This window comes from Akkermansiaceae bacterium, from assembly GCA_024233115.1.
In the GTDB taxonomy this organism is placed as follows: Bacteria; Verrucomicrobiota; Verrucomicrobiia; order Verrucomicrobiales; family Akkermansiaceae; genus Oceaniferula.
The window spans coordinates 230,686-346,028 of the sequence record JACKQB010000003.1; the positions used below are offsets into that span (position 1 = coordinate 230,686).

The window sequence follows — 115,343 nt, forward strand, 5'->3', positions numbered from 1 at the left end:
ATGGCTACGTGTTTGACCCCCGTGGCACGTGCCTGGCGGGCCAGGGATTCAACACTCGAGTTCGCCGCGAGTGCGACAATTTCCATGCGCTCGGGGATATCGGCGGCTACTTTGAGCGCACTCGTTCCAATGGAACCCGTCGAACCTAACAAGACAACCTTACGTTTTTTCATCAGATCAGCAGGCACAATGTGGTATCCATCGAAGGACAAAGTAGAGGACGGGAGCGGTAAAACAAAGACTGTCAATCAGGTCGAGGGCACCACCGATGCCGGGCAGGGTGTTACCGGAGTCCTTGACCCCGATACTGCGTTTGAGCACAGACTCGGCAAGATCCCCGACAATGGCTAACAATGAAAGCAAAAGACTCAGCCCGATGACCCAGCCCCAGCCACCGAGTATGGATAGCTGTTCGGGCAACAAGGCAAACAAACCGCAGCCAGCAAGCTGGGAGAATGCCAGTCCACCAAAAAACCCCTGCCAGGTTTTACCGGGGCTGATGTGCGGGATCATCTTGTGTTTGCCGATCAGAGAGCCGGTGATGTATGCCCCCATATCGGCGAACTTGGTCACCGCAGTCAGCCAAATCACCAACCATGCACCAGGAACGGCACCGGCACCATCCGGCACAAACAGAAGCCGCGGCAGAAAACTGAACATGACCGCGACATAAATGAAACCCAGGGTCGTAACCGCCACTTCCGTCACGGTATTCTTACCATCGACGGCTCGCCTAAGCTGGCAAACAAAACCACCCATGACCACCAGCAGGACAAATGCGACATCAAGCTCCAGCAGCGCATCGAGGGCGGCATTACCGCCTGTGCCCAATTTCCAGCCGATCACCAGCAGGTATACCAGGCTAACCACCATTCCCCACTTCGGCTGCGATGGCATGCCGCCTCTTTGCGTCATCTGGAAATACTCCCAGGTGCCAAACAGCGCCATCAACATCATCAGGGTGATAAATGCCCAGGCGCTGCCACTGAGGAACACCCCGGTCACAATCGCCCAGAGAAGCAAGGTGCTGAACAATCTGGCCCCGAATACCTGGGCTTTGGTTTTTTTCTGCGGTTCCTGATGACTCATGAGCGGGGACATCCAAGCGGGTTGTGTATTGGCTGGCAATGAGATTTGCAGGTGAATTGCGAGATCCCGAAAAAAGACAACTATTTTGCAACCATCGTAATCCGGTCTGGTTTTACATGTCGCAACCTCCTTAACAGTTCGGAGGAGCAACAGGAAACAACACAACCCAAAAAGCAACCCATATGAAAATGACCAAAACACTCATGACAGGCATCGCTGCCGCTATCGCTCTGTCGATGACAGCCAATGCCGAAGGCGACGGCAAAAAAGGCCCACGTGACGGCAAGCGTCCCGGTGGCCCTCATCCGGAGCTACTCAAGAAGTTCGACAAGGATGGTGACGGCAAACTCAACGAAGAAGAGCGAGCCGCTGCCAAGGAAGCCATGGAAGCCCGCCGTGCTGCATTCATCAAGAAGCACGACACCGATGGCGATGGCAAACTCAGCGACGAGGAGAAAAAGGCCGCTCGTGAGGCCATTGCCGCCAAACGCAAGGAAATCCACGCTGCCGTTCTCAAGGAATTTGACAAGGACGGCGACGGCAAACTCAGCGAAGAGGAGCGCAAAGGCGTCCGCGAGTGGGTCAAGGAAAACTATCCCGACGCCGGCCCAATGGTGGGACCACCCGCCAAACGTGGTCCTGGCAAAGGCAAGGGCGGCCCTGGCCCCAGAGGCAAGGGAAAACCTAAACGCGGCCCCGGTGCACAGGATTAATCCGCAAAACAATCTGCGGTAGTTTATCCAACCTACAAGTTACCACCCTCATTCAACGGAAGAGTCTCACGGCTCTTCCGTTTTTTTATTGATCCGACCCCTCGTCAGCTTCCGGTGATTTTACATAGGTCCATCGCGGTGCCACCATGCGATCAATCACGACACATTTCTTTGAACGCGTGTCATCGGGAAACCGGATCTCCAGCATAATCGGCTCACGATCGTTGCCCCCGTGCTCCTTGACCCGCCCGATAAAACGATTGATATCCATCGCGGTCTCACTGCCCTTTTTCACAAAACCAAATAAATGATCGTCCGAATCCCGGGCTGTCAGCTGATAACAATCATACATCGCCTCATCACGGAACTCGTAGGCGAAAAAAGTGTCCCGCTTGATAAAAACCCGCATCACCATGGGTTTTTTCACCTCTCCACTGAGATATTCATCCCAGGGAACCGGCAGATAACAAACGTCGCTCTCCCAGTCGACCTTGAATGTCCCATCCTCTAACTGCTCAAGCAGGAGTTTGTATTTCTTCCCGTTTTTGAGTTCCACCTGTCCATAGACAAATGACAATGTCTCAAGCCCCATAGAGCGGATTCGTTCAAACTGCCGGAAGCTTTCAGCCTTCATCGGATGTGTCTGATAGTAGTGTTCCATCAGTGGCCTGACCCGTTCGGGGTGCCTTACGAAGGCAAGCTTCTCATCGATACTGGTTGCCGTTAGATAGCCGCTGACACAGGACCTCATGGCGTTCAGGGTTTGTCGGACCTCTTTGGTCTCCTTGATCTTATCAATAACCAGCTCCTTCTTTTCCGCTTCCGTGACCTTCCGTTCCGGCTCTGCTTTAAACACGGTGACGGCCGCCCACATCGCAAGGCCACAGATCAGCATCCCCGCCAGGACAAACCAGCCCAGGGGCGGCGCCTTCTTCACAGCCACACCCCACCCGTCTTCGGAGCTGACAGCAGCTCCATCGTGATCCATAATCTCAGCGACATCAGGCTCCAGACTCTTGGCATTCACCCGTGCCTTGTGATCGGGCCGGAGCACCTCCACCGCATCGGATGCCTGCTCTTGAGGCAGGGCACCTTCGCCCGTTGCGGCATATCTCCCCTGGGGGCGACCTGGCTCCGGGCGCGGCAGCCGCTCGAGTCCGTCATCACTCGACACTTCAGGGAGGACTCTTAGCTCCGGTTTGTTCGGGTCGGCATCTTTCATACGTTTTATTGAGAAATAGCCTAATTGCTGTATCGACGCAACCATCTAGCACGTTTATTGTTCGCCTCCGTGAGCACCACTGTGAGTAACAAGGCGGATATACTCATACTTACCGCTGGTTTCGGTGAGGGGCATAACAGTGCCGCCCTCAATCTGCAACGTGCCCTGAAACCCCATGCCTCGGTCATTTATGCCGACCCCTGCGCCATGGGTGCGCCGTTCGTCAACAAGCAGTTACAGAATTTTTACCGCGAGGTGACCACGCATGCCCCTTGGCTGTGGCGAAAAATCTATCTCTCGACGGAACGACAGGACTTTTCCAAAGACCGCATTCCGTTCATGCGCAAACCTGAAAACACATTACGGGAACTTATCGTTGCGCATCAGCCCAAAGTCATTGTCAGCACCTATCCTCTCTATCCTTATTTCCTCGAACGCATCTTCCAGGATGGTATTCCCAGGGTGCCCGTCATCACGGTGGTGACTGATTCCATCGAAATCAATGCCGCCTGGCGAAAAGCACCGACCGACTACTGGCTGGTGACGGATCAACGCACCCGGGAGTCGCTGATCAGGCAAGGCCTACCCGAAACTCGGATTATTGAAACCGGCTTCCCTGTTGACCCCCACTTTGCTGACCTCAATCCGGTCACCGCCGATGACGACCTGGACCCGTTCCGCATTCTCTACTTCCCCACCCCCAAAAAACCCCACGTCCGCCGCGTCTCACGGGAGTTGTTGGAAACGACGGCCACTACCACCACAGTCACCATCGTGCTTGGCAAAAATTTCCGCAAGCTCTACAGCCGGGCACGTGAAATCAAAGACACCTTCCCCGGTCGCGTCCGGATCAAGGCGTGGACCAGCAAGGTCCCCGAGCTACTCAACAACCACCATCTCGTTGTCGGCAAAGCGGGTGGAGCCACCGTGCACGAGGCACTGGCTGCCTCCTGCCCGATGCTGATCCACCACCTCGTCCCTGGACAGGAAGAGGGCAACCTCAACCTACTGCGCCATCTCAAGGGGGGCGACCTGGCCGACACCCCGGGAGCACTCGCCTCCAACCTGCGCGGAATGCTCGGCGATCAGGCCGCCGGCTGGAGGGCGATGAAGCGGAACCTCACCCGCCAGGCCCGACCGTCCGCCGCCCATACGGCTGCGAATTTCATACTCAGCCGGTTCACGTAAGCAGTCGATTTCGCCATTACCCTTTTTTCTTTTTTAATCACCATTTTACCCACTCACTCACAAACCATGGATTTCCTATTCGATATCGGTAACGTCATCGTCGGCGTTGATTTTCTCCCCGCCCTGAAACGCCTTATCCCATCGGGAACTGAAAACGTAGACGCCCGACTGCATGCTTTACTTGAACGCAAGGACGAGTTTGAAGCGGGGCGTGTAGCTGCTGACGAATATTTTCCCTGGGCGGCTGAGGTGCTTGGCTTTGCCGGTAGTCACCAGCAATTCATTGATGCCTGGCTGGATATTTTTTCGCCCAACCCACCGATGTGGGAATGCATTGAATCCCTGCATCAGGAAGGACACCGGCTGATTCTGTTTTCCAACATCAACAACCCGCATAAAGAATACCTGATGGAGAACTACCCGGTATTCCAGTGTTTTACCGGCGGTGTTTTTTCCTACCAGACCGGGCATATCAAACCGGAAGCCGACATCTATCAGCTGGCAATCAAGCAATACGGTCTAACGCCTGGAAAAACCGGATATATTGACGATCTGCCGGCCAACATTGCGGGCGGGAAAAATGCCGGCTTCCTCTGCCATGAATACCGGGCAGACCGACATGACCGCTTCCTCCAGTGGCTGTCCACCCAGATATAGTCAGGCTATTTCGTCACAATATATTTCACATTGGTAGTTGGTTTTTGCTTAATCGCGTTTACATACAGTCATGCCTGAGGAGAGTAGAATATTGGACATCGAGGCACTGGAGACAGCGATTGAAGCCCGTGATGCCGAGGCGTTTCACGCTGCTGCGGAAGACCTGCACTACGCAGACCTCGCCACGGTGTTTGAGGACATCGATCAGGATGGCAGGGACTTTTTCACCACCCAAATCAGCCTGGAACGCTTTCCCGAAATCCTCGCCGAACTCCCGGATACCCTGATTGAGGAAACCCTTGAGCGGTTCGATATCTCCGGTCAGCGTGAAATCCTTGGCAGGTTGATTGATGACGACCGGGCCGACATCTTGCAAGATGTCAGCCCCGAAGCGCGTCAACGCTACCTCGCCATGCTTCATCCCGAGGAGCAGGAGACAACGCGCAGCCTGATGCGCTATCATGAGGACACCGCCGGTGGTCGGATGACAACACAGGCCGCCAGGGTGTCGCTGGGCATGACCGTCAAGGAAGCGCTCGATGTATTACGCGAGCACAAGGATTCCGCCGAATCACTGGCCCGTATCTATGTCGTCGATGATGCGGGTATCCTGAAGGGAAAGATCCGCTTCCGGGAGCTGGCCTTCAACGCCTGGGACACCCCTGTCCAGGATGTGATGGAAGAGGTGGACCTCTCCATTCTTGCCAGCACCGACCAGGAGGAGGCGGCACAAATGTTTTCCAAATACGATATGACACTGCTTCCGGTGGTGGATGAATATGACCGCTTGCTCGGAGTCATCACCCACGACGATGTCATCGAAATCCTCGAGGAAGAATCGACCGAGGACATCGAGAAAATGTCCGGTATCGCGGGTGAGCAATCCGAGGAAACCTACCTCAACACGGCGATCATCACCCATTTCAAACGCCGCTTTCCCTGGCTGCTCATCCTTGCCCTGTTAGCTATTTTATCGGGCTACGTGATGCTGCGCTTTGAGCATGTTCTCAGCAGTATTTACCTGCTGGCACTCTACCTCCCCATGGTCGTTGCGGCCGGGGGAAACACAGGTGGGCAGGCGGCCACCATGGTCATTCGCGCCATGTCCCTTGGCGAGTTGGAAGCAGGCTCAACGGCCAAGGTCGTCGTCAAAGAACTGTCCCTGGGCGCGATGCTAGGCTCGTTGTTAGGAAGCTGCATCGCCATCATCACCATCACCATCCTCCCTGCCTTCAATCCGCAATTGCCGGATGGTATCGAGATGACCACCTTCGCCATGGCGGTATCGGTCGCCCTCGCGGCCCAGATTACGACGTCCACCCTCTCCGGCGCCATGCTGCCGCTCGGAGCCCGTGCAATCAAACTCGACCCCGCCGTAGTAGCGGCTCCCGCGATCACCACGCTGGTCGATATTTCCGGTATGGTGATCTACTTCACGGCGGCGCAGGCGATACTCTAGATGCAAAAAGCACCCTCAATATCTAGGAAACGCTGGTAAAAATTGACTATCCAACTGCTTTTTACAGCATCTCAACAAGCCTTTTACCCATGTTCGACGGGGTTTCGGCGACGTTGATTCCACACTCGCGGAGGATGGCTTTTTTCGCCTCGGCGGTATCCTCGGCACCGCCAACGATGGCTCCAGCATGCCCCATGCGGCGTCCTGGAGGTGCCGTGGCACCGGCGATAAATCCGGCAATCGGCTTGGAGCAGTGGTCCTTCGCCCACCTAGCCGCCTCGGCTTCGGCATTACCACCGATCTCACCGATCATGATGATCGCTTCGGTCTCGGGGTCATCGTTAAACATTTTCAGCACATCAATATGCGAGGTGCCATTGATCGGGTCACCACCGATCCCCACACACGTGCTCTGGCCGTAGCCTAGCTCTGTCAATTGATAGACGGCTTCATAGGTGAGGGTGCCGGACCTGGAAACAACCCCGACGTTGCCGCGCCTGTGGATGTATCCGGGGGCGATGCCGATACGGCATCCTCCATGGGAATCCTTGCCATGACCGGGAGTTACGATGCCAGGGCAGTTCGGACCGATCAAACGGGTTTTGCTGCCTGCCATCATTTCCTTGACCCGCATCATATCGGCGACAGGAATCCCCTCGGTGATACAGACCACAAGATCAAGTTGTGCGTCTACGGCTTCCAGGATGGCATCGGCGGCGAATGGAGGGGGGACAAAAATTGCGGAAACCGTGGCTCCGGTTTGTTTCGCCGCTTCCTCCACGGTGTCATAGACCGGTGTCTTCTCGCCAAATACCTGCCCTCCCTTTCCGGGAGTCACGCCGGCGACGATCCGGGTTCCGTAATCGAGACTGAGCTGGGCATGTTTGCCGCCAAAGCCTCCGGTGATACCCTGGACGAGCACCCTGGTGTTTTCATCTACTAAGATTGACATCCTGATTTGTGATTTGTGATTTGTAATTGGTGATCAGCCGGCCACAGCGGCGACTGCTTTTTCTGCGGCATCGTTGAGGCTTTCGGCGGTGATAACGTCGAGATCGGAGTTAGCGATCAGCTCGCGTCCCTTGGCGACGTTGGTGCCCTCGAGCCGGACGATCAACGGAATGTTGAGAGCGGTTTCCTCGGCAGCGGCAAGAATCCCCTCGGCGATGATGTCGCACTGCATGATCCCTCCAAAGATGTTCACCAGGATACCCTTGACGTTGGGGTCCCCGAGAATGATTTTAAAGGCGGCGGATACTTGCTCCTTGGTTGCGCCCCCGCCCACATCAAGGAAGTTGGCAGGCTCACCGCCGCAGTGTTTAATGATGTCCATGGTGGCCATGGCGAGTCCCGCCCCATTGACCAGGCAGGCGATGTTGCCGTCCAGACCGATGTAGTTCAGGCCGAACTTGGAGGCCTCCACTTCACGCGGGTCCTCTTCATTGGGGTCGCGGTAAGCAACGATATCTGGGTGACGGTAGAGCGCGTTATCATCGAAGCCAAACTTGGCGTCGAGAGCGAGGACCTGGCCGTCGGGTGTCACCACCAGCGGATTGATTTCCACCATCGAACAGTCACACTTCAGGAAAAGGTCGTAGAGATTCTTGATGAGTTTGCCAAACTGCTTGGCCTGGTCCCCATCGAGTTGAAGTGCCTTGGCCAGCTTGCGGACTTCATACCCTTGCAGGCCTGCCAACGGGTGGATGAACTCGCGGACGATTTTTTCAGGTGTGCTCTCGGCGACCTCCTCAATATCCATCCCACCTTCCGTACTGGCAACGATGACCGGACGACAGGTTTCACGGTCCATCAGTATGGCCAGATAAAGTTCACGCGCAATATCAACAGCCTCTCCGATCATCACCTGACTGACGAGTTTGCCCTCCTCACCGGTTTGGTTGGTGACCAGGGTCTGTCCGATCATTTTGTCGGCATACTCGGCGGCTTGCTCGGGGGAGTCAATGAGGTGAACGCCTCCTTGAAAACCATTTTTAAAGGTGCCTTTCCCCCGGCCACCTGCATGCACCTGGGCTTTAATGACCAATTTCCCGCTGCCGCTTTTCATGAGCGCACGCGCCGCAGCTGCCGCTTCTTCAGCTGTCCCCGCAACCCGTCCGTTGGGACTGGCTACGCCAAATTTTTCAAACAGCTCCTTCGCCTGATACTCGTGGATATTCATGACATAATGCGCCATCTGACGCGGACGACGGGACGCTAGGTAAATCAACGCCCCGGGTCAAGGTACGAATCACCAAATGCTCGGGTCTATTCTCGTATCTTGTCGTGTTTACTTATCAAGCACCTAACTCATTACCACGCATGGTGGTCAAAAGCACCCGGTTGTTACCACAGGCGACCTGCATTTTTTCCATGAAATCAGCCAGCTTGGTACTATCCTTGAGAGTCACGCCATAGCGAAGCTCGGTCATCATTCCAGCCTGGGCAGACTCCACACTGCGAAGCTCCACCTCATCGGTGAACTGGGCGAAAATAGGGGCGAAGGCCTCGTCGTAGTTGATGTCATTGGTCACCCTGACACGCAAATTATGGCTCACCCGCCGCGGAGCAAACAAATCCCGCTTCGCCATGATATACACAGCAACCCCCACAATCATCAGCACGATGACCGCCAGCCATAGATCATTCAGGGGCAGGGCCCCCACAGTGAGTCCAGTGGCCATGGAGATAAAAATAAACGCCAGGTCACGTGCCTGGTCCAGCGTTCTTCTGAAACGAATAATTGAAAAGGCGGCAAACATCCCAAAAGCGATCTGCCCTCCCCCCTCACCTTTCACGATCAGGATAATAACAGTGACCACCGTTCCGATAATCACCAGCGTGTGCACGTAGTCCTGGGAATAACGCTTTCCGCGGTAGGTGTTTTTATAGAGCAGGGCGATGCAGAGGTTGAGAAACAAACTCACCGCCACTGCGGTGATGATTTCAACGGGTCCCGGGGAAGCTGATGCTCCATCGAACAAGGTGTCTAGGAATGCGAACATGGTTTGTAGTTGTCGTGGGTGGATATTCAGAATGATGCTTGCGAGCGGTATTGCACGCCTTTAGCGTCTGGCTTTGCTTTTATCTTTCGTCACCTGGGATCGTTGCGCAACGGCCACATCCCCTGGACGGGGGAATGGAACTGAATTGGGGCCGTATAAAGCTTCCCGCACAACCGGGTCATGCTTCTCAAGCGCGGTGCAGAATTTGCTATAACTGCGGCGCACCAGTTTTTTGGACCCGATCAGGTTGCGTAACCAGTATGGAATCACGGTATTCGTTTTTACCTCCATGATACACTGGTCGTCTGGAATCAGGTAGTGTTCAAACCGTTGATCGTTGGCCTGTAGATCAAGCTGCTCAAATCGACACGCTATGCCGGTATCAAAAGTAACCCGAAGGTCAGGAGCATCATCGCCCCCTACAAAAGCCTGTCGGTCATACCTCATGGTGCAGAGGAACTGAAAGTCCCGGCTCTTCACCAAACCAACGATTTCATCCACCACCATCCGCTCGTATCGTGACAACCTGCCTCCATCGACAAGCATTTTTGATGTCTCCCCTTCCGCAAGCTCGAGGGCATCCTCCATGGGTAAACGTAACCGACGCTTGACACCGCGACCGTAGTGCTTGTGCTTTACTTCGATAAAGGTTGTCGGCGGCATTTTACCGCAGTTAGAACCATAGACGCGGATCCTGAGCTTGCGCCGACTTTTCTGCCCCCGTTGTTTTTCCCAGTAGCAATCACGCAGGGCGTTGTCGTAATACTGGCTGATAATCGGGTATTGCGAACTCCCTCCAGCTTCTTTGTCGAAGCCAGTGTGCTTTTCCACCTCCTCGACGACTTCATCCCTCATTCCTAGAGGTATGAGGAATTTAAACTCAGTCCTGTCAACTCTGTGAAACATGTGGTCAGTTGGCCTTGAACATGGATGTTGAAAATAGCTGCCCGGTTACCGCAAAAGCGTCACGTGTTATTTGTTTTGTTCAACGGTGTTACCCAATAAGGCGATCTACTACTCGACTCTATTATGCGAGATCGGTGGCAAACTAAGTCGCGCTAGCGCCCATGACAACATTATAGTCAAAGTTTTACACGATCCTTACAAAGGTCAATTGCGCATCACCCTGGCTTTTCGCACACTGTCAACTCGACCGTATCATGACATCCACATCCTGCCCGCAGCCGATAAAACCCATGGCTACACCGATCATTCACCTCGATCTATGAGCGCATAAAAAAAGGCTGCCCATACCCGGTCAGTTGCGCCAGACAGCTCCTTGTCGATCGCGCGCGTGAACGTGCCGATTTTTTGCCGTGGCGCTGATAAATTCAGACAATGAGCTTGGCACTTGCCGCTATGTGGTCAAATTACTCCATCATGAAGTTGCCACACCACCTTATCTTATCGCTTGGTGCCGCCGTCCTTGGCGCATCCACCCTGCTCACCGTATCCTGTCGGGAAAAGCCGACCGCCGCTAAGACCGACACCGCACCCGAGGCCTCGCCGGCACTATCCGAGCCCGCCACCGGCAAGCTCCCCGCCAAAGACCGTCCGTGGGCACAAGAAAACAGTGATATCAAATCCGATCCCAAGGTTACCTACGGTCGGCTCCCCAACGGCATGCGCTACATCCTCATGCCGAACCAGGACCCTCCGGGCCGTGTCAGCATGCGGCTCCACATTGCCGCCGGTTCACTGATGGAGCGCGACGATCAACGGGGTGTCGCCCACTTCCTTGAGCACATGGTTTTTAATGGATCCAAGAATTTCCCCGACGCCAGCAAACTCGTCCCCGAGATGCAACGCCTGGGTATCGCCTTTGGTGCGCACGCCAATGCCTACACCTCGTTTGACGAAACCGTCTACATGCTCGACCTCCCTAACAATAAAGCCGACACCCTGAAGCTGGGTTTCGATGTGATGCGTGATTTCGGTGATGGTGCCTTCCTCCGGGAGTCGGAAATCGATAAAGAGCGTGGCGTGATCATCGCCGAGAAAACCTCCCGTGACTCCGTACAGATGCGACTCATGGAAAAGCAGTTTGATGCCCTGCTGCCGGATGCCCTGCTCGCCAAACGTTTCCCTATCGGAACCGAGGAAATCATCACCTCTGCTCCCCGCACAGCCTTCACCGACTTCTACTCGCAGTACTATGCCCCGAGTCGCATGACTTTCATTTACACCGGTGACTTTGATGTCAAGGATGCGGAAAAGCGGATCATATCGACCTTCGAGAGTATGGAAAACCCCTCCGTTCTCGGCGCCGATCCGGTGCTTGGCACGATCCCCAGTAACCACGGCTTCAAAACCCTGACGCTTGCCGACAAGGAAGTCGCCACCACCGACCTTGGACTCAATGTTTTCAAACCCTTCGAAAAGAAGGCCGACACCAAGGCAAACCGTGGTGAACAACTTCCCCTGGCGCTGGCCAACGCCATTCTTTCCCGCCGCTTCTCCATTCTCTCCAAAAAAGAGGATTCCCCTATCTCCGGTGGTGATGCCTATGCCCAGAACCTCTTTAAATTCATCAAATTGGGAGGTATCTCAGTCAACGCCAAGGACCACAACTGGAAGGCCGCCCTGCCCGTCCTGGAGCAAGAGCTCCGCCGCGCCATCCAGCACGGGTTCACCAGCGCCGAGCTCGAGGAGGTCAAGGCCAACCTCATCAACGCCTACGAGCAGGCCGTCAAGGCCGCCCCAAGTCGCAAAACCAACGACCTCGCATCATCGCTGGCGAAACACGTCCACAACGACGCGGTGTTCTCCACTCCAGAGGACGACCTCGCCATCCTGCGCGATAACATTTCCACGGTGACCGCCGAGACCTGCCACGCGGCCCTCAAGGATTTCTGGGACACCGAGGACATCACCCTCGTCCTTACCACCAATGCGGCAGAGCCTGATACCGACACCCTGCTGGCCAACCTTTACAAAGAAAGCCAGAACGTCGCGGTCAAGGCACCCGAGAAAAAGGAATCTGTCAGCTTTGCCTACACCGACTTTGGGGCTGCCGGACAGATCACCAAAAACGTCCACATCAAGGATCTCGACTTCACCCAGGTGACCTTCCACAACGGTTGTCGCTGCAACATCAAGAAAACCGATTTCGATAAAAACTCCATCTCCCTCTCGACCCGGGTTGGTGCTGGCAAGCTGACCATGCCCAAGGATAAACCCGGGCTCGAGATGTTCGCTTCTTCCATTTTCTCGGCAGGCGGCCTCGGCAAACACAGTGCTGACGATCTCGAACGCATCCTCGCTGGCCGTAACGCCGGTATTCAGTTCCAAGTGGGCGAGGATTCCTTTGATCTGTCCGGCACAACAACACCAGAGGACCTCGAACTCCAGCTCCAACTCCTCTGTGCCTACCTCACCGACCCCGGCCTCCGTCCCGAAGGAGAACGGATGTTCAAGGCCCAGCTGCCCGCCATTTACTCGCAGATGAAGCACACCCCCGCCGGCTCACAGGCAAAAATGAGTGCCCTGCTCCGGGGCAATGATCCACGCTTCATCTTCCCCACCCTTGAGCAAGCCACCGCACTCACCACCGACGATGTGAGGTCATGGGTGGCCCCCGCATTAAAGAATGATTATCTGGAACTCTCCATCGTGGGCGATCTCGATATCGATACCGTCATGCCCATCCTCGCTCGTACGATCGGGGCTCTTCCCAAACGCGCGGACAGCAAACCCGATTATGCCGACCTCCGCACGCTGGCCAATCTTCCTACCCCACCGCTTGAGAAACAATACACCTTTGAGAGTAGAATCCCAACAGGGCTGGCTCTGGTTGTCTGGAAGTCGACAGGTCTCGACGAGGCCTCCATCGGCACCACCCGCCGCATGGGGGTTCTCAGCTCCATCCTCTCTAACCGCATGCGCGAGAAGATCCGCGAGGAACTCGGTGAAGCCTATAGCCCCGGCGCAGGATTCCAGCCCAGCGATACCTACAAGGACCTTGGCTACATGCTCGCCTACAGCCCCGGCAAACCGGATCAAGCCGAACGCGTTGGCAAGATCATCATCGAAATCGGCGACAAGCTGGCCACCGAAGGATGCACCCAGGACGAGCTCAACCGCGCCCTCGCTCCCAAGATCAGCGAACTCTCGAAGACACTGCGTCAGAACTCCTACTGGCTCGGCACCGTGATGCTACAGTCGCAGGAACAACCCTACCGTCTCGACTGGGCACGCCAACGCGACGCCGACTACAAGGCAGTCACCCTCGAGGAAATCAACGCCCTCGCCAAACAATACCTCGGCAAGGACAACACCTTCCGCTTCGAGATCATCCCCGTGGAAAACAAGGGCGAGTAAAAACCCACATCATCTCACCAACCCACAGCTTGAGCGATCGGCTGTGGGTTGTTTTTTGTAGTCCAATGGGCCAAACTACTGCAATCCACCAACACCTCTCCATGGCCGTCGAGTCATCAATGCTTCGCTGGCGGTAGATATGTCATGAACAGATCCAAAGCAGGGCGGTTCAAAGTGGCATCAAAACTTCAGCCTCGCGCCGAGGACGGCATTCATGCCTGCCTCGTTTTGCCCCGATCCATGGATGCGGTAGTCTTCATCGGTGAGGTTTTCCAGACCGAGTGTTAGCAGCAGGTCATCGGTGGCTTGCCAGCCTGCGTAGAGGGAGGCGGTGACATAGCCGGGAGTTCCTCCGGTCGGGATGCGTTGGGTGTCTCCCTGGTCGCTTTGGGATAGCTTATCCGCTTTCGCCGCTGCGCTGACCCGGCCTTCAATCCAGAACCGCTCGCCAGGATGGGTCCAGCGTAACGACAGGGAGCCCATCAAAGGCGCGAGACGGGAAATGTATTCTTCCGATTCAGGGCCACCGACGAATGTACTGGAGCGCGTGTCGCCCTCTTGCCACGAGGCTTGAAGCGCCAACTGCCAGTTGTCGGTTAGATCAAACTCCCCCTGGGCTTCCACTCCGTAAACTTGCCCGTCCTGGCCGTTGGTGGTAACGCTGGTGCTGCTGCCCGCAGTGGCAGGAACTCCGGTGATCACACTTTCGATTTCAGTGAAATAAACGGATGCCATGAGACGGGTGCGGTCTGTTTCATACCGACCACCCAGTTCGTAGGTCAGGAATTTCTCAGGCTCCAAATCCAACGAACCTAACGATGTCAGGCCGGATCGACTGGTCAGGTTTCCACTGAGGTCGTTGAGGTTAGGTGCCCTGAAGCCCTGGGATACACCGGCAAACAGATTCCAGCAGTCGTTGAGGTGATAGAGTGCCCGACCACTTACAACCCAGTTGTTCCAATCCTTGTCGGCTGAGAGGTCTTGAGCCGACGATGCATCATAGTTTTTTCCGAGATGGGCATCGGCATGGGTGTAGCGGGTGCCGAGAGTGGTTTCCAGCTTGGGCAAGCGAACGAGCGGGGTCCATCGGTACTGGGCAAAAACTCCTAACAAGTCGTAAGTTGAATCGTCTGCCACCGGGCGCTGTGTCCGGGGATCCTTGCCTGTGCGAGAGCCCCATGAATCGACTTCGTCGTGATAGTAGTCCAGCCCATAGAGCAGGCTTCCGGCACCGAGATCCGATTCCATTTGCAAGCCAAGCCCCCATGTTTGCACATCGGTGGTTTGCTGCCTGATATCGGTCGGGCTGCGATCCTGGAATTCCGATTCCTGGGATTTCTGATAGGACAAGGTTGCCGACCACTGTTTCAACCATCCCTCGCCTGTCCCGCCAGCGAGTTTCAGATAGGTCAGTGACCGTTCCTGGTCGAAAATGCGGGCGTTATAGCTGCCAGCTGTTACAGCGTGGCCATCGTGATTCCAGCCGGGGTTGTAGATGGTGGAGTGCCACCGCCAGACATCATCCTGGTCAACGAGGTGATGTGCGAGCGTGAGTGTGGTTTCCTTGGAAATAGCGAGGTCAAAGCGGAAATCCAGATCGAGTTCATCGTAGCCGGTGTTTTTCATCCTCCCTACGGCGGAGTCTTTGATGTCGCCAAAATCCTTGGTGGTCACCCCCAGCAGAATCCCCCACTTGCCACCTTGGCCAAAGGCGCTTTCAAGCCGCCCGACCTGGCTCCGGCTATTGGTATCAAATCGATAGCTCGCTGTGTTTTCATTAAACCATCCATCCCCAAATGCGCGGAACCGCGATGACCGGGTGAGTGTGTTCAGCGTGCCACCCACCGCATCTGATCCGTAGAGCACCGCCCCCTGTCCTTTGACCAGTTCGAGTCGGTCGATCGCAGAGCTATCCACCGTGTTCCAGTACTGCACCGGGCCACTGCGGAAGGTGGAGTTATTGATCCTGACACCATCGACCAGCAGCAAGTTGTGTCGCCCCGTAAAACCACGTATATACGGTGAGCCATGGCCGTGGGTTGTTTTTTGGATCATCACCCCCGGTGTGTTTTTCAAAGCCTCGGGCAAGGTCCGGATCGCTCCGGCCAATAGCTCGTCCGCCCCGATCACAGCGACGCTGTAGGGAGAGTCCTTCAGCAGTTCTTCCGTCCTGCTCGCCGAGATCACCGTCTCGGGAAGCTGGTCTGCATATGTTATGCCGACACTGCACAGCACAGGCACAGAGGCTCCGATTGACCGCCAAATGCGTGATTTTTTTGTGGTATCCATGACCGTTCATTACTTACAACGAGTGCCTGACACAAAGCTGTTTGATGTTTTTTGTTCAAAGTTTCATTTTTGGATAGTTTTTATCCATTTCCGGTGTATGAAAACTATCCATGACAACCGGAAACGCGGCTCGCTACCGCTTCAGTCAAGGTGGGCTTTTTCGCCGCCTTATTTTACCTTTGGTCGCGCTCATCGTCATCGCCGGTTTTCTTTTCCTCTACAATGCACACCAGATTGAAAAGGAACGGCACCGGAGCCGACTGAAATCCATTGCTTCGTCAAACGCGCAACTCTTCGAAAAACTCTCCCTGCCGCTGACCGCCCGACTTTGTAACGATCTGTCGACGACGACAGGTAGCACCATACTCTTGTCCGGGCCACAGGGCAGGCTCATTTCTCCGGTTGCCCTGGGTGACGCCCAACTGCAACTCGCCAGACAGGCACTGGCAAACCCTGGAAACGTCCTGGAACTGGATGGCCAGCAAGCTGTGGCATTCTCCATTGCCAATGCATCCGACAAGGCGCTCGTCGCACTCGAGCCGATCCCCGCCTGGAGCCAGTTCGAAGCGTCCAGCCTGGCCCCGCCCATGGTCACGGGGCTGCTACTCGCCCTGTGTGCGGCATTCATCCTGTCACGCAGTACGGTGAGACCCTTGGGGAAAATTGTCACGGCACTCCAGGACAGCCCGAGTGATACAGAACTCGACCTGCCAACATCCCTCCTGGAGCAGCGGGATGAAATCGGTATCCTCACACGCGAACTGGTTTCAAGCAGGCATCAGCTGATTGAGGAACAACAAAAACGCCAACGCGCTGAACGCCTTGCCATGCTCGGCCAGCTCACGACCTCCCTGGCCCACGAAATCAAAAACCCGGCCGCCAGCATCATCATGCACGGTCAGGCACTTGAGAAACACGAGGACAATCCCATCGGCTCCCTCATCCAGGAAGAGGGTGAGCAGATCGTCTCCCTGGTCGACCAGTGGCTCTTTGTTGCCAAACCCCAGGGCACACTGCAGTCGCCCAACGATCTCGCCGCCATCGTCAGGCATTTGCTCAAAAAACTCCAACCCATCCTCGACTTTCACGCGGTCACGGTCGCTATCGATTTCCCTGGGAAGCTGATACTCAACTGCGATGCGCAACGGATGGAACTCGTTTTCCGCAATCTCATCTCGAACAGCATCCACGCCATGCCCGAAGGTGGTCAACTCACCCTGACCCTGGTGGAGGATGGCGAGGATCTTGTTTTTTCCGTGCGCGACCAGGGCACGGGTTTCAGCCCCCAGGCGCTTGCCCATTTTGGAGAGGCGTTTTACTCCGAACGAGAGGGTGGAATGGGGCTGGGGCTGACTCTGGTCCAGGAGGTCATCCGGGCGCACGGAGGCAGCCTGGAGGCACGGAACACAAGCAGTGGCGGCGCCTTGGTCACCGGCAGGCTCCCCCAATCAGGAACATCGGCACCCACCTCACCATGAAGCAAAAAACCTTGTTGATCATCGAAGACAACCGCTCGCTGAGTATCGCCATCTCAGCTCTGGCAGAGCGCTGCAAGCTGCGGCCCACCACCGCCCCCACCCTGGCCAGGGCACGCCAGGCAATCAACGAACAACACGCGTCAACCAACCAACCCTTCGATTTCATCCTCCTCGACATCGGGCTCCCCGACGGCCATGGACTCGATTTGCTGAAACAAAAGATCATCCCGCCACAAACACACACAGCCATCATTAGTGCGCATGGGGATCTCGAAAATGCCATCGCTGCGCGTAAACTTGGAGCCACCCATTTTTTCAACAAACCCATCGACTTTGACTCCCTGGAAGCGTTCCTCACCGAATACAGTCAGGAGCCTCCCACCGCGGAGACATCCGGGCAATATCCATCCAACAGAGGGAATGCGCCCCTGAGTCCACCGCTGATTGGCGCCTCGGACAATATGCTCAAAGTCTTCCAACGCATTGCCCAGGCCTGCACGAACTCGGACCCGGTTGTCATCCGTGGCGAGGCCGGCACCGGCAAAAGCCACGTCGCCCAACTGATCCAAGCCCATACCACCCCTCGTAAAAGCGCCCTATTCATCGCCACACCACAGACGAAACCCGAGGAAATCACAACCCACCTGATCCAAAACCCCAGGTCCACCCTGCTGATCAAGAACCTGGCACGTTTGCCTGTCGCCAGCCAACAGCAGCTCCTGATCACGCTCGACAATTTGCAAGGGCAGGCACCACGGCTTCTTGTCACGGTCGACGACGATGGCCTCTATCAACACTCCCTCAGCAACCGCATCCTCCCGGACCTCTACTACCGCCTGCAAGTCCTCGAAATCCACCTGCCTCCGTTGCGAAACCGGCCGGGGGATATCCCCGCCCTGACATCCTACTTCCTCGGGGAGCTCGATACCAGCCGGACACGCGAGCTATCGGCGGAACTCATCGCAACGCTGCAAAAGTACCCCTGGCCGGGGAACCTGCGCGAACTGCGCAACCTGGTAAGCTACCTCGTTCACACCCACACGGAGTCCAGAATACTCCAACCCCACCACCTACCGCCCCATTTCTTCGACCAGCAACAGCGGCAGCCCACAGACCCGTTAACAACCCACCTGATGAGCTGGGTATCCCAGAAACTGGATTCCCCCGAACATCCGCCCAGCTACAAGGAACTGCACGGGGAACTCGAAGGACGTCTCTTACATATTCTCATGGAACGCTTTGACCATAAACAGTCCCGACTCGCTAACAGCCTCAACATGAATCGATCAACACTCAGGAAAAAGCTGGGTGAGCTGTAAAAACAACCAGCCCCCTCCCATGCCATGGCCCACAGTGAGCCAGAGGTCACCGGCTGCGCCAACCCTGATGGCATCGGTATGGTCCACGCTGTCCGGAGTTGGATCGCCGACTTTAGCTACGACTTTGAAAGCCAGGGTGTCACAGTGGGGTGGCCGGATCGATCAATAGCCAACGTCGACGGACCTGCGGCCATACACCCCCTTTCAAAAACCAAGCTTTCCTAACCTTGCAGGTTTCGTAACAAATCGTAAGGGTAGATACCGGAACTATGCCCATCTGCCCACGCAATTTGCAGGGCATAACCACCGACCTTGTGCATACGCAGGGCCTTGAAGCTTTTCTCGGTGTGGATGACCTTGGGTTTCAGCACCCGCCCCATGGCATCGGGCTCACCCTGGCAGACGGCGCAGGGGCACGACTGGCGTAGCTTCTTGAGGCTGATGAAGTTTTCCTGGCCATCACTCCAAGCAAGGGCAAGTTCATCGCCGATGACGACATTTTGAAGAAGGGTGAGAGCTGACATGTTAGTGTTAGGAAATAGGGATTAGGGCGCTCACATTCAAGCAGGGTGAATAAAGCGCTTCAGGCATAGGTTCTGGAGCCAAAAACCGCCGAGCCGACGCGGACGATGGTGGAACCTTCTTCGACAGCCACTTGGTAGTCACCACTCATCCCCATGCTGAGGCCGGGAAATGATCGACCCGCTCGCGTCTCGAGTTCGTCGCGGAGTTGCCTGAGTTTGACGAACCATGGCCGGGCGTCCTCTGGAGTCGCGGCAAGGGGTGGAATACACATCAGCCCGACAATGGACAGGTTTTCGAGTCCTAACAGCCCATCAAGGTCGGAGCGCAATGTATCAACGGCGTAGCCGTTTTTGCTTTCCTCCCCTGCCAAATCCACCTGCAGATAAACGTCGGGTTTCTTGCCCAGCTCTCCTGATATGTTAGAGGTGTAACGAGCCAGTTTGAGCGAGTCGATACTATGGATCGTCCGGAACAGAGGAAGCGCCTTACGCACCTTATTGCGCTGTAGATGGCCGATGAGATGCCAGTGAAGTCGGTCCGGCAACAGGGGGATTTTCGCCTCGGCTTCCTGTACCTTGTTTTCACCAAAACTCGAATGTCCAGCGGCCACCACCTCGGCGACGGTCTCTGCGGGCCAGGTTTTTGAAACAACCAGCAATTCCACGGCATCCCCGGATCTCCCGGAACGCACGGCCGCTTCGTCGATGCGTTGCTTTACGCCAGCAAGGTTCGCCGCAATTCCGTCGCCCATGGTAGTTTACTGAGGTTCAGGCCGTGACACCACGGACAACTCAACTAGCCGTTGTTGTTCTGGAGGGCACCGGCCATGCGGGCGCGTTCGGTGGCCTCCACGAGGTCGGCAAGAATATGAATGCTCTCACGCTTTGCAGGATCAAGGGAGCTTGGCCAATCGGGAGTATCATCCAGATCGGCAACACCGTCTTTGGCTTGGCGCATGAATTTTTCCTTGTCCTTCTCCGGGTCGATTTCCTCAAGCTTGGGCAGCTCGACATCCTCGAGGTTCAAGCGAAAGAAGCGGAAGGTTTTGCTGTCCTGCTCGGCGAGGCCACCAAAGCGTTTGCGTCGTTCCGTGTTCCGGGCATCCTTACGCTCTTCGGCCTCGGCCAACTCCTTTTTACGGGTATCCATGTTGAGGGAAATGACGTTTTCCTTGCGGCGTTCGATCATTCTCTCAGCATCTTCCGCAATGTATTTGAAGTCCTTGGACTGATTGACCCGTGCGAGGCTGTTCTCCTTGATGAAGGGGAGAAACAGATTACCACGGTTCAGTTCACGGAAACCGGGAGCACGTTTGATGTTGTCATGTGCGAGGGCGTGATCGAGGTATTTTTCACCCACCTCGTAGGCATCATACAACGAGGGCAGGACGATGTCAGACTCAACGCCTTTTAACTGGGTCGTGCTGCCTGCAACACGATAGAACTTCTGGATCGTGGGCTTCAAGACACCTGCCCGGCGTGCATCCGCCATAAAGGGCATCATCTTGCGGATTTCCATCGGCTGCTGGACGGTGCCTTTACCAAAGGTGGATGTGTCCCCTACAATCACGGCACGATTGTAGTCCTGCAGCGCACCGGCGAGAATCTCGCTGGCCGACGCACTGGTCTTATCAATCATCACCACGATCGGCCCGTTATAAATCGGGTTGCGATGCGAGGAATCCTTGACCTCGATGCGGCCCAGATGATTCTTCACCTGCACCACAGGGCCACGGCCGGTGAAAAAGCCCGTCATCCTGCGGACTTCCTCCAGGGAGCCTCCTCCATTACCACGGAGATCGAGGATAATACCCTCCACTTTTTCTGCCTTCAACCGGTTTAACAGCTTCTCAATATCAATCGAGCAGCGGGTTTTCCAGTCCTGGAAATCGGCATAAAACGACGGCAGCGTGATAAATCCGAGCCGCCGCTTACTGCCATCGGGGCGCGCCATCTCAATGATTTCAGCGCTCGCCAGTGCCTCTTTCATCTCGACGGTCCCGCGCTTGATCACAATGAACTTCACCTCCCCCGGGGCACCGTCGGCAGGTTCGACTTTCAGCCGGACCTCGACACCTTCCTTGCCACGGATCATGTCGACCACCCGGTCCAGCTTTTCAAACATAATATCCACCATCGCCTCTTCAGTGCCGGCATTGGTATGGTCGACACCAACGATGCGGTCGTTGAGTTTCAAGGAGCCCTCTTTATCCGCAGGCCCCCCGACCACAATCCCTGTGATCTTGGTAGCACCATCGTCCTCGGCTTGAAGCATGGCACCGATTCCCACCAGTGAGTTTTGCATGCCCGACATAAACCTCTCCATTTCCGACATGCTGAAATAATCGGTATGCGGGTCATAGCTTTTGGCAATGGCACTGAAAAATTCATCCGCGATATCCTCTTCGGTCGCGGTGTTTATCCCCTGCAGGATACGCTTGAAGCGGAGGGAAATCATTTCGCCCGGTGCCTTTTTATTGATCATCGGATCGGCCTTGCCTTGTTTTTCAGCAAGTTCATGGATGCTTTCGCGGCGCAGCAGCTCGCTCAGCAAAGCCTGTTCCACCTGGTCGTGCCAGATTTGTTTGGCTTCCTGTTCAGTAGCGGGCCAGTTGGCGTCCTTGCGGCTGATCATCATTTTGCGATGACTATCAAACGTGAATGCGCCCTCATGGTTGAGCAGGTCCTGGGCGTATTTGATACGGGCATTGGCGCGGGCACGGTAGACACCGTAAATCTCGATGGCGGGTGTCATGCATTTGCCATCCAGCAGAAGCTGGTGCAGGTTGGTGCCATATTTCTTACGGAACCCAGCCACGTCCGAGGCGAGAAAATACTGTTTGTTCCCATCAAGGGAATTGATGTAGGTATCAAAGAACCTGGCTCCCAATTTTTCATCGAAGGCATAACGCTCGTAATGGCTGTTGCGCAGCATGATCACCATCTGCTTGCCGACCTCGTTGAAATCAGTCTTCGCTCCGACACAGGAAACAGAAGTCATGGCAACGATAAAGCCACTGGCGAGGATTTTGAGAAGGGAATGTTTCTTCATGGATAATTGTGGTGACAGATAGATAGGATGACAGCTTGGCTGCGCGCCATTTTTTGTGTGAGCAACTTTGCAAAGAATCACCCCAATCGAGTCGTTTGTCTATCCATTTCCCGCGATTTTTCGAGCTGATCGACACTTTATTCGCGAACTTCGAGCTACCGGGACTCGACAGGGCTGTACAACATGCTAAACCCCCCCGCATGGAAAATGACATCTCCCCTGCCGAATCAACCATTACCTTTGCTTCCCGCGACGATAAAAAAGCCATTGAGGAACAACCCGTCTTCGCACCCAAATTCGACTCCGACGGCCTCATTCCGGCGCTGGCGATGGATGCCGCCACCAAGGAGCCGCTCATGCTCGCCTATATGAATGAGCAATCCTTGTTGATGACACTCGAACTCGGTGAAGCTGTTTATTATTCCCGCAGCCGACAGGAACTCTGGCACAAGGGGGCCACTTCTGGACATGTGCAGAAAATTGTCGATATCCGCACCGATTGCGACCAGGACGCACTGATCCTCTATGTCGAGCAAATCGGCGCCGGGGCCTGCCACACGGGCCGCAGCACCTGCTTTTACCGCTCAGTGGACCTCGCCAGCGGCAAAAATCCGGCAGCCTTGAAATTCACCGAGACCGACCTGACCTTCGACCCGGATGCGGTCTACGGACAGAAGTCTTGAGGTTTATCTACTCCAATTTTCAAACTGCCCATGAAACTGATCGTTTTCGACTGCGACTCGACGCTTTCCGCTATTGAGGGGATCGATGAACTGGCCCGCGTGCGGGGACCGGAGACATTTGCCGAGATCGAAGCATTAACCAATGCCGCGATGAACGGCGAGGTGGCGATCGACGAGATCTTTGCACGCCGGCTCGACATCATCCAGCCTGACTTCGCCACCTGCAAGCAGGTCGGACAGCTCTACATCGAGCATGTCGAGCCAACGGCGATGGCGACTTTGGAAAGACTTCGCGCGGCAGGATGGGACATCGTGATCGTATCGGGCGGCTTCACCCAGGTGATCGAACCCCTGGCAAAACACCTGGGTATTGACCGGATCGAAGCCGTCCCCCTCAAATTCAACGACGATGGCAGCTATCAGGGCTTCGATGCTTCGGCCCCCCCGACCCGAAACGGTGGCAAACCGGAAATCATCGCCCGGCTCAAAACCGAACTATCCCCCGAACGTGTGGTGATGGTAGGCGATGGTATCTCGGACCTCGAGACCCAGGGCGAGGTCGATACCTTCATCGGTTTTGGGCGTTATGCCGCCCGCCAGCGGGTTGTCGCCGAGGCGGATCATTTTGTCAAATCACTGGAGGCCATCCCGCCGCTGATCGAGGCTGGGTAGCCGCCCTGGCATCTGAGGCCGACCGCTGCCCACGCAGGGGTTTCGGACCCAAACACCCGTTGCACCCAGCCACGTTGCAGGCTGATCCTGTGATGGTTATTCACAGGTTATTCAGATGACTTCTGAACAAAGTCGCCCGACTTGCCCATTATGTATCAACAGGTTACATCCACCGATCGGAAGTTATTCCGAGTTGACCAAAAAGTTATCTACAATCGATAAAAAGCGTGCCGCCCGGGGCAAGTCCCCCGATTTTGGGTTATTCACATAATTTCCATCATACTCAGATTGACCTTTGTCGACATTCTCCTACAACTCTCACTACCCATGGCAAACGACTCTCCCCCAACCAAGAATCCAGGTTCACCCAACAAGAAAAAGGGACCTGATTTACAGAAAGCCCCGACCTCCGACCTCCAGTCGGCGGAACGCGCCCTGCCCCATGCCATCGGGCCTGAGAAGAGTATCCTGTCGTCCATGTTCCAGGACCCCCAACAGTTTATCGGGCTGGCGATTGAAAACAAACTGACCGTGGACCATTTCTACCAGCCAGCGCACGGCGCGCTATTCAAGGTCCTGCAGGAGCTCTTCGAGGGCAACGAGCCCATCGAACTGGTATCGCTCTCCCAGACGCTGATGGACCGCAACCTGATGGCATCCGTCGGTGGCCCGGCCGCCGTCACCGAGATCTACACCTACTCCCCCACCCACGCGCACTTCGAACACCATCTGGATATCGTCAAGGACAAGTATGTCCTCCGGTCGGTCATCAAACACTGCACCGAGGCCATCACACGCGCCTACGACGACCAGGAGGAGGTCGAGCAGCTGCTCGATAACGTCGAGTCCCAGGTGCTCGCCATCCGCGAGGGGGCGGAAAAAAACAAGGAGGAAACCATCGCCGACCACATGAAAACGGTGATCGCCAACTTCGAGGCCTTTATCCGTCGGGAAGCTGACAGCCGCGGCATCATGACCGGTTACCCGGAAATCGACAAGATGTCAAATGGGCTGAAACCTGGTGAGATGTTCATTATCGCTGCCCGCCCGTCGATGGGCAAAACCTCGTTCGCCATGAACCTGGTCGAGCATTTCTGTCTCGACCTCAAGCTTCCGGCTATGGTGTTTTCCTTGGAAATGGGGGCATTCCAGCTGGTGGAGCGCCTGCTCTACGCGCGTGCCCGCTTTGACAAATCCAAGGTGATGAAAGGCTTCGAGCCGCTCAAATCAGATTTCATCAATATCAAACGTGCCTCAGAGGAGATCAAGAACTGCCGGCTATTTATCGATGATACTCCAGGCATCAGTATCAACGAACTCCGCGCCAAGGCACGACGGAAGAAAAAGGAGGAGGACATCAAGGTCATCGCCATCGACTACCTTCAGTTGATGCGATCCAACTCCAAACAAGCCCAGAACTCGCGCGAGCGGGAAGTGGCGGAAATTTCCGCAGGCCTCAAGGGGCTTGCGAAGGAGCTGGACATCCCTATCATCGTACTCGCCCAGCTCAACCGGGGGCCGGAATCACGTGTCGGTGCCAGCGGCGGCGGCGGCAAGCCACGTATGTCAGACCTCCGCGAATCTGGCTCGATCGAGCAGGACGCCGATATAGTGGGACTGCTCTACCGCTCTGCCTATTACGCCGACAAACAAGAGGATCGCGATGAGGAAGACGGAAAGGCCGAAATCCTCATTGCCAAAAACCGCAACGGTCCCACAGGCGGTGTCCCCCTTACTTTCCTCAAGGAGATCATGCGCTTCGAGACCAGGGCACGGGAGCGGGACGAATGATCTTGAAATACCTTGTTTCGATCGCCCGTAGTCAGGGGTGATACCATGGCTGCATTACGGTCCAAACCATCCTTGCTGACCCTGCTCGCCGGAGCAGGATTACTGGTCGGCTGGTGGCTCGAACCTGGGTTGTTCGCTGGCTCCCCCGGCAAATCCGGAACCAATAGCCGCGTGCAAACGACACAGCCACACCAGGCTCAGGTCGATGATAAACACCTGATGGCCGGCTGGAACAATGACATCAAGCCGATGCTCGAGCATTATTGCTATGATTGCCATGGCGATGGACACCGCAAGGGGAAGCTCGATATGGATGTTTTCACCGATCTGGCCAGCATGCGGGCAAACCCAGCTATCTGGGAACATATCCAGGCGCGGATCGACTACCACTTGATGCCTCCCCCCGACAAGGAACAACCACCCCGTGAAAAACGGAACCTTCTGATCGCGTGGATCAATGATGCCATATTCCCAGTTGACCCTAACAATCCGGACCCCGGGCATGTGGTGTTGCGACGCATGAACCGGGTTGAATATCAGAACACCATCCGCGACCTGCTGGGCGTCGGCATCGATGCCGTTTCAACCCTACCTCCCGACGACTCGGGTTTTGGTTTTGATAACATGGGCAGTGTGCTCACCATCTCACCTGCCCATATTGAGAAATACCTACACACCGCTGAACTTGCCCTCAATAAAGCCCTGGTGATCGGGCCGATGAAGGCCGCTGTTAAAAAATGCGACCCGCGTGGATTCCGGGGTGACGGACGCCGTGACGAGAGCGGCGTTTACCTCTTTACCAGAGGAACTGTTAGTATCAACCCCTCCATTGACCGGGCGGGCACCTACCGCCTGCACGTCATCGCCTCCGCCCAACAAGCGGGCGACGAGCCCGCATTCCTTGACGTGGGCCTAAAAGGAAAAATCATCAAACGGTTCAAGGTCGGCAATGATTTTGGCGACGAAAAAACCTACTCGGTAGACCTCAAACTCAACCCAGGGAAAAACGACCTTAAACTAACCTTCCCAAATGATTTTTACGACCCCAAAGCCCGTGACCCGAACCGCAGGGACCGCAACCTCATGATTCACGGCGTCCACCTCGAGGGGCCAACCAACGTTGTTTACGAAAAACCCAAATCCCACCAGTCGGTTTTCATTACCCGTCAAAAGGATGCCTCCGACCAGCTCTACGCCCGCCATGTGCTGACCCATTTTGCCCGCAAAGCATTCCGCAGGCCAGCACAGCCCGGGGAAATCTCACGCTACCTAAGGTTGGTGGAAAGCATCACCAGGAAAGAACAATCGCTCGAACTGGGAATCAAGGGAGCTCTGCAGGCCATGCTCGTCTCGCCCTCGTTTCTATTCATTGGTATCGACGAATCCGCCGCGCAGCAAAACAAAAAATCCTCCTCCCTGGTCAGTGAACACACTCTCGCAAGCCGGCTTTCCTACTTCCTCTGGAGCAGTATGCCGGATAGCGAACTCCTCGAGCTTGCCGACCATGGCCAACTCCGTGCCAACCTGGATCATCAGCTCACCCGCATGCTCAAAGACGACAAGGCGCAACAAATGGTCAAGAACTTCTCCGGGCAGTGGCTCCAACTCCGCGACCTCGCCGTGATCACTCCCGATCCGAAACGTTTCCGCTCATTCACTGACGCCCTGCGCAATGACATGCTCCTTGAAACAGAAATGCTGGTCGATCACATTCTGCGCGGGAATAAGAGCCTGCTCGACTTCCTTGATGCCGACTATTCCTTCATCAATGACCGGCTCGCCTACCATTATCAGATCGATGGCGTCAAAGGCAGTCAATTCCGTCGGGTGAAACTGGACCACTCACACCGACGCGGCATCCTCACCCATGCATCGCTGCTGACGATCACCTCCCAACCGACCCGGACCTCGCCGGTCTTGCGCGGAAAGTTTGTGCTCGAAAACATCCTCGACATCACACCTCCCCCACCCCCTCCGGACACCCAACCGCTTCAAGATCCGCGGGAACACGCCGAGGGACTCACCCTGCGTGAGCAGCTTGCCATTCACCGGGAGAAAAATGCCTGCGCAGGCTGTCACAATCTGATGGACCCCGTTGGTCTCGCATTCGAACACTACGATGCCATTGGTAGATACCGTGAGTTTGCAAATGGTCGGGCGATCGATGCCTCAGGCAGACTCGTTACCGGCGAGCCTCTCGAAAATGCCGAATCACTGAGGAAGGTCATCTCCGGAACCAAGCGCGATGCATTCATCCGCTGCCTGACGGTAAAAATGATGACCTATGCGCTCGGCCGCGGTGTGAATCGCTACGATCGACTCACCATCGAAAAAATCCTTCGCGACATCAAAAAGAAGGACTATAGTTCACAAGCCCTCATCCGAGGTATCGTCCTCAGCACACCGTTTCAACACCAACGGCGCTAACAAAACAACGGCGCTACAACACCCACTATCCAACCGCCATGGAAAGAAGAACATTCCTCAAAGGCCTCGGTGCCACGGTCCTCTTGCCTCAGCTCGAGTCAATCGGGGCGGCTCCAGCTGCCACCACGTCGTCGGGTTGCCCGCTACGCATGGCTTTTGTCTACTCCCCCAACGGCGTCAACCTCAGCCAATGGATGCCCAAGGGGCTGGGCTCCAGCTACACCCTTGGCCAGAGCCTGAAACCACTGGCAGCACTGCGCCGTGATTTTCAAATCATCGGCGGTCTCGACCTGGATAAAGCGAAACCTAACGGCGACGGTGCCGGTGACCACGCACGCGCCAACGCAACTTTCCTAACGGGTTGCCAGGCACGCAAGACTTCAGGCGAAAATATCCACGTAGGTGTCTCGGTCGACCAGATTGCCGCCCAGCAGCTCGGTCAGCTAACCCGGCTACCATCCCTTGAGTTAAGCACTGATCCGCCACGCCGGTCTGGTCGATGTGATTCCGGCTACTCCTGCGCCTATCAGTTTAATCTCTCTTGGCGTAGTGCCAACACTCCCATGCCCGCCGAACGTAACCCCCGCACCGTTTTCGAACGACTCTTCGGCTCCGGCAACTCAAAGGAAGACGCTAAACGCCGGGAGCTGAACCAGAGTATTCTCGATTTCGTGTTAGAGGATGCCAAGCGACTGCATCAAAAGGCGAGTGTGAGCGACCGGGCTAAACTCGACGAGTACATGACCTCGGTGCGGGAGGTCGAGCAGCGTATCAGCCGCCACGAAAGCTTCCGCGATCAGTTCCCCGATCAGAAAAAGCCCACGGGTATCCCCCGGAGTTACCGCGAACACATCCGTATCATGTATGACCTCATGGCTCTCGCCTTCCGCACGGACGCCACCCGCATCAGTACCTTCATGCTCGCACACGATGGGTCAAACCGCAGTTTCCCCGACATCGGTATTTCCGAAGGCCACCATTCCCTATCCCACCATCGCGGCAACCCCAATACCCTGGAAAAAATCGCCCAAATCGACCAGTTCTACATCGGTGAATATGCGCGTTTTCTACAACAACTGAAAAACCTCAAGGAGGGGGAAGGCTCGTTACTCGACAACACCATGATCGTCTACGGCTCGGGAATTGGTGACGGCAATCGACACAACCATACCGACCTCCCCCTCATCCTTGCTGGCGGCGGCGGCGGCAGTTTAAAGCCCGGCCGTCATACCAGGGCCAAGGAGGGAACCCCCATGACCAACCTCTACCTGGCCATGTTAGAACGCATGGGCGTAGATGCCAAGCGGGTTGGGGATTCGAGTGGTGTCCTGAATGATGTCTAACTCCATGGTTTCTGAAAAACACCACTGACGGATGACGTTTATTGAGCATGTCCGGCTATCAGCCCGGACGGCCCAACAATATCATGAACCATTCCACCTTCATCCTTGGCCTTGGCTTAACGCTGGCCCTGATCCATTCCGCATCAGCCGAAACCGCCCGTCCCAAAACCATTTTCACCGAGAATTTCGAGTCCGCCGGTTGGTGGAAATCATGGAAACTCAAAAAATCGCCTCGCAACTGCAGCCTCGTCAGCCAAGCGCATCACGGCAAACAGGCACTGCGCATCCGTATCGAAAAAGGTGGACATCTTGGCTCCAGCCTTGATTACACCTTCAAAAAAACCCTGGGTAAGGAGCCGGAGAAAATCTATTTCCGTTACTATCTCTACCTCGGTGAAAACTGGAACTACACCGGCAAAATGCCCGGCTTCGGCGGCACCTACAACAAAGCAGGATGGGGCGGAAGACCCTCAGATGGAACCAAAGGCTGGTCGGCCCGTGGATCCGGACATTCGGTCGGCAACCGCTTCCAAATGAGCAGCTACTGCTACCATGCCGATATGAAAGGCCAGTACGGCGACAGCTGGAAATGGTCGGGCCCGCTGCTCGAAAAAGGCCGCTGGTACTGCATCGAGCAATACTGCCAGATGAACACCCCGGGGAAAAAAGACGGCATCCTCCGCGCCTGGGTAGACGGCAAACAGGTCTTTGCAAAGTCCGACATCCGCATGCGCCACAACCCCAGCCTCAAGATCGAGAAAATCTGGTTTAACATCTATTACGGCGGCAAGGCCACCGCCCCAACCGAGTGTTTTATCTACCTCGACGACATCGCCATTTCCAATCAATACATCGGCCCTAAAAAAGAACATTGATACACACAGGCGGATAATTCCCCTCTATGCCTTCCTGCCATAGCCCGTCACAAAATAAAGGGCACAGCCAACCACGATGACGGCCAGCCCACCCCAGAAGAAGGTCCACTCGTTCGGCAGGCCATCGGTCCTGGCATAGCAGAAACCACAAAAGAGACTTCCCAGTAATCCACCAATCCCCCCGGAAATGGTTCCCAACAAGGCTTGCGCCTGGCTGCGCATCCCCGGCTGGACCTGACGGTCGACCAGCATCTGCCCCGTGACAAAAAAGAAAGTATAACACGGCCCGTGCATGGCAATACCCACCCACATCCATATCAACCCACCACTCCATCCGGAGTAAGCAAACAGGCTGTAACGGGTAATACCCAGCATCAGTGAGGCTAACAGCACCCAGCGCAAGCGCCCTCTCGCCAGTAACCAGCCTAACGACAACATGGCGACAATCTCCGTGATCTGGCCCAGGGTCATCGAAGCGGCAGGATGTCCATCCCCGAGTTCCTTCAACTGAATCGGCGCGTACATGTAAAAGGCTCCGAGCGGAATCGAAAACAAAAGGGCCGTGATGAGAAACACCCGCATTGAGGGGTCCTTGAATAACACCAGGGCTTCGAGACCAAAATTCTTTCTCCAGTTGGGCTTCCCTAGCTCCACTTGCCCCTGCGGTTTGGTGTCGGGCATCATGAAACATGACAACCCAAAAAACAACCTCACCCCGGCCGCCGCCATACCCGCCACCGGTGAGCTATCCCAGTTCATCATACTCACCCACCAACCGGCAGCCACCCAGCCGATGGATCCCCAGACCCGGAACAAGGGAAATTTTTTCTGCGCATCATCGATATTTGCCAGCGTGACCGTCGAGAGCAACGCCCACATTGGCGCGGCGATAAATGCATTCATCGTCTGGAAAACAAGATACGGCCACGCTCCCCAACCTTGGTACAATGACAGGAAGGCCATACCCAGAAAAGCGGCGCCCAGCATCGAGAGCGTGCCCGCGAGCTTCTGCGCTGAAAACCGGTAGTCGGCCATGGATCCAAAAATCAGCGGCGAAAACAACGAGGCCAATGGCCCCACCGCAAACGCGTAGGGTAAAACCCACTCGATCCCCTGCGCCTTCAGCATGTTAGGCAATGCGGGAAGCCACAGTCCGGGAGCCACGGAAATCAGGAAGAAGCCGACGGCTATCCACCATGTCCCCCCCTTGTTTAACTTCGATCGGATTCCCTGCACGCGCTTGTTCTAATCTCGAAAATCCAAACTCCAAATACCAAATTACGAAATACAGGCCGCTGATTTCAGGCAACTGACACCCTGAAAATATATTTTTCAAATTAATGGCACAGAAATTGCTGAATAAACTATGAAAACACCCCGTTTTCATCCTACACTCCGGCGCGCCCCTACTCAAAAACGCATCTCGTTATGCCCTCAGCCGGCCTCCATCAAAACCTCTCCCAGCAACAAACTCTCTCGCCACAAATGCGACAGAGCCTGGAGATCCTGCAGGCCAATACCATGGAGCTCAGCCAGCTGCTCAGCCAGGCAGCGGAGATGAACCCCACCCTGGAGATCACCGAGGATACCGAGGAGCTTGATGATCGCCCACCCCCGGATGCGGAGACCGATTACGAGAACCTGTCCGAGTTCGACGACTACTGGCGTGAGGACGCCATCATGACCCAGGGGAGCCGACAGCACACCGCTGACGACGAGCAACGCCGCGAGTTCCTCTACAACTCCATCGTCGCGCCCCAGACCCTGCAACAACACCTGCTCGACCAACTCAACCGCGCGGCGGTCGATGATGAAAAGTACATGGCGGCCGAGTACCTGATCGGTTGTATCAATGACACCGGTTTTCTCGATGACCCGATCGAAGACATCGCCACAATCTCTCCTTTCACCCTCAAGCAGCTACGCTCCGCCCAGTCGCTGGTCCAGGGCTTTGACCCTCCGGGAGTGGCTGTGGAGAACCTGACCGAATCCTTGCTGCTGCAACTGCAGCTGCTGGGCCGTGGCGGTTCACTGGAAAGCCGCATTGTCGACCAGCACCTGAGCGACCTGGCACGCCGCCGTTTTTCCGATATCACACGCGCCCTCGGCGTTTCCCACGAAGCGGTGATTGAAGCCGCCGAACGTATTGCCCGGCTCAACCCTGATCCCGGTGCGGCGTTTGACGCCACATCGAACCCGCATGTCAGCGCCGACCTTGAGCTCCTGCGGGACGACGACGGGAATTTCTATGCGCGACTGACTGGCGATCATTTACCCAACATCCGCATCAGCAACCACTACAAGGATCTGTTAGCCAAACTCAACTCCGACCCCAAAGCCAGGAAATATCTGCGTGACAACATGCACGAAGGCAGACAGATCATCAATGCCGTGAGCCAACGTCAGGAAACACTGTTAAAAATCGGCACCGAGATCATCAAACGCCAGCCGGACTTCCTCGTCCACGGCAAGGGGAGACTCCGGCCCATGACCATGCACGATGTTGCAGAGGCGGTCGGTGTGCATGCCGCCACGATTTCCCGGGCCGTTTCCGCCAAGTACATCCTCACCCCTCACGGGATGATGGAGCTGCGCGCCTTTTTCTCCTCCGGTTACACCACCCGACAAGGCACCGAGATTTCCAACACCGGTGTCAGGGACGCCATCCAGCAGCTTGTCGCCAACGAGAACACCGCCAAACCCCTCTCCGATACGGTCATTGAAAAACAACTCAAGGCCAAGGGCATCAAAGTCGCACGCAGGACGATTGCAAAGTACCGTGACCAACTCGGTATTCTCCCGTCGCACTTAAGGAAAAGGCATGGGTAGCAACATGGCACGCCCCCTCTATTGCCGCTGATCAATTGGCGCGTTGTTTATTCCCATACAATGCGCAGATATTTTTGGTGTCCAGTGTGAGAATGAAGGACTCATGCCCACCGAAACCACCAATCCTCGAGGACACCCCCTAGCAGCGCTCCGCCTAACAACAGCGGCCTCCAGAGGGTTACCAGACCATCGAAACTCCGGATTAGTTCTGGAATTCTTAAGAAAATCAATTAGAGTGGAGACGGCATGAAAGCCAATGGCAGAATCGTCCCTGTCGGGGACCTGCGTACCCTGGGTAAAGCCCTTAGCTCTTGGGAGGCTTTCCGCGGACATTTTATCACGGCCACGGGTGTGGAGATTGATTTGATTCATGCATTGTTCGACCGATGGGAAAGTGTTGCGGGAAGAGTCCATAACCCACTTTGCCAACAACTCGTCAAGGGTGCCCCGGGATGCGAACTCTGCGCTGAAACGTTCGCCTTGCAGATTCAGCGAGCAGACGAAGCGGAAGTCGGTGAATTCACGACCTGCTGTTGTTATGCAGGCCAGAGGTTTTCCGTCACCAGGCTAACCGAATCCCCTAACGCCAACATCTATCTTCTTGTCGGCAGGGTGCCCATGCCCCAGGTCAACTCGGCTATTTCCGAGGAAAAATACCAAGGTGCCCTGCAACTGGCGTCGATCATCCTGTCCCAGCTCCAGCTGGACTGGGAAGATGATCAACTGCAAAACTCCTTGGAAATGCCCTTGTCGATCCGCAAAGCCTGTCACTACATTCACGATCATTTTCACGAAAATTGCCATGTCGAAGATGTGGCGGACCACTGCGGGCTAAGCCGCGACTGGCTTTCACGGCATTTCAAGAAGGCCACCGGCCACAGTCTGCCCGAATACATCCGCCAACACCGGCTTGACTCTGCCGCTGAACTGCTGACCGAAACGGATCGATCCATCACGGAGATCTGTTTTGAGTCAGGTTTCCAGTCGATCTCCCAATTCAACCGGCTTTTTCACAAGAAATTCTCGATGTCTCCGAGCGCATTCAGAAAACAGGCACCTGAAAAGTCCGGGCGCGATTGATCCCACCCCCAAAAAAGCCCCCGCTGCGGCTTGCAACGAGGACTTGAAATATGGGGTGCGGTTTTTCAAACCGCGGCAACCTGAGTGCCTATCCTGATGCGGGTTACAAACCCGCGTTCCTTCGCACCTTAATAGCGGTAGTGATCCGGCTTGTAGGGCCCCTCTTGCGGCACGCCAATGTAGTCGGCCTGCTCGGGAGTGAGGGTGGTGAGCTTACAGCCGATTTTCTCGAGGTGGAGTCGGGCGACTTCTTCATCGAGGTGTTTGGGCAGAACCTTCACTTCACCGGCCTTGTAGCTGTCCTTGTTTTTCCAGAGATCGATCTGGGCCAGGGTCTGGTTGGCGAAGCTGTTGGACATCACAAAACTCGGGTGACCGGTGGCGCAGCCGAGGTTGACCAGACGGCCTTCGGCGAGCATATAGAGACTGTTTCCTGAAGGGAAAGTGTACTTGTCGACCTGTGGTTTGATATTGAGCCTGGTGACCCCTTCGGCCTTGTTCAGTTTGTCGATCTGAATCTCGTTGTCGAAGTGACCGATGTTACAGACGATTGCCTGGTCCTTCATTTTCTCCATGTGCTCGAGGCGGATGATGTTGTAGTTGCCGGTGGTGGTGACGTAGATGTCGCCCCAGCCGAGGGTGTCTTCAACGGTGAGCACGCGGTAACCTTCCATGGCGGCTTGCAGCGCGCAGATGGGATCGACTTCGGTGACCACGACCTGGGCACCCTGGCCACGGAGGGCCTGGGCACAGCCTTTACCGACGTCGCCGTAGCCGCAGACAACGGCGACCTTTCCTGAGATCATCACATCGGTGGCACGTTTAATACCATCGACCAGTGACTCGCGGCAGCCGTAGAGGTTGTCGAACTTGGACTTGGTCACGGAGTCGTTGACGTTGATGGCGGGCACTAACAGGGTTCCCTTTTTAGCCATTTCGTAAAGACGGTGGACACCGGTGGTGGTTTCCTCGGAAACCCCTTTCCAGTCCTTGACGATGCGGGCGAAAATGCCGGGCTGCTCGCTGCCGATTTTTTTCAACAGGTTCTTAATGACCTGCTCTTCGTCGGAACCCGCGGGTTGATTGACCCAGTCGGATCCGTTTTCCATTTCGTACCCCTTGTGGATCAGGAGGGTAGCGTCGCCGCCGTCATCCACGATAAGTTCGGGGCCGAGTGGCTCGCCGCCATCGTTCGGGAACTGGAGTGCCTGCCAGGTGCACCACCAGTATTCCTCAAGGGTCTCGCCTTTCCAAGCGAACACAGGAACACCGGACTTGGCGATGGCAGCGGCGGCGTGATCCTGGGTGGAGAAGATGTTGCAGGAAACCCAGCGGACGTCGGCACCGAGTTCGACGAGGGTCTCGATGAGAACCGCCGTCTGGATGGTCATGTGCAGCGAGCCCATGACACGGACGCCTTGCAGCGGTTTTTCGGGGCCATACTTGGCACGGGTTTGCATCAGCCCGGGCATCTCGTGCTCGGCGATGTCGATTTCCTTTCTACCGAAATCGGCGAGTGTGATGTCGGCTACTTTGTAGTCGTTTTTGGGTTTTTCCAAGGTGGTGGTGCTCATAGTGTTTTTTAGTTGGTTATTGAGATCGGTCGGATCCGTCTGGCCGGACGGATCTATTAGAGTGCGGCTTTCAGGGCATCCACCTTGTTGGTCTGTTCCCACGGAAGCCCGGCGTCCTCGCGACCAAAGTGGCCGTAGTTGGTGGTCCTGCCGTAGATCGGGCGGAGCAGGTCGAGCTGTTTGATGATGTCGGCCGGTTTAAAGGAAAAGACCTCGTTGACGGCTTTTTCGATCTGCGCTTCATCGACCTCGGCGGAGCCGAAGGTGTTGACGTTGACACTGACCGGATGAGGGTGGCCGATCGCGTAGGCAAGCTGAAGTTCACACTCGCGGGCGAGGCCGGCGGCAACGATGTTCTTCGCAACCCAGCGGCACATGTAAGCGGCTGAGCGGTCGACTTTGGAGGGGTCTTTTCCTGAGAAGGCACCGCCACCGTGACGGCCCATGCCCCCGTAGGTGTCGACGATGATTTTACGCCCCGTTAGGCCGGCATCCCCTTCCGGACCACCAACGACAAAGAGTCCGGTGGGGTTGATGAGGATAGCGGTTTCCGGGGTCAGCAGGTTGCCGGGGAGATGTTTTTCAATCAGGTCGCGCGTGAGAATATCGCGGATTTCCTGGGTGGATATCTCCTTGGCGTGCATGGTGGAGATGACCACGGAAGTGAACCGGTTCGGCTTGTTGTCGATGTATTCGATGCTGACCTGGGTTTTGGAGTCGGGTCGCAACCAGGTGTGGACGCGGTCTTTACGCAGCTTGGTCAGCGCCTCCCCAAGGCGGTGCGCATAGTGAATGGCAGCGGGCATGAGCTCCTTGGTATCATTGGTGGCGTAACCAAACATGATACCCTGATCGCCCGCACCTTGTTCGTTATGGCCCTTGTCGGCCGCATCCTCGGCATCAACGCCTTGTTTGATGTCAGGTGACTGCTGCCCGAGCATATTCATCAGGAAAGCCCCTTTTTCGAATTTGCAGGTGTAGGAGTAGTCGGTGTCCTTCGCGTAATCGGCATCGTAGCCGATCTCCTTGAGCGTGTTTTTGACCACCGTGCCGTAATCGAACTGGGCATTGGTCGTGATCTCACCGGCGAGACCCACGACGTTGTCCTTGACGAAGGTTTCACAGGCTACACGGCTTGATCTGTCCTGCTCAAGACAGGCGTCGAGGACGGCATCGGAGATGGTGTCACAGACCTTGTCCGGGTGACCTTCGGTGACGGATTCAGAAGAAAAAATGAATGGCTTGCTCATGGGTTCAATTTGTTGTATCAATAAATCGCGATACGTTGATGCGTAATTAACCCAATATCCCATGCCGTCAATTCTTAAATCTCTAAAACTGCTGTCGGATCCTACCCGAATCCGTATTTTACTCCTTCTTGCCGATGAACCGCTGAATGTGGCGGAGCTCCAGGAGATCCTCGGAATGGGGCAAAGCCGGATCTCGACCCAGCTTTCCCAACTGAGGCAGGAAGGCCTGGTCACCAGTGCCCGGTCCGGCAAAAACAACGTTTACGCCATCTCGGCGCCCGATGCCCTGATGGAGGTTGCCCGGCAGGCCACCGGTGAGATCCCCGAGGTGGCAGCCGATTCCAAGACGTTATCACATATTCTGCGGAAACGGCGTGATAAAACGCGGGCCTATTTCGATGAGTTGGCGGGTAAGTTCGGGAAAAGCTATGTTCCGGGGAGATCCTGGAAATCGCTTGCCGAGGCGATGTTGAAAATCCTCAACTACGATGTGGTGGCCGACCTTGGCGCCGGTGAGGGAACACTGGCGCAGCTGCTCGCACCGAGGGCAAAAAAGGTCATCGCCATCGATAACTCACCGAAGATGGTTGAGTTCGGCAAAAACCTTGCCAGGGAACATGGATTATCGCATCTGGAATACCGTCTCGGTGATATCGAAACCCCTCCCATAGAGGACAACTCGGTGGATCTCGCCATTTTTTCCCAGGCGCTGCATCATGCGGAACACCCCGGCAAGGCCTTAGCCGCAGCGCACAAGTTGTTAGTCCCAGGGGGCAAACTGGTCATCCTCGACCTTCTTCAACACAGCTTTGACCAGGCGAAGGAGCTCTACGCCGATACCTGGTTAGGGTTTTCCGAAGTTGAACTCTATCACATGATGGAAAAGGCAGGGTTTAAAGATATAGAAACCACCATCGTGGATAAAGAGAGCGAGGCGCCGCATTTTCAGACCTTGCTTGCCATTGGTGAGAAGTAGGTGGACCGCGAATCGGGCGAATCGGGCGAATTTTTATTTCAACCACGGAAGAATTTGAAAATACGGAAGTGGGGACTTGTTATCGAGGTGTGCTGTGCGATAGGTGGGGATATGGTGAAATCCGGCTTGCTGTTAGTTTTATTATTGGGTGCTTGTGCTCCGGGCACTGACACCCGCGTAAAAACACCCATCATCCCCCCCGAGACGCAATCTCCACGTCCGCAGCTTACTGTGAAACCTCCCATCAAGGAGGAATCCCCTGCCTTGGTTAGGCCATCACAAGCGCTCATCCCCCTCACCTACCATCACACATCGCGTCATGGCGTGACGCTATCGATGGTTAGCTTTGACGATCGGGTGCATCAGCTACGGGTCGCGGATCAGCAGGAGGGACCGGGGACCCGGTGGACCACCTCTCAACAGGCAGCAGCCACCTACCGGGGGCTCGCCGCAATCAATGGGGGATTTTTTACTCCCGAAGGAAAACCTCTCGGACTTCTGATAGAAACGGGCACGAAACGTGGCTACGTCAATAAGTCATCGCTTGGCGCGGGGATGTTTGTTTCATCAAAAACCGGCACTGCCATCATTCGGAGGGAGCGGTATGCTACGTCGAGCCAGGCTGCAAATGCTTTTAACTTACTGCAAACCGGGCCGATGCTCGCGGAAAAAGGTAGAGCGATTACCGGACTCTCGAAAACAAGTAGTCGACCACGCAGTTTCCTCGCATGGGACGGGCACAACCACTGGGCGATGGGTTATGCTGGGCCGTGTACACTGGACGCCCTTTCCCGGGCTCTCGCCGGAGCGTCGCCCGCGGGGTTCAAAATCAAAATCGCCGTGAATCTCGATGGCGGGCGCTCATCTGACCTCTGGGTTGGGCCGCATGTGAAAAACGGCGGCAAAACGCACCGATCCTTGATAAATAAGGCCGTGAGGAACTATCTGGTCCTCATTCCACGCTGATTTTGACCTTCAATTTAAGCTAATAATAGGCATTGACAGCCGGTCGACTACCGAGGTAGACGCCGCCCGCCATGAAAAAACTCCCAAGTATCTTTCTAGCCGCCGCACTCGTGTCAGGTGCAACCTTTGCCAATGATTCCAAGCCCACCGAGGCTGATACACCAGAGGCAAACCAACCGGTCGAAACCCAAACCCCAGACGGTCTTACTGTTGCCAGGACTCTCCACGGAGAAGCCTCCTGGTATGAGATCAAGTGCAATGGTGGCACGCACACGGCAAGCGGCATCCCCCTTCGCGACCACGCGATGACGGCTGCCCATAAAACATTACCGATGGGCACCTTGGTTCGGGTCACCAACCTCCGCAACGCCAAATCAGTGATTCTCAAGATCACCGATCGCGGTCCCTATATCAAGGGGCGCATCATCGATGTCACCAAAGGTGCTGCCAAGAAACTCGAATTCGTCCACAAAGGCATCGTCAAGTGCAAGGTGGAGGTACTTGAGAAGCCTGATACATCGACGGCTTCCAACGATGAATAACAACCGGTCTCCTCACAGGCTCGAGACCGGGGCCATCATTTCGAGATAGCCGCCACGACCTGGTGGATGGATGTTAGAAAAGTGGATGATGGATGCCTTGCGCACATGGAAACCTCCCGCCTGACTACCTAACAGCCACTCGGCGAGATAGGCGAAGTCCGGGTTATGACCACAGATGGCGACCCTCCCGAAACCGGAGTATGCAGCCAGCTCGGACATGGCCTTTTCGGGTCGCATGCCGCAGCCGAGCCACGGCTCGATCACCGGCTCATCAGCCCCGGATGCTTGGCAAAAAATTTCCGCCGTTTCTTTGGCACGCGCATAAGGGCTGGCAAGCGTGACATCGGGCACGAGTCCGTTGCTTTTCAGAAACTCCCCCACCCTGCGTGATTGGGCCTGCCCCTTCGCGGTAAGGATTCGCGATGCGTCATTGATCGCATAATCCTCGGCCTGGGCATGGCGAATGATCAATAGGTCCATTGGTGTCGGGTGTCGGGATCACATGGTCATTCCGCCATCACTGGCGATGACCTGACCGGTGATATAGCGGGCTTCGGCACTGGCGAGGAAGAGGGTGAGTGCTGCGATATCCGCGGTGTTCCCCATTTCCTTGAGCGGGATATTGCCAACGATGGCTTCTTTTTGGTCGGCGCTAAGCTCATCGGTCATGTCGGTGGCGATGAAGCCTGGGGCGATGGCATTGCAGGTGACTTTGCGTCCGGCCAGCTCCTTGGCGACTGATTTGGTGAAACCAATGAGACCGGCCTTGCTGGCAGCGTAGTTGGCTTGCCCGGCATTTCCCATCAGCCCGATCACCGAGCTGATATTGATGATACGTGGGTCAGCGGCTTTCATCAAACTGCGTTGGAATGCCTTGACGGTATTGAACGCACCTTTGAGGTTGGTATCCAACACCGTGTCCCAATCCTCGTCTTTCATACGCATGAGCAAACCGTCGCGGGTGACTCCTGCATTGTTGACCAGTATATTGACGGCTCCAAAGTCGGCGACAATTTCCTTGCCTACGGCTTGCACCACTTCGTGGTCGGCGACATCCACCGCATATGCCCTGGCCGCACCTGGATAGTCGGCATTGATCGCCTCGGCCGCACCGCCACAACTTCCCCGGCTGAAACTGACCACGGCCACCCTCCCGCCTTCGGCGGCAAATGCCTTGGCGATTTCAAATCCGATCCCCCGGCCTGCGCCGGTGACTACTGCTACTTTGTCTGTAAAACGTGCCATGCCAATTCGTCCCACGATTTGACACGCTTGCCAATCATGAAATGATTCAGCGCCACAGGTAGGAGCGTTTTTCCGCGAGGACCCTGTCACCCTGCATCATTCTGATTCTCCACGACAGCACCCGTCCACCTACCCGGTAGGCTTCGCTGGTGACGTTGAATTCGCATCGACCAGATGACTGGTTGCCTGGCAGGTCACGCATCATGCGCAGTGGCTTGGATCCGGTCGCGGTCTGTTGGTAGTCCATGATAATCCTCAGTGGCTCCGTGGAAGCCGTTGGGTTTTTCCAGATCACGGTGTAATACTGCCCGAGACGTGCCTGGCGTTCCTCCAGGGTCACCGCGCCACGTAAGCGGTACATCTGCTCGCCCCTGATCATCCTGGCATCCTTGTGCACCGGATTGACCGAGCTGAGATGGTACTGCCGGACCTCCATGACATCGGTGGACGAACACGAGTTCAGCAGGCCGGACAACACCAGGGAGGACAGCACTAGATACTTGCTTATAAAATGGATTGGCACGCTCTTCATTACGGCCATTCAAGACTATTGGGAAAAAAATGCCAATGTCGAAATTTCCAATTCGCCAGTTGCGGTTCAATTCGATAGTCTCCGGCTATGGATTCCACCATTGAAACGCGTCTTCAACAGTTCATCCAAAGCAAGGGGCTTCGCAACACCCCCCAGCGGAACGCGATCGTGGACGCCATTTTTGCCTCGGATGAGCATTTTACGGCTGACGATCTTTGGGATCGCATCAGAAGGACCCAGGCGAGGTCCTCCCGGGCAACCGTTTACAGAACCATCTCGCTTCTGGTGGAGGCCGGCCTGCTGCACGAGATCGACCTCGGGGACGACCAGAAAACCTACGACCCGAATTTTGTCGACAGTCCGGCGCACAATCACCTCGTATGTATTGACTGCGGCAAGGTGATTGAATTTGAAGATGCCCATATCCAGCTGATGAACGACTGTGCGGCGCGGCGGCTTGGTTTCCGCCCTGAGCGGCAGACATTGAAAATCGAAGCCTGTTGTGAAAAACTCCGGCTCCACGGCCGTTGCGGCAACCTCATCGAGGCACGCATCCAAGGAAAGCGGCTTCCCAAACAACGCTAGATGGTGTATCATCCGCCTGTAACCACACCCATGTCATTGCATCCACTCAAAGAACGCTCGGAACTCTGTGAATCCCACCCTGAGGAGCTGGCCAGCATGATCACCCATGCAGTGGGTGCCGCGCTGAGCGTCATTGGCCTCGTTTATATGGTGCTGGTATCGGGAAACGACCCCTGGCGTATCACTGGGGCGGCTATCTTCGGATCCACCCTGATTCTACTTTATCTTTCCTCCACCCTCTATCACTCGTTCAGCGGACCGAGGGTGAAGTCGTTTTTTCAAATCCTTGATCACTCCGCCATCTATCTGCTGATCGCGGGTTCCTATACCCCCCTGACCCTGGTCACACTCCGAGGCCCATGGGGATGGAGCCTGTTTGGCATCGTCTGGTTTATGGCTATCGCCGGGGTCCTGACCAAGGCTCTGATGAAAAACAACCGGGAGCACTGGATCTCGACCGCCATCTACCTGGTAATGGGCTGGCTTGCCGTGATCGCCTTTGGCCCCTTGGTCCGGGCATTACCTGCGGGTGGTCTCGCCCTGATCATCGCCGGCGGCGTCTGCTACACGGGCGGGGTGGTGTTTTTTGTCTGGCAAAAACTCAAGTTCAACCACGCAGTCTGGCACTTGTTTGTGTTGGCAGGAAGCATCTGCCATGTGCTGGCCGTGGCCTTGTATGTGCTCGCTCCGTAACGCTTTGTGCGAGAGCCCACTACCCGAATCTCCAGTCATTTCGAGGCTTGACCTTTAGTTAAGGTATGTTAAGGAAATAGCAGCAATCCCCTTACTTGCCTATGAAAACACAGATAATTTCTGCAGCCGGCGCCCTTTTTTTGTCGGGTGCCGTCTCAGCCCAGTCGTATTTCGACTTCACTACGCCTGTCTCCCATGGTGACACCATCACAGCCTCTGATGGCATTACCACCGCGGATGTCTCGATGACAGGTGGTCGCTTGACATCGTTTGCTGGTGACACAAGCCACTGGTTCATTGGTTACAATTGGGACAACAACCTGTGGAGCAGCACCGCCAGCCTGACCTTTAGCACACCGGTGAGTTTCGCATCCATTCTCCTCTACGATTTTGGTGAGGCCGACGTGGAAATCATCACGGACACCGCCATGAGTCTGGGAGCCGGCACCTTGAATGGCTATACGGCCACTTTCTCAAATGGTAACCAGACCCTGTATTTGGCAGACAATGACGGTAATAACAACACCATCAACCAGTATATCACCTTGGCCGGGGCAATCACATCGATCACCGTGAATTATTCGACGGCTACGACCGAGCCACCGTTCGCAACCGGTGGGAGCGACTGGTCCAGGATCTATTTCCCCGGTGGGTTTACCACCGTGCCGGAACCATCGTCGGCGTTATTGTTCGGTCTGGGGCTTGCAGGCATAGCGCTGCGCAGAAAAAGGTGACCCGGCATTTTATCAACACTTGATTCAACATGGGGTATTGGCAACAATGCCCCATGCTTCTTTCCTACCAGACGATCGGAAACCCTGCGGATACCCCCCTCCTGTTTCTCCACGGTCTAGGCGCGGGTGCCAGCCAGACGACCTCGGCATTCCCCAGCCTGCCCGGCACCCACCTCATCGCCCCTGACATGCCCGGACACGGTGACAGTCAGGATTTCCCGACCGATGAGCTTCATTTCGACAGCTTCGCCGACAAAGTGATCGCGCTGATGGATCACCTCCGCATCGAGTCCTGTCATATCGGCGGGCTTTCGATGGGCTCGGGGATCACCCTGAACCTCGCACTGCGTTATCCCGGCCGGGTCAAAAAAATCATCCTCCTGCGCCCGTCGTGGACACATGTCAAACAACCGGAGCACTTGAAACTCGTCGCCTGCGTGGGTCACTGGATTGAGGAACTGGGGATTGAAGCGGCGCAGGAAAAACTGCACGCCGACGACGCTTTCCAATCCCTGCTGTCGGCAAACAAACCCGTCGCCGAGTCCATCGAGGGGCTGTTCCAACGCCCCGTCACAGCCGCATCCACCGCAGTGCTTTACCGAATGTGGCAGGACGCTCCTTTTTCCTCGCCGGAAGCATTGCAGGCGATCTCAAACCCGGCCCTGGTCCTCACCACGGGAAGGGACGAGCTGCATCCGCAAAGCACCGCCGATCTCATCGCAGTCCAACTGCCCAACGTAATCGACAACGAGGTTCTCCCGCCCCGTTATCATGAACCCGAGGCCTACGGACTGGCACTCCATTCGATTGTGCGGAAATTCCTGGCAGGATAAGGAATGAGGCACTCACTATCCTTCACTCCACCACCCATCCCATCGCCAGCAGTTCATCCACCACGAACAGCGCGTCCTTGCCGCTCTTGTTCACGCTGCTGAGCCTGAGGGTCATGTGCTGGCGAAACCCCCGGCTTTTCATCACGGCGGTCTGCATGCGTTTGCCCAGGCTGCCGCCCGCCGGGGCGTAGGCGTAGATGCTGCGCTCGCTGTCCGGGGTTTCGAGTTTGAAACAGGTCCACTTCGCACGATCGCGAAACTGGCCGACGTGGTAGTCGCCCGGCCGCACAAAGACGCGCACCTCGGCCGCCTCCGCCTTGCCGGCGAAGAGATCCTCCCAGCTTGCCGAGGCGTAGCGGGCGTAACAATCCCAATCGACCTTCGCACCGGCGTCCGTCTGCACCACCGCAAGCATACGGAAGCTGCCGTCTTCGAAGGCCGCGGCATACGCGGTCACCGCCCTGCCGTTCAGTTCACTGTGTCCCATCAGTTTGATCGCCTTGGCCGGGTGGCTGCGCGCTTGCACCGGGTAGCGTGACAGGTGCCGCCCGGCGAGTTCCGGGTTTCTCGCGTAGGCCAGGCGTTTTTCCTCGTCCGTCTCCGCGGCGAAGGCGTGCGCCACTTCCCCGGCACTCAGCATGCGTCCGCCCATACCGTCATGCTCCTCCGGCCGTACCACGATCTCCGTGCGATACGGAGCACCGGCGGCGGGCATCGCGCGATCAGGAGCACCGGTGTCATGCCTTGTGATGCGCCAGCCCGTCAGTGCTACAAATATCCCAAGCCCAGCCACAACCAACAGAAGACAAAGTATCTGCTTCGCCGTGATTTTACTTTTGTTCTTGGCCGCAGCCGAGGAACCTCGCTGTCTTTTTACTCTGCTCCTCCCCCCCCGATCAGGTCGAGTCCTTGCACTCTGCCTGGATTTAACGTCCCCGCGCGGCTGGCCATGGCGACCGTTGACTGTTTTTTGGTTCGTTTTTCTGTCGGGCATATCTCGGATTGACTATCTCATGCACATTGAGGCAACACGCCCTTAGGAGGGGTGGGCACTCCTGTCCACCGTTTCACTATACCTGCGGACTGGCGCTTTTGCGCGCGAAGCTACGTCGGACAAGCTGTCCGCACTTCCTATCGCTCCGCCCGACTCATTCTCCATCATGATTGGGAAAAAGGACTAAAGTGCCAAAGGGAATCTAGCCACGCTTACGGTGCAGTAACATTGAAAGACTTCCTATACCCAATAAAAATATCGACGTCGGTTCAGGGACGCTGGCGACTCCAGCAATACGAAAACCTATGAGGGAGCTCCCGTTGCTCGGCCCGAGGTTGTAGCGGAACGACGAGCGCAGGGCGCCCTCGGCGCTGCGCCAAGAACCCCCGCGCAGCCCACGCGACGAGCCGATCACCGCATCATTCCACTCCCAGACGTTGCCATTCTGGTCAAAAGTGCCGTAATAGCTCTCAGAACCCGTGAACGAACCCACATCCGTTAGATAGTTCTGATTACTATCGTAAGTCGTGCTCTGCGTCACCGAATATTCATATCCAGATCCGTTGTAAAATTTGTAGTTCGCCTGATTCGCTGTGCCTCCCACATCATTGCCGGGCACCGTGCTGCTCTGAGTCGCATACAGATGGTAATTATCCCCGTCATCGCCAGCACCAATGGTCGGATCATAATACGCCGCCTTATACCACTCGTCCTCCGTTGGGATCCAGTGGCTCGCACTGCCACTCGCAGTGAACCCTGTGCCACTGGTAGCTCCAGCAAGCGCATACACCCCCGTCTCCGTGCTGCCCGATCCCTGGCCGTTCTCCACCCAGTTGACAAAGCGCGCCGCATCAAACCAGCTCACATACGTGATCGGCCGGTTCGCCGAACCAATCACCGAGTAGCTGTAGGAACCGGAAGACCCACTGCGGCTGATGCCCGCGATGTTCAGATTCGTCCCCATGTTGGTATGGTAGAGACCATAGCTATCCGTCGCCGCCACGGCATTCAGAAACTCCGCATACTGGCCAATGGTCACCTCATACTTCGAGATCCGGTAATTGTGATCCACCGAGCCGTAGAGACCGCCCGTCGAGTTGTCCGCCGCATTATTCGCGTCGCCGACGTCTGCCCAATCAAAGGTCACTTCCGCTTGCGTAACCGGCGCGACCATAAGCCCCGCCCCAACCAGTCCAATCCATGTTTTCATGTTCATCACCATCTCTATTCGGAAAATTCACCTCCGGGTTACAGCGATACTCACATTTTTTACAAGATTTTTTCAAACAGGGTTCGAACTTCAAGCTCAAGCACCTCAGCCCCGCCAAATGCAGGACACCCATAATCTTGAAATTAAGCCAATGGTCACCTCATACTTCGAGATCCGGTAGTTGTGATCCACCGCGCCATAGCCGGTCGAGTTATCCGCCGCGTTATTCGCGTCACCGACGTCTGCCCAGTCAAAGGTGACTTCTGCATTCACCAACGGCGCGGCAAGAGTTGCGATCTAACGACAGCTCAAGCAAATTGCGTGCCTAATTTCTGATAGAAAATAAAGATATCCAAAACATCTCCTTTTGACGGCAGCACCTGGCCGTTGTCAGGCATTACCCATCTTACACACCACCAGGAAGTATCGGCTTCTCATTGCCCTCCGGTTCTGCTCAAATCGGACTTCGTGCAAAACGACCAATTCTTTCAAGACAACCGAATCGTCGACCACCTCTCAACCATCTTTGATGAGTTGGTGGGCTTCACCTATTTCGTCAAGGACACGCAGCTGAGATACGTTGCGTTTAACAAGCGGCTGCTGCAGCTGTTCGGGGTAGCGGACGGCACGGAAATCCTCGGTAAAAGGGACGATGACTTCATGCCGGAGCATATCGTGAAATCGATCCGCGAGGATGACCTGAGGGTCCTCAACACAGGCCAACCGATCCTCAACCGTGTGGAACTTGTGCCGACCGGCAAAGGCTTTGTCGATTGGTCCACTACTAACAAAAAGCCTCTCTACGACCATCAGGGAAAGATTTGCGGCATCATCGGGGTGACGCGCCCGTTCAGCCAGAGTACCGCCTCACTCCAGCAATCGGATGAGTTAGGCTCCGCCCTCAAGTTGATGCACCGGTCGTATCGTGAAAACATCCCGGTCACCGAGCTGGCAGCCACTGCCAACCTGTCGCTCAGTTCGTTCCAGAGGAAATTCAAAGCCTGCTTCGGTATGTCCCCGAAGGAATACATGCGCCACCTCAAGGTGCAGGAGTCCTGCCACAAGATCGTCCAAACCACCCAGAGTTTCGCCGAGATCAGCTACGGTTGTGGATTTTCCGACCAAAGCCACTTCTCACGCGAGTTCACCCGGATTATGAAGGAGCCGCCGTCGTCTTACCGGTCGCGTTTCAAGGCGAAATAGAGCATTGACCATTTTATTCATCAATTTGCACTGATTTTTCAAGACAGTCTGCCATCATTCAGTTACAACCGTGATCACCAGCAAGAACCATTCATGATTACCAAACGCATTTCCACCGAAACCATCCTCGCGAACCTGAAGAAAAAAGTCGATGCCCGCCTGCCCATCATGATCTCATCCGCAGGCAGCGGCCTGGTCGCCAAGCTTCAGGAGCAATGCGGAACCGACTGCATCAACACCTTTTCCGGAGCCCGCCTGCGCGCCAACGGCATGGGCACCATGTCGATGATGTGGCCGATCCTCGACTCCAACAAACAAACCCTGGATTACACCCGCGAGGACATCATGCCTGCGCTCGATGGCAAAGCCTTCGTCTGCGCCTGCCTCAATGCCAACGACCCGCTCAAGGACATGCGCATGGTGCTTCAGGAGTGCAAGGACATGGGGGTGAACTCGGTTTCCAACATCGGCCCGTCCATTTCCTACGTCGACCACGACTCCGAGATCTACAAGGTGATGACCTCCGCCGGCATCACCATCGACAACGAGATCGAGATGCTCAAGCTCGCCAAGGATGAAATGGACATGGTCAGTATCGGCCTCGCCTTCACCCTTGAAGACTCCATCCGCATCTGCGCCGAGGCGAAACCCCATATTTTCTGCTATCATGCCGGAACCACCAAAGGAGGAATCAAAGGCTACGATAACGGCATGACCATCGAGGAAACCGCCGAGCAAACCGAGCACGCCTACCAAAAATGCCGTGAAGTGCATCCGGATGTCATCCTGGTCGGCCACGGTGCCGCCATGGAAAACCCGGCGGACGCCCAGTATATGTTAGACAATACATCCGGCCACGGTTTCTGGACCGGCTCATCGACCGAGCGCCTTCCGATCGAGCGCGCGGTGACGCAAGCCGCAAGCGAGTTCACCGCACTTCGATTTTCTAAATAATCGACGGCGCTCGAATGGTGAGTTGTGACTGGTGAATAGTGAATGATGCAAGAAAAGCCGGATATACAGAAAAGGTCGTTTGACTTTGCTTGCCGAGTTGTTCGATTATGCCAAACTCTCGAAAAAGACCAAGTATCAAGAACCGTTGCCAACCAACTACTTCGACCAGCTACATCTATTGGAGCTAATGTCGAAGAAGCTCAAGCAGCCCAATCAAAACCAGACTTCACCGCCAGAATGTATATCTCTTGCAAAGAGGCGAGAGAAACGCACTATTGGTTACGCATTCTATCTTCTGCAAACATCGTTCCGGAAAACAAAATTTCCAAACTAAAAGACGAATCAAATCAGATCGTCGCAATCCTGACCACAATCACTAAAAACTCACGAGCTGACAAGTAATTCACTAGTCACAACTCACCAGTCACCATTCTTATGAAAACAATCGCCATACTTGCCACCCTCGACACCAAAGCTGCTGAAGCTGATTTCATGCGGCAGGAAATCGAACGCCTTGGCGGGAAAGCCCTTCTGGTCGACCTCAGCGTCGTTGGCGATCCCGCCATCCAGGCGGATATTTCCAAAGAGGAAGTCATCCAAACAGGCGGCAGCACTCTGGCCGAGCTGCTTGACCACCCAAGCCGCGAGAAAGCCAGCCCGGTCATCGTCAAGGGAGCCACCAGGATCCTGCTCGATCTCCAAGGGGCTGGAAAAATCCATGCGGTGGTCACCCTCGGCGGCACCCAGGGGACCTCGACCTGTGCACCGATCCTGCAAGCACTCCCCTACGGATTCCCCAAGGTGATGCTCTCGACAGCCGCATCGGGTGATACTTCACCATTTGTGGGGATCAAGGACATCACCATGATGTTTGCCGTTTCAGACATCCTGGGACTCAATGTTTTTTCCCGCAAAATCCTCGCCAATGCCGCAGCAAGTGCCTGGGGCATGGCACAGGTTGAACAGTGTATCACCAAATCCACCGCCAAGGGGGTGATCGGCATGTCCAACCTCGGAGTGCTTACCAAGGGGGCCATGCACGCGATCAAATTGTTCGAGAAAGCAGGTTACGAAGTCATCACCTTCCACGCCATCGGTGCCGGCGGAGACGCCATGGAACAGATGATGAAGGAAGGGATCATCACCGCTGTATTCGACTACGCCATGGGAGAGATCGCCGACGGATGCTTCGATGCCCTGCGGGCGGGTGGCCCGGAACGACTCACCACAGCAGGTAAACTCGGCCTGCCCCAAGTCGTTTGCCCGGGCGGCTCCGAGCACCTCGGCCTGCTCGTCAGCCAGCCCAACAAAGTCCCTGCCGGGTGGGAGGACCATCAGATCACCTGGCATACCCCCTATGTTTTTGTCCCCCGTCTCAACGCCGAGGAACAAGCCAGAGTGGCCGCGACCATCGGCGAACGACTTCAATCCAGTAAAGGCAACACCGTCTTCCTGATGCCCCTGAAAGGTGTCAGCAGCTACTCCGCACAGGGTGGCGAGCTCTACAATCCGGAACTTGACACAGCTTATTGGAATTCCTTGCAAAATGAGCTACCCGAAACCGTAGAAGTAGAAGCACTTGACCTCACAGCCGAGGATCCAGCCTTCGTGGAACATGCGGTAAAGACCCTCATCAGCATGATCGAGAGCTAATGATGATAACCAATCTCAAACCCTAACCAACAAATACTAACAACACTACCATTATGGCAGACTTAGACGACATCAGAGACGGAGACAATTTTGGTCTCTCCACACCCGCAGACACCAGCGCATTTTACCTCAAGGGCATGAACAATGCCTCCTGGGGTATCAAAAACCGCATGTCCCGCATTTTCAACCGCCAATCAGGTCGCACCGTGATGCTGGCTTTCGACCACGGCTTCCTGATGGGGCCTACCTCCGGTCTTGAGCGCATCGACCTCAACATCGCTCCTCTTGCCGAGGAGGCCGACTGCTTGATGGGTTGCCGCGGCATGATCCGCACATGCATTCCCGCGGAAAACACCAAGCCGATCTGTCTTCGCACAGATACAGGCACCACTATTCTCACAGACATGAACAACAACGTTCTAATCTCTGAGCAGGACGCCATCAGCATGAACGTTTCCGCCATGGCAGCCATGCTCGCCATTGGTGACGCCGACACCGAGGCCATCACCATCGCCAACTTCAGCCGTCTGGTTGATATTGGCAACAAGTATGGCATCCCGGTGATGGGTGTCACGGCAGTGGGTAAGGATATGGCTCGCGACGCCCGCTACTTCGGGCTCGCATCCCGCGTCTGTGCTGAGAACGGTGCCAGCATCGTTAAAACCTACTACACCGAAGGATTCGAAAATGTCGTAGCCGCATGTCCGGTTCCCGTTGTGATTGCCGGCGGCAAGAAACTTCCCGAGCTTGAGGCTCTTGAACTCTGCTACAACGCCATCCAATGCGGTGCCTCCGGGGTCGACATGGGACGCAACGTGTTCCAGTCCGAGGCCCCCCTCGCGATGATGAAAGCCGTCAAATCCGTTGTGCACAACAACGCCACACCGGCTGAAGGATTCGATCTCTTCAACACCTTGAAAAACGAAGCTTAACCTCTCTACCACAGATCCGTCTGATCCAACCGGTCAGACGGATCTTTTACTTACAATGAACCACACCGAAAGACTCGCCCGCCTAAAAAAAGCCACCAGCGGAGCTCCCCAGCTCAGCATTGGCACGCTCACGGGTGACATGATGCACCAGGCAAACGATCTCCGGATTCTTGAGCAAGCCGGCATCCAGCTCCTGCACCTTGATGTCATGGACGGCACCGTGTGGCCAAAGATTTCCGTAGGCTCCGGTTTTCTTGCCGGTCTCAAAACCGACCTCATCAAAGACGTGCATCTGTTGACCTCCCACCCCGGGAAACACGTCGCCGATTTTGCTGCCGCCGGGGCCGACATCATCACCGTGCAGATCGAGCATTGCGATGACGTTGCCGCTACCCTCACCGGCATTCGGGAGGCGGGTTGCCTTGCCAGCGCCGGCATTTACCCCACCACTCCCATCGAGCAGCTGCTCCCCCACCTCGACCTATGCGATGTGGTGTTTTTACTTTCCATTGGACCAGACACCGGCAAACAAACCTACTTCGATGTTGTTGCCGGGCGCATCACGCAACTGCGTCAGGCCAAGCCGGACATCATCCTCGCCATCGATGGTGCAGTTAAAAAAGACAACATCGGCGAACTTGCCACCATGAACCCCGATCTCATCGTCACTGGCAGTGCTGTTTTCGACGGCAATGATCCGGCGCTGAACATCAGCGGGATGCAGCATGCCATCAATACATAACACCTATCTATCATGAACCAGGAACTCCTCCAAAAAGCCGAGCAACGTAAAGCCGCTTTCAACAACGATCCATCCGATCCGCTTCAACCCCATCGCGGCAAAGTCGCCATCGTCACCGGTGCGGCCGGCGGTATCGGTAGGGCCACCGCGCAAAAACTACATGCCGATGGTGCCACGGTCGTAGGCCTCGATATCAACCCTGCTGTAGTGGAAAACCTGAACAGTCCCGGCCTGAGCGGAGCTGTTTGTGATATCACCGACGATGCGGCGCTGGAACAAGCGGTCGACAACGTCGTTGCCGCACATGGGGGGCTCGACATCATCGTTGCCAATGCCGGGATTTTCAAATCAGGGGAATACATCGAGGAGCTTGGCGACACCTGGGATCTTCACATCAAGATCAACCTCACAGCGACGCAGAGATTCCTCAGGTTTTCCATCCCCTACCTCAAGGTCGGCATCGATGCGTCCATCATCATCATGGGCTCGCGTAATTTCTCCGCTCCTGGACCTGGAGCCGCCGCCTATTCAGTCACCAAAGCCGGGGTTACCCAGCTGGCACGTGTTGCCGCCCTCGAACTCGCCCCCTTCGGTGTCCGGGTCAACACACTGCACCCCGACGCGGTTTTTGATACCGAGCTCTGGACCCAGGAAGCATTGGAAAAATCCGCCGCCCGCTACGGCATGACCATTCAAGAATACAAAACCAAGAACCTGCTCCACACCGAAATCAAGTCCACCGACATTGCCCGGCTTGTCAGCACCGTTGCCGGGCCCGCCTTCAAAGCTACCACCGGAGCCCAAATCCCAATCGACGGTGGCAATGACCGGGTCATTTGACCGGGCGCAGATTATCTCTCGCCACAACGCGAAAATCCTTTAGCATGACACTGCATGTCGATCAGGCTAAAGATTCTCATCGCACTACTCTGCACCGGTGTCATCCCCGCCCTGTCCTTCTGGTGGTTCGCCGAGACCGTTGTGCATAAGAGCCGCGTGGCGGAAGTGCATAACAAACTTCAAGTCTTTGCGGATTTGCAGGCACTCCGCATGGCGGAAACATTTCGGCACGATTCGGAAAAGGTGGCACTCATTTCCAGTCGCACTCAAATGCGGCTTTCCCTGGCATCTTACCTCGACGACCGCGACCCGGCCAAACTCCATCGCATTGAGACCATCCTCACTGATGCGCTTGATTCGGCACCCTATTTCGAAATGGTGGCTCTCGCCTCCATGGACCGACAGGTCATCGCCAGTACGGCCCCTGCAATGCGTGGCCAAAACCTTCAGGCCAACAGTGCCTATCTCTCCGCCTTGACCGGCTCCTACGGCTATACCTATGTCATCACACCGAAACAGGATGGCCCCCCTGGGGAGAAAGTCCAAAAAATCCTGAGTGGCCCGATCTTCCATCACCAGCAGCAGATAGGCATCATCATCGTGGCAGCCAGCGTCGATGACACCGACAACAATATCGATGATGCCGCTGGCTTCGGAGGTAAAGGACGCACCCGGCTGGTGCGTATTCACAAGGGACAGATCGACCAGTGCCTACTGCCCCTGTCAGCCCGGGAGGAGGGCATCAGCTTGTTACTCAACAATGGCAGGCCACTCACCTCATTGCCGGACCAGGATGACAACCATACTTTTGTAGACGCCATCACACAAGATGAGCACATGGTGGCAATCGCACCTGTTCACAACACCAACCTGGCTGTTGTGACTGACATCAAGAGAAAAACAGCACTGCAACCAATCGACCAACTGGTCACCTTCGGAAGAACCGTCGGTATCCTGAGTATCATCAGCATCCTGGCAATCTCGATCTTTTTCGCCCGTGCGCTTAGCAGACCACTGCGCCGAGTGGCTCATACGGCCAAACGCATCTCCATGGGAGATCTGGACGCAAGGGCCAAGGTGACGACACACGACGAGGTGGGGCTCTTGGCCAGTAGCTTCAACCGGATGGCTGAGAAACTCGTCAACGCTAACAGAACCCTTGAAAAAAAGGTCCGTCAACGCACCAAACAATTGAAAACCACCCAGAAACTGCTTATTCAGGCTGAAAAACTCGAATCCCTGGGACGCCTGGCCGCTGGCGTGGCCCATGAGGTGAAAAACCCGCTTTTTGTCATCCAGAGTGGGCTGGATTACTTTGGCATGACCATGAAAAATGAAAACGAGGCGACCCTGAAGACACTCGAACTCATGGACGAAGCCGTGCAACGGGCTAACAAGATCGTACTCGGCATGCTCGAACTCTCCCGCTCCGAAGAGTTTAATCTCAAACCGGTGGACATCAACGAACTGGTCGAGAAATCACTCGTTCTCATCGACCACGGGCTGACGGAAAAATCGATCTACCTGAGTCGGGTATGCCATCCAGGCATCCCCAAGGTGCTCATGGATTTTCACAAAATGGAACAGGTGTTGATCAATCTATTGGACAACGCCATTAGCGCTTCCCCGAAAGGTGGCAGCATTACGATCAAGACCTTTACCACGAGGCTTGCCCCTGTGAAAAGGAATGAAGGCTTGCGCCACTTTGATCGCCTGCGTGAGGACGATGATGTGGCCGTGATAGAAATCACCAATACCGGCCCACCCATCAATGATGCAAACATGCGTAAGCTGTTCGACCCCTTTTTCACGACAAAAGCTTCCAATGAAGGCACTGGCCTTGGACTTGCCGTTTGCAAAACCATCGTAGATCTGCACAATGGCAGTATTCACATTGAGAATGTTGAAATCCCGGAAGGGGTTCGCGTTTCCGTCATGCTGAAAATCACCTCCCAACCATCCGACAACGCAAACCATCGCTCCCAACACCCATGAATCCAGAAACCTCGAAAAACGCGCCAAAAACAAAGGTCCTCATCGTTGATGACGAAGCTGCCATCACCCAGATCATGGAGCTCAATTTAACGGCAACGGGAAATTACGAAGTCCTTACAACCAATGAGTCACTCAAGGCCAGACAGCTTGCGGCCGAATTCCTGCCGGATATCCTGCTCCTTGATGTTGTCATGCCCGGCCTCGACGGTGGCGATGTCCTACGCGAAATCCGGTCGATTCCCGAACTTTCCGCCGTGCCGGCCGTGATGGTCACCGCGCTGGTCTCGAATGTTGAAATCAGCCAGGACGATGTCGTAGCCACTGGCGACTGTGTGATGCTGCCAAAACCTGTGCGCCTGGCCAAACTCATTGAAACCATGGAAATGGTCCTGGCAGGCGAATTATAATCGTTGGGGCCCCAAGTATTGCCAAAATATTTGCATGGGGGATGAAATAATCCCACCACCGTGGCGTATGGTGCAGAATACACGGCGCACTGCGTTGTCGCGCCCCCTTCTCCCCCAGCTTAAACTATGAAAATCATGACCAAACTCCACACAGCAGTCGCAACCACCATGGCAACGGTATCCATCCTATCCGCTGACCAGCCAGCCGACCACCTTGTCTTTGAAGGTGGCGATGGCCCGGGCAAAGGCAAGCACATCGTCCTCATAGCCGGTGACGAGGAATACCGTTCAGAGGAATCCATGCCGATGCTCGGTCAAATGCTCGCCAAACATCATGGTTTTAAATGCTCTGTCCTGTTTTCACTCGACGACAAGGGTATTGTTGATCCCAACAACCAAAAAAGCCTGTCGCATCCTGAAGCTCTCGATTCAGCCGATCTCATCATCATGTGTATCCGTTTCCGTGGCTGGAATGACGCCGCCATGGAAAAATTCGATGCTGCCTACAAGCGCGGTGTGCCCATGGTGACACTGCGCACGACCAACCACGGATTCAAATTCCCCAGCAACAGCAAGTGGGCGAAGTATTCATTCAATGCCAAGGAGAAAACCGGCTGGAAGGGGGGCTTCGGCATGCACCTCTTCGGCATGACCTGGGTAGCCCACCACGGCCAGCATAAGGTTCAAGGTTGTCGCGGTGTCGTGGAGGAAGGTAACAAGGATAACAAAATCCTTAACGGCGTCGGCACGATCTTTGTGGAGTCTGATGTTTACACCGCCAACCCGCCAGCCGATGTCACCGTCCTTTTACGTGGCCAGGTCACGGAAACACTGGAACCCGATTCCGCACCGGTGGCAGCGAAAAACAATCCCATGCAGCCTATTGCCTGGACCGTCCTTCACAAAAATGAATCAGGTAGGACCAACCGCATTTTTAATACCACCATGGGTGCTGCCAGCGATCTCGATGACGAAAACCTGCGGCGTCTGGTAACAAACGCTTGTTTCTGGGGGCTGCACATGGACGTGCCGGCCAAAGCCGATGTCTCTATCCCTGATTCCTACAAACCTACCTTTTACGGTTTCAAAACCCATAAAAAAGGTCTCAAGCCAGCTGACTTCATCGTCAAACCCTAGGCAGTCGGAAGAAAATCACGCTTACATTTCGAACGACATGATGAAGTCATCACTGAAAAAACTCACCCTGCTGTGTTTGTCCGCTGCTGCAATCCAGATAACACAAGCTGCGGATCAACCACTGAAAATCCGAAAAGGCGAACGGATCGTTCTCATCGGCAGCGGTCTTGGCTCACGTATGAATCACTTCGGGCACTTTGAAACCGAACTTCAACTGCGCAACCCACAGAGCAAACTCGTCATCCGCAACATGTGTGACGAGGGCAACACCCCGGGCTTCCGTCCGCACCCGGGCCGCCGATCCCCATGGGCCTTCCCCGGAGCTGAAAAATTCCAGACCGAACTCGCCAAGGGCACCGGAAGCCAGGGGGACTTTGACACACCCGACCAATGGATCACCCGGCTGAAGGCCGACACCATCATCGCCTTCTTCGGCTTCAACTCATCCTTCGCTGGGCCGCAAGGTGTCGATAACTACAAGGCGGAACTCACGGCATTCATTCGGCATACGCTTGGCCAGAAGTACAATGGCCAGTCTGCACCTCAACTCGCCATTGTCTCACCCACCGCCTTCCAGGATCTGTCTGACAAATACGGCTCGCCGGACGGTGCCTCGGCTAACAGCAACCTGGCACTTTACACCAAAGCGATGAGGGATGTCTGTGCCGACCAAGGTGTGCTTTTCATCGATGTCTACTCCCCGTCCAAAGCCATTTTCGATTCCTCCCAAAAGGAATTAACCATCGATGGTGCCCTGCTCAACAGCACAGGCTATGCGTGGTTGGCGCAACGACTTGCCGACTCCATCTACGGGAAACAAACACCCGATAACACACACCGCCTGCTAGTCCATAACGCGGTGAACGAAAAAAACTGGTGCTGGCTCAATGATTTCAAAATCCCTAACGGTGTGCACGTCTACGGTCGTCGATACAAACCATACGGCCCACAAAACTACCCCGATGAGCTCAAAAAGACCCGCGAAATGACCGAAGTCCGCGACTGGGCGATCTGGCGTGCTCTCGAAGGCAAAAAATCCGATCTCGCAGCTGCCGATGCCAAGACCCACAAACTCCCGCCGGTCAAATCCAACTATAAACCAAGTACTAAAAATGGCGACCCCGACTACGAGCCAGGCACGCAGTCGCAGACCAGGATCACCACGGCACCAGGCTATAAAATGGAGCTCTTTGCCTCTGAAAAGGAATTCACTGATCTGGCCAACCCCGTGCAGCTTGCCTTCGATAACAAAGGCCGCCTCTGGGTCGCTACCATGCCGAGCTATCCGCACTACCGTATCGGTGACCCCAGGCCTGCCGATAAACTGATCATCCTCGAGGATACCGACCATGATGGCAAAGCCGACAAACAAACGACGTTCGCCGCTGATTTGCACATCCCCATCGGTTTCGAGATCACATCCGAAGGTGTCTACGTTTCCCAAAGCGGCAGCCTCGTCCTGCTTAAGGACACCGATGGCGATGACAAGTATGACGTCAAGGAGGTCATCCTCAGCGGTTTTGACGACCACGATACCCACCATGCCATATCCGCCTTTTGCGCCGACCCCTCCGGAGCCATCCTGATGGGCGAAGGCGTGTTCCTGCACTCGAATGTGGAAACCGCATACGGTCCGGTCCGCGGCACCAACGGTGGTTTCTTCCGCTACTCCCCACAGCGTAAAGAACTCATTCGTTATGCCCAGTTCAGCATCCCCAACCCATGGGGAATCGCGTTTGACGACTACGGTCAGGATTTCTTCATCCACACCTCAGGCCCCTCCGCCTCATGGATGATGCCCGGCTCGGTCAAGCCTCGTTACGGTGTGAATTTGCGGGCACCCGATATCCTTACCAGCCACCAGGTGAGGCCGACTTCCGGTCTGGAAATTGTTTCCAGCCGTCACTTCCCCGACGACGTGCAGGGGGATCTGTTAATCAATAACAACATCGGCTACCTCGGCGCCAAACAGCACCAGCTGCTTGAAGACGGTACGGGATTCACCACCAAGTATCGCCAGGATCTTTTTAAATCAGCCGACAAGAATTTCCGCCCGGTCGACCTGGAATTTGCTCCGGACGGGTCACTCTATGTCGCCGACTGGCATAACGTTCTGATAGGACACATGCAGCACAATGCGCGTGATCCATACCGTGATCATGTGCATGGCAGAATCTACCGGGTCACTTATCCAGCTCGCCCGTTGGTGAAACCTGCCAAGGTTGCAGGTGCGAGTGTGGCCGAGCTGCTGGAAAACCTGAAACTCCACGAGGCACGCACACGCTACCGCACCCGCCGCGAACTGCGTGGTCGCAGTGCCGACGAAGTGCTGCCTGCACTGAAATCATGGGCCGCCCAGCAGTCGGACGAGCGTCACAAGCTCGAAGCACTCTGGGTTTCCTGGGGGCTTAACCAGGTCGACGCGGATTTGCTCAGGCTGCTGCTCAAATCCAGCGACCACAAGATCCGCGCTGCCGCCGTTCGCGTGCTCCGTTTCAATGGTCACATGATCGATGACCAGGCGTCACTGCTTATGGCCGCGGCGAACGACGATCACGGTCGGGTCCGCCTCGAAGCCATCACCGCCGCCTCCTGGTTGGGTAAAGAGCGCGGTCTCCCAATCGTGGAGGCTGCAGGCAGAAAACCGGTCGATAACTATATCAAACAGGCCTACCAGTTTGCACTGGCCCACCTCAAAGGGGAAACCGCCAAAGCAGAGCCAAAGCATGTTGTCAAAACCCACCTCAAGGGCGCAAACAAGAAACTCTTTTTGAAGGGTGCCGAGATCTACGAAAGGGAAAGCTACTGTGGCACCTGCCACCAACCCGACGGCAAAGGCCTCCCTGCCGCCGGCTTCCCGCCACTCGCTGGAGCCAAGTGGGTAACCCAGGATGAAGAGCGCCTGATCAAAATCGCGCTGAACGGGCTGCACGGCCCCATCGAAGTGCTTGGGCAGGCCTACCCCGGCCAAGTTCCGATGACCGCCTTTGGCGGCATGCTCAACGACAAGGACATTGCCGCAGTGCTGACCTATGTGAGGAATTCGTTTGGCAATAAAGCCTCTGCGATCTCGCCGGAAAAAGTCAAACAGGTCCGCGAAGCCACCAAGGGCAAAGAAGGCTTTTACAGCCCCGAGGAATTGCTCAAAGAGCACCCCCATCAATAATATCCACCGACTGGAAACACACCTTCACACACGCTGCCCCGCCATGGGGGTGGCGTGTTTTTTTGTGTATTTCCCCCTTGATACGCAACAACGCCGTCAACTAGTATGGAGGGACTATGAGCAACAACGTATCACAATGGATGTCATGGGATAGTGGGGTCGATCTCGCCGCCCAAATCGATGGAAATGAAGGAAGCATGATTTTAGTGCATGTCGCCGCCATGGTACATACCCCCGTGGGGTCGGCACCCAGCGGTATGGTCATGATTCAGGAGTCGGCGGATGCCGCTCCCTCGGTCATCGGTTTTGTCTCCAGTAACCCCAGCGTCGGTGCCTACTTTGGCCCTAACATCTTTGCCGGCACGCCGTTTGAACACGCCCCCGTTCTCGATGCCAGCATTGAAGTGAACAAGGGCGTAGGCTCATGCAGCGCCACCGTCACCATCGGCGGAACTGTGATCAAAGTCGTCATGGACCAGCTCGGCGATACAATACGCGCCAATCGCGCCGCAGGCGAACATTCCCCCTTTGCGCAGCAAGCGCTTGAACGCGCCGCAGGCAACGCAAGCGTGACCATCAACGGTGAAGCCAAAATGATCACCATCCCGCCAGCGGCAGAGGGTGCCCCGCCATCAGCCGCATTCACGCCAGCGGGAATTTACAGCAGGTAAGGTGCGTTAGGGCTGCCCATTATTCGTAAACATCCCGCCGGTGCCCCACCCTCACGGCCAGCACCACAAGCTCGTCATCCCTGAGCTGGCAGATGATCCGGTAGTGGCTGGTGCGGTAGCGCCAAAGTTCACCGAGTTCCCCTTTCAGCGGCTTACCAAAACTGCGGGGATTCTCACACCCCGCGATGTTGGCATCCAGATAGGCCAGTATCCGCCGCGCTCCCTCCGGACCCAGTTTTTTCAACTGCTTCAGTGCAGCCACTGAAATCTTGTATTCCCAGCCCACGGTTCAGTCATTCAATCCGAGTTCCCGCTTCGCCTCAGCTGCCGTGTAGAGCCTTCCGCCTTCCTTGAGGATTCCCATTCCCAGGTAATAGTCCTCCATGTCCTGCAAGTACTCATGCAGCGCTTCCCGCAGATAATAACTCTTCGTCCGGCCCGTCTGCTTTGCCAGCTTCGCCAGCCGATTCTCCGTTTCCTTGTCCAATCTCACCGCTATCATGGTGGTATTGTAATGCTGTTGTACATGTATGACAACGTGAAAAATCGCCGGCCGCGCAATATTTTTTCTGTAAAAGTGGCTGATGGCTTTTGTTGAAGATTCGGTTTTTGTTTCTGTTTGTTTTTTTGTTAGTTGAGCTTGAGGTAGGATTTTCCTGTTTCCCAAGTCTCGGAGATTTCGACCAATACAGCGGTCACGAGCCGCAGTAGCGAGTCTTCGTTTGGAAAGAGTCCGACGACCCGAGTGCGGCGTTTGATCTGGCTGTTGAGTGTTTCGCAGGCATTGGATGTGCGCAAGCGCTTGCGATGTGCCTCAGGCAAGGTAAACACGGCAAAACCTTCAGGAATGTTCTCTTCGGCCCAGGCTGCGAGCTTTGGCTGGTCTTTGCGATAAGTGTTGACGAAGTCCTTGAGGCGTTCTTCTGCGTGCTCCCGACTGTCTGCATTGAAAACGGCTCGCAGATCTGCCGCGACCTTGCTTTTGAGGTGCTGTTTGGTGATGTAGTTCTGGGCGTTCTGCTGAAGGTGGAACTGGCAGCGTTGCCACGGACTGGCATTGAACGTGGCTTTGAGGGCTGCCCTGAGACCTGTGTGTGCATCGGATGTGATCATGTCGGGAATGCCGATGCCGCGCTCCTTGAGGTCGGTCAGGAACTCTCGCCAATGAATCTCTGCCTCGGAGAGGGCGCAGGAGACGCCAAGGATCATGCGTTTGCCGTCGTCACGTCTCACCCCGATGGCTTTCAAGGTGGCGCAATCCCTTACAGTGCCGTCGATGCGGACCTTGTAGTAGGTGGCGTCGAGCAGCAGATAGGCGACTTCGGGTAGAGGGCGTGAACGCCATTTTTTGAACTCGGCATCAAGCTCAGAGGTGAGCTTGGAGACCTGTGCTGATGAAACGTCAAAGCCGCAAAGTCCCTTCATGACCTGGGTGACACGGCGTGTACTGACTCCCTGCACATACATGGTGGCGATGGCGGCCTTGAGTGATCGGTCACTGCGCGAACCCTTCTCAAGCAGTGAGGTGCGGAATGTCGTGTCACTGTCACGAACCTGGGGAACCTGCAGGTTGATTTTGCCTACGGCAGTCTGGAAGGACCTCGGCTTGAAACCGTTGGCATATCCATTGCGCTCAACGGCGTCCCTTTCATAGGGGGCGGCTCCGATGTGGTGGATGCGCTCAAGCAGCATGGCGGTGTTCATGAGGAGTTCAGCGATCTTTGAGAGACTGTTTTCGAGTCCGTCGGCGAGAAGAAGGTTGATGATTTCGTCGTTATGGCTAGGATGTGTCTGTTCGTTCATTGCTTTTGTTTGGTTGTGTTAGAACCTTCATTCAAAAGCATTGGGCGGACGCTGGCAACCCCTGAGGGGGGATGGCGCGCCGCCGCAACGGCAGCCGATTCCGCTACGCTCCATCGCCTGCCGTTGCGGCGGGGTCAGGGTATAGCAGCTTTTACAGACAAATATTTACACTACCAAATCGCCCCCGTGTGTATGCGCGTGGATGTGAGTTCTTGGCTGTGGCCGCTGCCTCCGGCCTCTCGCATCATCACTCCACCACAACGGCGAGTCGCACGTAAATTTGTTGCACCTCCTCCGAAGCGAGTGGAATAATCTCGTATTGTATCGCTCCGGGACGGGAATCTACAGCTTCAAAGTTGAAATAAACCGTCAGATCCCCGATGGACTCGCCGTTTCCGGCCCATTGGTTTAGATCCGTCGACCATTCAAAGCGGCTACCGTCAATTTTGGCAATGTCACTTTGCCAGAATTTCATGTGAACGGGTTTATCCTCATCGGCTGGCATTACTTGCACCACTGAATCTCCGTCAGCCACAACTGGTGATGTGCCCCGGTAAAACTCAATGACGTTACAGACTCCGTCATTGTCGTCATCTTCCAGTTCGCCTGTCAGACTAGCGCCATGGGCTGTGATCCAATTCGCAAACAGGGGTTGCGCCCTGATAATTCCAGCCGGCGTAGTGAGTGTAACCGAGCTGTCATCGATTTCGCCGTCAGCGCCTATCTGAGCACTGTAGGAAAAGCCATTACCACCGATCACGGTGATTTGGCCACCGGCACTAACGACACCACTTCCGCTGGCCTGCCAGGCGTTGCCATGAAGATCAAACCCCTTGACCACGATGGAGCACGAGGCGTCTGGAGAAACTATCGCGTAGGCCGTGGAACCATCGTCAGAGGTTGAGGACGCTATGCCCGCAAATGTGGACGATCCTGTCGCCTCCGGAACCCCGGTCACCACATCAGCCCCGTCCAGCGTCAGGCTGAGAGTCGGCTCCGCCGCAGCCAGATCAAACTGTCCCGCCAGCACAGATCCGTTTTGCAGCGTGATCGAGAATGAACCATCAGATTTGATCCGAGTAGGCCCCGCTGTGATGGATTCCCCTGTTGTCGGGATCAGAATCAGCCGCACCCACCCGACGTCGTTGACGTTGACGATGATTCGCTCCCATGTGGTTGAGGCCATAGCGGGCATGGATTTCGCCGCATAACTCTTTTCTATGCTAGTAACACTTTGTGCAGCAGCCCCTACGTATATGAAACACGCGTTCTCGACATACTGCGGCTGCTCTTGCACAAACAAACTTCTTTGCCAACCCGCTAAAGACGCTCTTGCATTCCACTTCGACCTCGCTCCATACTCAAGACTTCCAGCTGTCCATGCGTAATACTTGATAGGTCCTCCATGCCTGCCCCAGTCACCATCAGGGCCATCGATCGTTAAAAACCCACTATCTCCAACATCGAGGTTAACAAACTGATTGGTTCCTTCTGCTCCAGCATCGCTACCACCCCAATACCTTTCATTCGTTCCGGCAACCCAGGTATCCACTGAATATATATTCTCAAATCGAGTATTCTGAAGCCGGTTTATCCAGTCATCGATATGGGCAGTTCCCAGAACGCTGGGTTCTCCCCCCGCCAAAGGCCAATCAGCAAAACCCACCGATGGATTATACGGATCAAGCAGGGTGACTTGCTGCTGAAGCGTATTTGAGTTTTCCGTGGCCCTCAGATACAAGCTCGCTGATCTGGCCACCCATGTTCCCGCACTATGAGCAATGAAATGGATTTGTTGTAAATCAGGATAAATCTCCCTCAGACGCTTTCCTAAGACTAGACCATGCTGGTACCCGATTTCGGCTGCTTGAGTCCCATTCTCCTGACCTACACCCGTTCCCCCGTCTGAATGCGGGCCCGTATTAAATAGCCTTCTGCCTGTAGCGGCATCCGCAGCCCAATTGTAGGCGAATAGGTCCCAATCATTATGCCCCTTGATTTCAGCGTGAATGGCACTGAGCATATCAGTCATTTCGCTCCCAGAATATGGATCAGAATCTGCATCGGGATTCCAGCCATGCACTACCACAACCAGCTTGTTAACTCCCCAATTCAGATTGCGGTAATTCTGCTCAACCTCGTTGGATTCTCCACCATTCCATGAAAGTTTGTTCGGTCGATCCGGCATTTCAAACGCCTTGTAAAGCTGGGTAGTTCCATCCCATCCCCCAGCAGGGTCGTTTAGGTTAGTTGTGAATAGGTCTCTCTTCGCCGTCGAAAAAGGATTGGTTTCTTCAAACTTCATTGACTGATCCGCGTATCCTGCTTGATGAAAGATCCACCCAGGCGTCGATGATCCGAAGTTCTGATACATACCGCCATTCCACATAAACAACGACCCTTGATGCTCGTTTGCAAAGTCAGCAGCAGACCATGGCGCATTACCCAGACGATCAAGCAGGTCAAACCCCCATGGATTATTAGGTGCAAATATCCGCTTTAATCCACTACTAAAATACACCCCTCGCTTATTACGATCCAAAATACTTCGCCAGCTCAAGTTGGTTTCACTGTATTCCAGTTTATCATCAATCTCCTTCACCAACGCCTCGATATCGGGGTTAATGGTGTCGAGGAGGCAGGGTTTCGATACTGCCTCCTTATTTCCAGCTATCACCTTAAATACAAGTTGTCTCGAAAAATTGTTTGCGAGTTTGCTCACTTGACTAGCATCAAACTCAATCACTTTTCCGAAACCGGGATTCTGGTTTCCGATATCACCCGTAATTGCCAAAGTGGGGTCAAATGAAACATCATATGTTTCACCTCCGTTCTCAGATACTAACAAGCTGACTGTATTATAAGAATCGAGATCGTAACGAATTTCGATTCGATGAGTCCCCGGCAATTGAGCTGCTCTGACATTCCCGAAGGAGCCAGCACAAACCAGCCTGAACCCAATACTTTCGTCCTTGCGCGATGGATGACCATTGGGCGTGCGTCGAGAGCAGCGCAAAGCAGTTGCTTCGCTCCACCATGCACCTCCGCGGATACACCTCATCGACCCAGCTTCAGGTCCTGTCGGATTATTCGTTTCGCCATACGTCCCCAACCAATCATTGCACCAGTCATACAGGTTTCCTGCCATATCATGGATGCCGTAGTTGTTTGGTGCAAAACTTGCTACTGGGCTTATGTATGGCTGACCACCATTTGTAAAATTTGGGTGAAACGTAAAACTCGTGTAAGCACTAACATCATAGGTATAGGCACTACCATTAGCCTTATAATTGGCATTGCTATGATCAATCATATCGCCCCATGGAAAACGTTTTCCAGTCAAACCACCTCGCGCAGCTTTCTCCCACTCTGCTTCAGTGGGTAGGCGGTAACCGTTCGCCGCGTAATTTATCATGGGGGTCTTGCTGCCGGTCTTGTATGTGGTGTTGTTTATGGTGTAACACGGTGCCAGACCATATTTCTCGCTCCTGGCATTGCACCACTTCACTGCATCATACCAACTCACTGTATGTATGGGGTAGGAGGACCCTTTAGACCTGCCTTCAGGCAAATCTGTGTAGCCATGCGTAGAACCCCACGCCCTCACCTCGTCCCAATCTGCCTTGCTTATCTTGCTCTTACTCATGGAAAACGCACTCACAAACACGGTGCGTAGGGGCAGTTCAGAAGCGTCCCCTTCATTAAAAGCATCACCCATGACAAAGTTTCCTGCAGGTATGATCACAAAATCTTCATTAGTAATTCCACCTTCGGCTTCAAGATAAACGGTAAATAATCCCAAAAAAACAACTAAAGGAGATATAATAAATTTCATGTGATCTAATACTTTTCATACAGATATAGCTTCCTAACTTACTGAGCCAAGAAAATTCTATGAGGAAACTTTTCAGCCTCTCACTTTTTGATGCAATGACACCTAAATTTGCATCAACCATGTGCAGGAGGCTGCCAGCCAGGGGGAGCCTTTCAAAGGATTGCCGTGCCTGAGGGAGTAAAGGCGACGGTATTTTCACAGGCTTCCATATCACCTAGAACCTGCGGGATAGATGACATTTTACGATTTCCGTGCATTCCCTGCATTCCGTTGTTCCCAAACAACCCCATCGGAGGTATGACTCCGCTCATGTGGAAAGGACGTTTTGCCAAAGCTACCGCCGATCTTGTGCAACAGTATGGAGAATCCATCTCCTATGACTGGCGTTTGTACAAACACGACGTGGCGGGCTCCATCGCCCACGCGCGGGCCCAGGTAAAGGCCGGACTACTCAATGATGATGAGTTTGCCGCCATTGAAAAAGGACTGCGTGAAATCGAACAGGAAATCGACGCCGGTGAGTTTGATTTTTCCATCGAACTCGAGGACATCCACATGAATATCGAGTCGGCGCTGACCAACCGTATTGGGGCACCGGGAGCGAAGCTCCACACGGCAAGATCACGTAACGACCAGGTGGCTACGGACACCCGGCTGTATTGTCGGGAGGAAATCGACACCCTGACCACACTCCTCGCCGGTCTTCAGCGGGCATTGCTCCAGCAGGCGGAAAAACACGCCGCGTCCGTGGTCCCCGGATACACCCATCTCCAGCGCGGGCAGCCGGTGACCGTGGGGCATCATCTTCTGGCCTATGTCGAGATGCTCGACCGCGACAAGTCACGGCTCGCCGACTGCCGGAAACGTCTCAACGTTTCCCCACTCGGGTCCGGTGCCTTGGCGGGATCGACGATCAACCTCGACCGTGAACAAATCGCACGCGAGCTGGGATTCGACCGGGTCACCACCAACTCGATGGATGCGATTTCCGATCGCGACTACATGGCGGAGTTCCTATTCGGCATGGCATTGGTGGGCACCCACTTGTCGCGTCTATCAGAAGACCTGATCCTCTGGTGCAGTTCCGAGTTTGGTTTTGCCACGCTCTCCGATGCCCACACCACCGGCTCATCGTTGATGCCACAGAAGAAGAACCCGGATGTTTGTGAACTGACACGCGGGAAGACAGGTCGACTCTATGGCAACCTGGTCGCTCTGCTCACAGCCGCCAAAGGACTTCCCCTCACCTACAATCGGGATCTTCAAGAAGACAAAGAACCCCTCTTCGATTCCATCGACACCCTCAAACTCGCCCTCAAGGTGAATACCGAGATGATTACCGACATGGTGATCAACGTGGAGACTTGCGAAGCAGCCGCCTCCGACCCCTTGTTACTCGCCACCGACCTCGCTGACTACCTGGTCAAAAACGGAGTCCCGTTCCGGCAGGCACATGAACTTGTCGGGCAGGCTGTTGCCGTGAGTGTTGAAACCAGGACCCCGCTCGACCAGCTCGACCTCACCCGGATATCCGGGCATTATGGTGTTGATGCCAGGGAGGTGTTCAATTTACAAACCGCCCTCGCCGCCCGCAGCAACCCTGGTGCGCCGAGTATTGGCAATGTGAGGTCGGAGGTGCTGCGCTGGCAGAAAAGTCTCTGATTTTTCGCGTGCGAAATCAGGAAATCACGCGTAGCTTGGCGGCGTTATGAAATCCTGCCTACTACTCGCCGCCGCCGCTCTCTTCTCAGTTTCCGCAACCCCAACGGTTAGGGCCCACTGTCAGGTGCCATGCGGTATCTATTCAGACGATACCGTGCTGGTCGATCTGCACACCCATCAATCAACCATCCAGAAAGCGATGGAGCAGATTAACGAGCTCTCCAAGGATGCCGGTAAAAACGCCAACCAGATCACCCGCTGGGTGATGAACAAAGAGGAGCACGCCACCAAGATCCAGGATACCATGACCCAGTATTTCCTGGCTCAGCGGGTCAAGCTAGATGAAGCAACTTCGGATAAAGAAGCCTACCTCCATAAAATCACTCTGATCCACCAGATCATTGTGCATGCGATGACGTGCAAACAAACAACAGACGTCGAAAACGCCAAGAAACTGCACGCTGCGATCGATGCCTTCACCAAGGCATACACGAAGAAGTGATTCTGTTATTCCGTGGTTCGGTGTTGCTGCCAATAACTGGATTACACCATCACCGAATCATAGGTTAACAGCGCGGCAGATCTCGCAGCTTTTACCGTCGCAGCCGCGGGCGGTGCAATGTTCGCGGCCATAAAAAATGATCTGCAAGTGCAGCTTGTTCCACTTTTCACGGGGGAACAGGCGTTTGCAGTAGCGTTCCGTCTCGACCACATTTTTCCCGGGACACAGGCGCCAGCGCTTGGCGAGTCGGTGGATATGTGTATCCACCGGAAACGCGGGTACGCCAAAGGCCTGGGCCATCACCACGGACGCGGTTTTATGGCCAACGCCTGGCAATGCCTCCAACGACTCGAAATCGGCAGGGACTTCACCACCGTGTTGCTCAACCAGTATCTGTGAGAGCTCGGAAATCGCCTTCGATTTCCGTGGAGACAACCCGCAGGGACGAATGATGGCTTGGATCTCCTCGACAGGAACCCGCGCCATCGCCTGTGGGCTGGATGCCAGTTGAAAAAGAGCTGGAGTCACCTGATTCACCCGCACATCCGTGCACTGGGCCGACAGCAGTACGGCGATCAGCAGAGTGTAGGCATCGGTGTGGTCCAGCGGGATCGGCGTCTCGGGATAGAGTTCCTCAAGGCGTTGGACAATAAAATCGGCGCGTTCTTGTTTCGTCACAACGAAACCCTAACGCACCGATTCAAAAAGATGAGTAAAAAAACCAGGGATTAAAGCGCGCCGTTGCGCTCAAGATCCCTGCTCACCATGCCGCTGTTCAGCTTTTGCGTGCAGCCATAGTACATTTGACGACAATGGTCGTATTGGGTCCGGCCTTTGAGCATATGGGCACTACGTTCGTAAGACCCCCATTGGACCACCGTGATTTCGGTATTACGGGTTCCCCATAAACGCATACTACTCAGAGTGGGTTTAAAGATGTCAATCGTGTTGGTCCCGACCAATGCCGAACCATAGTCGTCAACAACGTAAAGATGAGGCTGGCCCTTAACACGGAACATGGTGCCGAGTGGATAGACCGACCAGTCGGCTGCCGCACTGCGGACACTGCCGTATTTCAGGATACCCCCACTGGCATTCATCCTTCCGGGGGCACCGACTTCGTGTTCCATGTGGGAGTAGGCAGTGGTCCTGACGTAGCGAGTGCGGTTCGAGTAGCGCTGGTAGGTCGGCATGCCGTGTTTGTCCTTGGGCAGGTTCCTGGCCTGGGCGATCGTGCTGGCCGAGGCTGGCTGGGGAAGGGCATCAGCCTGGGAATCCCTTAGTTTGGCATTACTTGGTAGGTTTGTTGAACAGCTGCTGAGGACACCGAGGGTAAGACATCCAAGGCTAACAAGAAGAGGTTTTACTAACATAAGTTTCTTTGGGTATTGTTTGGGGGCTGTGGTGGGACTGTATGGTTATCTTCATCTGTGCCAGACATTGAATGCCTATGACAAAACCGGAACTACTCTCGACGGGCTGAAAATCAGCTCGGGTAGAATAATCCCGGCGCGTTTTTTTACCCCGATTTCACCAGATTGGCAATGAATTTTCGTAATCATGCGTTTGGCTCGTCAGTGATTGTATTTTCAGAACCCATTGAAAATAAGCAACAAACACTGAAACCATCATGGTTTCCAGAGCATGGACAACGTGGCCACCTGACTTGCCAGGCGCTCTATCGAGGCCTGTTTTTTTCTTCGCTGATCCTCGATCCATCGTGTTTTCCGGGGTTTTTATGGCTTAAACGCGTCGGGAATGAACGAGGCATCGGACGCTTCATCGACGGCAAGCTGGATCTGCGCCTGGATGACGGCGTGTGAAACGGGTGGCAGATAACCCTCGAGGCAGTTGTCCAGTGCCTGTTCAGCACTGATCCCACGGGTCACCATGAGTCGTCGGGCCTTCACGGCAATGGCTTCGGCCGCTCCAGGCGTCAGCAGCTCCGGCATCTTGGTGATCAACATCGACTCTTTTTCAAGCGCGACCCCCCTTCTCTTGCAAAGCGCGCGCAGTAAAGTCCACGCCTCTTTTTCATCGGTACATGGGAACAGCGGAATCTTCACATCCACCCGGCCTGGACGTTTGAGGTCGACCTCGATCAAGTCGGGTCGGCTCGATGCCAGCACCCAGAGGATTTTGCCACGGTTGCGGGTATCGGACATTTCCTTGGCCATCATCGAATAGACCCGGCTCGACACGCCGGAATCACCCGAGCCAGCATCGCGTCGACCCAGTGCCTGGTCCGCTTCATCGATAAACACGATACAGCGGCCAAGGGCATGTAGCAGCGAAAAAATCTTTTCCAGGTTTTCCTCCGTGCTGCCGACCCAGCGGTCGCGGAAGTTTTTCAAAGTCACCACCGGCACCCCGGCCTCACCTGCGAGGCATTCGACCAAGTAGGTCTTGCCCGTTCCCACTGGTCCGCAGAACAGGTAACCCATCGGCATTGCCTCGAGTTCGTCTTTTTTCCAGAGGACTATATCCTGCTTCAGCCATTCCTTGACACCATCAAGTCCGACCACACCATCAAAGTTGCGGTCCGGTTCGATGAAGTCGATCAGGCCACCACAATCGCGCTCGACCAGGGCCCGTTTCAGGTCGGACAGATCGGATTCCTCCAGAGGTTTCTTGGCATGTTCGCGTCGAAGCAAAAGAATCTCAACCGAGCTCAGGGTGGAGCCGGTCAGTCGCCCGGCTGGCTTTTGATAATCATCCCGGAAATTCACCAGGGCCGTGGGGCACTTAGCCGCCAGCATTTCCAAGGCGTGGGTCATTTCATCCACCGATGGAAGAGGCACCTCGACGGCAGATACGCGGGGGCTCCGGGATACCAAGGGATGAAGGCCGTTCAGGTTTTCCGAGATCAGGAAGGCTGCCTGCCCGTGTTCCTGGAGTCGCATATCCGCCGCCCAGCTTCGCAATATCGATGCCATCGCATTCAGGTCGTGATTGTGGGAGTTAGGGATCGAGGGACAGATGAGATGGGCCTGCCGTATCACCACCGCCACCTTGGGGCTCTCGGCACCTACGGCCTGGAGGTTTTTACAGTATTTCAAATAATGCGTCAGCACACGGACGGCGGCCAGGGGGGCTTCGGGCAAGTCCAGCCCCTCCTTGACCGTCGGCCATTGTGAGAACACCTCACCACCGCGCTCAATTCTCAACCCCTGACCAGGGTCATAACTGAGCACGACATCAAAACGCGGTAACAACGAATCCATCACGAAATCCTGCACACTGCCGAGCGTAGCACCATTTTTCGAAGGCACTAACAAGCGGTCATTCACATTCCCGTGCAACACAAAACACCCCGCTGCGCCACTTTCGTAGCTACTGATAATTTCCGAGGCCCATCGGGGCATACTTGGATTCTTCATAGGCGATGAACATCCAACAAGATCCCCACCTCATTGTCAGCACTAAATTTTCCTGCATAATCTTTCGATATGACTCGTCAGGTGTCATAACATTCCCCAATGCCCATGATACCATCACTGCTCGCCGCCCTTAGCTGTTTTTGCATCTGTTATTTCCCGACCAGCTCACACGCCGAGGATCTGCACCGTGGTGTCTGGTTCTGGAATTCATCCAGCAGCCCCTACGGAGCGGCCAACGTAGTCGGCGATGTCACCAAGGAGATCCAAACGGTGGATTTCATGACAGCGCATTCGATCAAGCGGGTCTATGGAAGTTATCAAACCAGAACCATCACCGAGCCCGCCGTGATTGCAGCGTGGAATACCCGACTCAGCCAGGCCGGCATATCCTCCCAGTTTTTGTTAGCTGAACCCACCTGGGTCGAAGTCGACAACCGTCCCAATTTACTCACCAAGATCACCGACCGTGTGGTCAACTACAACACGGCTCCCGGTCGACTCGAATCAGAGAAGTTTGATGCCATCCACCTCGATATCGAACCCCAACAGCTCGCCGCATGGGATGCTGGCGACGCGTCGGTGAAAAGGGACTACCTCACGCTGCTGCTCGACACCTACACGGAGGTCCGCGCCCATCTTGATGCGGCGGGGCTAACAGGTGTAGGCCTTTATGCCGACCTTCCGGTCTGGTTCGATAAACTCCCCGCTGATGGAGGCAGCGTCGGCTGGGCGGATGCCGCGGATCGCGATGCCTGGTTCGCGGCCATCGGTGTGCCCCTCTCAGGAGTCTCCTTGATGGCCTTCGAGCGTGATTCTTTTTCCAATATCAACGGTGCCGTTAGCTACGAGCGCTCCAGTATCCCGGGAGCCACCGTTCGCACAGCGGTGCAAGCCAAGGTTAGCGTCGATGAAACCTGGGATGACATCGGCCTGTTCATCGACATGCAAAACACCCTGGAAGTCAGCTACGGCTCTAACGAGGCTGTGGATATCGAGAACTACCGCCTCTGGCGTGAAGCCCTGGATGAAAGTCCCGTCAGCAAGGTCGGTGTCGCATTGGAAAAAACCGGCGGCGATTTCCAGCTCAACTTCGCCACTACGGCGGGTGGCACCTACGTCGTCCAGGAAAGCGACGACCTGGTCCACTGGAAGGAATCCGCCCGGGTATTGCATACCGACGGCTCAGCGGAAGCTCCCGTCATCCCAGCTGGGGATCGCACCTTCTGGAGAGTTTACCGCTTTGATGATTAGTAGCCGAACGGGGTAACTAATACCAACCCTGAGTTAGTGAAGTTAGAAAAATCAGCATAACCTGAAGGGGAGAGCATCTCTATAGACCTCACACTGGTTGTGATGCCGGTTTTCCTATCGACGTCTCATTGTGCTTAGCCTAGTTTTGAAGATGCCATGAAGTTTACAATGTTCTCCGCCCTCGTCGCCGCATTGGTATTTCCTTTGTCGGCTCAAGTTGATCCGCAGTTCAAAAAGGATGCCAGCGGCTCCAAGGACCACCCCTTGCTCAAGCGCATCGAAGGTTCCGTGATCCTCAAGTATTCCACCAAGAAATTCGACGCCTTTACCATTGCGCTGGAAAAGGTCGTGTTCGATTACCGGTCCAAGAAATTCAAGGACTGGAAAAAACTCACCGTGGAAGGTGCTCGGACCACTTTGTTTTATCGTGAGCCCGACGATGCGGGCACACTTGAATGTATTCGTGCCTATCAGAACGACCTCAAGAGCCGCGGTTTCGAGGTTCTCTTCGAAGGGACAAGCAACGGCAAACCGACAGACGACTCCAATCAGCTCGACAACGGTTACGGGCGCTTTATCAAACAAGTATATACCAGCGAAACCGACTACCGCCTGCAGCAATACACCTTGGCCAGTTGCGACGACTTCCGTTACACCGCCATGAAAAAGCCGGCTACCGGCGATTCGGGCGACATCTATGTTTCCATATTCTGCGGTGCGGTGACTAAATCATGGAAAGAGCCAAAGCTGGGAATAGCCCAAGGAACCGTGATTGCGCGTGTTGATGTGTTGGAAACCAAGGCTATAGCCAACCGCATGGTCACCGTGAAGGCTGACGAGATGCAGCAACAGATCAACGCAGCCGGACGCGTCGCCCTTTACGGCATACTGTTCGATTTCAACAAAACCGATATTAAGCCGGAATCCGATGTAACACTTCAAGAAATCAGCAAGCTGTTAGCAGCTGATCCCGCCCTGAAGCTCTTGGTTGTCGGCCACACCGATAATGCAGGCTCCTTCGAGCTCAACCGCGACCTGTCGAAACGCCGCGCGGCGAGTGTTGTCGAGGCCCTGGCTGTGCGTTTCAATGTTTCGAAGCAGCGCCTGTTTCCTTTCGGTTGCAGCTTCGCCAGTCCGGTAGCACCGAACACCAGCGAGGAAGGCCGAGCCAAAAACAGACGGGTGGAACTGGTAAAGTGGAACTGATAAAAAATGCCAATTAACGAGCATGTTAATTGTTTTGTAGTTAGAAGAATAATTGCAAGCCTGGTCGGGTATTGTAGGGCTGCTTTTTAAGTTGCCGACAACCTTAGGTTTTATCAACCTATGCGCGTGGTATTCACATATCCTGCCGACAGCTTGCAAAGCTGTCCTACTTTACCCGTCCTCGCGTTTGGCGATGATGTGGAGGTTGGCAATGCCGTTTTTTGAAAACTCCTCCCAGTATTTCCTGGTGAAGGGTTCGGCTAATTCCTTCTGCTGCTCATCGCTGAGTTTGTTAAGCTGGGCCTCGGTGTATTTTTTGTTGAGCTCGCGTTCGGCCATGCGGGCAACGAGTTCTTCCCAGAAGGTTTCGGCACGCATTTCATCGTAACACTGGGCGTAGAAGGATGCGTCCTCCTTGTCCTTGCGAAGTCGGAGGCGTTGGCGGTCGGGGTCGAGCTCAACCTCCTTCCCCTGCCCGTTGTGCTGGAGACGGGTGAGGATTTTCTCCAGCATATCATCAAAGCGCGCGACACCTTCATCCGAGCCGGGTTTGTGGTTCCAGAATGTCGCCCAACAGGCCAGGGTCAGCATTTCTGATAGAGTAACCAGTTCCTCGTCTGTAAATCGTAAATGCACTTGCTGTTAAACTCTAAGTTTTAAACTCCAAATACCAAGCATGATTATTCAGACCCTTTGCGGATAAGTTTAGCGTCGACCCAGTCGCCGTGGTCGTTTTCCGATCCATCACCTGTGTCGAGGAGGACGAGGCGAAGTTCTTTGACTCCTTTGAGGTTCAGTTCCATGAGCTGCTTGACGCTTTTGCCGGTTTGGACGGGGCTTTCGAAGATAACTTTGCCATCGGCGTAAACGCGGAACATGACGGTGCCGGAGTCGCCTACTTCATCGTCCATACCGACGTGACCGGAGAGCTTGTCCCAGCTGCCGTCGAGTTCGTAAACGATTTCAGAACCGGACATGGCGCCGATGCCTTTCTTGTAGGACTGGCCGTTGACGGTGATGGTTTTGCCGCCGAAAGACTGGTCGTTTTTAAACGCCCCCTTGCTGGAGGCAGGTTTGAGGTCGCTGAGGTAGCTGATAACGTCTTTAAGTGGCGGTGCCTTAAGGTCCTGGGTGAAATCGAACTCGGCTGCGGCAGCGTGTGTGTGGTCGGGGCCGTGCTGGGAGTTGAGGAAACGGAGCCTGATGAACTCGCCCCAGGTCGTGGGGAGTTTGATTTTTTTCAGCTCGGTTCCCTCGCTGAACGAGCCCTTGGCGATGGGTTCACCAAAAGTGTCCTGGCTACGACTGACATAGACCTCGTAGTCCTTGAGCATACCATTGCCACCATTGGGGCGGGGCAGATAGTGGAAGCCGTTCACGGCATATAGCCCGCCCAGGTTGATATTGACCTCGTAGGGGTATTTGCCGGGGTTTTTCTTGCCGTAGTTCGAGTGCCAGATGGTTTCCGGAGTGCCATCGAAGGCATTGGTAATCGGGCCGCCACCGTGCTGGGAACTGGCGGTGACGATCAGTTGGGTTTTATCGATGTCCGGGGTGATTTCCGGAACGGGGTATGGCGGCGAGGGTTCGATTTTCTGGTTATCGTTGATTGTAATGGTCGCCAGAAATTTCTCTTTTACGTCCCTGCGGGGAGCCTTTATATACAGAATGCCTCGTCGGTCATTGGGATCATAGCACCATCCGGCACCCGCATGATCGAGATCGTCTTTATGTTGATACTCGGGCAACAAGGCGGCATTCATCACCACCTTTTCCGGTTTTGCCTCCACATGGACCTGGAACTGGTACACCCGGGTCTCCAGCTGCCCGTCAAACCTTCCCTTTGGTGGCTCAAGTGTGATCCGAATATCGCCGGCCTCGGTGTTCCGGGGGGCATTGACTTTGATCAACTGCCGGGCAAATTCACCCTGCTGGTGTTTTCTTGTCAGGCCATCGTCTTCGTAGAGCAGAAATTCACTTTCCCCGTGTGGGTAGATATCGAAGGTGAGCGGGTCCTTGGGTTTCTGGTTGTTGTAGAGCATTTCCGGATACATCGGGATGATGGCACCAGCTTTGACGAGGATGGGGAGTTTTTCCAACGGTGCGGGATAGTTGTCGATGGTGGTGGGGCCGGTGATGCGTCGACCGTCCCAGTAGTCGACCCAATTTCCCTCGGGCAGATAGATATCCTCCTTGCGCCAGCCTTTGTTGATTTTGCCACTGGTGAAAACGGGAGCGATGAGAAGATGCTCGCCTAACATATACTGGTGCTGGGTCGAGCGATCGTAGGTTTTTTCATCCCCGGGAAACTCCCAGACCATGCCGCGCACGATGGGGGCCCCGGTATCGTATGCCTCGCGGGTGTATTTATACATGTAGGGCGTGAGACGCATCTTGAGTTTGAGATACTTGCGGTTGATCGAAATGAACGGCTCCTCGTAGGCCCATGGGCTTTTGCTGATTTTCCCCGCCCACCCGTTCATCGCGTAGAGCACGGGAGTGAAGCATTTCCACTGGAGGTCGCGGGTGTAGGTCTCCGGGCTACCGCCGAAAATGCCATCGATGTCCGTGGTGGCGTACGCCTGGCCGGACATACCGGAGCCGATGAGTGTGGGGATATGGTAACGGATGAGATCCCAGGAGCCGTATTGATCGCCGGTCCAGCAGACGGAGTAACGCTGGGTGCCGGCCCAGCCTTGTACGGTCCAGACGAAGCCCCGACTGTTGGAGTTCGTTGTTAGAGATGTCCAGGCCTGGCGGTTGGCATCGAGAGAGAACTGGTAGGCGGGACCGGTCCATGCCACGTCGAGCTTCTGGGCGCGGATGCCAGCCGTGCCGACTTCCCACTCGGTTTTATCGAGATCGCGCTGAGTCCAGAGGCCGGTATAGAACCCTAACTTGTGCAACTCCTTGACCACATAAGGAAGCTGGGTGTATTCGCAGCCGTAACCATCGTTAGGCAGGATCCAGCCGCCGGGCATGTCGTGTTCGCGGTATTTTTTTGCCAGCCGGTCAATGCAGTCCGGGGTGGTTTCCACGTAACTGCCGTCGGGGTTTTTCAGCAGCTCTTTCGTCTTCGGATCGCGGGTCATGTAGGCGTCGGCCTCACCGAGTTCGAGCGCCCAGATGGGGACGAAGTTGGGACGGCCTGTGAACTGGGTGTAGAGATCGACGACGCGTTTGAAATCGGGGCCTACAAAGTAGTAGGCATCAAAGCGGTTTTCCTGGTGGTCGAGCTTGATGTTAGTGACCTCGGTGAAATCGTAGTGACCGGGTGAGAAGGTGTTGCGCAGGACACCGTAACCTTTGCTGGAGACGTAGAAGGGGGCGGGGTTGGGTTTGCCGCCTTCGTTCCAGTTGCCATCGGCGCGGATTTCTATTTGGGTCCCCTTGTGGGTGAAGTGGCCGTTTTGTTGGCCGCCACCGAAGAAGTGTTCATCCTCTGTGGTGCTGAGGGTCTGCACGGTGAGTTTTTCCGTCAGATCAAGGGGCTTGAGCTCTTTCCAGATGACCTCACCGTTTGGTCGGGCGAGGGTAAACCGGCTGGTTTTTTTATCCAGCGTCAGAGTGAGCTTCGGGGTCGTAAAGATGACACTCCCGTCATCCTCCTTCATGTTCAGCCCAACTTTTTCCGGGGAATCGACGATGACGATTTGCGCCTTCTCGGGATCGTTTTTGGGATCGGCAAATTGGCTGTCGGGTGCTGCCTGGATGCGAAACACATCGTCGCGGTAGAACTGGATTTTGATGTCTATGTGGTTCGCCGTTTTCCAAACAAATGTTGAGATCTGTGCGGGGCTCGCATTCTGAGTGACAGCACCAGGCTCGACGGCATAGGTGATGGATGATACCGCAGTGAGAAGACCGGCGGCGCAGATGGCGGTAAAAACGCGTGTTTTCATATTGGGTATTATCGGGCCAAAATCTTGTGTGGCGCTTGGGATTTCAGCTCAACCGACTGTGGGGCTTTGCCGGGAATACGGACTTTTACAGTTTGATCGCGAGGTGATGTTAGACTGGCCGAGACGAGCTTGCCGTCTTTCCATACGATATCCACATTGACGTTTCCACGTGCCCGCAGGCCTGTGACTGATCCCGTCGGATAAACCTGCGGGAGTGCGGGCAGCAGCGAGATCTCACCTGCGTGGCTTTGCAGGAACATCTCCGCCATTCCGGCGGTGATACCGAAATTACCATCGATCTGAAACGGAGGATGGGTGGTCCAGAGATTGGGCAGGGTGTTGTAGGCAAGAAGCCCGGCGATGCAGCCGTGGGCGCGAGCCGGCTGGCCGAGGCGCGACCAAAGGGCGGTGCGCCATGCCCAGGTCCACGACCGGCGGCTATCCCCTACCTCACCGCGTTTGGTCAGGGAAACACGGGCGGCCTCGGCGAGTTTCGGGTTATTGGCCATCGTGATCTGATTACCAGGATGGATGGCAAAAAGGTGGCTGGTGTGGCGATGGTTACTTTTTTCCAAACCAGGCTTCTCGCCCATCCATTCCATCAGCTGCCCCCAGCTACCGATCCTGGGTCCGTAAAGTTTGCTGAGCGCGGTTTCGAGCCGTTTCTGCAGTGCCGGGTCTTGGTTGAGGATTTTTGCGGCACTCAAGGTGCTGGTGAACAGATCCCACATCAGTTGTTGGGCATGGGCGGTGCCATCCTCATGGGGGCCGTGCTCGTGCGACCATGCGTTAGGCACGACGAGACTGCCGTTGGGCAGCTCCTTGAGTCGACCCAACCAGAACAAACTCACATCGCGCATCCACGGCCAGGCCTCTTTTTTGAGAAATGCCTTATCGAGAGAAAACTGATAGTGTTCCCAGTAGTGTTGCGAGAGCCATGCGGTGCCTTCGATATTCCAATTCCATCCAGTGCCCCCGAACGGGTTGATACTCATACGGGTGACAAAACCCTGTGTTTCCTTCCCGTAAAAAGCGGCGGTATCCTTACGATAAACCGGCGCACCGGCGGTCAGCATATCGAACAAGGGTTTGGACAACTCGGCGAGGTTGGTGGTTTCCGACAGCCAGTAGTTCATCTGGAGGTTGATGTTCGAGTGGTAGTCGCAGTGCCACGCCGGCGTGTTAGAATTACACCATATCCCCTGGAGGTTTGCGGGCAGAGTGCCTTCGCGTGACGATGAAATCAGCAGATAGCGACCGTAGTTGAACAGCATGGCCTCAAGCTCGGGATCGAGACAAGGGCGGGGCAGGTTCTGGGCCTCCTGACGATAGCGTTCAATACGTTCGTTAATCGGTTGGCTGGCAATAGCGGCATCGGATTTTCCGATATCAAGCTGCACACGCCCGTAGAATTCCGAGTAATCGGATTGGTGGTTTTTAAGTAGCTCCGACCATGGTTGCGCGGCTGCCTTATGGATTCGCGCTGCCACTTTGGCGGCTGGATCTCCCTGCATCCACCCCAATTTATGATCCATGACGTAGTTGGTATCGGCGGCTAACAGGATTAGGATTTCGTCGCTGTTAGTTACGCGTATGCTGTCGCCTTCCGTCGTGATCTGCCCCCCTTTGGCAACCACTTGTGCCTGGGACTTGTATTTCAACCCGTTAGGGAGGGTTCCACTCATACTGACTGAGTGAGCATTCGCTTCGGTTTTATCAGCACTCCCATGGGTTCCCTGAAACGAGAGCAAACCTCCGATGACACCGGGTTTGTCAGCCGAGATACGCCAGGCAATGACACCGGCGGGATGGGAGGCGATGGCTTCACGCGTATAGGTCACCCCCTTTTTTTTCCACGTCGTGGTATGGATGGCATTCTTGATATCAAGCTGTCGACGGTAGGCATCAGCTGAGGATGGCTTCACCTTCAAATCGATTCCCTCAAGCGCGATTTCAGCGACTTGGAAATGGGTGGTGTTTTTGCGGGGGGAAAAAGTAAACCTGTAATACCTGTAAGTGGCTGGAGACTTGAGAGTGTAGGAGACCGACTGGCCACGTTGTTCCATGGGGGCGATGTCCAGTTGTTTGTCGAGCTGCTGCCATGACTTGCCGTCATTGGAGCCTGACAGAATCCAGTTGGCAGGATCCCGGTCAGGCATATCATTGGCACTGGTAAAACGATACCGGGTGAGAGGTTTCTCAGTGCCCAGATCGGCTTGCCATACGATCTTGTTATGATTCTTCAGGATCACACACCACTTTGAATCCAGCGCACCATCCATCGATTGCGCTATCCCCTCGCGAGGGCTCGATGGCTGATAATCTTTGAAGTGAGCTGTGTCCTTGGGAACCCAAACCCGAACCTCCGACGAAGTGGCACCCGCTTGGGAAAAGACCAGATTACCAAAATTCTGATAATTCCCCATGCCTTTGTGATCATAATTCCCGCTCGGGTTTTCATCCCCCGTCCATAAGGAGTCGACGTTGAACTGGATCACCGCCTTTTCCACGCCACCAAACAAGACCCCGCCCAAGGAGCCATTACCGATGGGCAGGCCGCCGGATTCCCAGCTTTTCGCCGGCTCATTAAAAAAGAGAACCTCCGATGCCGGGGAAGCGCACAGGCTCCCTGATGAAATTCCGAGAGACAGTAAACATGGGATGATGGCTTTCATAATCGTTCGAGTGTTGATGGCTACGACTCATGAGCCGTGGCTGACACGAAATTCCCCCATTATCGGAAGGAAATCCAGCCTTGTTTTGAATTAGTCCGTGGTAACACTCCCCGGTGAGGTGTCATTATTTTGAGCTGCGCCCACCTTTTGGCTTTCGGCGGCAAATTAGTTCCGTATATATGGGGCCATGCAATGCCCCTATTGCCGCGCCACCCTCACCGAAACCTCCAAGGAATGCCCGTCGTGCCAGTTGTCCCTGCAAAGTGCCAACGCCTTGCTGGGGCCGATCCCCCGTTTTGCCAAAGGCCTGACCGATACCCTCGGGGTCCTGGACAAAGGGGCTGATAAAAAAATCCGGAACGCGCTTGCCAACCTGACCCGTCGGTTTCCCCAGGTGGAAATGCATGTGCTGTTGCAAAAATTCGACCGCCAATACCCGATAGCCACCCATCTTTTCTGGCTGTTTAACCAAGGTGAATTTTGTGCCAGCGACCGCAAAGGCGGGAAAAACCACTCGATACTCCTGGGGCTCGACCCGAAACAAGGTCGTATCGGGTTAATCGTCGGATACGGGTTGGAACCATTTTTACCTCGTAAAGCACTCGATCATACGCTTGAAAAAGCGCAGCCATCCCTCGGGGCCGCCGATCTCACCCAGGCGATCTTGACGGTTATCGAATCCCTCGACCAATTGATGGAGGGGATTTGTGACGGTCTTGGCGAGACTTTGGGGCTTGAACAAAGCAGGGATACCCACAGAATAGAATACTAAACCACACCACCCACTTCCAACCATGAACTACGAAATTTACCGCCTCATCCACTTCGCCGGACTGTTTACCCTGTTTTTCGCCTTTGGCTCCCTGTTTGCCGGCAAGGCCTCGACCAAGGGCGCCGCGATCGGTCACGGCATCGGTCTTATGCTTATTCTCCTCGGTGGGTTTGGTATGCAGGCCAAGTTGAAAGCGGCATACATCATCACCCATGGATCGTCATTCCCAACGTGGTTGATTCTCAAAATCGTCATCTGGGTAATTCTCGGTGGTGCCCTGGTTCTGGCGAAGCGCCGGATCATCCAAGGTGCGCCAGCGTGGATTCTGATCATCGCCCTCGGCTTGGCCAGTGCGTATCTCGCCTACAACAAACCCGCGCTCGGTAACAAACCCGCTGCGGCAGCGTCGAAGTAAGATCCTCACCGAATCGTTTCGTCATGAAACATGTCGAAACCATCACCCTGCCCCATGACCTCGGTGAGTTTACCGAGATCATCGATGTGCGCTCACCCTCGGAGTTTGCCGAGGACCACCTGCCAGGGGCGGTCAACCTGCCCGTGCTTAGCGACGAGGAGCGTGTGGTGGTGGGTACCTTATACAAGGACAAACCCTTTGCAGCACGCCGACTCGGAGCAGCCCTCATCTCGGCCAACGCCGCGAGGTACTTGCAAAGTCACTTTGCGGAAAAAGGCAAGTCATACACGCCGCTGGTCTACTGCTGGCGTGGTGGCATGCGCTCCAGTTCGCTAGCATTCATCCTGCGCTCGGTGGGATGGCGCGCGCGTCTGGTCAAAGGAGGCTATAAGGCATTCCGGAAATTTGTTAGTGAGGAAATAGCGCGACTGACCAGCCAGCCGGATTTCCACCTCACCGTGCTGGCAGGACAAACCGGTGTGGCAAAAACACGTCTGCTGCACACCTTGCGCGCCCAGGGTGCCCAGATCCTTGATTTGGAAGGGCTCGCCAATCACAAGGGCTCCGTGCTGGGCCTGACGCCAAACACCGTGCAACCCAGCCAGAAGCGGTTTGAAACCAAGCTCTGGCATGCGTTGTCGCAACTCGACCCGACACGCCCGGTCTTCACCGAGGCGGAGAGTAACCGGATCGGTGGGCTGCATTGCCCCCCGCCCCTTTGGAAAAAACTGGGTGAAGGCACGGTGATCAACATCGAGCTGGCACTGGAAAAACGCGCTGCCTTCCTGTTGGACGACTACCCGTATTTCACGACAGCCCCCGACCACCTGAAAAGTTTGTTAGAAAAACTGGTCAGACTACGCGGTCGCGCGCAAGTGCAGGCCTGGCACGATCAGATCGATGCCGGTAAATGGCTGGAATTTGTCGAATCCGTGCTACGTGACCATTATGATCTCGTTTACCGACAGGCGGGACATGAAAAGTCCAACTACGCCGAGCCATCCATCACCCTGGAGCTCCCGGGCTTTTCCACCGGTGATTTGACACAGGCCGCCAACAAACTCATCGCCCGTGACTGACGCCCACAACCACCTGCAGGATACCCGCTTCGACGGCATCCGCGACCAGGTCATCGCCGGGATGATGGAAAGCGGTATCACCCGCTGCGTGGTCAACGGCACCTCCCCCGCCGACTGGCCTCGAGTCGCCGCCCTCGCCAAAACATTTCCGGAGTTCATCATTCCATCGTTTGGCCTGCACCCGTGGCAAACGGCCACCGACGGGTGGCTGGAGCTGCTCGTTGATTACCTCGGCACCGTGCCGGGCGCCTGTGTGGGCGAGTGCGGGCTCGACCGCTGGATGCGGGGTTTTGACATCGATTTACAGACCGAGGTTTTCACCGCCCAGCTCAATCTAGCCGCCGACCGCAACCTCCCCCTCTCCATCCACTGCCTGAAAGCCTGGGGTCCCTTGCTCGGGGTGCTGGAGTCTAACAATCTCCCGGACCGTGGATTCCTGCTGCACTCCTACGGCGGCTCCGCCGAGCTGGTGCCCCGCTTTGCCGAACTGGGCGCGTATTTCTCGTTTTCCGGGTATTTTCTTCATGAAAAAAAGGCCGGGGCGCTCGACGCCTTCCGCGCTGTCCCCGCGGAGCGGCTGTTGCTCGAATCCGACGCGCCCGACATGCTGCCGCCCGCGGGTGTCATCACCCACCCGCTCCCGGACGGCGCCAACCACCCCGCCAACTTGCCGACCATCGCAGAAGCCGCCTCGGCCTGCCTCGACACCACGAGGGTGGACGCCAATTTTTCCAGCTTCTTCGGAATATGATCTCGCCGTCCTCGCCTCGGTCGTGGCGAGTGAGAATGTCCTGCTCTGAACGCAGCGGAACGGTTCAAGGTCCGCTACCGCGAAAAGTAGGACAGCTTTGCAAGCTGTCGGCAACCCATGGAATCATCACCCCCTGCACGTTGGATTCACAAATCCTGACGGCAACTTGGAAAGTAACCCTACTGTGCATCCTTGACATACGTCAATCATGTAATACAATGTTTTACATGATCAAGACCATTACCAAGATCGGCAACTCCAGGGGTATCATTCTCGATTCCGCCCTGCTGGAGCTTGCGAACCTGAAGGAGGGCGACAAGGTCAACGTCACCGTCCACGACGGCGGCACGATTACGCTCGCGCCCGACGTGGCTCTGGTCTCCGCTGAAAAAGCCAAAACCAAAGCCGCAGAGATCATTGCCGCCAACGACGAACTTTTTGACCGTCTGTCCAAATAAATGATGATTCATTTGTCAACGGACACAGTCCTTGCCATTCATGAGGAAGTGCTCAAGGCGCACGGCGGCAGCGCGGGATTGAGGGAAAAGTCCCTGCTTGAAAGCGCGATCGCCGCGCCACAAGCCACTTTCGCAGGTGAGCCAATCATGAGCGACCCCATCGAAGTCGCGGCTGCCTACCTCTATTATCTGTGTAACAACCATCCTTTTGTGGACGGCAACAAAAGAACGGCTCTCGCATCATGTCTCGTTTTTCTCAGTGAGAATGGACATCTGGAAAATCATACCCTGGATGTGGACGCATGGGAAACCCTCGTACTCGATGTCGCCGCTTCCGTCATCGACCGGCCCGGCACCACCGAACGCCTGCGGGCGCTGATCGTCGCGGAATAATCCATTCCTTCACTCATCCACTCCTTCATTCGTCCATTCACAAGGCTTCATCTCGGGGTGCTTGAAAACGAAGCCGTTTTCCAACAAGCGGGTGGGCACGGCCCAGCGGCTCTTGAGGATGAGTTCGGTTTCCGTACGCATGAAAAACGCGCCGACCTCCGCCATCCATTTCGTGGCGGGGAGGCCAAACGGACGCCTTGCCAGCTTGCGGAAACGGCGCATCATCCCGGCGTTGGTCACCGCATCCGGCGAGGTGATGTTGATGGCGCCATGGATCTCGTCGTGGTCGATCAACCACTCGAGCGCGCGGCAGTAGTCGTCGATGTAAATCCAGCTGACCATTTGCCGCCCACCCCCGACCGGGCCACCGAGGAAGAGCCTGGAGAGTTTGTAGAGGTAGTCGAACACAGTGCCGGGTTCGTTCGCCATCACCAGCGAGGTGCGCAGCGCCACCTTGCGCACCTTGCCCGGCACCTTCGCCCCGAAGAAGGCACCCTCCCACGCCTTGGCGACCTCGACGGAGAACCCCTCGCCCAGCTCCCCCTGCTCGCCCTGCGGCTGGTCTTCGGAATGGCGGTAGATGGTGGCGGTGCTGGCGTTCATCCAGACCCCGGGAGGGTTTTCACAGGCGGCGATCGCCTCACCTAACACCCGGGTGCTGTTGACGCGCGAGCTGATGATCTCCGCCTTGTTTTTGTCGTTATAGCGGCAGTTGACACTGCGGCCGGCCATGTTGACCAGCACCTCACAGCCGTCGAGCTCACCCGCCCAGTCGCCGAGCGTCCCGCCGTCCCAGTGGATGTAGCGGCAGTGCTCATCCAGTCCTTCCGACCGGCGTGCCAGCCCGGCGACCTGCCAGCCCTTGTTGTGAAAATAGCGGCTCAGATAGCGGGCGAGAAAGCCGTTGGCCCCGGCGATGATGATTTTTTTCATGGTTATGTTAGGTTTGGGTTATAAGCGTAGGTAGGAGAGTGTCAATTCGATGACCTGGCGGCTAAACTCGGCGGGAAAAAGAACGGGCAAGGGAGCGGCTACCATGACCAGCACGATAGCGCGTCTCAACCACAGTGGCCACCGGTCATTTTCAATAAGCACCAGCACGCCATGCAGCGTGAAGTAGAGCGTCGGCAGCCCGTAGCCGCTCTGCACCGGCACCGTGATGGCGAGTTCGTGCAGCAGGCCGGAGACGAGGAAAACCGCAAACAGCGCGGCCCGTTTGCCGATGTGGGGCGTGAGCGGACGCTGCACCGTGCGCGCCATCATCTGGGAGAACGACAGGTTCCAGCGCATCGACCAGAAATCCGCCACACCACGGCTCACCAGCGGGTTCCGGAACAGTGGCCGGACCGCAATCCCCCGCATCCGCCAGAACGCGGTGAGCAGCCGCAGCACACCAAAGTGAAACGCCAAGCTCAGCGGCACAAACATCACCAGGATGGAATCGATCCTGTAGTGCGCAACCAGCACGCTGAGCAGCAGTCCGGTCGCCAGACATGCCAGGCCGGTCACCGCGTCCTTTTTCCAACGCAGCTTGCGCCGTCCAGCCGCGAACGGAGTGGGTTCCATGCCAAACCACAGGAAGGTGAACATGAACCAGCGCGACCAGGGCAGCCGCCTCCCCCACTCGACGTAAACAATCCCCTTCATGCAGATCAGCAACACCGAACAAATCACCACCATCCGCGCAAACGGCGCATCGTGGATGTGCAGCAGGTGTACCCCGGCAAGCACGGCCAGCATACCGCCCCAGAGCAGGCGGCGATTTCGAACCACACGACTGAACACGAGGAACGCCAGTGCCAACAGAAAGCTGTGGAGGTAGTGGGTCATAGTAGGACGACTTTCCAAGTTGTCGGCAAACTGGGTGAGTGCATCGTGCCTGTATGATCGGCAAACCCGACGTTGTGCCACAATGCCGCTCCGTAGCTTAGTGCGAGGTAGAGAAACAAGCTGACTAACAAGATCTCCGCCAGCACATTGAAGCGTGTCTGCGGAATCCCCTTGCGGTCGAAGCAAAAAAACTGAAGCCCGATCCTCACCGCCCACCACGTCATCATCAGCGCACAGAGCAATGCCGCCTGCGGCGTGCCATCCAGAAGCAACCCGCTGCCGAACGTGGACAACAGGCCAAAGAACAGGTGCATGCCGAGAATATACCCCGCGTAGGTCCAGAACAACTGGCGCATCAGCCGCGGCAGCGTGCCTAACGGGCCTTTCCAGTCGAGGCACCGCGGAATGACGGCACTGGCCAGCACCAGAACCAGTTGCCCCAGCCCAGCGAGAATGATGGCGGTGTTGATGATTTCCGTTTCCATAAGGTCAGTGGGCGATTGTTAGGTATGTAAACACTCCCGCGAGATAAAAGAATGCCGTGCTGAACAAGATATTGAAAACGGGGAACTCGCGTTTGATGCTGCGCTCGTAATAAAAGCACTGCACCAGCACACGCGCCGACCAAAACACCGCCATGAAGCCAAGCAACACCCGCCCCAGCGTCTCGGTCAGGAGCAACCGGGGCAGGATGATGCAGGCCAATGCCATGGCAAACACACACCCGATTAGAAATACGCAGTGGATGACAAACACCTGGCGGAACACAGGCTCCACCCTGGTGAGGTTCTTCGACCAGCGCATCTTTTTCGGTGCGAAAAAATTCGCGGAAACGACACAGAGCAAGATCACTCCGGCGAACTGTAGGGCGTGGACACTGAGGTTCATCGTGGTTGTGGGTGTGGTTTTTCCTAGGTTGTCGGCAGGTTGCAAACCTACCCTACTTCGGGTCTTCCCCCTTGTTCCATCCCGCATAGGCCGGTGGATGTGGAGGACTTGGCACCTCGTTTCCCTTGCCCATCCGGTTGAACAGCCAGATGTTGAAGAAGTGCATACCACCGAGGACGAGCATGACGACACCCAGCTTGGCACTGAGCGCTTCAAAAACCCCGGTGGTCTCGTTCACCAGGCTGTCAAGCTTTAGATAGAGCGAGACAAAACCGAGGTTCACGAGATAGAACCCGACCACTAACAGGTGGTTGATACTGTCGGCGAGCGGCTCGTCGCCATCCATGCTCTTGATCAGAAAAATCCGACCGTTCTTGTGCAGCGTCCTGGCCACCCAGATGGTGAGCGGAATGGCAATGATGAGATAACAGGTGTAGGTAATGACGGTGTGGTTCATGTTTTTATTGGTTTGGTTTTAGTTTGTGGAGAAATTTCTGGAGTGCTGAGGCTTGCCTCCGCTTTGTGGTTGGTGAGGCTTGCCTCACGCGGCGGGGTTTCATCGGTCTGGAGGTGTGTGAGAGATGTCTGACGAGGGTTCGGGAGTTGAATGCTGTGCGGAGTGATAGATCGGGAAAGCGGAGGCAAGCCTCGGCACTCCAGATTTCAGATCAATCCGTCGGGAATGTTGCTGCACGTTCCAGCGCATTCTTCCGACGGCATCCGGTGGAGCTCGGCGGCGACTTCGCGGTCTTTTTTCCGGAAGAAGATCTTCGACAAACCATGCCGTCTGGCCGCGAGGGCATGGCATGTCTTCTCGGCCACCGGCATGAGCACGGGCGAGGTGAGCCGTCGGGCGACTCCCTGGAATTTCCTACAACTCAGCAAGCAGAGCACCCAGCCTTCGGCAGCGCGATAGAGGCTGCCATCGTCGGTGCGGACAATCATTTCACGCTCCGGCTCGAGTTGATTGACACCGGGAAACCATTCCTCGGCACGAGCCGACTGATACGGGACAAAGTACACGGGGTAGGCGCGCTCTTGTTTGTTGACCCACTCGTGGAAAGTGCAGCACATGCCACAGCGACCATCGTAGTAGACTTCGATATGTTGGATGTTGTTGGGTATTTTCATCGTTACTTGTTGTTCGGGTTATTGGATTTACTTTAGTTAGTTTAGATGGTATTTTCAGGAATTTCTGAAAGTTTGTTTGCTGTGTATTGAGTTGCTTGGAGAGGGGTTGTCAGCCCAGGAGTTTGGCGGCCAGTTTCATGGCCGGGCCGTAGCTTAGCTTGTCGACTTTGCCGCCGACGTTGCGGGCGAAACTGACAAAGGTCTCGAGTTCCTTCACCTGCTTGCGGAATGCCTCGGCACCGATTCCGGTGAGATCCTTGGTTTCCTCCTGGCAGTTACGGAGCAGTTCAAGGGCGGGATCTATTTCACGGCGTTGACGCTCGCGCAGGATAATGGTGAAAATTCTCCAGACATCACGCTCGGCTTCAAAGAACTCCTTGCGCTCCCCTTTTTTGACGATAATGCGGACCAGGCCCCAGCTCACAAGCTCCTTGAGATTGGTGTGGGCGTTGCCCCGACTGATCTCGAGCTTTTCCATCACCTCGTCCGTGCTGAGCGAATCGGGACCGGTCATCAGCAGCGCATGGATCTGGGCCATGGTGCGGTTAATCCCCCACTGGCTGCCAAAAGCTCCCCACTGGGCGATGAAATCATCCCTGACTTCCTCCAGAGTGCGTGTGCTTTTTTCGTCGCTGCCCTTCATCGCTTTCAGTATTTACTGAAAATAGAAATAGTTTCAAGCACAATCTTGATTTTTTTGAGTTATCTTTTTGTAGGGCTTGGCGTATGGATGATCCAGCCTATGAAAGTCCACCCTTTACTTGCCTCCCTCTATGTCTGTTCTGTTTCTCTATGGGCAGGTCCGGCATCATCGGGTACCGGGCCGATCAGGCACACGACCCTGCCCAATGACAACCCGGACATGACACTCAGTCAATTTGCCTTTGGTGCCTGCTGGAAACCGAGCCATTCCCAAAAGCACTGGGCGCCGATCATGGCGAACCAACCGCAGTTATGGTTATGGCTGGGTGATAACATTTATGCCGACACCGACGATATGGCGGTGATGAAAAACAAGTATGGCCAGTTAGGCGATACGCCCGGTTACAGAAAGCTGGTTGACCTGTGTCCCGTGTTAGCCACCTGGGACGATCACGATTTTGGCAAAGACGACGTCGGCAGGGATTACCGCATGCGTGAAGCATCGCAAAAGGTATTCCTTGAGTTCTTTAATGAACGGCCCGACAGCGCACGCCACAAGCGTCCGGGCGTTTACACCAGTTACTATTTCGGCCAAGCCGACCAGCGGGTGCAGCTGATCTTGTTGGACACCAGGTATTTCCGTTCGCCACTGAAACGCATCGAAGGCAAAGCCCCCTACCCCCGGATGGGTAAATACACCCCCGACCTCACCAGGGACGCCACCATGTTAGGCGACGAACAATGGACCTGGCTGGAGGGTGAACTTAAAAAGCCTGCCCGAGTGAGGATCATTGGCAGCAGTATCCAGTTTGCAGCACCTCACAACGGATACGAGACCTGGGCTAACATGCCGAATGAAAAACAGCGTATGATCGACCTCATTATCAAAACACGTGCGGAGGGGGTTGTGTTTCTCTCCGGAGACATCCACTCATCCGAGTTTTGCGTGGAGGAGCCACAGCAATGTTACCCGATTTTTGATCACACCAGCAGCTCGCTCAACGTGCCTCTGGGGGCGGCGGCAACACACCGGAGAATGGGACCGGCCTTTGGCGGGGCAAACTTCGGCGTGGTGCATATTGATTGGGCAAAAAGTGACCCGGTCATCCGTTTTTCAACCAAGGACACCTCGAATCAAACCCGTATCCACCACAGCATCCCGCTGTCGAAACTCACCTTTGCAGAAGAGAATCTGATCTGGACCACCACACCCGACAGCTTCGCCGGTGCGTGGCAGACATTTTACGGACCGCTTACCCTGGCCAAGGAAGGTGAAGGAAAATGGACCGGGACGTGCGCGGACCGAACCCTCACACTCAATGAAGGTCAGTTCGGCCTGGTGGGCACCTGGCGGGGAGAAAAACAACACGGCCGGGTAACATTCACCCTGACGCGTGATGGCAAGTTTCTGAATGGTGCCTATTCCTACGAAAACCTCCCGCTCCAACTCGACTGGGCGGGCTGGAAAGCCGACTGGGAAAAGCATTTCAAGCGGGACGATTACTACCAGCGGAAAAAGAAGAAGTGACCCATTTAACCGCGAAAAAATGCGAAATGCGCGAAAGGAAGACTTAGGAGAAAGCGGACGGCTTGCCTCCGCTTTCTCCTAAGTCGGCTTGCCGTGCCCTGTGGTAGCCTTGCGCGAGGGAGGGCCGACTTCCCTTTCAGCGACAGCTGCACTTCAATTTCATTCCTGACACGCCGCATTCCCAGCACGATGAACCCCCGCCGCACGAGGTAATGCACTATCTCTTGCCACCCGACGGAGGAGGAGGTCTGCAGGTCAGCATGGCGTGAGTAGGCGAACTAAACCCTCGCCCCACGCAAGCGGAGGCAAGCTCCAGCACTCGAAGAAAATACGAGAACCACGGTAGTTTAATGCATTTGGAGTTTGGAATTTAAAACCTGGGGTTTAAAGAACCCACATGTCCGACGCAATCATCGCTGAAAAATACCCGAATGCCGAGACCACTGAGTCCGGCTTGAAATACGTTGTCACCGAGGCCGGCACCGGCACCGACAAACCTGAAAAAGGCCAGTCCGTCACCGCCCACTACTCCGGCTACTTGCTGGATGGGTCGAAATTCGACAGCTCGGTCGACCGCAACCAGCCATTTGTATTCAACGTAGGAGCTGGCATGGTGATCAAAGGCTGGGACGAGGCTTTTGCCGATATGACCAAGGGCGAGAAACGCACCCTGATCATTCCACCGGAGCTTGGCTATGGAGCCCGTGGCTACCCGCCTGTGATCCCACAGAATGCGACACTCATCTTTGATGTTGAGATGATCGACTTCTAGGGGTTTTCACCAACATTTCATCCTGGGTTCATCAGGATTTCACATGGTGCTGTCAGGGTGGCCGCACGATGAACAACCAGACTGATCGCTCCGTTGATAAAAAATCCACCACCCTTCCTGTCGGACACCTTGTTGCGATAGGGTTTATTTTCACCGCTGTCACCGTTGCGTGGCTCGTGCTCGGCGGCACCTTGACCAAGCGCACGGGAGCCTCCAACCATCGGGCCAAACAAAGCGTCACCCATCTTTGGGGGCCGGAGCAAAGCCAGACGCACCCAAGCATCTGGTATTACGCCGATGCCCAGGAGTCCCGGCAGGTCAGAATCCAGCCGTCGTCGGGTCAGGTCGATGTCAAGCTGACCTACGAGCCAAAGAAAAAGGGCCTCTCGTGGCAGCGCACCTATCAGGCGGACTTCGCCGCAGCCTATCAGATATCCAACCCTACCGCATCGGCACAGAAGTTCTACGTCTCCTTTCCCCTGCCCTCGGAAAACTCAAGTTACTATGATTTTTCATTCCAGCTCGGCGACCAGCTGGCTGAAAACGCAATTCCTGTCTACGGAGAAATCAAACAGAGCGTCACCATCCCGGCAGGTGAAAAAGTCGAGCTCAAGGTCTCTTACCTGAGCCGGGGTATGGACCACTGGCAATATCATCTGGGGAATGCCGAGCGGATTCGCAACTTCCAGCTGAACATGGTCACCAATTTCGAGGAAATCGACTTCCTCGACGGCTCCTGTTCACCCACAGCCCGGCATCTCAACGATCAGGAAAACGCCTGGTCACTCCGCTGGGACTACCCTGATGTGATCCGGCCACAAAGTATCGGCATGGATATGCCCATGGCCAGGAACCCAGGGCCCGTGGCTGCAAAAATCACCTTCTTCGCTCCCTTCTCACTCCTGTTTTTCTTTGCCTGCCTGATTGTTTTCGGCCTCCTGAAGGGTATCACCCTGCACCCGATGAACTACGTCTTCCTTGCGGCGGGATTTTTTGCGTTCCACTTATTGTTCGCCTACCTCGTCGATCTGGTTCCGCTCCACCTCTCCTTCCTGATCGCATCGATTGTTTCCCTGGGACTCATCGCCAGCTACGTGCGGGCCGTCGGGGGCAAACAGCTGATGTGGATCGCGATACCTGCACAACTTGCTTATCTTGTGCTGTTTAGCTACAGCTTCCTGTTTAATGGAATCACTGGGCTAACGATCACGCTTGGAGCGATCACCACACTTGGCCTGCTGATGACCACGACCGCTAAAATCGACTGGGCTGAGATCTTCGCATCGAGGAAAACCGGCAAAAGCGGGCTTACTCCGCCACCTGCCCCATCGGCTCCGTTACCACAATAACAGCACCAAACAGATGACTTCTGATTTTCTTGGTGGGGTTCAGCTCCATGCGTGAAATGTCCCCATCGAGAAAAAGTGCGTCTTTGCAGCCAAGATGGAGAAACAATTTGGAAAAACCGTAAAGGTTTACTTCATGGCCTTTTGCCGTGATCGCAAAAACGACCCGCCCCGGCCCATCTACGCCCACGCGACAATGCGATAATCCGCATATTTTGCTCGTCTCGTCACTCTGTCATCCGCTTGTGAAAAGTTTCACAAAGTGCTTGCTTCCAAGGCTGTTTTGGCCCTCATTTCGCGTGGCTATTACTCATGAATCCGATGGAATACCAGGCACCCGACACCGCAGCAAAAACACAGGCTGGGCTCGACTCTGACTATCAGGCAGAAACCGATGACCTGCTCGGTGAAAAGATGGTTCTCAACATGGGTCCATCACACCCCGCGACCCATGGTGTATTGCGCCTGGTGCTCGAACTCGACGGCGAGATTGTCACCAAGTGCGACCCGGATATCGGCTACCTGCATCGCGGCGATGAGAAGATCGCGGAGAACATGCACTACAACCAGTTCGTGCCCTACACGGACCGGCTCGACTACCTCGCGCCCCTGGCCAACAACGTCGCCTACGCCTGTGCGGTCGAAAAACTGATGGGCTGGGAGCTGCCTCCACGAGGTCAGGCTGTGCGTGTCATCTGCTGTGAGCTGGCACGCATCTCCTCCCACATGCTCGGGGTCGGTGTCTGTGCCATGGATGTTGGCGCCATGACTGTTTTCCTATACTCCTATACGGAGAGGGAGAAGACCCACAACCTGTGTGAACAGCTGACAGGTGCCCGCTTTACCACATCCTACACCCGCGTCGGTGGCCAGATCCGCGACATCCCCGAGGGTTTTCTGGAAAACCTCCTCAGGTTTTGTGACGAATGTGAAAAAGCGATCGAAGAAATCTCCAAGCTGCTCGACCGCAACAAGATTTACCTGATCCGCATGGTTGACATAGGCACCATTTCCGCCGAAGACGCCATATCATGGGGCATGACCGGCCCGAACCTGCGAGGTTCAGGCATTACCCGCGACCTCCGCAAGGACAACCCCTACCTCGGCTACGAGAATTACGATTTCGATGTCCCCATCGGGGAAAACGGCGATTCCTACGACCGCTACCTCGTTCGTATGGAGGAAATGCGACAGTCGATCCGCATTATCCGCCAGGTCGTTGCCACCCTGCCCGATGGGCCGGTCAACATCGCGGATTCTAAAAACCTGCTGCCAGCCAAGGACAAGGTGCTCACCAGCATGGAGGAGCTTATCCACCACTTTATCGTCGCCACCCAGGGGATCGAAGCCCCCGCTGGCGAGGTCTACTTCGGTCATGAAAACCCGAAAGGCGAACTCGGTTTCTACATCAATTCCAGAGGCGGCGGAGTCCCCCACCGCATGAAGATCCGCTCGCCGTCGTTTGTCAACCTCTCCATCCTGCCCAAAATGATTCCCGGCCACATGGTGTCAGATGTTCCCGCCATCCTCGGCTCTCTCGACTTCGTTTTGGGCGAATGTGATCGCTAGGTTCCCAGTTCACATCATCCCAAGAAAAATTCTGAAAAATCCTGTTAATTCTGTCTAAAACATGGACACCTCCACTACTTTCCCAACCTTCGCTGTCACTCCCGAGATCGATGCGGAGGCCAATGAACGCATCAGCCACTATCCCGAGGATAGAAAACGCTCTGCCGTCCTGCCCCTGCTGCACATCATCCAGCACAACTTCGGATTTATCAGCCTGGAGGCCACCAAGTGGGTGGCCGAGAAACTCGGGCTCGAGCCGATGCAGGTTTACGAAGTCGTTTCCTTCTACCCCGGCCTGCGCGAACACGCACCTGGCAAGTACCACCTGCGCATCTGCCGCACGCTTTCCTGCGCCATGGCCGGCTCGGCCGAGCTGATGGACCGCGTCTGCGAACTGACAGGCATCGACCGGTCAAACTCCGACTCCCACCACAACCCGATCGCCGTCTCCCCCTGCGGAACATGGTCCGTGGAATTCGCCGAGTGCCTTGCCTCCTGCGGTACCGGCCCCGTTTGCATGGTCAACGACGACTTCCATGAAGCCGTGGAGCCGGAAAAAGCCGAACAACTTCTCAACCGCTATAAGGCGTAATCATAGGATCTATACCACCCATACGACCTATCATGTCCTCCATCCAATATCTCCCCGGCAAAGAGCCAGACCCGCGCGAATACCGCCTGATTTTCAAGAACATCGACCGCGAGGGCTGGGATCCGTCGATCGACTGCTATCTCAGGGACGGCGGCTACGAGCAACTGAAAAAGGCACTGACGATGGAGCCTCAGGCGATCACCAACGAAGTGAAGGCGTCAGGACTGCGGGGTCGGGGGGGGGCTGGATTCCCGACAGGTGTCAAATGGGGGTTCATCCCACCTAACAACACCAAGCCGGTATACCTGATCTGCAACTGTGACGAGTCCGAGCCGGGCACGTTCAAGGATCGCTACATCGTCCACCAGGACCCGCACCAGCTGCTTGAGGGCATGGTGATCTCCTGCTTCGCCGTCGGTGCCCACACCGCCTACATCTATATGCGCGAGGAGTTCCCCGCAGCCGCCATCCTCATGGAAAAAGCCATCGAGGAGGCACGCGCCAGGAATTTCATCGGCAAGGATGTGCTGGGCTCCGGCTTTGACCTGGAAATCTACGTCCACCGTGGTGCCGGCGCCTACATCTGCGGCGAGGAAACCGGCCTGATCGAGTCGCTCGAAGGCAAACGCCCTTACCCACGGATCAAGCCCCCGTATTTCCCGGCGGCACTCGGCCTCTACATGGCACCGACCATCGTCAACAACGTCGAGTCGCTCTGCCACGTCAAACACATCATCGGGATGGGTGGTGAGGAATACGCCAAGCTCGGCGTCCCCCGCAACACCGGCACCCGCATCCTCTGTGTTTCCGGCGATGTCAAAAAACCCGGTTACTACGAAGTGCAGGTCGGAAAAATCACCATGGGCGAGCTGCTCAACGACGTTTGTGGCGGCCCCAAGGACGGCCGTAAATTCAAAGCCGTCATCCCCGGTGGCTCATCCGCCAAGATCATGAAGTGTGATGAGACTTACAAAATCAAAACCCCGGACGGTAAAGACCGCGAACTCTCGTTCTACGACATCCCGATGGACTTCGATACCATCGCCGCCTGTGGCTCGATGGCCGGCTCCGGCGGGGTCATCGTCATGGACGACTCCCGCAAAATCTCCTGGGTGCTCAATAACCTGAACCATTTCTACGCCCACGAATCCTGCGGCCAATGCACACCATGCCGCGAGGGCTCGATGTGGATGCGCAAGATTTCCGATCGCATCGTCAGCGGCCAGGCGACCCCCGAGGACATCCAGACCCTCGAAGACGTCGCCTACCAGATCGATGGACGCACCGTCTGCGCCTTCGGCGAAGCCTCCTCCTGGCCGGTCGAGGCGATCATCGCCAAATTCCGCGACGAGCTCGAGGCAGAGACTTCCGAGGACAATGACTACCTCTCTGAGGAGGCCAAGCAGCAGCTTCAATATATCAGCCAATAATAAGTCCTATAGGACCTATATGACCTATGAGTGAATCAAACACAAAACAACTTCCCAAGGACATCGCCGCTGAAAAAGGCATGGTCAATGTCCAGATCGATGGACACTGGATTCAGGTGCCACGCGGTACGCGGATGATCGAGGCCTGTAAGATGGCCGAGAAGGAAGTCCCCCACTACTGCTATCACCCGAAGCTATCCTCACCCGGCAACTGCCGTATGTGCCTGGTTCAGATGGGTATGCCGCCGCGCCCGGCCCCGGGACAAGCTCCTGTCTACGGCAGCGATGGCTACCAGGAAATCGGCTGGATGCCACGCCCTGTCATCGCCTGCGCCAACACCGTTGGCGAGAACATGGGTATCCGCACCAAGGGTGCCCTGGTGGAAAAATGCCGCGAGGGTGTGATGGAATTTCTCCTCATCAACCACCCGCTCGACTGCCCGATCTGCGACCAGGCGGGTGAATGCCGACTCCAGGAGTTTTCCGTCGAACACGGCAAAGGCACCTCACGCTTCAAGGAAGACAAGATCAAGAAGCCGAAGAATGTCAAAATCGGACCACGTATCCGGCTCGATGACGAGCGATGCATCATGTGCTCGCGCTGTATCCGCTTTATGGACGAAGTGGCCCATGAGCCCGTGTTAGGCTTCACTGAACGAGGCACCCACACCACCGTGGGAATCTTCCCGGGCAAGGAACTCACCAACAACTACGGACTCAACACCGTGGACCTCTGCCCAGTCGGGGCCCTGACCAGCAACGATTTTCGTTTCCAGATGCGCACATGGTTCCTCAAGGAAACCCCGAGCATCGATACCAACTGCGGCACCGGCGCCAACATCACCATCTGGACGCGCGGCAACAAGATCTTCCGCATCACCCCGCGTCGGAACGATGCCGTGAATTCCTGTTGGATGCCCGACAGCCATCGTCTCAGCTACATCTGCCCGACCGCTGAAAACCGACTCACCGCACCACTCATCAAGGCCGATGGCGTGCATGAGGAGACCTGCTGGAACCAGTCGATCAGTGCAGCCGCCGATGCGTTAAAACAATTTGAACCAAGTGAGATTGCCGTGATTGCCTCCGGCCGACAGACCAACGAGGAACTCTTCATGATGCGCACCCTCGCCACCGAGCTGGGAACCGATCTGATCAGCATTGTCGCGCATACCCAGGAGTCCGATGACATGCTTATTTCATCCGACCGCAATCCTAACACCACAGGTGCCGGACTCATCCTTGAAACCAGTGATCCCACTGAAAAATTTTCCGCTATTCGTGACGGCATCACCGGTGGCTCCATCAAGGCACTGATCGTCGCCTCCGAAGACCTCACGGAATCCGGCTTCACCACTGAAGACCTCGATGCCCTCGAGCTTCTTATTTCCATCCATACGACAACTAACGCAACGGCTCAAGCCAGCGACATCGTCTTCCCCGGTGCCAGCTCCGCTGAAAAACGGGGCAGCCTGGTCAACGTCAGCGGTCGGATGCAGAAGCTCCACGCAGCCTGCCAACCACCTGCCGATGCGCGTGACGACTGGGAAATCATCACCGACATGATCCTCTCGATCACCGGGGAAAGCCCTGACCAGGCCCCTGGCAGCATTGATCAACTCTCGCAGGTCATTGCCACCAGCATCCCCGCCTTTGAAGGCAAAACCCTCGCCTCGCTCAGTGACCAGGGTGAAGTCATCACCGCAACAGGCGTCACCATCCCCTTGGTTGAACGCGAGAACCAACGCAAAGCGCATGGCGAGATAGTCGGCTAGAGCCGACAGTTGTTAGTTATCTGTTATTAGTTATTAGGAAACCATGGAAAATCTTAAAACATTCGAAGAGTTAAAGTGCTGGCAAGCATGTCGGGTGCTTCGTTTATTTGTGAAAGACGAAATCGTTCCGCTTTTTCCAAAAGATGAAAAATTCCGCCTCATTGATCAAATAACTCGCGCTGCGCGCTCAACAACGGCCAACATTGCAGAGGGCTATGGCCGATTTCATTACCTCGATAATGCCAAATTCTGCTGTAACGCACGAGGCTCTTGCTGGGAAACTCTCGATCACCTCATTACAGCGCATGACGAAAATTACATCGATAGCACACAGCTTCAGTCAGGCCGCGACAAAGTCAGCGAAGCTGTCAAAATTCTAAACGGATACATTTCCTACCTCAAAAAATCGTCCCAAAAATCATAAATCTCGGTTTCTGTTTCCTAATAACCCACAACAGATAACTGATAACTCCACCCCATGGACCCTCTCCTCTTTCTCATTATCAGCACAGCGGTGAAGATCATCGTCTTCACCTTCGTCTGCACGCTGCCCATCATTGCTTACTCGACCTATGCCGAGCGCCGTGTGTCCTCGATCATCCAGGATCGCGTCGGACCTAACAGGGTCGGCATTCCCCTCACCTTGTTTGGGTGCAAAAAGGATATCCATTTCGCTGGACTGCTTCAGCCTCTGGCGGATGGATTAAAGGCCTTCCTCAAGGAGGATCTTGTCCCGGGCCATGTGCGCAAGTTCTTTTTCTGGATCGCACCGGCACTCGCTGCGGCACCCGGATTCCTCTGTATCTGCATCCTCCCGTTTGGCAGCAGTATCCATTTGTTTGGCCACGATATCAAACTCGTTATCGCTGATATCGATGCCGGGCCACTGTTCGTTTTCGCCATTGCCTCGCTCAGCGTCTACGGCATCACCATCGCCGGCTGGGCATCGAACAATAAATACTCATTCCTCGGTGGCGTGCGCTCCTGCGCCCAGATGATTTCCTACGAAATCGCACTCGGCCTCTCGCTGATCCCGATCCTGATGGTCTTCGGCCAGCTCAACCTCTCCGACATCGTACAGGCCCAGGCTGATGGCGGCTGGACACTGCTTCCGCTCTGGAATGAACACGGCAGCCTGCTCGACAAAGCCTACTGGGAAAACTCCGGTGAGCAGTGGCTGCTGATGATTCCTTTGTTGATCTCCTTTGTTATCTTCACCACCTCCATTTTTGCCGAAACCAATCGGATGCCTTTTGACCTTCCCGAGTGTGAGACGGAACTTGTGGGCGGTTACCACACGGAATATTCATCGATGAAGTTCGCCCTCTTTTTCCTCGGCGAGTATGCGGCCATGATCGTCGGCTCCGCCGTGATCGTCACCCTTTTCTTCGGTGGCTGGTCGTTAGGCTTCGGCCTCGATGCCGCCATCTCCAACATGGCCTTTGGCGGCCTTCTCCACATCCTGATCTTCCTCGCCAAGGTGATCGCCTTTGTCATTTTCTTTATCTGGGTGCGCTGGACCGTGCCCCGTTTCCGTTACGACCAGCTGATGAAGCTCGGCTGGGTTGTCTTTTTCGAACTCGCCCTCGTCAACATCTTCATCACCGCCGGCATCATCATGATGTTGAATTAAGTTATCGGTTATTTGTTATCAGACACCCCACACACATTATTCTTTCCACACACTTCAACCGCATACTCGGAATTCCTAATAACCTATAACGGATAACCGACAACTGATCCCCTCCCATGGCCACAATCAAAGTCACTCGTCCCAAGCTCACCCTGCTGGAGAAGCTCTATCTTCCGGCTGTCATCAAGGGTTTGTGGATCACTCTCGGGCACGCCATCCGTTCTGTACGCGGAAAAACACCCGGTGCTGACCAATTCAATTCATCCGGACTTGGTGTCACCATGCAGTATCCGGAAACGAAGTGGGACGACCACCTTCCCGAATATTACCGCGGCGTGCCGGCCCTGGTCACCGATGAACAGGAACGCGAGCGCTGTGTTTCCTGCCAGCTGTGCGAATTTATCTGCCCCCCCAAAGCGATTACCATTCTCCCCGGCGAAATCGAATCGGACGACCCCTGGGCGAAGGTTGAAAAGCGGCCCAAGGAATTCGAGATTGATATGACCCGCTGCATCTACTGTGGCATGTGCGAGGAAGTTTGCCCCGAACAAGCGATATTCCTCCGCCAGGATTACGCCATGACCGGACTCACCCGCGCCGACATGGTGAACGACAAAAAACGCCTTTATGAAATCGGCGGTGTCCGCACCGGTCTGGTCAACAAGTGGAACGAGATCAAGTGACCTTAAACTCCAAGTTCCAAACTCCAAATACCAAGCAAGAAATTCTGTTAATTTTGTAAATCCTGTCTAACAAATGATCTCACCACTCTTTTACATCTTTGCCGCGATGATGCTGGTTGGCGGCACCATGGTTGTGTTCATGCGCAATCCTGTTTCCAGTGCCCTCTCGATGGTACTGAGTTTTCTTGGGCTCGCCGGTATTCTGATCGGTCTGAATGCCTACTTCGTCGGCATCCTCCAGATCCTGGTTTATGCGGGTGCCATTATGGTGTTGTTTATTTTCATCATCATGCTCCTCGACCTGAAAAAAGAGGAAAGCCACCCACGCAAGGGCGTTGCGATCGCGGCCGGTGTGATCCTGCCGTTGGTGCTTGTGATCCAGCTTGCCGGTGTTTTATCCAGCGACCAGGACTCTCCCAAGGCACCAAAACTCGAACTCAGAAAAGCGTCCGCCGACTTTGTTGAAAAGGATCACAAAACCATCCATCAACGCCTCGCCGACAACCGGCTTCCCGACATTCACCTGATTGGACAAAAGCTGTTTACCGATTATAACTTCCCGCTTCAGGTTATCGCCGTGCTGTTACTTGTCGCCACGGTCGGCTGCGTTGCGCTTTCAAAAAAGGCAACGGTTGCCGCGACCAAACTTTCGACCAACAAACGCATCCCCACGGTTAGTGCAGCCCCCCAAGCCAGGCCAGAACCCACACCCGTCGTTGAGCCAGAGCCAGTAAACGACGAGGCTCTCCCGGCAAACACCTCGACCGATGAAAAGCGTGGTTTGGTCTACACCTCCAAGCCTGATGAAGCAGACGACCTCAAAGTCATCTCAGGCGTCGGATCCGTGCTTGAATCCAAGCTCAATGATTTCGGTATCTACACCTACAAACAAATCGCCGACTGGTCGGAGGCCAATATCGAGGAGTTTGACAATTTACTTTCATTCAAAGGCCGCATCACCCGCGATGACTGGCTCACCCAAGCCGCTGAACTTCACGCCAAGAAAAACGCCTAACATTTTTCATCATGCCTACTCCTTCCCTCAATGAATACCTGATGATATCGGGATTGCTATTCGCCATTGGTTTGGCGGGTGTGATCATCCGGCGCAACATCATCGTTATCTTTATGTGTCTGGAATTAATGCTGGCCGCCGCTTCGCTGTCGCTGGTTGCCTTTTCCCGGTTCAACCTCACCAAGGGGCTACCCGACTACGATGGCCAGGTGTTTGTATTTTTCATCATCACCGTGGCCGCCGCTGAAGTGGCGGTGGGTCTTGCGATCATCGTCTCCCTCTTCAGGGCAAGGCAGACCATCCACACGGATGAGCTGACCTCGCTGAAAGGCTGAAGTTTCAAGATTCAAGTTTTCAGTTTCAAGCATCACAATTATGGCATTTCACTCATTCGAAGATTTAGAAGTCTGGAAACGGGCATGTCGCCTCTCACTAAAAATATTTAAGCATATGAAAACCTCCAATAATTTTGCACTAAAGGATCAGATGACTCGATCTGCCATTTCCGTGCCTTCCAACATTGCAGAAGGTCAGGAAAGAGACAGTCCTGGTGATTTTGTACGCTTTTTGAGAATAGCTAAAGGATCTTGTGGAGAGCTACGAACCCAACTGTATTTAGCTCAACAATCACATGAATTAACCCAAGAAATCAGCAAACCACTCATTCAAGAAACAAAGGAAATTTCAAGTATGCTCCAAGGCCTCATCCGCTCAATCCAAGCTGCTTGAAACTGAAAACTGAACACTTTAAACTTTAAAATGGAAAATCTTCCCTGGTTCTTACTTCTCCTGCCAATCGCGAGTGCTGCGATTATTCAGTTTGGGCTGAAACGTAGTGCGTTGGCGTCCTCTGCGCTGTCGACGCTCTCGGTGGTCGTGACCTTCGGCATTGCCTGCTCGTTACTTGGCTCTACGGCCGAGGCTGATCACTCGTGGATCAAAGCCGGAAGTTTTGAACTCGGAATCGGCTACAAGCTCGACCAGCTGGCAACCGGTATGATGATTGTGGTGACCGGCATTGGTATGCTGGTTCACATTTTCTCGCTTGGCTATATGAAGGATGACGAGGCGAAAGCGCGTTACTTTGGTGGCCTGTCGCTGTTTATGTTCTCCATGACCGGCATCGTAATGGCTTCGAACTTCATTATGATGTTTATCTTCTGGGAGTTGGTTGGTCTATCCTCCTACCTGCTCATCGGTCACTGGTATCAGAAGGACTCTGCGGCTGATGCGGCGAAAAAGGCGTTCCTGGCCAACCGGGTGGGTGACTTCGGCTTTATGATCGGCATCCTGATGCTCTGGGGGATCATGGGCACGGTGGTATTTGCCGATATGGACGGAAGCAAGTTCTCACCGTTCTACACCTGCCTGACAGGAACCATTATCCTTCTCGTTTTCTGTGGTGCCATCGGCAAATCCGCCCAGCTTCCGCTGCACGTCTGGCTGCCTGATGCGATGGAAGGTCCGACTCCTGTTTCCGCACTGATCCACGCCGCCACCATGGTCGCGGCGGGTGTCTACATGATGGCACGGCTGTTTTTCTCATTGGACATCACGCCGGAAAACGCCGGATTCATCGGGTTTGCTCCACAGGTCATTGCCTGGGTGGGCGGCATCACCGCCCTGCTGGCGGCACTCATGGCGACGCAGCAGAACGACATCAAGAAAATCCTCGCCTATTCCACCCTTTCCCAGCTCGGATACATGGTGATGGCTGTCGGCCTGATCGCCCCGGAAGCCGGAATGTTCCATCTGTTTACCCACGCATGGTTCAAGGCCCTGCTTTTCCTTGGCTCCGGCGCTGTGATCTATGCCTGCCACCATGAACAGGACATCTGGAAAATGGGTGGACTGCTCAAGAAAATGCCGGTCACTGCGATCTCCTTCCTGGTCGGAACCGCTGCCTTGACCGCTGTCCCGTTTACTTCCGGTTTCTATTCCAAGGAAGGTATTCTCCACGCAGCGGAACATGCACACAACCAGCCCTTGTTCTGGCTGGCTGTCGCCGTCGCCGCACTCACTACATTCTACATGCTGCGATTGTTCTTTGTCGCATTCCTCGGAAAATCACGCGACCACGGAGCTGAGAAAGCGAAGGAGGTGCCGGTTGTCATGTGGCTGCCTCTGGCTGCTTTGGGTGCCATGGCCATTGTTGCACCATGGATTTCCTCAGCCATCCTGCCGATTGCCAGTGGCTGGGATCTGAACCTGCATTTCATGCCTCCGATGGGCACAGCATTCTACGCTTCCATAGGGGCTTTTGTTCTGGGTGCCATTGCCGCCTTTGTTCTTTATTTTGGCAAGGACAAAGACCCGCTCAACATCCCCCTGTTCCGCAACAAGTTCTACCTCGACGAAATCTATGCGTGGCTGATCAAGATTTTCCAGGACGCCTTTGCAGCCATCGTGCATTTCTTTGATGAGTTTCTTATCAATGGTATGATCGTTGGCGGCCTTTCACGGTCCGCCACTGGCATTGGTAATGTGTTCCGCCGTTATGCCCAGTCCGGTAGCCTCAGTGGCTATGCCTTCCTGATGGCTGTGGGTGTGTTGCTTGTCATCTACTTCACCGTTTTCGCCTCCTAAGCCCTCTCATTTTCCCAACGTCAATTTCTAACATCCATGGATCTACTACTACTTCCCGCATTGATCTTGATCCCGCTTGTAGCAGGCGTGGCCATCTTGCTGGGTGCACCGGCGCAACGCACAGCCTTGGCTGCGGCAGTGCTCAATGTGGCCGCCAGCCTCTATCCTCTGATCACGTATTGGAAAACGCAGTGTGATTGCTGGGATTGGGGATTCCAGGTGCTCAGCAATCCGGAAATCAACCTCCGACTCGGTTTTGCATCGGGTGCCAGCGCAGTGATGCTCGCCCTGTCTGTGATTGTGACACTAGCCGCTGTGCACTCTGGCAAATGCCCTGAGGGCAGGGAAAGGCTCTGGTATTCCAGTTCCCTCTTCATCGCAGCGGGAGCCATCGGTGCCTTCCTCTCGTCCGATGTCTTTTTCTTCTACGCCTTCCACGAACTGGCGCTGATCCCGACATTCCTGATGATCGGTATCCTTGGGCGGGGCGACCGCAAGGCTACGGCATGGAAAATCACCATCTACCTTGCGTTTGGATCGATTGTCTTGCTCGCCGGCCTCATCCTGGCCGTCACCCAGATGCCGTCGTGGTCGATTGCCGACCTCACCGCCGCCCCCAGGCATCAGAATGAAATCGCCCTGCTCCTGATCATCGGTTTTGGAACCCTGGTTTCCCTGTTCCCCTTCCACAGCTGGGCGGCTTCTGCTTATGCGAGCGCCCCTGCTCCCGTCGCGATGTTACACGCGGGTGTGCTGAAAAAGTTCGGACTGTATGGCTTGTTAGTGATCGGGATGAAAGTAGCCCCCGACGGCATGCTGCACTGGCTGCCATGGATCTGTGTCCTCCTCCTCGGAAACATCATCTGGGTCGGACTGGTGACGATCAACCAGAAACGCCTTGACCTGATGTTGGGTAACTCCTCCGTGATGCACATGGGGTATATTTTCCTCGCCGTTGCAGCTCTTTCGGCCAACCCGGAAAACAGCATCGCCGAACCCGCCGCCGTGCTGCTGATGTTTGCGCACGGAATTTCCATCGCCCTGCTGTTCTCACTGGCCTCGGTGATCGAAAGAAAAACCGGCACACTCGAAATCTCCCAGCTCGGCGGACTGGCCAAAACGGCTCCTGCACTCGCGTTTGTGTTCGGACTCGCCGGCATGGCATCGATCGGCCTGCCCGGCCTCGCCAACTTCGCGGGTGAAATCATGGTGTTCTTTGCTGGCTTTGCCGATTGGAAACCTGCCGACGGCCTGGGCTGGGTGCAGGTCACCACCATCATCGCGCTTTGGGGGGTGGTGCTGGGCGCTGTTTACATGCTACGCGCCTACCGAAACACCTTCCAAGGCCCCCTGGTCAAAGCAACCGAAAGTGCCAGCGACATCGGCCTTTCTGAGAAAATCCCCACCTATTTCCTCGCCGCTACTTTGTTAGTGGTGGGCGTTTATCCTCATATCATTCTTCAATTTCTATAGCCCCTGAACAAGTCCTATAGGACCTATTTTCCCCATGCAACCGCACATCATCGAATTCATCACCGTTGGCTTTGGTCTCGTCCTACTCATGTTCGAGGCGTTTTCCAACGGAAACAAATCACGTATCGGACTGATCGCGGCCGGAGGTCTGGCAGTGATTCTAGCTATGCTGTTCTGCCCGGCACCCGAGGGATACGCCGTCCCAGGATGGATGGAGCGTTTTTACGGCGACAGTGCTGTCGCCCGGTTCTACAAAATCATCGCCGTGGTCAGCACTATCCTGGTGTTGTTGATGGCGGTGGATTTCCACAAGGTTCTATCCAAGTTCACCACGGGTGACGACACCGGCTCTGGAACTGGAGAATTTTACTGCCTCCCCGTATTTGCCTGCGCGGGTCTGATGTGGATGGCATCGGCCAGGGACCTGGTTTCAATCTTTGTCGCCCTCGAGCTGGTGACGATCACCTTCTACGTAATGGTCGCCTACATGCGCCGCAACGTGGGCTCGGTGGAAGCTGGTGTTAAGTATCTCATCCTTGGAGCACTCTCCACGGGTTTTCTCGTGTATGGAATCGCATGGATCTATGGATCGTTGGGCACGACTGATGTCTCACTTTTCACCAGCGTTCTAGCAGAAGGAAAATTCAACCACACTTATTTGCTGTTTGGAATCGCACTCATCCTCATTGCGCTTGGATTCAAGGTGGGTGCCGTCCCGATGCAGCTCTGGATACCAGATGTCTACCAAGGCGCCCCTACCCCGGTTACCGCCTACCTTTCCGTCGCTTCAAAAGCCGCGGGATTCCTCGTATTGATGACTATCATTGAACCCTTCCTGGCCGCCGATGCCACAAGTTCATCGGTGACTCTTATTCTTTTGGTGATGACCGGAGCTACGTTGGTCTATGGCAACCTGTCTGCGATTTCCCAGAGTAACTTCAAACGACTTCTCGCCTACTCATCCATCGCCCATGCAGGCTTCCTGCTCATGGGCGTGGCCTCCGTAGGTTTTACCGCAGTGAGTTTCTACCTGGGCACCTACCTGCTGATGACATTCGCCGCATTCTACGTGCTTGCGTTGATCCGTGCTGAGGAGGAAAGCGACGAAATTGATGCCTTTGACGGACTCGGAACAAGGAACCCGGTTCTTGCGATTGCCTTGACGATTGCCATGGCCGCTCTGGCAGGCGTCCCTCTTACTGCCGGGTTCTGGGGTAAGTTCCTTATTTTCAAATCAGCCATCACAGCCGAAGTCAGCTGGTGGTTGATCGGCATCGCCTTTGTCAGTGTGGCCGCGGGGTTCTACTACTACTTAAAAGTGGTCAAGGCGATGTATTGGAATGCGCCACGGAATGAGAAGGCGATAGCTGTTCCGACGATCACCATGGTGGTTCTTGCCGCGCTGACCATTGCGATTGTCTTTCTGGGTGTTTACCCGCAGCCGATTCTTGACCTGCTACGGTAGGACAGCTTTGTAAGCTGTCGGCTACCCTTGCTGCTCATCCTGCCGACAAGTTACAAACTTGTCCTACTTTTTGAATGCTGTAGACTGGGGGCATGATTAACGTCGTTCTGCTCTCTCTCGTTACCGGACTAGTCGTCGGTATTCTTTTTACAGCCCTCAAACTCCCGGTCCCGGCACCGAATGCCTTGGCAGGGGTGATGGGCATAGTGGGCATCTACCTTGGTTCTGAAATCTGGTCCTACATTCATAAACTTTTCTCTTAACGATGCTCCCCCAGGAAATCATCCGAAGAAAACGTGATGGGCTTACACTGACCGACCGGGAAGTTCAGTTTTTCTCGAATGGGATAGCCGACGGCTCGATCAGCGAAGGGCAGATTGCCGCCTTTGCCATGGCTGTCTTTTTCCAGGGCATGTCCCCCGGAGAAGCCGCAGCCCTCACCCTGGCAATGCGTGACACGGGTGACGTGCTTGTTTGGGAAAACGAAAACCTCCCCGGTCCGATTATTGATAAACATTCAACCGGTGGCGTTGGCGACGGGGTTTCGCTCATGCTCGGCCCCCTGCTCGCGGCATGCGGCGGCTATGTCCCGATGATTTCGGGTCGGGGGCTTGGACACACCGGAGGAACGCTCGACAAGCTGGATTCGATTCCGGGATACAACTCCACGCCGGATACCGCTCTGTTTAAAAAAACCGTGCGGGAATGTGGTGTCGCGATCATCGGCCAAACCGGAGATCTCGCGCCCGCCGACAAGCGGTTTTATGCCACCCGCGACATCACCGCCACCGTGGAGTCAATCCCGCTGATCACCGCGTCTATTCTCTCAAAAAAATTCGCCGCAGGTCTCGATTGCCTGGTCATGGATGTCAAAACCGGCTCCGGTGCCTTTATGCCTACCCACGACGACTCGGTGGCACTGGCACGGAGCATCGTCGATATTGGCAATGCGGCGGGGGTGAAAACCAGCGCCCTGATCACCGACATGAACCAGCCACTCGGCTCGACGGCGGGTAATGCGGTCGAGGTGCGCGAGGCGATCGATTTCCTCACCCACGAAAAACAAAACCCTCGCCTGCTGCAAGTGGTGTTCGCCCTCTGCACCGAACTCCTCATGCTCGGCGAACTCGCCGACAACCCGGCGGATGCGCACGCCATGTTAGAATGCGAACTGGCAAGCGGCAGGGCGGCGGAACGGTTGGGCAACATGGTGCATTCCCTGGGTGGACCAAGTGACCTGATAGAGCACCCGGACAAGTATCTCGCCAAGGCCAGCGTGGTGAAAGCCGTGCAGTCCGCCGAAACCGGCTACGTCTCCGCCATCGACACCCGGGCCCTGGGCATGGCGGTGGTCGAGCTAGGTGGAGGACGTAAGCGAACGGAAGACGACATCGACCCGGCTGTCGGATTGACCGACTTCATCACAGTGGGTGAAACAACGGACCGACCGCTGGCGACGATCCACGCCCGCAGTGAGGCCGACTGGGAACAGGCGGCGGAAAAAATAAAAGCCGCGGTCACCGTGTCGGACCACGCCCCGGACGCACTGCCCGTGATTTACCAAACCATTTCCCCTGAGTGAGTAACCCGCCCTGGAGTGCGGCGAGCAATCGCCGCTTTCAGCACAGGGCACATCGACATCAAACCCGTGCCCGCCCATCGACAAGATACCGCAGAACAACCGCAAGGGCTTATCCAAAGCGGTGATTGCTCACCGCACACCACGGCCCGCGTCATCTGGCTTGTCCTCGATTCCCTCGGTATCGGGTCGGCTGCCGATGCGGAAAAGTTTGGCGACGCCGGCGCGGACACCCTGGGCCACATCGCGCGGCATTTCTCTCAACAAGGCGAAGCGCTGCACTTACCCAACATGGCGTCCCTCGGCCTGCTTCACGCCTACCGCACGAGCACCGGGGTCTTTCCCGATAGCATGACCGCTCCGGACTCCTTGTTAGGAAGCCACGCCTGCGCCAGGGAAATTTCATCGGGCAAGGATACTCCGAGCGGCCACTGGGAAATGGCGGGTGTCCCCGCACTCTGGGACTGGGGGTATTTCCACGACCATGAGAACTCTTTTCCCCAGAAAATACTCGATCAGATTGTCAGCCGATCCGGCATCCCCGGATACCTCGGCAACTGCCACGCCTCCGGCACGGAAATCATCGCCCGGCTCGGCGGGGAACACATGCGCACCGGCAAACCGATCCTCTACACCTCCGCCGACAGCGTCTTCCAGATCGCCTGCCACGAGGAAAGCTTTGGACTGAAAAACCTCTATCAACTTTGCAAAATCTGCCGTGAGATCCTGGAACCGCTGAACATCGGCAGGGTGATTGCGCGGCCATTCACCGGCAGCTCCGCGGAAAACTTCCAGCGCACCGGCAACCGCCACGATTACGCCTTGGAGCCCCCCAGCCCGACCGTGCTGCAGAAACTGGTCGATGCCGGCGGCACGGTGATCGGCGTGGGGAAAATCGGCGACATCTTCGCCCACACCGGCATGAGCGAGGAGATCCGCGCATCCGGCCACGAGGCGCTATGGAAAGAAACCATGTCGGCGATGGATCGGGCTCCGGAAAAAAGCATCGTCATGACCAACTTCGTCGATTTCGACGCCGTTTACGGCCACCGCCGCGACCCCCAGGGCTACGGCGAAGCACTGGAAGAATTTGATCGCCAACTGCCTCTGTTATTTGAAAAAATGAATGTCCACGACTTACTCATCCTCACCGCTGACCACGGCAACGACCCCACCTGGAAAGGCACCGACCACACCCGCGAGCACGTCCCGATTTTACTCTATCAGAAAAACACACACCCCGCAGATCTAGGCCTCCGCAACACCTTCGCCGACATCGCCCAAACCATCGCCCGAATTTTCCAGCTCTCCCCCTTCAACCATGGAGAGCAATTGATTGACGAGTGACGAGTGACGAGTGACGAGTGATGATTGTTGATTGTTGATTGTTGATTGTTGATTGTTGAAATTAGAAGTTACAAGAATGATGAAACAAAAAAAACCACAGGATCTGGAGGATCGACTGATCGATTTTTCCATACGCGTTATCAAGGTTATAGAATCACTACCTAATTCAAAAGCTGGAAATCACATCTCGGGACAGCTACTCAGGTCAGGAACCTCGCCTGCACCCAATTACGGTGAAGCCCAAAGCGCGGAATCACGGAAAGATTTCATCCATAAAATGAAGATTTCCCTCAAGGAGCTTCGTGAATCATTGATCTGGCTCAAGATCATTGAAAGGAAACCATTGTGCAATCCGAGCAAACTAACAAAAATCATGCAAGAGTGCGACGAACTCATCTCCATCTTCGTCACCAGCGTCAAAACCGCCGAGCATGGCAAGTCCTGAACTTCAAAAATCATCACTCATCACTCGCCAATCATCAATCCAACTCCGCCCATGACTCCCCACATCCATGCCCAGCCCGGCGACTTCGCCGCCACCTGCCTGCTTCCCGGCGACCCCCTGCGGGCGCAGTACATTGCCGAAACCTTTCTCACCAATGTCAGGCAGGTGAACACGGTGCGCAACATGCTCGGCTTCACCGGCAGCTTCCAGGGCACGCCGGTCTCCGTCATGGGCAGCGGCATGGGTATCCCGTCGATTTCCATCTACGCCAAGGAGTTGATCACTGAGTACGGCGTAAAAAACCTGATTCGCGTGGGAAGCTGCGGTGCTGTTAGTCCTGATGTCAAAGTGCGCGATGTACTTATCGGCATGGGGGCAAGCACGGATTCGGCGGTGAATCGTCAGCGGTTTCAAGGCCACGACTACGCAGCCATCGCCAGCTATCCGCTGCTGAAAGCCCTTAATGACGCGGCAGCGGAACTGGGTATCCCCGTGACCAACGGCAATATGTTTTCAGCCGACCTTTTTTACTCACCGAACCCCTCGATGTTCGATACGATGGAAAAGATGAATATTCTCGGTATTGAGATGGAGGCAGCGGGCTTGTATGGCATCGCGACCGAATACGGTGCGCATGCAGCGGCCATCTGCACGGTGTCCGACCATATCCGCACGGGAGAAGCCACAACCGCCGCCGAACGACAGTCGAGTTTCGAGGAAATGATGCACATCGCCCTTGAAGCCACCAAGTTGATCCACGCCAACCCAACGATCGCCTGATGACAGCCGGGGAGTTAGCCAAAATAGCCGCCGAAGCACGCGCTTCGGCGTATGCACCGTATTCGAAATTTGATGTCGGAGCTGCCCTACTGGCTGAAAATGGTGCCATCTTCACCGGCTGCAACGTGGAAAACGCATCCTACGGCCTGACCATCTGTGCTGAGCGCGCGGCTGTCTTCAAAGCAGTTTCCGAGGGTGTCAGAACCTTTTCCGCCATCGCCATCGCGGTGCCCGGTGCCGCCAGCCCCTGTGGGGCATGCCGACAGGTTCTCAACGAGTTCAATCCTGCCATGAAGGTCTATCTGGCGGATGAAAACGGCATCCTGTCACGACAGACCACGCTCGATGTCTTGCTTCCGGATGCGTTCGGCCCGGAAAACCTTGATTAAGACGACAATTCCCTTTCCCCGGGGGCAAATTTCGCCTATTTCCCGTGCAGCGAATTTTTCTTATTCATGCGCGTATTTCTCATACTGTTCCGCAAGGAATTCAAAAACTACTTCCTCACCCCTTTTGGCTGGGTGGTTCTAGGCCTTGTCTTGCTGATGCAGGGGATGTCCATGACTTCAGCGATGGAGAAAATGAAGGATGCCCCGCTGAGTGAGAACTTCCTCATGGTTTCCTTCAGCGCCCCGAACTTCTGGTTTTATTTCCTCTTTATTTTTCCATTACTGACGATGCGCCTGTTTGCAGAGGAGGAAAAAACAGGCACATTGGAGACCTTGATGACCGCACCGGTCACCAGTGCCCAGGTCGTGCTTTCCAAGTATCTGGCCGCGTTTTCCTTTTATGCGATCCTGTGGCTTCCCATCCTGCTGCATCTCAAGATTTTCACCATGATCACCGGCAACCCGCCCCCCTACGAAGCGGGTCATGTCATCGGCACTTACGCCATCCTGTTATTGATGGGCAGCTTCTTCCTTGCGATCGGCTGTCTCGCCTCAACGCTGAGTTCCAGTCAAATCGTCGCGGGAATCATTACCATCGCGATCCTGGTGATGCTCTTTTTCATGGGCTTTGTCCCCTACTACACGGGTGAAGGATTCCAGGCTGTGGGCCTGTTTCACTACGTCTCCATCCAGGAACACCTCGCTCAGTTCGCCCGTGGGATGATCGACACCCGGCCCATCGTCTACTATTTGAGCATGGCTGCATTCTTCCTTTTCCTCACACACCTCACCCTGGATTTCCGCCGGTGGAAATCCTGACCACCTTATCTATTTCACCTGTCCCTCATGTCGGATTCCCCATCAACTACTCCAGCCACACGTCCCGTCCGGCGTGTCGGAAGAAGTATCAACGTCATTACCCAGCTGGTCCTGTTTATCATTGTGATCGTTGCTGCCAATTACCTCAGCTGCGCCAAACATGAGCGTTATGACCTGACTGACCGACAGGATTTCACCCTTTCAGACCTGAGCACCAAGTATCTTGAAAGTGATGCTGTCCAGAAAAGGGAAGTGCCCCTACACGTCATCGCGGTGATCAAACGCAGCTCCGCCCACTATACCCGGATTTACAACCTGCTGGATGAATACAAACGGCTTGGTGGCGAGGCAGTGAATCTGGAATTTGTCGACCCCCTTCGCCAGACCGACCGCACCCTGGAGCTTGAAAACACCTTCGGACAGAAATACACCGAGGACATGATCATTGTGGACGGACGTGATGAGCCGCAGGGTGACCCCAAGGCCGGGAAGAGCGAGGATTCAAAATCACCGCCAGCTGCTGCCACCCCGACGACGCCCGATGCAAAGGCTGATAATCCCGCGACCTCGGAAAAACAAGAACTCTCGGCCCACGTCCGCACCGTCCGGGTCTCAGATTTGTTTTTGCAAGACGACCGGCGTAACATCGTTGCCTGGCGGGACGAGGATATGATTACATCGACCTTTATTGGTGCGATCGAAGGAAAGCCACGGAGAATTTATTTTGCCGCCGACAAAATCAATCTCGAAGCCACCGATGGCGATCCTGCATGGCAGGTGCTCTTTGAGATGCTTTGGCAACAGAACATCCTGCTCACCCCACTGAGACTCTCAGAAACCGAGAGCATCCCGGAGGATGCAGAAGGCTTTGCCCTCGTGGCGCCGCAATACGACCTCAACGACCGCGAAATCAAAACCCTGTCGAACTACTGGGATAGAAAACAATCTTCAATCTTCATCACACTCGACCCCAAGGTGGCAACCAACAACCTACGTATATTCCTGCGCAGCAATGGTGTCACACCGCGCAACGACCGGATCATGTCGATTAAAAACGGTCAGTCGCTCTCGAATGTGCAGTCCGTTTTTTCGCGTGGTTCCGAAATCAACACCGACCTTGGTGGCAAATCCACCATTTTTGACGGCTCCACGTGTAGTCTAGAGGTGGATGAAAACAATGACCAGTTGCTCAACAAGCGTATCCAGCCGATCGCCCTGGTTGAAGCGAGTGACGGCTGGTGGGGAGAAACCCGCTTCGAGGAAAACAACCCTCAGTTCAACCAGGAGGAGGACACCGCCGCCCCTCTTTACCTTGCCGCAGCCGTCCTGAAAGGCCAAGCGACGTCGGACGACACAGCCGACCTTGTCTCCAGGATGGTGGTCATTGGGAATACCGATTTCCTAGCCAACAAGAAAACCCGCCCCGAGCAATCCGACTTCGTCAAATCCTGTGTGAACTGGCTGGTAGGGCGGGAAGACCTCATTGGAATCGGCCCCAAAAAACTTCACCGTCACAAGATCACCATTCTCGACGCGCATAATACCTTTATCAGTCGGATCGTTCTCATCTTCCTGCCAGCAGCGGCCCTGCTGATGTCTCTGATCGTCTGGAACATACGGAGGGCTTAACCAGCGGGCTGGCAACATTAAGTTTTAATCTCCAAATACCAAGCAGCTGAAATTCCAACCATCAAACTCCAAACACCAACTAGCAAGAGAAGACTCCAATTGCTAGAATGGCTGGCGATTTGAATTTCAGCTCTTAAGATTTAGAAAAAACACATGCGTTATTCCTTTACCATATTTCTTGCGGCACTCGCTCTGATCCTGAGCGGTTTGTCCATGGTGTTCATGGGGAGTGAGTATCGCAATGCTATTTTCGGCATCCCCCCCCTCGCGCCTGGTGAAAAGCTGTTTCAAGTCGAGGAGCTCGACAAGGCTACCCAGATCACCCTCACCAATAGTGACGGTGATGAATCAACATTCAAAGTGGATGGCCACTATTGGAAAGCGGTCCGTCCTTGGGAAGACCGGGCCGATCCCATTTTCATCAAGTTCCTCATTCAGTTCACAGCACGCCTTGAGGTCAAGGAAGTGATTCCGCGGGAGGATCTCGAACTCAAGGATTTCGGTTTGCGTGACGGCCATGTTCGCGTCACCATGCGCGACAACAAAGGAAAAGTGATATGCGATTACCTGATTGGCCGCCCCACAGCATGGAGTATCCCCAGCGAAGACGGAAAGACCAGCCAGCCCACTCTTTTTATTCGCTTGGCTGATAAAAAACGTAACGACAACATCTACGTATGTGGCGAGGACTCCGCCAACAGTGTGCACACCTTGTTTCTCAACAAGTTTGCACGCTTCAGGGACCATCACCCATTTCATTTCAGCCCCAAGTATCTGGATAAGATCCGCGTTCAGAATGACGATGGCGAGGTGGTCGTATCGCGTAAAGATCTCGCATCCGCCTGGAAAATCACCAAGCCACTCGAGCTCCGGATCGACCCCACTGCGCTGACCACCCTGTTTAAAGACCTGGCCAAACTAACAGCACTCAAAGTCGAAGACCGCGCGAGTGTCACCCTTCCGACTGGCGAGAACAACACCACACAGGCACGCGAAATAGCCATTCATTTTGCCGGGGAACAAGATGAAACTGTTTTGCGCATCTATCCTCCGGCCAAAGAGGGCGATACCTACGCTCTGGCGACTGTCAGCGACCGACCCGATGCCGTTTTCCAGCTCCCGCTCACCGCAGCCACAGTGATACCCGGGGCAACATCCTTAAGCCAGCTCCAGACAGGTGTAAACGATCTGCGCTCGAAAACCATGACCCACCTCAATGGACCGCAGTTGAAGACGATTATCCTGCGACCGGGCGGAAGAATGCCGATCATGCTACAGCGCACCAAGCAAACCACTTGGCGGGTGTTGCGTATGAAAGGATGGGAAGAGGCTAACCAGGACGCTGTGATCGACCTGATGACTGCGGTTACCCGTGATAAAGTACAAAAATTCGTCACCGATGCGGCCACTGACCTCAAGCCTTATGGCCTCGACACCCCATTCCTCCAGATTGGTTTCACCAGCTTTAACAATGCCCGCATGTTTATATCGTTCGGTCGGGACAAGGCAACCGACAACATCTATGCCCACATCATCGGTCGACCTAACATTTGGCAGATAAGCAATGAAACCCTGATGAAGATCGCCCTCAACTCGTGGCAATGGCGCACCGCTCACGTCTGGCATGTGCCGAGAATGGATGTCGAAAAAATCAGTATCCGCAGAAAAGGCGCACCCGTCGTGGAGCTGGGTTATGATCACTTCGCCGCCAAATGGACAGCTTTGCGTGACCAGGTGGAGTCCACGGCGGAGCTCAACCCAAACCGTGCCAACAAACTCCTTGGCCACCTCGGGTCGATCAAAACCAAAAAATGGATTGGCCCAATGCATCCGCAGGCCATGAAGGCGTTGGAACAGCCGGATACAATCATCAGCGTCACCATACGCCGGGTAAACGACCAGGGGCAAGACCTGCTCCCCATTATCAAAACGTTGAGAATCACCCACACGCCGGGTGGCTTGATTCACTTTGCTAAAATCGATACACTGCCAAGCGGTGCCGACAATGACGATGATACCAGCTATTTCCTACTCGATCCCCAAACGGTGAAAAACCTCCAGGTTGAC

At 55.2% G+C, this 115,343-nt stretch carries 105 protein-coding genes and 1 pseudogene (2 of these 106 only partly in view); 70 read left to right on the top strand and 36 right to left on the bottom strand.

Annotation, left to right across the window (positions count from 1 at the left end; translation table 11 throughout):
- Positions 1–173, bottom strand: the 5' end (the start) of a protein-coding gene (locus H7A51_08895) for a 1-deoxy-D-xylulose-5-phosphate reductoisomerase (GenBank protein MCP5536334.1). It extends 997 nt beyond the left edge of the window; 173 of the gene's 1,170 nt are visible here — the first part of the coding sequence; the start codon lies at positions 171–173; its stop codon lies beyond the left edge, outside the window.
- 4 nt (positions 174–177) lie between these two features.
- Positions 178–1,089, bottom strand: coding sequence for a CDP-archaeol synthase (locus tag H7A51_08900; protein ID MCP5536335.1), 912 nt, complete (start codon positions 1,087–1,089; stop codon positions 178–180).
- Between the two features lie 188 nt (positions 1,090–1,277).
- Here H7A51_08900 and H7A51_08905 point away from each other — a divergent pair, with 188 nt between their 5' ends.
- Positions 1,278–1,802 (top strand): hypothetical protein, encoded by a 525-nt coding sequence (locus H7A51_08905; protein MCP5536336.1) that lies wholly within the window; start codon positions 1,278–1,280, stop codon positions 1,800–1,802.
- An 85-nt stretch (positions 1,803–1,887) separates the two neighbouring features.
- Here H7A51_08905 and H7A51_08910 read toward each other — a convergent pair whose 3' ends face one another.
- Positions 1,888–3,024: a hypothetical protein gene (locus tag H7A51_08910; GenBank protein ID MCP5536337.1), complete on the bottom strand. Its 1,137-nt coding sequence runs from the start codon at positions 3,022–3,024 to the stop codon at positions 1,888–1,890.
- A 69-nt stretch (positions 3,025–3,093) separates the two neighbouring features.
- Between H7A51_08910 and H7A51_08915 the strand changes: the two genes are divergently transcribed.
- From H7A51_08915 to mgtE, 3 genes are all read left to right on the top strand, one after another.
- Positions 3,094–4,212, top strand: coding sequence for a hypothetical protein (locus H7A51_08915; GenBank protein ID MCP5536338.1), 1,119 nt, complete (start codon positions 3,094–3,096; stop codon positions 4,210–4,212).
- 66 nt (positions 4,213–4,278) lie between these two features.
- A complete protein-coding gene (locus H7A51_08920) occupies positions 4,279–4,869 on the top strand; it encodes an HAD family phosphatase (protein ID MCP5536339.1) in 591 nt (196 codons plus the stop codon).
- A gap of 70 nt (positions 4,870–4,939) precedes the next feature.
- Positions 4,940–6,328 carry a magnesium transporter gene (gene mgtE, locus H7A51_08925; GenBank protein ID MCP5536340.1) on the top strand — a complete coding sequence of 463 codons (1,389 nt, stop codon included), beginning with the start codon at positions 4,940–4,942 and terminating at the stop codon, positions 6,326–6,328.
- 61 nt (positions 6,329–6,389) lie between these two features.
- On the opposite strand, the gene sucD is transcribed toward mgtE, so the two are convergent.
- The 4 genes from sucD to H7A51_08945 all read right to left on the bottom strand — a co-directional run bounded on the left by sucD (position 6,390) and on the right by H7A51_08945 (position 10,236).
- Positions 6,390–7,280, bottom strand: coding sequence for a succinate--CoA ligase subunit alpha (sucD, locus tag H7A51_08930; GenBank protein MCP5536341.1), 891 nt, complete (start codon positions 7,278–7,280; stop codon positions 6,390–6,392).
- Positions 7,281–7,313: 33 nt separating this feature from the next.
- On the bottom strand, positions 7,314–8,507 hold the full coding sequence (gene sucC / locus H7A51_08935; protein MCP5536342.1) for an ADP-forming succinate--CoA ligase subunit beta: 1,194 nt from the start codon (positions 8,505–8,507) through the stop codon (positions 7,314–7,316).
- A gap of 115 nt (positions 8,508–8,622) precedes the next feature.
- Entirely contained in the window at positions 8,623–9,330 is a 708-nt protein-coding gene (locus H7A51_08940; GenBank protein ID MCP5536343.1) for a DUF4956 domain-containing protein, read from the bottom strand.
- 60 nt (positions 9,331–9,390) lie between these two features.
- Positions 9,391–10,236, bottom strand: a complete 846-nt coding sequence (locus tag H7A51_08945) for a polyphosphate polymerase domain-containing protein (protein MCP5536344.1) — start codon at positions 10,234–10,236, stop codon at positions 9,391–9,393.
- A gap of 474 nt (positions 10,237–10,710) precedes the next feature.
- Here H7A51_08945 and H7A51_08950 point away from each other — a divergent pair, with 474 nt between their 5' ends.
- The gene (locus H7A51_08950) at positions 10,711–13,650 is read left to right on the top strand and encodes an insulinase family protein (protein ID MCP5536345.1); all 2,940 of its coding nucleotides are present in this window, start codon (positions 10,711–10,713) and stop codon (positions 13,648–13,650) included.
- 180 nt (positions 13,651–13,830) lie between these two features.
- Here the strand turns inward: H7A51_08950 and H7A51_08955 are convergent, their stop codons facing one another.
- The gene (locus H7A51_08955; GenBank protein ID MCP5536346.1) at positions 13,831–15,939 is read right to left on the bottom strand and encodes a TonB-dependent receptor; all 2,109 of its coding nucleotides are present in this window, start codon (positions 15,937–15,939) and stop codon (positions 13,831–13,833) included.
- A 110-nt stretch (positions 15,940–16,049) separates the two neighbouring features.
- On the opposite strand from H7A51_08955, the gene H7A51_08960 reads away from it, so the two are divergent.
- From H7A51_08960 to H7A51_08970, 3 genes are read left to right on the top strand one after another with little or no spacing between them, the layout of a single operon-like run.
- Positions 16,050–17,417, top strand: coding sequence for a HAMP domain-containing histidine kinase (locus H7A51_08960; GenBank protein ID MCP5536347.1), 1,368 nt, complete (start codon positions 16,050–16,052; stop codon positions 17,415–17,417).
- A complete protein-coding gene (locus tag H7A51_08965) occupies positions 17,414–18,736 on the top strand; it encodes a sigma-54-dependent Fis family transcriptional regulator (protein ID MCP5536348.1) in 1,323 nt (440 codons plus the stop codon). The genes H7A51_08960 and H7A51_08965 overlap by 4 nt, the downstream gene beginning before the upstream one ends.
- A gap of 24 nt (positions 18,737–18,760) precedes the next feature.
- Positions 18,761–18,961, top strand: a complete 201-nt coding sequence (locus tag H7A51_08970) for a hypothetical protein (protein MCP5536349.1) — start codon at positions 18,761–18,763, stop codon at positions 18,959–18,961.
- On the opposite strand, the gene H7A51_08975 is transcribed toward H7A51_08970, so the two are convergent.
- Genes H7A51_08975 through H7A51_08985 form a run of 3 tightly spaced genes read right to left on the bottom strand, consistent with a single transcriptional unit; the run spans position 18,958 to position 22,312 of the window.
- Positions 18,958–19,260: a DUF971 domain-containing protein gene (locus H7A51_08975; GenBank protein ID MCP5536350.1), complete on the bottom strand. Its 303-nt coding sequence runs from the start codon at positions 19,258–19,260 to the stop codon at positions 18,958–18,960. The two genes, H7A51_08970 and H7A51_08975, sit on opposite strands and share 4 nt — an antisense overlap.
- 59 nt (positions 19,261–19,319) lie before the next feature.
- Complete coding sequence (locus tag H7A51_08980; GenBank protein MCP5536351.1) at positions 19,320–20,012, bottom strand: YggS family pyridoxal phosphate-dependent enzyme; 693 nt, start codon at positions 20,010–20,012, stop codon at positions 19,320–19,322.
- Positions 20,013–20,056: 44 nt separating this feature from the next.
- Positions 20,057–22,312, bottom strand: coding sequence for a carboxy terminal-processing peptidase (locus tag H7A51_08985; GenBank protein MCP5536352.1), 2,256 nt, complete (start codon positions 22,310–22,312; stop codon positions 20,057–20,059).
- A 200-nt stretch (positions 22,313–22,512) separates the two neighbouring features.
- Between H7A51_08985 and hisI the strand changes: the two genes are divergently transcribed.
- The 6 genes from hisI to H7A51_09015 all read left to right on the top strand — a co-directional run bounded on the left by hisI (position 22,513) and on the right by H7A51_09015 (position 30,103).
- Positions 22,513–22,995, top strand: coding sequence for a phosphoribosyl-AMP cyclohydrolase (gene hisI, locus H7A51_08990; protein ID MCP5536353.1), 483 nt, complete (start codon positions 22,513–22,515; stop codon positions 22,993–22,995).
- 30 nt (positions 22,996–23,025) lie between these two features.
- Positions 23,026–23,667 carry an HAD-IB family phosphatase gene (locus tag H7A51_08995; protein MCP5536354.1) on the top strand — a complete coding sequence of 214 codons (642 nt, stop codon included), beginning with the start codon at positions 23,026–23,028 and terminating at the stop codon, positions 23,665–23,667.
- Positions 23,668–23,994: 327 nt separating this feature from the next.
- A complete protein-coding gene (dnaB, locus tag H7A51_09000) occupies positions 23,995–25,458 on the top strand; it encodes a replicative DNA helicase (protein MCP5536355.1) in 1,464 nt (487 codons plus the stop codon).
- A gap of 45 nt (positions 25,459–25,503) precedes the next feature.
- Positions 25,504–27,885, top strand: coding sequence for a DUF1592 domain-containing protein (locus tag H7A51_09005; protein MCP5536356.1), 2,382 nt, complete (start codon positions 25,504–25,506; stop codon positions 27,883–27,885).
- A gap of 38 nt (positions 27,886–27,923) precedes the next feature.
- Positions 27,924–29,228, top strand: coding sequence for a DUF1552 domain-containing protein (locus H7A51_09010; GenBank protein ID MCP5536357.1), 1,305 nt, complete (start codon positions 27,924–27,926; stop codon positions 29,226–29,228).
- Between the two features lie 83 nt (positions 29,229–29,311).
- Complete coding sequence (locus tag H7A51_09015) at positions 29,312–30,103, top strand: hypothetical protein (GenBank protein MCP5536358.1); 792 nt, start codon at positions 29,312–29,314, stop codon at positions 30,101–30,103.
- A gap of 24 nt (positions 30,104–30,127) precedes the next feature.
- Here the strand turns inward: H7A51_09015 and H7A51_09020 are convergent, their stop codons facing one another.
- Positions 30,128–31,339 carry an MFS transporter gene (locus H7A51_09020; GenBank protein MCP5536359.1) on the bottom strand — a complete coding sequence of 404 codons (1,212 nt, stop codon included), beginning with the start codon at positions 31,337–31,339 and terminating at the stop codon, positions 30,128–30,130.
- Between the two features lie 192 nt (positions 31,340–31,531).
- On the opposite strand from H7A51_09020, the gene rpoN reads away from it, so the two are divergent.
- Entirely contained in the window at positions 31,532–32,932 is a 1,401-nt protein-coding gene (gene rpoN, locus H7A51_09025; GenBank protein MCP5536360.1) for an RNA polymerase factor sigma-54, read from the top strand.
- Between the two features lie 246 nt (positions 32,933–33,178).
- Positions 33,179–34,012: a helix-turn-helix transcriptional regulator gene (locus H7A51_09030; GenBank protein ID MCP5536361.1), complete on the top strand. Its 834-nt coding sequence runs from the start codon at positions 33,179–33,181 to the stop codon at positions 34,010–34,012.
- Between the two features lie 128 nt (positions 34,013–34,140).
- On the opposite strand, the gene H7A51_09035 is transcribed toward H7A51_09030, so the two are convergent.
- Together H7A51_09035 and H7A51_09040 are read right to left on the bottom strand one after the other, a co-directional pair.
- Positions 34,141–35,586: an adenosylhomocysteinase gene (locus tag H7A51_09035; GenBank protein ID MCP5536362.1), complete on the bottom strand. Its 1,446-nt coding sequence runs from the start codon at positions 35,584–35,586 to the stop codon at positions 34,141–34,143.
- 56 nt (positions 35,587–35,642) lie between these two features.
- Positions 35,643–36,836, bottom strand: a complete 1,194-nt coding sequence (locus tag H7A51_09040) for a methionine adenosyltransferase (GenBank protein ID MCP5536363.1) — start codon at positions 36,834–36,836, stop codon at positions 35,643–35,645.
- Between the two features lie 61 nt (positions 36,837–36,897).
- On the opposite strand from H7A51_09040, the gene H7A51_09045 reads away from it, so the two are divergent.
- From H7A51_09045 to H7A51_09055, 3 genes are all read left to right on the top strand, one after another.
- Positions 36,898–37,812, top strand: coding sequence for a metalloregulator ArsR/SmtB family transcription factor (locus H7A51_09045; protein ID MCP5536364.1), 915 nt, complete (start codon positions 36,898–36,900; stop codon positions 37,810–37,812).
- Positions 37,813–38,043: 231 nt separating this feature from the next.
- Positions 38,044–38,778 (top strand): phosphodiester glycosidase family protein, encoded by a 735-nt coding sequence (locus tag H7A51_09050; GenBank protein MCP5536365.1) that lies wholly within the window; start codon positions 38,044–38,046, stop codon positions 38,776–38,778.
- Positions 38,779–38,849: 71 nt separating this feature from the next.
- The gene (locus tag H7A51_09055) at positions 38,850–39,320 is read left to right on the top strand and encodes a septal ring lytic transglycosylase RlpA family protein (protein ID MCP5536366.1); all 471 of its coding nucleotides are present in this window, start codon (positions 38,850–38,852) and stop codon (positions 39,318–39,320) included.
- A gap of 12 nt (positions 39,321–39,332) precedes the next feature.
- On the opposite strand, the gene H7A51_09060 is transcribed toward H7A51_09055, so the two are convergent.
- The 3 genes from H7A51_09060 to H7A51_09070 are packed head-to-tail and all read right to left on the bottom strand — an operon-like array spanning position 39,333 to position 41,097.
- Positions 39,333–39,800, bottom strand: coding sequence for a histidine phosphatase family protein (locus tag H7A51_09060; GenBank protein MCP5536367.1), 468 nt, complete (start codon positions 39,798–39,800; stop codon positions 39,333–39,335).
- A gap of 18 nt (positions 39,801–39,818) precedes the next feature.
- The gene (gene fabG, locus H7A51_09065) at positions 39,819–40,565 is read right to left on the bottom strand and encodes a 3-oxoacyl-[acyl-carrier-protein] reductase (protein MCP5536368.1); all 747 of its coding nucleotides are present in this window, start codon (positions 40,563–40,565) and stop codon (positions 39,819–39,821) included.
- A gap of 46 nt (positions 40,566–40,611) precedes the next feature.
- Positions 40,612–41,097, bottom strand: coding sequence for a hypothetical protein (locus H7A51_09070; GenBank protein ID MCP5536369.1), 486 nt, complete (start codon positions 41,095–41,097; stop codon positions 40,612–40,614).
- Positions 41,098–41,184: 87 nt separating this feature from the next.
- On the opposite strand from H7A51_09070, the gene H7A51_09075 reads away from it, so the two are divergent.
- From H7A51_09075 to H7A51_09090, 4 genes are all read left to right on the top strand, one after another.
- Complete coding sequence (locus tag H7A51_09075; protein ID MCP5536370.1) at positions 41,185–41,682, top strand: transcriptional repressor; 498 nt, start codon at positions 41,185–41,187, stop codon at positions 41,680–41,682.
- A 30-nt stretch (positions 41,683–41,712) separates the two neighbouring features.
- Positions 41,713–42,375 (top strand): hemolysin III family protein, encoded by a 663-nt coding sequence (locus tag H7A51_09080; GenBank protein MCP5536371.1) that lies wholly within the window; start codon positions 41,713–41,715, stop codon positions 42,373–42,375.
- Between the two features lie 101 nt (positions 42,376–42,476).
- Complete coding sequence (locus H7A51_09085; GenBank protein ID MCP5536372.1) at positions 42,477–43,109, top strand: PEP-CTERM sorting domain-containing protein; 633 nt, start codon at positions 42,477–42,479, stop codon at positions 43,107–43,109.
- A 53-nt stretch (positions 43,110–43,162) separates the two neighbouring features.
- Complete coding sequence (locus H7A51_09090) at positions 43,163–43,942, top strand: alpha/beta hydrolase (GenBank protein ID MCP5536373.1); 780 nt, start codon at positions 43,163–43,165, stop codon at positions 43,940–43,942.
- Between the two features lie 22 nt (positions 43,943–43,964).
- Here H7A51_09090 and H7A51_09095 read toward each other — a convergent pair whose 3' ends face one another.
- Both H7A51_09095 and H7A51_09100 read right to left on the bottom strand, forming a co-directional pair.
- Positions 43,965–44,936 carry a hypothetical protein gene (locus H7A51_09095; GenBank protein ID MCP5536374.1) on the bottom strand — a complete coding sequence of 324 codons (972 nt, stop codon included), beginning with the start codon at positions 44,934–44,936 and terminating at the stop codon, positions 43,965–43,967.
- Positions 44,937–45,138: 202 nt separating this feature from the next.
- Positions 45,139–46,146, bottom strand: coding sequence for an SUMF1/EgtB/PvdO family nonheme iron enzyme (locus H7A51_09100; protein ID MCP5536375.1), 1,008 nt, complete (start codon positions 46,144–46,146; stop codon positions 45,139–45,141).
- A 468-nt stretch (positions 46,147–46,614) separates the two neighbouring features.
- Here H7A51_09100 and H7A51_09105 point away from each other — a divergent pair, with 468 nt between their 5' ends.
- The 12 genes from H7A51_09105 to H7A51_09160 all read left to right on the top strand — a co-directional run bounded on the left by H7A51_09105 (position 46,615) and on the right by H7A51_09160 (position 59,846).
- Positions 46,615–47,349 carry an AraC family transcriptional regulator gene (locus tag H7A51_09105; GenBank protein ID MCP5536376.1) on the top strand — a complete coding sequence of 245 codons (735 nt, stop codon included), beginning with the start codon at positions 46,615–46,617 and terminating at the stop codon, positions 47,347–47,349.
- Between the two features lie 93 nt (positions 47,350–47,442).
- The gene (locus H7A51_09110) at positions 47,443–48,303 is read left to right on the top strand and encodes a phosphoenolpyruvate hydrolase family protein (GenBank protein ID MCP5536377.1); all 861 of its coding nucleotides are present in this window, start codon (positions 47,443–47,445) and stop codon (positions 48,301–48,303) included.
- A gap of 45 nt (positions 48,304–48,348) precedes the next feature.
- Entirely contained in the window at positions 48,349–48,705 is a 357-nt protein-coding gene (locus H7A51_09115) for a four helix bundle protein (GenBank protein MCP5536378.1), read from the top strand.
- 33 nt (positions 48,706–48,738) lie between these two features.
- A complete protein-coding gene (locus H7A51_09120) occupies positions 48,739–49,956 on the top strand; it encodes a Tm-1-like ATP-binding domain-containing protein (GenBank protein MCP5536379.1) in 1,218 nt (405 codons plus the stop codon).
- A gap of 53 nt (positions 49,957–50,009) precedes the next feature.
- Entirely contained in the window at positions 50,010–50,888 is an 879-nt protein-coding gene (gene lsrF, locus H7A51_09125) for a 3-hydroxy-5-phosphonooxypentane-2,4-dione thiolase (protein ID MCP5536380.1), read from the top strand.
- 55 nt (positions 50,889–50,943) lie between these two features.
- The gene (locus tag H7A51_09130) at positions 50,944–51,630 is read left to right on the top strand and encodes a ribulose-phosphate 3-epimerase (GenBank protein MCP5536381.1); all 687 of its coding nucleotides are present in this window, start codon (positions 50,944–50,946) and stop codon (positions 51,628–51,630) included.
- A 12-nt stretch (positions 51,631–51,642) separates the two neighbouring features.
- Entirely contained in the window at positions 51,643–52,470 is an 828-nt protein-coding gene (locus H7A51_09135; protein MCP5536382.1) for an SDR family oxidoreductase, read from the top strand.
- A 54-nt stretch (positions 52,471–52,524) separates the two neighbouring features.
- On the top strand, positions 52,525–54,465 hold the full coding sequence (locus H7A51_09140) for a HAMP domain-containing protein (protein ID MCP5536383.1): 1,941 nt from the start codon (positions 52,525–52,527) through the stop codon (positions 54,463–54,465).
- Positions 54,462–54,872, top strand: coding sequence for a response regulator (locus tag H7A51_09145; protein ID MCP5536384.1), 411 nt, complete (start codon positions 54,462–54,464; stop codon positions 54,870–54,872). Before H7A51_09140 ends, H7A51_09145 begins: the two co-directional genes overlap by 4 nt.
- Positions 54,873–55,007: 135 nt before the next feature.
- Entirely contained in the window at positions 55,008–56,009 is a 1,002-nt protein-coding gene (locus tag H7A51_09150) for a hypothetical protein (GenBank protein ID MCP5536385.1), read from the top strand.
- A gap of 40 nt (positions 56,010–56,049) precedes the next feature.
- Positions 56,050–59,175: a c-type cytochrome gene (locus tag H7A51_09155; GenBank protein MCP5536386.1), complete on the top strand. Its 3,126-nt coding sequence runs from the start codon at positions 56,050–56,052 to the stop codon at positions 59,173–59,175.
- A gap of 116 nt (positions 59,176–59,291) precedes the next feature.
- Positions 59,292–59,846, top strand: a complete 555-nt coding sequence (locus H7A51_09160) for a hypothetical protein (GenBank protein ID MCP5536387.1) — start codon at positions 59,292–59,294, stop codon at positions 59,844–59,846.
- 19 nt (positions 59,847–59,865) lie between these two features.
- On the opposite strand, the gene H7A51_09165 is transcribed toward H7A51_09160, so the two are convergent.
- The 4 genes from H7A51_09165 to H7A51_09180 all read right to left on the bottom strand — a co-directional run bounded on the left by H7A51_09165 (position 59,866) and on the right by H7A51_09180 (position 65,484).
- Positions 59,866–60,132: a type II toxin-antitoxin system RelE/ParE family toxin gene (locus H7A51_09165; protein ID MCP5536388.1), complete on the bottom strand. Its 267-nt coding sequence runs from the start codon at positions 60,130–60,132 to the stop codon at positions 59,866–59,868.
- A gap of 3 nt (positions 60,133–60,135) precedes the next feature.
- Positions 60,136–60,348 carry a ribbon-helix-helix protein, CopG family gene (locus H7A51_09170; GenBank protein MCP5536389.1) on the bottom strand — a complete coding sequence of 71 codons (213 nt, stop codon included), beginning with the start codon at positions 60,346–60,348 and terminating at the stop codon, positions 60,136–60,138.
- 128 nt (positions 60,349–60,476) lie between these two features.
- A complete protein-coding gene (locus tag H7A51_09175; GenBank protein MCP5536390.1) occupies positions 60,477–61,649 on the bottom strand; it encodes an IS256 family transposase in 1,173 nt (390 codons plus the stop codon).
- A gap of 247 nt (positions 61,650–61,896) precedes the next feature.
- Positions 61,897–65,484, bottom strand: coding sequence for an SUMF1/EgtB/PvdO family nonheme iron enzyme (locus H7A51_09180; GenBank protein MCP5536391.1), 3,588 nt, complete (start codon positions 65,482–65,484; stop codon positions 61,897–61,899).
- Between the two features lie 309 nt (positions 65,485–65,793).
- On the opposite strand from H7A51_09180, the gene argH reads away from it, so the two are divergent.
- Both argH and H7A51_09190 read left to right on the top strand, forming a co-directional pair.
- A complete protein-coding gene (argH, locus tag H7A51_09185; protein MCP5536392.1) occupies positions 65,794–67,146 on the top strand; it encodes an argininosuccinate lyase in 1,353 nt (450 codons plus the stop codon).
- 46 nt (positions 67,147–67,192) lie between these two features.
- Positions 67,193–67,648 carry a hypothetical protein gene (locus H7A51_09190; GenBank protein MCP5536393.1) on the top strand — a complete coding sequence of 152 codons (456 nt, stop codon included), beginning with the start codon at positions 67,193–67,195 and terminating at the stop codon, positions 67,646–67,648.
- Between the two features lie 57 nt (positions 67,649–67,705).
- On the opposite strand, the gene nth is transcribed toward H7A51_09190, so the two are convergent.
- The 3 genes from nth to H7A51_09205 form a co-directional block, all read right to left on the bottom strand.
- A complete protein-coding gene (nth, locus tag H7A51_09195; GenBank protein MCP5536394.1) occupies positions 67,706–68,326 on the bottom strand; it encodes an endonuclease III in 621 nt (206 codons plus the stop codon).
- A 50-nt stretch (positions 68,327–68,376) separates the two neighbouring features.
- Complete coding sequence (locus H7A51_09200) at positions 68,377–69,021, bottom strand: 3D domain-containing protein (protein MCP5536395.1); 645 nt, start codon at positions 69,019–69,021, stop codon at positions 68,377–68,379.
- A 363-nt stretch (positions 69,022–69,384) separates the two neighbouring features.
- A complete protein-coding gene (locus tag H7A51_09205; protein MCP5536396.1) occupies positions 69,385–71,013 on the bottom strand; it encodes an ATP-binding protein in 1,629 nt (542 codons plus the stop codon).
- Between the two features lie 120 nt (positions 71,014–71,133).
- Here H7A51_09205 and H7A51_09210 point away from each other — a divergent pair, with 120 nt between their 5' ends.
- Both H7A51_09210 and H7A51_09215 read left to right on the top strand, forming a co-directional pair.
- On the top strand, positions 71,134–72,279 hold the full coding sequence (locus H7A51_09210; protein MCP5536397.1) for a hypothetical protein: 1,146 nt from the start codon (positions 71,134–71,136) through the stop codon (positions 72,277–72,279).
- A 156-nt stretch (positions 72,280–72,435) separates the two neighbouring features.
- Complete coding sequence (locus H7A51_09215; protein MCP5536398.1) at positions 72,436–73,485, top strand: OmpA family protein; 1,050 nt, start codon at positions 72,436–72,438, stop codon at positions 73,483–73,485.
- Between the two features lie 171 nt (positions 73,486–73,656).
- Here the strand turns inward: H7A51_09215 and H7A51_09220 are convergent, their stop codons facing one another.
- The 3 genes from H7A51_09220 to H7A51_09230 are packed head-to-tail and all read right to left on the bottom strand — an operon-like array spanning position 73,657 to position 80,062.
- Positions 73,657–74,121: a hypothetical protein gene (locus H7A51_09220; GenBank protein MCP5536399.1), complete on the bottom strand. Its 465-nt coding sequence runs from the start codon at positions 74,119–74,121 to the stop codon at positions 73,657–73,659.
- Between the two features lie 44 nt (positions 74,122–74,165).
- Positions 74,166–77,387: an NPCBM/NEW2 domain-containing protein gene (locus H7A51_09225; protein MCP5536400.1), complete on the bottom strand. Its 3,222-nt coding sequence runs from the start codon at positions 77,385–77,387 to the stop codon at positions 74,166–74,168.
- Between the two features lie 8 nt (positions 77,388–77,395).
- Complete coding sequence (locus H7A51_09230) at positions 77,396–80,062, bottom strand: glycoside hydrolase family 95 protein (protein MCP5536401.1); 2,667 nt, start codon at positions 80,060–80,062, stop codon at positions 77,396–77,398.
- A 187-nt stretch (positions 80,063–80,249) separates the two neighbouring features.
- Between H7A51_09230 and H7A51_09235 the strand changes: the two genes are divergently transcribed.
- From H7A51_09235 to H7A51_09260, 6 genes are all read left to right on the top strand, one after another.
- A complete protein-coding gene (locus tag H7A51_09235) occupies positions 80,250–80,834 on the top strand; it encodes a TPM domain-containing protein (GenBank protein MCP5536402.1) in 585 nt (194 codons plus the stop codon).
- A gap of 22 nt (positions 80,835–80,856) precedes the next feature.
- The gene (locus H7A51_09240) at positions 80,857–81,249 is read left to right on the top strand and encodes a hypothetical protein (GenBank protein ID MCP5536403.1); all 393 of its coding nucleotides are present in this window, start codon (positions 80,857–80,859) and stop codon (positions 81,247–81,249) included.
- Between the two features lie 23 nt (positions 81,250–81,272).
- On the top strand, positions 81,273–82,328 hold the full coding sequence (gene mnmH / locus H7A51_09245) for a tRNA 2-selenouridine(34) synthase MnmH (protein ID MCP5536404.1): 1,056 nt from the start codon (positions 81,273–81,275) through the stop codon (positions 82,326–82,328).
- Positions 82,321–83,079: a TatD family hydrolase gene (locus tag H7A51_09250; protein ID MCP5536405.1), complete on the top strand. Its 759-nt coding sequence runs from the start codon at positions 82,321–82,323 to the stop codon at positions 83,077–83,079. The genes mnmH and H7A51_09250 overlap by 8 nt, the downstream gene beginning before the upstream one ends.
- 227 nt (positions 83,080–83,306) lie before the next feature.
- Positions 83,307–83,537 carry a hypothetical protein gene (locus tag H7A51_09255; protein MCP5536406.1) on the top strand — a complete coding sequence of 77 codons (231 nt, stop codon included), beginning with the start codon at positions 83,307–83,309 and terminating at the stop codon, positions 83,535–83,537.
- Positions 83,538–83,930, top strand: coding sequence for a type II toxin-antitoxin system death-on-curing family toxin (locus H7A51_09260; protein MCP5536407.1), 393 nt, complete (start codon positions 83,538–83,540; stop codon positions 83,928–83,930).
- A 9-nt stretch (positions 83,931–83,939) separates the two neighbouring features.
- On the opposite strand, the gene H7A51_09265 is transcribed toward H7A51_09260, so the two are convergent.
- From H7A51_09265 to H7A51_09295, 7 genes and pseudogenes are all read right to left on the bottom strand, one after another.
- Positions 83,940–84,863: a TIGR01777 family protein gene (locus H7A51_09265; protein MCP5536408.1), complete on the bottom strand. Its 924-nt coding sequence runs from the start codon at positions 84,861–84,863 to the stop codon at positions 83,940–83,942.
- Between the two features lie 18 nt (positions 84,864–84,881).
- Positions 84,882–85,760 carry a hypothetical protein gene (locus tag H7A51_09270; protein MCP5536409.1) on the bottom strand — a complete coding sequence of 293 codons (879 nt, stop codon included), beginning with the start codon at positions 85,758–85,760 and terminating at the stop codon, positions 84,882–84,884.
- The gene (locus H7A51_09275) at positions 85,757–86,245 is read right to left on the bottom strand and encodes a hypothetical protein (GenBank protein ID MCP5536410.1); all 489 of its coding nucleotides are present in this window, start codon (positions 86,243–86,245) and stop codon (positions 85,757–85,759) included. Before H7A51_09275 ends, H7A51_09270 begins: the two co-directional genes overlap by 4 nt.
- 4 nt (positions 86,246–86,249) lie before the next feature.
- Positions 86,250–86,648 carry a hypothetical protein gene (locus H7A51_09280; GenBank protein MCP5536411.1) on the bottom strand — a complete coding sequence of 133 codons (399 nt, stop codon included), beginning with the start codon at positions 86,646–86,648 and terminating at the stop codon, positions 86,250–86,252.
- A 124-nt stretch (positions 86,649–86,772) separates the two neighbouring features.
- Positions 86,773–87,105: pseudogene (locus H7A51_09285) on the bottom strand (hypothetical protein).
- 206 nt (positions 87,106–87,311) lie between these two features.
- Positions 87,312–87,779: a DUF393 domain-containing protein gene (locus H7A51_09290; GenBank protein ID MCP5536412.1), complete on the bottom strand. Its 468-nt coding sequence runs from the start codon at positions 87,777–87,779 to the stop codon at positions 87,312–87,314.
- A gap of 109 nt (positions 87,780–87,888) precedes the next feature.
- Positions 87,889–88,422, bottom strand: a complete 534-nt coding sequence (locus tag H7A51_09295; GenBank protein MCP5536413.1) for a transcriptional regulator — start codon at positions 88,420–88,422, stop codon at positions 87,889–87,891.
- 99 nt (positions 88,423–88,521) lie between these two features.
- Between H7A51_09295 and H7A51_09300 the strand changes: the two genes are divergently transcribed.
- The 25 genes from H7A51_09300 to H7A51_09420 all read left to right on the top strand — a co-directional run.
- Positions 88,522–89,949, top strand: coding sequence for an alkaline phosphatase family protein (locus H7A51_09300; protein MCP5536414.1), 1,428 nt, complete (start codon positions 88,522–88,524; stop codon positions 89,947–89,949).
- 397 nt (positions 89,950–90,346) lie between these two features.
- Positions 90,347–90,721 (top strand): FKBP-type peptidyl-prolyl cis-trans isomerase, encoded by a 375-nt coding sequence (locus tag H7A51_09305; GenBank protein ID MCP5536415.1) that lies wholly within the window; start codon positions 90,347–90,349, stop codon positions 90,719–90,721.
- Between the two features lie 68 nt (positions 90,722–90,789).
- The gene (locus H7A51_09310; protein MCP5536416.1) at positions 90,790–92,070 is read left to right on the top strand and encodes an inner membrane CreD family protein; all 1,281 of its coding nucleotides are present in this window, start codon (positions 90,790–90,792) and stop codon (positions 92,068–92,070) included.
- Between the two features lie 309 nt (positions 92,071–92,379).
- Positions 92,380–93,636 (top strand): NADH dehydrogenase (quinone) subunit D, encoded by a 1,257-nt coding sequence (gene nuoD, locus H7A51_09315; protein MCP5536417.1) that lies wholly within the window; start codon positions 92,380–92,382, stop codon positions 93,634–93,636.
- 61 nt (positions 93,637–93,697) lie between these two features.
- Positions 93,698–94,228, top strand: coding sequence for an NAD(P)H-dependent oxidoreductase subunit E (locus H7A51_09320; protein ID MCP5536418.1), 531 nt, complete (start codon positions 93,698–93,700; stop codon positions 94,226–94,228).
- Positions 94,229–94,260: 32 nt separating this feature from the next.
- On the top strand, positions 94,261–95,658 hold the full coding sequence (nuoF, locus tag H7A51_09325) for an NADH-quinone oxidoreductase subunit NuoF (GenBank protein ID MCP5536419.1): 1,398 nt from the start codon (positions 94,261–94,263) through the stop codon (positions 95,656–95,658).
- Between the two features lie 26 nt (positions 95,659–95,684).
- Positions 95,685–97,433: a molybdopterin-dependent oxidoreductase gene (locus H7A51_09330; GenBank protein ID MCP5536420.1), complete on the top strand. Its 1,749-nt coding sequence runs from the start codon at positions 95,685–95,687 to the stop codon at positions 97,431–97,433.
- Positions 97,434–97,476: 43 nt separating this feature from the next.
- Entirely contained in the window at positions 97,477–97,857 is a 381-nt protein-coding gene (locus tag H7A51_09335; protein ID MCP5536421.1) for a four helix bundle protein, read from the top strand.
- Between the two features lie 54 nt (positions 97,858–97,911).
- Entirely contained in the window at positions 97,912–99,066 is a 1,155-nt protein-coding gene (locus tag H7A51_09340; protein ID MCP5536422.1) for an NADH-quinone oxidoreductase subunit H, read from the top strand.
- Between the two features lie 116 nt (positions 99,067–99,182).
- Complete coding sequence (locus H7A51_09345) at positions 99,183–99,749, top strand: 4Fe-4S binding protein (protein MCP5536423.1); 567 nt, start codon at positions 99,183–99,185, stop codon at positions 99,747–99,749.
- 73 nt (positions 99,750–99,822) lie between these two features.
- Positions 99,823–100,764, top strand: coding sequence for an NADH-quinone oxidoreductase subunit J (locus H7A51_09350; GenBank protein ID MCP5536424.1), 942 nt, complete (start codon positions 99,823–99,825; stop codon positions 100,762–100,764).
- 11 nt (positions 100,765–100,775) lie between these two features.
- A complete protein-coding gene (nuoK, locus tag H7A51_09355) occupies positions 100,776–101,099 on the top strand; it encodes an NADH-quinone oxidoreductase subunit NuoK (protein MCP5536425.1) in 324 nt (107 codons plus the stop codon).
- Between the two features lie 40 nt (positions 101,100–101,139).
- Complete coding sequence (locus tag H7A51_09360) at positions 101,140–101,493, top strand: four helix bundle protein (protein MCP5536426.1); 354 nt, start codon at positions 101,140–101,142, stop codon at positions 101,491–101,493.
- A 30-nt stretch (positions 101,494–101,523) separates the two neighbouring features.
- On the top strand, positions 101,524–103,350 hold the full coding sequence (gene nuoL / locus H7A51_09365) for an NADH-quinone oxidoreductase subunit L (GenBank protein MCP5536427.1): 1,827 nt from the start codon (positions 101,524–101,526) through the stop codon (positions 103,348–103,350).
- A gap of 36 nt (positions 103,351–103,386) precedes the next feature.
- Positions 103,387–104,823 carry an NADH-quinone oxidoreductase subunit M gene (locus H7A51_09370; GenBank protein MCP5536428.1) on the top strand — a complete coding sequence of 479 codons (1,437 nt, stop codon included), beginning with the start codon at positions 103,387–103,389 and terminating at the stop codon, positions 104,821–104,823.
- A gap of 34 nt (positions 104,824–104,857) precedes the next feature.
- Positions 104,858–106,288 (top strand): NADH-quinone oxidoreductase subunit N, encoded by a 1,431-nt coding sequence (locus H7A51_09375; GenBank protein MCP5536429.1) that lies wholly within the window; start codon positions 104,858–104,860, stop codon positions 106,286–106,288.
- Positions 106,289–106,383: 95 nt separating this feature from the next.
- Positions 106,384–106,551, top strand: coding sequence for a DUF1427 family protein (locus H7A51_09380; protein MCP5536430.1), 168 nt, complete (start codon positions 106,384–106,386; stop codon positions 106,549–106,551).
- Positions 106,552–106,553: 2 nt separating this feature from the next.
- Positions 106,554–107,870 (top strand): thymidine phosphorylase, encoded by a 1,317-nt coding sequence (gene deoA, locus H7A51_09385; protein ID MCP5536431.1) that lies wholly within the window; start codon positions 106,554–106,556, stop codon positions 107,868–107,870.
- A 153-nt stretch (positions 107,871–108,023) separates the two neighbouring features.
- Positions 108,024–109,214, top strand: coding sequence for a phosphopentomutase (locus H7A51_09390; GenBank protein MCP5536432.1), 1,191 nt, complete (start codon positions 108,024–108,026; stop codon positions 109,212–109,214).
- A 79-nt stretch (positions 109,215–109,293) separates the two neighbouring features.
- Positions 109,294–109,659 (top strand): four helix bundle protein, encoded by a 366-nt coding sequence (locus H7A51_09395; protein ID MCP5536433.1) that lies wholly within the window; start codon positions 109,294–109,296, stop codon positions 109,657–109,659.
- A gap of 51 nt (positions 109,660–109,710) precedes the next feature.
- On the top strand, positions 109,711–110,439 hold the full coding sequence (deoD, locus tag H7A51_09400; GenBank protein MCP5536434.1) for a purine-nucleoside phosphorylase: 729 nt from the start codon (positions 109,711–109,713) through the stop codon (positions 110,437–110,439).
- Positions 110,439–110,828 carry a cytidine deaminase gene (gene cdd / locus H7A51_09405; protein ID MCP5536435.1) on the top strand — a complete coding sequence of 130 codons (390 nt, stop codon included), beginning with the start codon at positions 110,439–110,441 and terminating at the stop codon, positions 110,826–110,828. The genes deoD and cdd overlap by 1 nt, the downstream gene beginning before the upstream one ends.
- A gap of 66 nt (positions 110,829–110,894) precedes the next feature.
- Positions 110,895–111,647 carry an ABC transporter permease subunit gene (locus H7A51_09410; protein ID MCP5536436.1) on the top strand — a complete coding sequence of 251 codons (753 nt, stop codon included), beginning with the start codon at positions 110,895–110,897 and terminating at the stop codon, positions 111,645–111,647.
- A gap of 27 nt (positions 111,648–111,674) precedes the next feature.
- Positions 111,675–113,276, top strand: a complete 1,602-nt coding sequence (locus tag H7A51_09415) for a Gldg family protein (protein ID MCP5536437.1) — start codon at positions 111,675–111,677, stop codon at positions 113,274–113,276.
- 153 nt (positions 113,277–113,429) lie between these two features.
- Positions 113,430–115,343, top strand: the 5' portion of a protein-coding gene (locus H7A51_09420; GenBank protein ID MCP5536438.1) for a DUF4340 domain-containing protein. 12 nt of this gene lie beyond the right edge of the window; the window shows 1,914 of its 1,926 coding nt (coding positions 1–1,914); its start codon is at positions 113,430–113,432; its stop codon lies off the right edge, out of view.

Coding starts and splice junctions, on each gene's coding strand:
- H7A51_08900 (MCP5536335.1), bottom strand. CDS start 1,089: ATGAGTCATCAGGAACCGCAGAAAAAAACCAAAGCCCAGGTATTCGGG.
- H7A51_08905 (MCP5536336.1), top strand. CDS start 1,278: ATGACCAAAACACTCATGACAGGCATCGCTGCCGCTATCGCTCTGTCG.
- H7A51_08910 (MCP5536337.1), bottom strand. CDS start 3,024: ATGAAAGATGCCGACCCGAACAAACCGGAGCTAAGAGTCCTCCCTGAA.
- H7A51_08920 (MCP5536339.1), top strand. CDS start 4,279: ATGGATTTCCTATTCGATATCGGTAACGTCATCGTCGGCGTTGATTTT.
- mgtE (MCP5536340.1), top strand. CDS start 4,940: ATGCCTGAGGAGAGTAGAATATTGGACATCGAGGCACTGGAGACAGCG.
- sucD (MCP5536341.1), bottom strand. CDS start 7,280: ATGTCAATCTTAGTAGATGAAAACACCAGGGTGCTCGTCCAGGGTATC.
- sucC (MCP5536342.1), bottom strand. CDS start 8,507: ATGAATATCCACGAGTATCAGGCGAAGGAGCTGTTTGAAAAATTTGGC.
- H7A51_08940 (MCP5536343.1), bottom strand. CDS start 9,330: ATGTTCGCATTCCTAGACACCTTGTTCGATGGAGCATCAGCTTCCCCG.
- H7A51_08945 (MCP5536344.1), bottom strand. CDS start 10,236: ATGTTTCACAGAGTTGACAGGACTGAGTTTAAATTCCTCATACCTCTA.
- H7A51_08950 (MCP5536345.1), top strand. CDS start 10,711: ATGAAGTTGCCACACCACCTTATCTTATCGCTTGGTGCCGCCGTCCTT.
- H7A51_08955 (MCP5536346.1), bottom strand. CDS start 15,939: ATGGATACCACAAAAAAATCACGCATTTGGCGGTCAATCGGAGCCTCT.
- H7A51_08960 (MCP5536347.1), top strand. CDS start 16,050: ATGACAACCGGAAACGCGGCTCGCTACCGCTTCAGTCAAGGTGGGCTT.
- H7A51_08965 (MCP5536348.1), top strand. CDS start 17,414: ATGAAGCAAAAAACCTTGTTGATCATCGAAGACAACCGCTCGCTGAGT.
- H7A51_08970 (MCP5536349.1), top strand. CDS start 18,761: ATGGCCCACAGTGAGCCAGAGGTCACCGGCTGCGCCAACCCTGATGGC.
- H7A51_08975 (MCP5536350.1), bottom strand. CDS start 19,260: ATGTCAGCTCTCACCCTTCTTCAAAATGTCGTCATCGGCGATGAACTT.
- H7A51_08980 (MCP5536351.1), bottom strand. CDS start 20,012: ATGGGCGACGGAATTGCGGCGAACCTTGCTGGCGTAAAGCAACGCATC.
- H7A51_08985 (MCP5536352.1), bottom strand. CDS start 22,312: ATGAAGAAACATTCCCTTCTCAAAATCCTCGCCAGTGGCTTTATCGTT.
- hisI (MCP5536353.1), top strand. CDS start 22,513: ATGGAAAATGACATCTCCCCTGCCGAATCAACCATTACCTTTGCTTCC.
- H7A51_08995 (MCP5536354.1), top strand. CDS start 23,026: ATGAAACTGATCGTTTTCGACTGCGACTCGACGCTTTCCGCTATTGAG.
- dnaB (MCP5536355.1), top strand. CDS start 23,995: ATGGCAAACGACTCTCCCCCAACCAAGAATCCAGGTTCACCCAACAAG.
- H7A51_09005 (MCP5536356.1), top strand. CDS start 25,504: ATGGCTGCATTACGGTCCAAACCATCCTTGCTGACCCTGCTCGCCGGA.
- H7A51_09010 (MCP5536357.1), top strand. CDS start 27,924: ATGGAAAGAAGAACATTCCTCAAAGGCCTCGGTGCCACGGTCCTCTTG.
- H7A51_09015 (MCP5536358.1), top strand. CDS start 29,312: ATGAACCATTCCACCTTCATCCTTGGCCTTGGCTTAACGCTGGCCCTG.
- rpoN (MCP5536360.1), top strand. CDS start 31,532: ATGCCCTCAGCCGGCCTCCATCAAAACCTCTCCCAGCAACAAACTCTC.
- H7A51_09030 (MCP5536361.1), top strand. CDS start 33,179: ATGAAAGCCAATGGCAGAATCGTCCCTGTCGGGGACCTGCGTACCCTG.
- H7A51_09035 (MCP5536362.1), bottom strand. CDS start 35,586: ATGAGCACCACCACCTTGGAAAAACCCAAAAACGACTACAAAGTAGCC.
- H7A51_09040 (MCP5536363.1), bottom strand. CDS start 36,836: ATGAGCAAGCCATTCATTTTTTCTTCTGAATCCGTCACCGAAGGTCAC.
- H7A51_09045 (MCP5536364.1), top strand. CDS start 36,898: ATGCCGTCAATTCTTAAATCTCTAAAACTGCTGTCGGATCCTACCCGA.
- H7A51_09055 (MCP5536366.1), top strand. CDS start 38,850: ATGAAAAAACTCCCAAGTATCTTTCTAGCCGCCGCACTCGTGTCAGGT.
- H7A51_09060 (MCP5536367.1), bottom strand. CDS start 39,800: ATGGACCTATTGATCATTCGCCATGCCCAGGCCGAGGATTATGCGATC.
- fabG (MCP5536368.1), bottom strand. CDS start 40,565: ATGGCACGTTTTACAGACAAAGTAGCAGTAGTCACCGGCGCAGGCCGG.
- H7A51_09070 (MCP5536369.1), bottom strand. CDS start 41,097: ATGAAGAGCGTGCCAATCCATTTTATAAGCAAGTATCTAGTGCTGTCC.
- H7A51_09075 (MCP5536370.1), top strand. CDS start 41,185: ATGGATTCCACCATTGAAACGCGTCTTCAACAGTTCATCCAAAGCAAG.
- H7A51_09080 (MCP5536371.1), top strand. CDS start 41,713: ATGTCATTGCATCCACTCAAAGAACGCTCGGAACTCTGTGAATCCCAC.
- H7A51_09085 (MCP5536372.1), top strand. CDS start 42,477: ATGAAAACACAGATAATTTCTGCAGCCGGCGCCCTTTTTTTGTCGGGT.
- H7A51_09090 (MCP5536373.1), top strand. CDS start 43,163: ATGCTTCTTTCCTACCAGACGATCGGAAACCCTGCGGATACCCCCCTC.
- H7A51_09095 (MCP5536374.1), bottom strand. CDS start 44,936: ATGCCCGACAGAAAAACGAACCAAAAAACAGTCAACGGTCGCCATGGC.
- H7A51_09100 (MCP5536375.1), bottom strand. CDS start 46,146: ATGAAAACATGGATTGGACTGGTTGGGGCGGGGCTTATGGTCGCGCCG.
- H7A51_09110 (MCP5536377.1), top strand. CDS start 47,443: ATGATTACCAAACGCATTTCCACCGAAACCATCCTCGCGAACCTGAAG.
- H7A51_09115 (MCP5536378.1), top strand. CDS start 48,349: ATGCAAGAAAAGCCGGATATACAGAAAAGGTCGTTTGACTTTGCTTGC.
- H7A51_09120 (MCP5536379.1), top strand. CDS start 48,739: ATGAAAACAATCGCCATACTTGCCACCCTCGACACCAAAGCTGCTGAA.
- lsrF (MCP5536380.1), top strand. CDS start 50,010: ATGGCAGACTTAGACGACATCAGAGACGGAGACAATTTTGGTCTCTCC.
- H7A51_09130 (MCP5536381.1), top strand. CDS start 50,944: ATGAACCACACCGAAAGACTCGCCCGCCTAAAAAAAGCCACCAGCGGA.
- H7A51_09135 (MCP5536382.1), top strand. CDS start 51,643: ATGAACCAGGAACTCCTCCAAAAAGCCGAGCAACGTAAAGCCGCTTTC.
- H7A51_09140 (MCP5536383.1), top strand. CDS start 52,525: ATGTCGATCAGGCTAAAGATTCTCATCGCACTACTCTGCACCGGTGTC.
- H7A51_09145 (MCP5536384.1), top strand. CDS start 54,462: ATGAATCCAGAAACCTCGAAAAACGCGCCAAAAACAAAGGTCCTCATC.
- H7A51_09150 (MCP5536385.1), top strand. CDS start 55,008: ATGACCAAACTCCACACAGCAGTCGCAACCACCATGGCAACGGTATCC.
- H7A51_09155 (MCP5536386.1), top strand. CDS start 56,050: ATGAAGTCATCACTGAAAAAACTCACCCTGCTGTGTTTGTCCGCTGCT.
- H7A51_09160 (MCP5536387.1), top strand. CDS start 59,292: ATGAGCAACAACGTATCACAATGGATGTCATGGGATAGTGGGGTCGAT.
- H7A51_09170 (MCP5536389.1), bottom strand. CDS start 60,348: ATGATAGCGGTGAGATTGGACAAGGAAACGGAGAATCGGCTGGCGAAG.
- H7A51_09175 (MCP5536390.1), bottom strand. CDS start 61,649: ATGAACGAACAGACACATCCTAGCCATAACGACGAAATCATCAACCTT.
- H7A51_09180 (MCP5536391.1), bottom strand. CDS start 65,484: ATGAAATTTATTATATCTCCTTTAGTTGTTTTTTTGGGATTATTTACC.
- argH (MCP5536392.1), top strand. CDS start 65,794: ATGTGGAAAGGACGTTTTGCCAAAGCTACCGCCGATCTTGTGCAACAG.
- H7A51_09190 (MCP5536393.1), top strand. CDS start 67,193: ATGAAATCCTGCCTACTACTCGCCGCCGCCGCTCTCTTCTCAGTTTCC.
- H7A51_09200 (MCP5536395.1), bottom strand. CDS start 69,021: ATGTTAGTAAAACCTCTTCTTGTTAGCCTTGGATGTCTTACCCTCGGT.
- H7A51_09205 (MCP5536396.1), bottom strand. CDS start 71,013: ATGCCCCGATGGGCCTCGGAAATTATCAGTAGCTACGAAAGTGGCGCA.
- H7A51_09210 (MCP5536397.1), top strand. CDS start 71,134: ATGATACCATCACTGCTCGCCGCCCTTAGCTGTTTTTGCATCTGTTAT.
- H7A51_09215 (MCP5536398.1), top strand. CDS start 72,436: ATGAAGTTTACAATGTTCTCCGCCCTCGTCGCCGCATTGGTATTTCCT.
- H7A51_09225 (MCP5536400.1), bottom strand. CDS start 77,387: ATGAAAACACGCGTTTTTACCGCCATCTGCGCCGCCGGTCTTCTCACT.
- H7A51_09230 (MCP5536401.1), bottom strand. CDS start 80,062: ATGAAAGCCATCATCCCATGTTTACTGTCTCTCGGAATTTCATCAGGG.
- H7A51_09235 (MCP5536402.1), top strand. CDS start 80,250: ATGCAATGCCCCTATTGCCGCGCCACCCTCACCGAAACCTCCAAGGAA.
- H7A51_09240 (MCP5536403.1), top strand. CDS start 80,857: ATGAACTACGAAATTTACCGCCTCATCCACTTCGCCGGACTGTTTACC.
- mnmH (MCP5536404.1), top strand. CDS start 81,273: ATGAAACATGTCGAAACCATCACCCTGCCCCATGACCTCGGTGAGTTT.
- H7A51_09255 (MCP5536406.1), top strand. CDS start 83,307: ATGATCAAGACCATTACCAAGATCGGCAACTCCAGGGGTATCATTCTC.
- H7A51_09260 (MCP5536407.1), top strand. CDS start 83,538: ATGATGATTCATTTGTCAACGGACACAGTCCTTGCCATTCATGAGGAA.
- H7A51_09265 (MCP5536408.1), bottom strand. CDS start 84,863: ATGAAAAAAATCATCATCGCCGGGGCCAACGGCTTTCTCGCCCGCTAT.
- H7A51_09270 (MCP5536409.1), bottom strand. CDS start 85,760: ATGACCCACTACCTCCACAGCTTTCTGTTGGCACTGGCGTTCCTCGTG.
- H7A51_09275 (MCP5536410.1), bottom strand. CDS start 86,245: ATGGAAACGGAAATCATCAACACCGCCATCATTCTCGCTGGGCTGGGG.
- H7A51_09280 (MCP5536411.1), bottom strand. CDS start 86,648: ATGAACCTCAGTGTCCACGCCCTACAGTTCGCCGGAGTGATCTTGCTC.
- H7A51_09290 (MCP5536412.1), bottom strand. CDS start 87,779: ATGAAAATACCCAACAACATCCAACATATCGAAGTCTACTACGATGGT.
- H7A51_09295 (MCP5536413.1), bottom strand. CDS start 88,422: ATGAAGGGCAGCGACGAAAAAAGCACACGCACTCTGGAGGAAGTCAGG.
- H7A51_09300 (MCP5536414.1), top strand. CDS start 88,522: ATGAAAGTCCACCCTTTACTTGCCTCCCTCTATGTCTGTTCTGTTTCT.
- H7A51_09305 (MCP5536415.1), top strand. CDS start 90,347: ATGTCCGACGCAATCATCGCTGAAAAATACCCGAATGCCGAGACCACT.
- H7A51_09310 (MCP5536416.1), top strand. CDS start 90,790: ATGAACAACCAGACTGATCGCTCCGTTGATAAAAAATCCACCACCCTT.
- nuoD (MCP5536417.1), top strand. CDS start 92,380: ATGAATCCGATGGAATACCAGGCACCCGACACCGCAGCAAAAACACAG.
- H7A51_09320 (MCP5536418.1), top strand. CDS start 93,698: ATGGACACCTCCACTACTTTCCCAACCTTCGCTGTCACTCCCGAGATC.
- nuoF (MCP5536419.1), top strand. CDS start 94,261: ATGTCCTCCATCCAATATCTCCCCGGCAAAGAGCCAGACCCGCGCGAA.
- H7A51_09330 (MCP5536420.1), top strand. CDS start 95,685: ATGAGTGAATCAAACACAAAACAACTTCCCAAGGACATCGCCGCTGAA.
- H7A51_09335 (MCP5536421.1), top strand. CDS start 97,477: ATGGAAAATCTTAAAACATTCGAAGAGTTAAAGTGCTGGCAAGCATGT.
- H7A51_09340 (MCP5536422.1), top strand. CDS start 97,912: ATGGACCCTCTCCTCTTTCTCATTATCAGCACAGCGGTGAAGATCATC.
- H7A51_09345 (MCP5536423.1), top strand. CDS start 99,183: ATGGCCACAATCAAAGTCACTCGTCCCAAGCTCACCCTGCTGGAGAAG.
- H7A51_09350 (MCP5536424.1), top strand. CDS start 99,823: ATGATCTCACCACTCTTTTACATCTTTGCCGCGATGATGCTGGTTGGC.
- nuoK (MCP5536425.1), top strand. CDS start 100,776: ATGCCTACTCCTTCCCTCAATGAATACCTGATGATATCGGGATTGCTA.
- H7A51_09360 (MCP5536426.1), top strand. CDS start 101,140: ATGGCATTTCACTCATTCGAAGATTTAGAAGTCTGGAAACGGGCATGT.
- nuoL (MCP5536427.1), top strand. CDS start 101,524: ATGGAAAATCTTCCCTGGTTCTTACTTCTCCTGCCAATCGCGAGTGCT.
- H7A51_09370 (MCP5536428.1), top strand. CDS start 103,387: ATGGATCTACTACTACTTCCCGCATTGATCTTGATCCCGCTTGTAGCA.
- H7A51_09375 (MCP5536429.1), top strand. CDS start 104,858: ATGCAACCGCACATCATCGAATTCATCACCGTTGGCTTTGGTCTCGTC.
- deoA (MCP5536431.1), top strand. CDS start 106,554: ATGCTCCCCCAGGAAATCATCCGAAGAAAACGTGATGGGCTTACACTG.
- H7A51_09395 (MCP5536433.1), top strand. CDS start 109,294: ATGAAACAAAAAAAACCACAGGATCTGGAGGATCGACTGATCGATTTT.
- deoD (MCP5536434.1), top strand. CDS start 109,711: ATGACTCCCCACATCCATGCCCAGCCCGGCGACTTCGCCGCCACCTGC.
- cdd (MCP5536435.1), top strand. CDS start 110,439: ATGACAGCCGGGGAGTTAGCCAAAATAGCCGCCGAAGCACGCGCTTCG.
- H7A51_09410 (MCP5536436.1), top strand. CDS start 110,895: ATGCGCGTATTTCTCATACTGTTCCGCAAGGAATTCAAAAACTACTTC.
- H7A51_09415 (MCP5536437.1), top strand. CDS start 111,675: ATGTCGGATTCCCCATCAACTACTCCAGCCACACGTCCCGTCCGGCGT.